Raw genomic sequence first — 114421 nt, forward strand, 5'->3', positions numbered from 1 at the left:
TACCTTTCGAGGAAGAAGATTTTTTCGCCGTCGAGCTACCGCTATTGAGCCTGAGCTTTTGCCCTATCTCGATGGTATAAGGTGCAGAAATATTGTTCAGGCGAGCCAGGTCTTTCACGCTCGTTCCGGTTGAGCGCGAGATTTTATAGAGTGTGTCGCCGCGCTTAACGGTGTAGACCGCGCCGGAGTAGCTTCCCGAATCCGCTGATTTACTGCCCGAACAGCCTGCCAGCATGAGCGTCAGCATCAGGCAAAAAAGGGCAATCAGGGGATTTCTTGTCAGGCTTCCTGCAAACAAAGCGGCTCCTCGGTCAGCGTAAATGGCGTCCTATGATAGCAGCCTGAATTCTGTTGCCAATCTTTGCTGTAAAGACTCTTTCAGCATTCAGCATTCAAGCCGCCAGCCAAAGAGTGAGATATAATGTTGCCATCCCGTCGTTCGGGTACTGGAGTCGGAATGAGCACACAAGAACACGTCATTTTGGTTAACGCCCAGGGAGAGGTCATCGGCACTCAGGAAAAGTATGCCGCCCACACATCGCATACCCCTCTGCATCTGGCTTTCTCTTCGTGGTTGTTTAACACCCAGGGGGAGTGCCTTGTCACACGTCGCGCCCTGAGCAAAAAAGCCTGGCCCGGCGTCTGGACCAACTCCGTCTGCGGCCACCCGCAAACCGGCGAACGTACCGAACACGCGCTTATTCGCCGCTGTCGGTATGAAATTGGCGCCGAAATCACAGATCTGAGGCCCATCGCGCTGGATTTTCGTTACTGCGAAACAGACCCCTCAGGGATCGTCGAAAACGAAATTTGCCCGGTATATGCTGCAAAGCTGGTCAGCCCGCTGAATCTCAATCCCGATGAAGTGATGGCGGTTCAGTGGGTTGATCTGGAGTCGTTGTTCAGCGCTGTCGGCGCGACGCCGTGGGCCTTTAGCCCATGGATGGTGTCGCAGGTCGCCATCGCCCATAAAGCACTCAGGCAGTTCGCCGCCGAGCTAAGGTCATAAAAAAAGCCCCGACGCGATGAACGCCGGGGCTTTTTGCATCTCAGTGACTTATTTTACCGGGCGCATCGCCGGGAACAGAATCACGTCGCGGATGGTGTGGCTGTTGGTGAACAGCATGACCATACGGTCGATACCGATACCCAGACCTGCCGTTGGCGGCAAACCGTGTTCCAGCGCGGTCACGTAGTCTTCGTCGAAGAACATCGCTTCGTCGTCGCCTGCGGCTTTCGCATCAACCTGATCCTGGAAGCGCTGCGCCTGGTCCTGCGCATCGTTCAGCTCGCTAAAGCCGTTACCGATTTCGCGGCCACCGATGAAGAACTCAAAGCGATCGGTGATTTCCGGGTTTTCGTCGTTACGACGTGCCAGCGGAGAGACTTCTGCCGGATACTCAGTGATGAAGGTTGGCTGAATCAGGTGCGCTTCGGCCACTTCTTCGAAGATCTCGGTCACGATACGGCCCAGACCCCAGCTCTTCTCAACCTTAATACCGATGCTGTCAGCGATAGCTTTAGCGGAATCGAAGTTATCCAGATCGGCCATGTTGGTCTCTGGACGGTACTTCTTGATGGCTTCGCGCATGGTCAGTTTGACGAACGGCTTACCAAAGTCGAACACTTCGTCGCCGTAAGGCACTTCAGTGGTGCCGAGAATATCCTGCGCCAGGGTACGGAACAGTGACTCGGTCAGTTCGATCAGATCTTTGTAATCTGCGTAAGCCATGTAGAGTTCCATCATGGTGAACTCTGGGTTATGGCGAACGGAGATACCTTCGTTACGGAAGTTACGGTTGATTTCGAACACACGTTCGAAGCCGCCAACCACCAGACGCTTCAGGTACAGTTCCGGCGCGATACGCAGGTACATGTCCAAATCCAGCGCGTTGTGATGGGTGATGAACGGACGCGCAGACGCGCCGCCTGGGATCACCTGCATCATTGGCGTTTCAACTTCCATAAAATCACGGCCAACCATGAACTGACGGATACCCGCCATAATCTGGGAACGGATTTTGAAGGTTTTGCGGGATTCATCGTTAGAGATGAGATCCAGGTAACGCTGACGGTAACGCGCTTCCTGATCCTGCAGACCGTGGAATTTATCCGGCAGCGGACGCAATGCTTTGGTCAGCAAACGCAGTTCGGTACAGTGGATAGACAGCTCGCCCGTCTTGGTCTTGAACAACTTGCCTTTCGCGCCCAGGATATCGCCCAGGTCCCACTTCTTGAACTGCTCGTTGTAGATGCCTTCTGGCAGATCGTCACGGGAAACGTACAGCTGAATACGGCCGCCGACGTCCTGTAAAGTCACGAAAGACGCCTTACCCATCACACGACGAGTCATCATGCGGCCTGCAACGGACACTTCTACGTTCAGCGCTTCCAGCTCTTCGTTTTCTTTCGCGTCGAAGTCAGCGTGCAGCTGGTCTGAGGTATGATCGCGACGAAAATCGTTCGGGAATGGGATACCCTGCTCACGCAGTGCAGCCAGCTTCTCGCGACGGGTTTTCAGTTCGTTATTAAGATCGACTACCGCGTCAGTGCCCTGTGCTTGTTGTTCAGACATGTTGGTTCCTCATAACCCTGCTTTCAAACTTGCTTCGATAAATTGGTCCAGGCTGCCGTCCAGCACCGCCTGCGTGTTGCGGGTTTCAACCCCGGTACGCAGATCTTTGATACGGGAGTCATCGAGGACGTAAGAACGAATCTGGCTGCCCCAGCCGATGTCAGATTTGTTATCTTCCATCACCTGTTTCTCAGCATTCTTCTTCTGCATTTCCAGCTCATAAAGCTTCGCTTTCATCTGCTTCATGGCCTGGTCTTTGTTCTTATGCTGCGAACGGTCGTTCTGGCACTGTGTCACCAGCCCGGTTGGAATGTGGGTGATACGCACCGCAGATTCCGTACGGTTAACGTGCTGACCACCCGCACCGGATGCGCGGTAAACGTCGATACGCAGATCGGCCGGATTGATTTCGATGTCGATATCATCTTCCACTTCCGGATAGACAAACGCGGAGCTGAAAGAGGTATGACGACGGCCGCCGGAATCGAACGGGCTTTTACGCACCAGGCGGTGAACGCCCGTTTCGGTACGCAGCCAGCCGTAAGCGTAATCACCGATGATTTTGATGGTCACAGATTTAATACCCGCGACTTCACCTTCAGACTCTTCAATGATTTCGGTTTTGAAACCGCGCGCTTCTGCCCAACGCAGATACATACGCATCAGCATGCTCGCCCAGTCCTGGGCTTCTGTCCCGCCAGAACCGGCCTGGATATCGAGATAGCAGTCGGCGTTGTCGTACTCGCCAGAGAACATGCGGCGGAATTCGAGCTGCGCCAGTTTATCTTCCAGCACGTCGAGTTCGGCGATGGTTTCGTTAAAGGTCTCTTCGTCGTCGGCTTCGACGGCTAATTCCAGCAGGCCGGACACATCTTCCAGCCCCTGAGACATTTGATCCAGGGTTTCAACGATGGCTTCGAGGGAGGAACGCTCTTTACCCAGCGCCTGTGCGCGTTCAGGTTCGTTCCAGACGTCGGGCTGTTCCAGCTCGGCGTTTACTTCTTCAAGACGCTCTTTCTTGGCATCGTAGTCAAAGATACCCCCGAAGAACGCTGGAGCGCTCCGTGAGGTCTTGAATGCGGTTTTTTACCGGATTAATTTCAAACATGGTCTTTTTTCTTTATTGGACTAGTCAAAATGCGGTGATAAGAGCGGGATTGTACCGAATCCACGCCCTTTTTTATAGAGAATAGTGACGCTAAATTGGCCAGATATGATCGATGATAATCTGCAAACTGCGATTGCCGCGAAACTCGTTAATATCCAGTTTGTAGGCCAGTTCGACCTCGCGCACGCCGCTGTCGGGCCAGACGGTGGTATCGACGTTAAAGGCGATGCCATCCAGCAGCGGACCGCCGTTCACCGGCTCGACCATCACTTTCAGATGGCGCTCGCCCACCAGACGCTGTTGCAGCAGGCGAAAACGCCCGTCAAACAGCGGCTCCGGGAACATCTGCCCCCACGGCCCGGCGTCGCGCAGCATCTGCGCCACGTCCATGGTCATCTCCGCCGCAGACAGCGCGCCGTCAGAGACCACTTCACCCTGCAGCAGTGACGGATCCAGCCAGTCGGTCACCAGCGCGCTGAACAGACGCTGAAATTCGTCGAATTTCGCCTCTTCCAGCGATAAACCGGCCGCCATCGCGTGGCCGCCAAACTTGATCATCAAATTGGGATGGAGCGTGTCGAGGCGCTCCAGCGCATCGCGCATGTGCAGCCCCTGAATGGAACGCCCAGAGCCTTTCAGCGTGCCGTCTCCCGCAGGTGCAAACGCGATCACCGGACGGTGAAAACGCTCTTTAATGCGCGAGGCCAAAATCCCGACCACGCCCTGATGCCACTCCGGGTGGTACATCGCCAGGCCGCCGGGTAGCGTGTCTGTGCTGCGCTCAAGTTTTTCGCACAGGGTAAGCGCTTCGGCCTGCATCCCCTGTTCGATCTCTTTGCGCGTCTGGTTCAGCGCGTCCAGCTCATTGGCCAGCACGCGGGCTTCGCCGATGTTGTCACAGAGCAGAAGTGCCACGCCAACGGACATATCATCGAGCCGCCCTGCCGCATTAAGACGCGGGCCGAGCGCAAAACCGAGATCGCTTGCCGCCAGCTTGAGGGGATCGCGATTGGAGATTTCTAGCAGCGCTTTAATCCCCGGACGGCATTTCCCCGCCCGGATACGCCCCAGCCCTTGCCAGGTCAAAATACGGTTATTGGTATCCAGCGGCACCACGTCCGCCACCGTGCCGAGCGCCACCAAATCGAGGTATTCGGCCAGATTCGGGATCGCAATTCCGCGCGCCTCAAACCAGCCCTTATCACGCAGCAGCGCGCGCAGGGCCAGCATAAGGTAAAAAGCCACACCTACGCCTGCCAGCGATTTCGATGGGAAATCACAGTCGCGCAGATTGGGGTTAATGATGGCTTCTGCTGCCGGCAGCGTTTCACCCGGCAGGTGGTGATCGGTGACGATAACCGGGATCCCGAGATCGTGTGCCCGATCGACGCCGGCATGGGATGAGATCCCGTTATCGACGGTCAGGATCATCTGCGCGCCGCGTGCGTGCGCCTGATCGACCACTTCCGGGCTGAGACCATAACCGTCTTCAAAACGGTTTGGCACCAGATAGGTGACGTTATCGCAGCCCAGCGCGCGCAGGCTGAGGACGCTCAGGGCGGTACTGGTCGCGCCGTCGGCATCAAAATCGCCGACCACGACGATACGGGTCCCTTCACGCAGCGCGTCATAGAGCAATTCAGTCGCTTTTTCGACGCCGCTGAGCTGCTGCCACGGCAGCATGCCTTTGACGCTGCGCTCCAGTTCACTGGCCGCGCGAACGCCGCGACCGGCGTACAGACGGCGCAGAAGCGGCGACAGGTCGGCAGGTAAATCAACGCTTTCATCCACCTCGCGGCGGCGCAATTTTGTCTTAGTTTTCACGCGGATTATTTACCGCCAAACTGTTTTTGGTGGGCGTCGAGGAACTCTTTCATCTCTTTTGGTCCCTGATAGCCCGGCACAACGTACCCGTTGCTCAGCACAATGGCTGGCGTGCCGGTGACGCCAAACTGCACGCCCAGCGCATAATGGTTGGCGATATCGATATCGCAGGAGGCTGGTTTCACACCTTTGCCGTTCATGGCGTCATCAAAGGCTTTGTTACGATCTTTCGCACACCAGATGGCTTTCATATCCTGCTCTGGCTGGCTCTGCACGCCCGCGCGCGGGAAGGCCAGATAACGCACGGTGATCCCCAGCGCGTTGTAGTCTTTCATCTCTTCATGCAGCTTGTGACAGTAGCCACAGGTGATATCAGTGAACACGGTGATCACGTGTTTTTCCTGCGCCGCTTTGTAGAAGATCATCTCTTTTTCCAGCGCGTTCAGGTTTTTCATCAGCAGCTGGTTGGTCACGTTCACCGGCTGCGCGCCGCTCACGTCATACATTGGGCCTTGAATGAAGTGCTTGCCGTCTTCGGTCACATACAGCACACCGCTGTTGGTCAGCACGGTTTTCATTCCGGCAACGGGCGCAGGCTGGATATCACTGCTGGTCACGCCGAGTTTTGCCAGCGACTGTTTGATCGCTGCGTCATCAGCATGGGCAAAACCGGTAAAAGAGGCTGCCAGCAGGGAGAACAGCACTAAAGATTTTTTCATTTTCAATCCTATCACTATGGTTCGGCACTCACGCTCGTGGGTGGTGCTGTTGGTGTAGCTGCCGCAGGCGTTCTGTCGCTACATGGGTGTAGATTTGCGTCGTAGAAAGATCGCTGTGCCCCAGCAGCATCTGCACCACGCGCAAATCGGCGCCATGGTTGAGCAAATGCGTCGCAAAGGCATGACGCAGAACGTGCGGCGAAAGTTTTTCACTGTCGATGCCTGCCAGTGTGGCGTAATGTTTAATGCGATGCCAGAAGGTTTGTCGCGTCATCTGCTGCGCGCGCTGGCTGGGGAACAGAACATCAATCGACACACCGTTCAGAAGCCACGGGCGTCCGTGCTCCAGGTAATTTTCCACCCAGTAGACCGCCTCTTCGCCGAGCGGCACCAGCCGTTCCTTATTCCCCTTACCGATTACCCGCACCACGCCCTGACGCAGGCTTATATCGCTCATGGTTAAACCGACAAGTTCCGAGACGCGCAGCCCGGTGGCATACAACACCTCAAGCATGGCTTTATCGCGTAACTCCAGCGGCAGGTCAACCGCCGGGGATTGTAAAAGCCGATCGACCTGGGCCTCGCTGAGATCTTTCGGGAGACGCTGCGGAAGCTTGGGCGACGCCAGCAGCGCGCTGGGATCGTCGGCACGCAGCTTCTCGCGATACATATGCTGGAACAGGCGGCGCATCGCACTCAGCAAGCGGGCAGAGCTGGTGGCTTTATAGCCGCCCTCCATGCGTTCGGCCAATAAGGCCTGGAGATCGTCATGCTGCGCCTGTTCAAGAGACAGGTCACGGTGCGCCAGCCACTCCACCAGCAGGGTTAAATCGCGGCGATAAGCGCTGAGGGTATTCTCCGCCAGATTTTTTTCCAGCCACAGCGCATCGAGAAATCGTTCGATGAGGGCGAGATCCTTTTCCACGTCTGCTCCTGTGATTCTGCTATCGGCCATTATGACGTAATGGTACAGGTTTCTGGTACACTACGCGCAAAGTCAAAGCAAGTATTGAGAAGTTTACGCGATGAATATTGGTCTGTTTTATGGTTCCAGCACCTGCTACACCGAAATGGCCGCGGAGAAAATTCGCGACATCATTGGCCCGGAACTGGTGACTCTGCACAATCTTAAAGACGACGCGCCCTCAGAGATGGAGCAGTACGACGTTCTGATTCTTGGCATTCCGACCTGGGATTTTGGTGAATTACAGGAAGACTGGGAAGCCATCTGGGATCAGCTCGACTCGCTCAATCTTGAAGGCAAAATCATTGCGCTGTACGGCATGGGCGATCAGCTGGGTTATGGCGAATGGTTCCTGGATGCGCTCGGGATGCTGCACGATAAACTCGCGCCGAAGGGCGTCACGTTTATCGGCTACTGGCCGACAGAAGGCTACGAGTTCACAAGCGTCAAACCGATCATCGCTGATGGCGAACTCTTTGTCGGACTGGCGCTGGATGAAACCAACCAGTACGATCTCAGTGAAGATCGCCTGCAAAACTGGTGCGAGCAAATTCTGGGCGAAATGGCAGAGAAGTTTAGCTGATTTCTTAGCGTCCTGGCGTCGGCTGCTGCATCACCATCCGGCGCAAATCTCGCCACTCGCTGGCATCCATACTGTCTGCTGACAGCCAAAGATGCTGGCAACGCGCCCCTTCCTCTTTACGCAGGCGGAACATCATCCCGGAATTCAGCATCCAGGGTGTGCCGACGATCTCCCACTCTTTGCCCTGCCAGCGCAACCGCGAGTCCATCAGCAGTTTGATCTCACCCTGACGGGCGTTGATACGCCGCTGACTGCGCACACTGTCGAACACCACCAGCGAAAGAAGCAGCATCCAGAGCGGTGTATAGCTAAGCGGCCACGGCATCAGCAAAATAAAAGCCGCCACAATGCCGTGGAGTAAAAGAGACATCCACTGTGAGCGCCACGAGACGCGCAGATCAGATTGCCACAGGACCACGTTCCCGATTCCGTGTTTGAATTAATTGCACCATCCGCTGCAACTCGGTGTCGGCGGGTTTGCCATGATTCATCAGCCAGTTGAATAAATCAGGATCGTCACTCTCCAGCAGGCGGATAAACAGACGTTTATCATCATCGCTTAAGCTGTCGTACTCATATTCGAAGAAGGGCATGACGGAAATATCAAGTTCACGCATGCCGCGACGGCACGCCCAGTGGATACGGGCCTTGTTGTTAATGTCCATGTCGATTTCCTGCTTAACGTTTCTTCTACCTCTAAGAGGGACGATTTCTAGTGTAACGTGTTTTTTGCTGTTTCATTACTGGAATATGAACAACTGGAAGCACGCTTCCAGAATAAACCCTGCAATCTAAGCGGATTACTCTGTTTTGCGTAGCGCTACGCAAGAACAGCGATAAGGCACAATTGGGCTGCTGAAAGCGCTTGCAATGACTACAGTCTCTTTTACCATTAGGCATTATCGAAGCGTTATGCAATTCAGGACATCACTATGGCTTTTACTCCATTTTCTCCTCGCCAGCCTGTCGCCTCTGCGCGTCTGCCGCTGACGCTGATTTCTCTTGATGACTGGGCGCTGGCGACCCTCACCGGCGCGGATGCCGAAAAGTATCTGCAAGGCCAAGTGACCGCCGACGTGGGCCAGATGACTGAGCACCAGCATCTGCTGGCAGCGCATTGCGATCCCAAAGGTAAGATGTGGAGCAATCTGCGCCTGTTCCGTCGTCAGGACGGTTTCGCCCTGATCGAACGCCGCAGCCTGCGCGATGCCCAGCTCACTGAGCTGAAGAAATATGCGGTGTTTTCCAAGGTCACTATCGCCGCAGATGACGAACACGTTCTGCTGGGCGTTGCCGGTTTCCAGGCACGCGCGGCGCTGAAAAATCTGTTCAATGAACTGCCGGATGCGGAAAAACAGCTGGTGAGCGAAGGCGCTACCTCGATTCTGTGGTTTGAACATCCTGCCGAACGCTTCCTGTTGGTCACCGATGTGGCCACCACCGAGCGCGTCACGGAAGCGCTGCGCGGTGAAGCGCAGCTCAACAACAGCCAGCAGTGGCTGGCCCTGAACATCGAAGCCGGGTTGGCGGTTATTGATGCCGTTAATAGCGCGCAGTTTATCCCGCAGGCAACTAACCTGCAGGCGCTGGGCGGCATCAGCTTTAAGAAAGGCTGCTACACCGGTCAGGAGATGGTGGCGCGTGCGAAATTCCGCGGGGCCAACAAACGCGCCCTCTGGTATCTGGCAGGCCACGCCAGCCGCGTACCGGAAGCCGGAGAAGATCTGGAGCTGAAAATGGGCGACAACTGGCGTCGTACGGGCACTGTGTTGGCCGCTGTACAGCTGGATGATGGTCGTCTGCTGGTGCAGGTGGTGATGAATAACGACATGGAGCCGGACAGCGTGTTCCGCGTGCGTGACGATGCCAACACCCTGAGCATTGAGCCGCTGCCGTATTCGTTAGAAGAGTGAGTGTTTAGTTTTTTGGCCCGGCAAGCGTAACGCCGCCGGGCACAAATCAAATCTGTCCAACGTACAGATAAATCGCCAGGAAGTGACACACGCTGCCGCCTAACACAAAGCCGTGCCAGATAGCGTGGTTGTAAGGAATGCGTTTGCAGACGTAGAAAATCACGCCCAGGGAATAGACCACACCGCCCACCGCCAGCAGCGTTACGCCGCCCGCCGCTAATTTCACCGCCAGTTGATAGACCACAATCAGCGACAGCCAGCCCATCGTCAGATAGGTCACCAGTGAAAGCACTTTAAAACGGTGCGCAATGGTGAGCTTAAACAAGATCCCCAGCAGCGCCAGGCTCCAGATGACAATCATCAGGCCGCGCGACAGAGGCGAGTTTAACCCTACCAGTAAGAACGGGGTGTACGTCCCGGCAATCAACAGATAGATCGCGCAGTGGTCGAATTTCTTCAGCCATCGTTTTGCCCGCTGATGCGGAATGGCGTGATACAGGGTCGAGGCGAGGAAAAGCAGGATCATACTCCCGCCGTACAAGCTGTAGCTGGTGATCGCCATCGCGTTCGCGTTGGTGTCGAAGGCCTGAACCAACAACAACACCAGGCCCACAATGCCAAACACCAGGCCGATGCCATGGCTGATACTGTTGGCTATTTCCTCAGCCAGTGAATATCCCTGCGCAGTTAATGGTTTTCTAACCATAGAGGACTCCGGGAAAACATAAGATCATGATGTATCGCTTAACTATGCTAACTGAGAATGATTTCAGTGAACACCTGTTAGCTAAAATAAATCCAAATCCCAGATTAGTCCTTAAAAATCATTAAATTAAAAACAATTTTCACCTAACAGATGTGAGTTTTAATCAAAGGCATTTAAAATCAATCACATAAAACTGACTTTGATTCGGATAGATCTCTGCAATCACCTGTTTAAGCGCCTCAAGTGACATATTCTCCTGCTGCGCATGTTTTTCCGTTAGCGTATCCAGCGTGACGGTCGATGTTCCCACCACTTCGATGGTGCAAAAATAGGCGTCGTCTTCAAAGCGTCCGACGCGCAAAATATCGCCCGTTTTAAAATGTGATTCAGACTCGTCACGAATGGTGATGGTTTTACGTCCGGCCAGAATGTCATCCTGGAAGCGCTGAAAAAAAGTGATGTCGTTAGGCTGCATGTTATTATTCCCTGAAGATGAAGTCTGATGAGTGAGTTTAGCCACTGTGAGCATGTTCTCCCATTCCGCCATTGCCAGTCTCAACAATCTGGAGATGATGGTCTACAACTATGTCATCAAAAACCGCGACAAGGTGACCTACATGACCATCCGCGAGCTGGCGGATGCGGCTAGCGTGTCCACCACCACCGTGCTGCGTTTTTGTCGCAAGCTCAACTGTGACGGCTATTCCGAATTCCGCGTGCGGTTTAAATTATATTTAGAACAAAACGAACCGCAGCAGGCGAATTTCGGCACCAGTGAAATTATCAGCTTTTTTAAAAGCGTTAACAACGAAGAATTTGATGCGTTATTAGAGCAGGCGGTCGATATTATATTATCGTCAGAGCGTATTATTTTTGTCGGCGCGGGCACGTCCGGATCGCTTGCAAAATATGGCGCGAGATTCTTCTCAAACATCGGTAAATTCAGTAACCATATCGACGATCCTTATTTTCCGGTAACGAACGATATGGCGAAAAATGCGCTGGCGATTGTCTTGTCCGTCTCAGGCGAAACGGAAGAGATCCTGCGCTTCGCCAGCCAGTTCAGCCTGCATCACTGTAAAGTGCTCTCTATCACCAGCCACGAGCACTCGCGCCTGGCAAAACTGGCGGACTTTAATCTCTCCTGGCATGTGCCGCAAACCCGTATTGCAGGCGTCTACGATATTACGACTCAAATTCCGGTGATTTATATTCTTGAATCAATTGGCCGTAAACTGGCGAAGAAACTGGCGGAATAAAACGCCCTGTTTTTTTGATGTAACATATTACATTCCAGGCTAATTGTTATATCGTGACATTTAATTCTGCTTTGCTAGACTCGAAATCAATAGATCCTAAGACGAGCATAGCAAACATGAAAAAACTCACCTTACCAAAAGATTTTTTATGGGGCGGCGCGGTAGCGGCGCACCAGGTTGAAGGCGGCTGGAATAAAGGCGGCAAAGGGCCAAGCATTTGCGACGTGCTGACCGGCGGCGCCCACGGCGTTCCGCGTGAAATCACTCAGGAAGTAGTACCGGGCAAATATTATCCGAACCACGAAGCCATCGACTTCCACGGTCATTACAAAGAAGACATCAAGCTGTTTGCCGAAATGGGCTTCAAATGTTTCCGTACCTCTATCGCCTGGACGCGAATCTTCCCGAAAGGCGACGAAACTCAGCCGAATGAAGAAGGGCTGAAGTTCTACGACGACATGTTCGATGAGCTGCTGAAGTACAACATCGAACCGGTCATCACCCTCTCCCACTTCGAAATGCCGCTGCATCTGGTGCAGGAATACGGCGGGTGGACCAACCGCAAAGTGGTGGATTTCTTTGTACGCTTTGCCGAAGTGGTCTTCGAGCGCTACAAGAGCAAGGTCAAATACTGGATGACCTTTAACGAAATCAACAACCAGCGTAACTGGCGCGCACCGCTGTTCGGCTACTGCTGCTCCGGCGTGGTCTATACCGAGCATGAAAACCCGGAAGAGACCATGTATCAGGTGCTGCACCATCAGTTCGTTGCCAGCGCGCTGGCCGTGAAGGCCGCGCGTCGCATCAATCCAGAAATGAAAGTCGGCTGCATGCTGGCGATGGTGGCGCTCTATCCGTTCTCCTGCAAACCAGAAGACGTGATGTTCGCTCAGGAATCCATGCGTGAACGCTATGTCTTCACCGACGTACAGCTGCGCGGCTACTACCCAAGCTACGTGCTGAACGAGTGGGAACGCCGTGGCTTTACCATCAACATGGAAGCGGGTGACGAGCAGATCCTGCGTGAAGGCACCTGCGATTACTTAGGTTTCAGCTACTACATGACGAACGCCGTCAAAGCCGAAGGCGGAACCGGTGACGCGATTTCCGGCTTCGAAGGCAGCGTGCCGAACCCGCACGTGAAAGCCTCCGACTGGGGCTGGCAGATTGACCCGGTCGGCCTGCGCTATGCCCTTTGCGAGCTGTATGAGCGCTATCAGAAACCGCTGTTTATCGTTGAGAACGGCTTTGGCGCGTACGATAAGGTCGAAGAAGACGGCAGTATCAACGATGACTACCGTATCGACTATCTGCGCGCACACGTGGAAGAGATGATTAAAGCCGTGACCTATGATGGCGTGGACCTGATGGGATACACCCCGTGGGGCTGCATCGACTGCGTCTCCTTCACCACCGGCCAGTACAGCAAGCGCTACGGCTTTATCTATGTGAATAAGCACGATGACGGCACGGGCGATATGTCCCGCTCCCGTAAGAAGAGCTTTGCGTGGTACAAAGAGGTGATTGCCAGCAACGGCGAGAACATCTAACTACCCGGTCGGCGCTTAGCTTGCGCCGACCAGCACTCTCCAGCCCGGTCAGCGCAACGCCGCCGGGCATTATCACTACTTCCCGCCCGCTAACTCGATAAAACTGCCCGTCACATACGACGCTTTCTCGCTGAGCAGCCAGACAATCGCCTGCGCTACCTCTTCAGGCTGGCCGCCGCGCTGCATCGGTAAAGCGGATTTCACCCGATCCACACGACCAGGCTCACCGCCGGACGCATGGATATCGGTGTAAATCAGGCCGGGACGCACGCCGTTGACCCGAATACCGTACGCCGCCACTTCCAGCGCCAGCCCGGTTGTGAGTGAATCCACCGCCCCTTTCGACGCCGCATAATCAACGTACTCGCCCGGTGCCCCCAGACGCGATGCTGCCGACGAGACGTTCACAATCGCCCCGCCTTTACCGTGATGTTTGAAGGACATGCGTTTTACCGCTTCGCGACAGCAGAGGAAATAGCCCGTAACGTTGGTCGCCAGCACGCGGTTGATGCGCTCGGCGGAGAGATTTTCGATGGTGCTCTGCTCACACAAAATCCCGGCGTTGTTGACGAGTGCCGCCAGCGGCTCTCCCTCGCGGTCAATGCTGTCAAACATCGCCAGCACCTGCGTCTCGTCGCTGATATCCGCGCGCACGGCAAAGGCTTTGCCACCTGCATCGGTAATCTGAGCGATCACATCCGTCGCGGCCTTAATATTGTGGTGATAATTCACCGCCACGGTGTAGCCTTCGCCTGCCAGCTGCAGGGCTGTCGCTCGGCCAATTCCCCGGCTCGCGCCGGTAACCAGTGCAATTGCCATATATTTCTCCCAATAAAAAAGCCGGGTGGCGGCTACGCCTTACCCGGCCTCCTGTCAAAGCTTAAGTATTACTGATATTCGCTCATTGGCACGCAAGAACAGAACAGATTACGATCGCCGTAGACATCGTCGAGACGTTTCACGGTCGGCCAGTATTTGTTCGCCACACCTGCCGGGAAGACAGCCTGCTCACGGGTATAACCGTGGTTCCACTCGGCCACCAGCTCGTTTTGAGTGTGCGGGGCGTTCACCAGCGGGTTATCTTCCAGCGGCCATTGACCCTGTTTCACACGGTCGATTTCCGCGCGGATCGCCAGCATCGCGTCGATAAAGCGGTCCAGTTCGACTTTGCTTTCCGATTCGGTCGGTTCAACCATCAGCGTACCCGCCACCGGGAAGGACATGGTTGGCGCGTGGAAGCCGTAGTCGATCAGGCGTTTAGCAATATCCAGTTCGCTAATCCCGGTCTCCTCTTTCAGCGGACGAATATCGAGAATACATTCGTGCGCCACGCGGCCATCGCGACCGGTGTAGAGCACCGGATAAGCGTCTTTCAGGCGAGTTGCGATGTAGTTCGCATTCAGAATCGCCACCTGGCTTGCCTGCTTCAGCCCTTCCGCGCCCATCATGCGAATATACATCCAGCTGATTGGCAGAATAGATGCGCTGCCAAACGGTGCCGCAGAGACTGCGCCCTGACGGGTCAGCATGCCTTCAATCTGCACCACGCTGTGGCCTGGAACGAACGGTGCCAGGTGCGCTTTCACACCGATTGGCCCCATACCCGGGCCGCCACCGCCGTGCGGAATACAGAAAGTTTTATGCAGGTTCAGGTGCGAAACGTCCGCGCCGATGAAACCTGGAGAAGTAATCCCCACCTGCGCGTTCATGTTTGCGCCGTCGAGGTAAACCTGACCGCCAAACTGATGCACCACTTCGCACACTTCGCGGATGGTCTCTTCGTACACGCCGTGAGTGGACGGGTAAGTCACCATGATGCAGGAGAGCTTGTCACCCGCCTGCTCTGCTTTCGCACGCAGATCGGCAAGGTCGATGTTGCCGTTTTTATCACAGGCAACGACGACCACTTCCATTCCTGCCATCTGTGCAGACGCCGGGTTGGTGCCGTGGGCAGAGCTTGGGATCAGGCAGATATCACGATGCCCTTCGTTGCGGCTTTCGTGATAGTGACGAATCGCCAGCAGGCCTGCGTATTCACCCTGCGCGCCGGAGTTTGGCTGCATGCAGAGTGCGTCGTAACCGGTCAGTTTCACCAGCCAGTCGGAGAGCTGACCGATCATCTGATGGTAGCCTTCCGCCTGATCGGCCGGGCAGAACGGGTGCAGTTCGGAGAACTCAGGCCAGGTAATCGGGATCATTTCCGCAGCGGCATTGAGCTTCATGGTACAAGAGCCCAGCGGGATCATCGCCTGGTTCAGCGCCAGATCTTTGCGCTCGAGAGAGTGCATGTAACGCATCATCTCGGTTTCGCTGTGATAGCGGTTAAACACCGGATGGGCCAGGATCGCGTCGTCACGCAGCATGCTTTCCTGAATGGAGCGGCTGTCGTGCGCCACCTCTTTATCCAGGTTAGCGACGTCCAGACCGTGGTCATCACCCAGCAGTACGCTGAACAGCGCCTGGATGTCTTCACGGGTAGTGGTTTCGTTCAGGGTGATACCCACTGCGTTCAGAATGTCGCTACGCAGATTGATTTCGGCAGCTTCGGCACGCGCCAGCACGCCCGCTTTGTCAGCCACTTCCACACACAGGGTGTCGAAGAAGTGCGCATGGCGCAGCTTGAGGCCTTTCTGCTGCAAGCCCGCCGCCAGAATATCGGCAAAACGGTGAATGCGGGTAGCGATGCGTTTCAGGCCGACCGGGCCATGGAACACGGCGTACAGGCTGGCGATGTTGGCCAGCAGCACCTGAGAGGTACAAATGTTGGAGTTAGCTTTCTCGCGGCGGATATGCTGCTCGCGCGTCTGCATCGCCATGCGCAGCGCGGTGTTACCGGCAGCGTCTTTCGACACACCGATAATACGGCCAGGCATGGAGCGTTTGAATTCGTCTTTCGCCGCGAAGAAGGCTGCGTGCGGGCCACCGTAGCCCATCGGCACGCCGAAGCGCTGTGCTGAGCCGAAGACAATATCTGCGCCCTGTTTGCCAGGGGCGGTGAGCAATACCAGCGCCATAAAATCAGCGGCCACGCTGACCACGATTTTGCGGGATTTCAGCTCAGTAATCAGGCTGCTGTAGTCGTGAACTTCACCGGTGGTGCCAACCTGCTGCAACAGCACGCCAAACACATCCTGGTGATCCAGAACCTTTTCCGCATCGTCAACAATCACGTCAAACCCGAAGGTTTCCGCACGGGTGCGGACCACGTCCAGCGTCTGCGGATGAATGTCTGCCGCCACGAAGAAGCGGTTAGCGTTTTTCAGCTTGCTGACGCGCTTAGCCATCGCCATCGCTTCGGCGGCGGCGGTCGCTTCGTCAAGCAGAGAAGCGGAGGCAATATCCAGCCCTGTCAGATCCAGCGTCACCTGCTGGAAGTTCAGCAGCGCCTCCAGGCGGCCCTGGGAGACTTCCGGCTGATAAGGCGTATAGGCGGTGTACCAGCCTGGGTTTTCCAGCATGTTGCGCAGGATCACCGGCGGTAACTGCACCGGGGTGTAGCCCATGCCAATGTAAGACTTAAAGCGCTTGTTGAGACCGGCGATTGCCTTCAGCTCTGCCAGCGCGGCGTATTCAGTGGTCGCGTCACCTACCTGGGGCGGCGTGGCGAGCTGAATGTCTTTGGGCACGATCTGGCCGATCAGTGCGTTTAACGAATCCGCGCCAACTGTCTTCAGCATCTCCTGCTGTTGCTGAGCATCCGGCCCAATGTGGCGTTCAATGAAGGCGCCACGGTTTTCAAGCTGGCTTAAAGTCTGTGTCATGAGCGATGGTTCCTAAACGTGCGGTGATATTAGGATCCCCTCCCCCTTTCGGGAGAGGGTGAAAAGCAATTACTCGTCTTCTAACAGTGCTGCGTACGCGGTTGCATCCAGCAGAGCTTCAACTTCTGCTTCGTCGTTCGCTTTGATTTTGAAAATCCAGCCGCCGGTGTACGGCTCGCTATTAACCAGCTCCGGGGAGTCACTCAGGGCGTCGTTGACGGCCACGATTTCGCCGCCCACTGGCGCGTAGATGTCAGACGCGGCTTTCACCGACTCTGCAACAGCGCAGTCGTCGCCCGCGCTCACGGAAGCGCCGACGTCCGGCAGGTCCACAAACACCATGTCACCCAGCAACTCTTGCGCGTGCTCGGTGATCCCAACGGTGTAAGTCCCGTCGGCTTCTTTGCGCAGCCATTCGTGTTCTTTGCTGTATTTCAGTTCTGCTGGCACATTGCTCATTGGAATTCTCCTGATAAAAAATGATTAGGCGACCGGTTTACCGGCGCGAACAAAAATCGGTTTAGTCACGCTGACCGGCATTTCACGGTTGCGGATCTGCACCACGGCAGTCTCGCCAATCCCGGCCGGTACGCGCGCCAGCGCAATGCTGTAGCCCAGCGTCGGTGAGAATGTGCCACTGGTGATGATACCTTCATGAAGATTGCCGCTGGCATCGGTGAAACGCACAGGCAGCTCGTTACGCAGCACACCCTTCTCTTTCATCACCAGGCCGACCAACTGATCGGTGCCTTTTTCACGCTGCAGTTCCAGCGCTTCACGGCCAATAAAATCGCGGTCAGCCGGTTCCCATGCGATGGTCCAGCCCATATTGGCAGCCAGCGGAGAGATACCTTCATCCATCTCCTGACCGTAGAGGTTCATCCCGGCTTCCAGACGCAGCGTATCGCGCGCGCCCAGGCCCGCAGGTTTGACACCCGCTTCAACCAGCGCACGCCAGAAATCGGCGGCTTTCTCGTTCGGCATCGCAATTTCATAGCCCGCTTCACCGGTGTAGCCGGTCGTCGCGATGAACAGATCGCCTGCCTGAACGCCGAAGAACGGCTTCATGCCTTCGGTCGCTTTACGCTGCTCATCGCTGAACAGAGAAGCGGCTTTAGCCTGCGCGTTAGGACCCTGAACGGCGATCAGAGAAAGATCGTCACGTACGGTGATATCAACGGCGTATTTGGCAGCGTGTTCAGAAATCCAGGAGAGGTCTTTTTCGCGGGTGGCGGAGTTAACAACGAGGCGGAAGAAATCTTCAGTGAAGTAATAAACGATCAGGTCATCAATCACGCCGCCGGAGGCATTAAGCATCCCGGTGTAGAGCGCTTTGCCTGGCGTTTTGAGTTTGGCGACATCGTTCGCCAACAGATAACGCAGAAACTCCCGGGTGCGACTGCCGCGGAGATCGACAATGGTCATGTGGGAGACGTCGAACATCCCGGCATCGGTGCGCACGGCGTGGTGCTCATCGATCTGCGAGCCGTAATGCAGCGGCATCATCCAGCCATGGAAATCCACCATGCGCGCGCCGCATAACGTGTGTTGTTCGTACAAAGGAGTCTGTTGAGCCATCTTGTCCTCGTTGATTTAGCAGAGCGGGGCAATCTTGTGTTTCGCGCGAAATTTCACCACGAAACCCGGCGTCGGTATCACTCCTGGACGCCGACGCAAACGTTCTCTTTCCCCTGAACTTACCACCGAAATCGGCGATTAACCATAAGCTAAAGCGGGTCATCACATTAGCTTATGACCAAAAAACGCTGAAAAGCCTACAGAGTTATTCACTGGCAAAATGCGATTTACCCCGCATTAAATTAACTTTAATTTCACAATATTTAGCACAGGCTGATATTTTCTGTGGAAAAACGCGGCTAATTTCCGTCATGAGAAAAACACGACATTAGATAATCTAATGCGAAAAGAGGCGTGGAATTAGAATATTTCAAACGAGGGAAACATCCCGGCACAAAGGCCGGGAGAGGAAAGTGTGATGGGGGTCTAATTTAACGTTTAGTGCTTAACGCAGCCACTCAGGAAGATCGTTTAACCCCATCGCCTGGCGAAGGAGCTGCGGTTTGACGCCGGGAAGCGTATCCGCCAGTTTCAGTCCAACATCGCGCAGCAGTTTTTTCGCCGGATTGTTACCGGCAAACAGCTCGCGAAAGCCTTGCATCCCCGCCAGCATCATCGCCGCACTGTGTTTGCGGCTGCGCTCGTAGCGGCGCAGGTACAAATGCTGACCAATGTCTTTGCCTTCACGATGCAGACGACGCAGCTCATCGATAAGCTCTGCGGCATCCATAAAGCCCAGATTCACGCCCTGCCCGGCCAGCGGATGAATAGTGTGTGCGGCATCGCCCACCAGCGCCAGACGGTGCGAGGCAAACTGCCGCGCGTAGCGTCCGGTCAGCGGGAAGAGCTGGCGTTCACTTTCCAGCGTACACAGCCCAAGACGGTTATCAAAGGCCATGCACAGCGCTTGATTAAATGCGTCAGGCGTCGCCGCCTCCATCTGCTGTGCTTTTTCCGGCACCAGTGACCAGACGATGGAGCACAGATGCGGATCGCTTAACGGCAGAAACGCCAGGATGCCGTCATTGTGGAAAATCTGACGCGCGACACCGCCGTGCGGTTCGGTCGTGCGGATCGTCGCCACCAGCGCATGATGACGGTAATCCCAGAAGGTGAGCGGAATATCCGCTTTGTTACGCAGCCAGGAGTTTGCGCCATCGGCACCCACAACCAGCCGCGCGGTAAGCATATCGCCGCTTTGCAGTGTCAGAAACGCCTCGTTTTCGCCCCAGGCGATCTGTTGCACCTGCGCGGGCGCCATCAGGGTGACGTCGGAACAGCTCTGGGCTTTGCGCCACAGAGCGTGGTGAATCACCGCGTTTTCAACGATATGGCCCAGATGACTGTAGCCCATGCTTTCATCGTCAAACGCGATATGGCCGAAGCTGTCTTTGTCCCACACTTCCATCCCGTGGTAGCAGCTGGCGCGAAACGCGGTGATCTCTGACCAGACGCCGAGATGCGTTAACAGCTTTTCACTGGCGGCGTTAATGGCCGACACGCGTAGCTCTGGCGGTGCGTCCTGCGCAACAGGCTGCGGCGGCTTATGTTCAAGCACCGCCACACGCAGGCCGCTGCCCTGTAAACCACAGGCCAGCGCCAGCCCCACCATTCCGCCGCCGACAATGGCAACATCAACATTCTGCACTTAGTAACTCCTTAACGAGCGACCCAACCGAGAGTTCGCTGCGCCAGCACGTCGCGTGCCGGAATGAATAGTTCCATCGCCATCAGGCCCGCGTTGCGCCCGGCTACCAGCGGCGCCCAGCGATTCGCGAACAGATGCACCAGGCCATCGGTCACCCCGATGGTCGCCTCTTTATCTGCCTGACGGCGTTTCTGATACTGACAAAGCACGGAGTAAGCACCGCAATCGTCGCGATCCTGCCATGCCTGCGCCAGCGTCTCCGCCAGGCTCATGACATCGCGTAATCCTAAGTTAAACCCCTGCCCGGCAATCGGATGCAGGGTTTGCGCCGCATTCCCGACTAACGCCACACGATGAGACACGGAGCGCGATGCGGTGATCAATGCCAGCGGATAGGCGGCGCGTTTCCCGGCGTGGGTGATTCGCCCTAAACGCCAGCCAAAGGCTTTTTGCAGTTCATCGCAAAAATGCGCATCTGACCAGGCCATCACGTCATCCATAGCATCCAATGCGTGGCACCAGACCAGCGAACTGCGGCCAGCCGACATGGGCAGCATCGCCAGTGGGCCATGCTCGGTAAAACGTTCAAAGGCGCGGCCCTGATGAGGCACAGCGGTAGAAACGTTGGCGATCACCGCCGCCTGACCATAAGGCTGCTGCTGCCATTCGATACCGCATTGGGTGGCAAGCGCAGAACGGGAGCCGTCTGCGGCCACCAGCAGTTTGCCGTCCAGCACATTGCCGTTATCCAGCGTCACGCTCACACTCGCTTCACTGCGGGTGAAGCTTGCGACGCGCGCCGGGCAGTGCAGCGTCACGCCAGGCGCATCCTGCAATAAGCGGAACAGACGCTGCCCCACGTCGTGCAGTTCGACCACCTGCCCGAGGGCATTAATGTGGTAATCCTGGGCATCGAGCGTGACAAAACCGGCGTGGCCGCGATCGCTGACGTGAACGGTATTGATCGACGTCGCGCACTCGGCAATCGCCTGCCAGATCCCCAGGCGCGACAGGTGCTGGCAGGTCCCCTGCGCCAGCGCAATCGCGCGGGCATCAAAGCCTGGATGCTGCGCCGTCTGCGGCGCAACGGCTTCAACCAGGTGAACGGGGAACTGGCCGTGCGTCAGCTGTGAGATGGCCAGCGCGAGCGTCGCGCCCGTCATGCCACCGCCCACAATAATCACGCTCATACGCGCGCCGCCGCCATCAGAGCTTCGATCTCATCGGCCTTTTTGACCACGGAAGCCGTGAGGTTTTCGTTGCCGTTTTCGGTGATCACAATGTCGTCTTCAATACGAATACCAATCCCGCGATACTCGGCAGGGACATCCGCATCGGGCGCGATATACAGGCCCGGTTCAACGGTTAACACCATGCCCGGCTCAAGGGTGCGCGAACGATCCGGACCGTAGCCGCCGACATCGTGGACATCCAGCCCCAGCCAGTGGCTCAGGCCGTGCATAAAGAACGCGCGGTGGGCGTTGTCGGCAATCAACTCTTCCACGTCGCCCTTGAGGATACCCAGTTTCACCAGCCCGTTCACCATGATGCGGATCACCGAGCCAGTTACGTCCTGAATAGAGGTCCCCGGACGGAACAGCGTTAACGCGGTTTCCAGTGATTCCAGCACGATGTCGTAAACAGCGCGCTGCGCAGGGCTAAATTTGCCGTTCACCGGGAAGGTGCGGGTGATGTCACCGGCGTAACCGCGATATTCACACCCGGCGTCGATCAGCACCAGATCGCCGTCACGCAGTTCGCTTTCGTTTTCGGTGTAATGCAGGATGCAGCCATTTTCCCCGCCGCCCACAATCGTGTTGTAGGACGGGAAGCGCGCCCCGTGGCGGTTGAATTCATGAAGAATTTCGCCTTCGAGCTGATACTCGAACATTCCCGGACGGCATTTTTCCATGGCGCGGGTATGGGCAAGCGCGCTGATTTCGCCCGCGCGGCGCATCACATCCAGCTCTTCCGGCGATTTAAACAGCCGCATTTCGTGAACGATTGGGCGCCAGTCCGTCAGGGACGCGGGTGCCGATAAATTCTGACGAGAGCCTTTACGCAGTTTATCCAGCGCCGCAAACACCAGTTCATCGGCATAAGCGTATTCGCCCTGAGCGTGATACACCACGTCCAGACCGTTGAGGAGTTGATGGAGCTGCTCGTTGATTTCGCTGAAAGCCAGCGCGCGTTCCACGCCAAGTTTCTCTGGCGCGGCGTCTTGCCCTAAGCGGCGGCCAAACCAGATTTCGGCAGTCAGATCGCGAACGCGGTTAAAGAGAACGCTGTGGTTGTGGGTGTCATCGCTCTTAATCAGCACCAGTACCGCTTCAGGCTCGTTAAAGCCGGTGAAGTACCAGAAATCGCTGCTCTGTCGATAGGGATATTCGCTGTCATTGCTGCGTGTGGCTTCCGGTGCGGCAAAAATCAGTGCCGCGCTGCCCGGCTGCATATGGGCTAAAAGCGCCTGGCGGCGGCGAAGAAACTCCTGTTGAGTCATGACACCCTCCTGTGCGTTCTTTTTTTAATGTAAGGTCGGTTTACGGACTTCCGGTGCGGTCGGCTGTGAGCGCGTAAAGGTGTCGTGGCACAGCAGCGCCGCGACGCGTACGTACTCGATAATCTCTTCGACGGACATTTCCAGCTCTTCCTGATCTTCGTCTTCGTCGTAGCCCAGCTGCGCGATGTTGCGCAGATCGTCGATCGCTTCACCCGCTTCGCCGGTGACTTTATCGAGCTTAGGCTGCGTAACGCCCAGACCCAGCAGATAGTGGTTTACCCAGCCTGCCAGCGCATCGGCACGATCGAAGACGCTGACGTCGTCGCCATCAGGCAGATAAAGCTGAAAAAGGAAGCCATCGTCCTCCAGAGAATCACTGGTCGCCGAGTGCATTTTGCGCAGGGCTTCAGCAAGCTCGTGACCAAAGGCCAGACCTTCGTTCGTCAGGTCATGAAGCAGCGGCTGCCATGAGCTGTCGCTGTTTCCGCCGCACAGCATGCCACTGATCAGACCGTGCATTTCAGCAGGGGTCAAACCCACGCCCTGCTGGTTAAGTAACTGGCTTACTTCGTTGTAACCAGGCATTTCGTTCTGTATAGACATGCGCATTCGTCATCGTTGGAGGAATATTCATGATATGCTACCACTTTGGACCCTGGAGATACCAGAAAAGGGCTTGTATCTTCATATCAGGGTAGCTATAGTGTCGCCCCTTCGCAGCCCCCGGGCCATGTGCGAAGGTCGCGCAGTCAATCAGCAGGAAGGTGGCATGTCTGCACAACCCGTCGATCTCCAAATTTTTGGCCGTTCGCTGCGAGTGAATTGTCCGCCTGAACAAAGGGATGCTTTGAATCAGGCTGCGGATGATTTGAATCAGCGGTTGCAAGATCTAAAAGAACGCACTAGAGTCACAAATACTGAGCAGCTGGTTTTCATCGCCGCGTTGAACATCAGCTATGAATTAACTCAGGAAAAAGCGAAGACCCGCGACTACGCGGCGAGCATGGAGCAACGCATCAAAATGCTCCAACAGACCATTGAACAAGCGCTGCTTGATCAGGGTCGCACCCCCGAAAGGCCGGTGCAAAAGTTTGAATAACACTTTGCAGTTGACTATGGTAGAGTGACTGTGAAGACAAAATTTCTCTGAGATGTTCGCAAGCGGGCCAGTCCCCTGAGCCGATATTTCATACCACAAGAATGTGGCGCTCCATGGTCGGTGAGCATGCTCGGTTCGTCCGAGAAGCCTTAAGACTATGACGACACATTCACCTTGAACCAAGGGTTCAAGGGTTACAGCCTGCGGCGGCATCTCGGAGATTCCCCTTCTTTACTACCTTCAAGCATCATGACTCAATTTCCTGAAGTCCCTGCTTCCCGACAAGACATCCGTCAGTTAATCCGCAAACATCGTCGAGCGCTTTCGCCCGAACAACAAACGCATTTCGCCCAGCTCGCTGCCGCCCGTATGATGGCGTATCCCCCTGTGGTTATGGCCCATACCGTCGCCCTGTTTCTGTCGTTTGACGGCGAGCTGGATACCCAACCGCTGATCGAACAACTCTGGCGCGCCGGGAAAAAGGTCTATCTGCCGGTGCTGCACCCGTTCAGTCCGGGCAATCTGCTGTTTTTGCACTACCATCCGCACAGCGAACTGGTGGTGAACCGTCTGAAAATTAGCGAACCCAAACTCGATGTGCGCGATGTCCTCCCCTTAAGCGAACTGGATGTGCTGATCACGCCGCTGGTGGCTTTTGATGAAAGCGGTCAACGTCTGGGGATGGGCGGAGGATTTTACGATCGCACGCTGCAAAACTGGCAGCAGTATGGTTTGCAGCCGGTGGGCTATGCCCATGATTGTCAGGGCGTAAAAGCGCTGCCGGTGGAGAAATGGGATATTCCGCTGCCCGCAGTGGTGACGCCGTCGAGAGTGTGGGAGTGGTGAAGTAATCAATACAGCCGGGTGGCGGCTACGCCATACCCGGCTTACGATTTGGATTCGCCAGAGAGGTCGGGAAAGGCGTCAGCGCCACCCGACACAGCAAACCGCAGATTAGTACAACAGACGCGCGCGAATCGTGCCCGGAATCGCCTTCATGCTCAGCAGCGCTTTCTCCGCCACATCTTCATCTGCTTCGATATCAATAACCACATAGCCCATCTGCGAGTTAGTTTGCAGATACTGCGCGGCGATGTTGACGCTCTGCTCGGCAAAAATCTGGTTAATCGCGGTCAGCACGCCTGGACGGTTTTCGTGGATATGCAGTAGACGGCGACCGCCGTGCAGCGGCAGAGACACTTCCGGGAAGTTCACCGCAGACAGCGTAGAACCGTTATCGGAATACTTGCTCAGTTTACCCGCCACTTCCAGACCGATATTTTCCTGTGCTTCCTGGGTCGAACCGCCAATGTGCGGCGTCAGGATCACGTTGTCGAATTCACACAGCGGTGAGGTGAACGGATCGCTGTTGGTGGCCGGCTCTGTCGGGAAGACATCGATAGCCGCGCCCGCCAGATGCTTGCGCTTCAGGGCATCGCACAGGGCAGGAATATCCACTACCGTACCGCGAGCGGCATTGATCAGCAGTGCGCCCGGTTTCATCAGCGCCAGCTCTTCCGCACCCATCATATTTTTGGTGGAGGCGTTTTCCGGCACGTGCAGGCTCACCACATCGCTCATGTTCAGCAGATCGGAAAGATGCTGCACCTGAGTCGCGTTACCCAGCGGCAGTTTGTTTTCGATATCGTAGAAAAAGACATTCATGCCGAGAGATTCGGCCAGAATCCCCAGCTGCGTACCGATATGGCCGTAGCCGATAATCCCCAGCTTTTTACCGCGCGCTTCGAACGAGCCGGACGCCAGCTTGTTCCACACACCGCGGTGGGCTTTGGCGTTCGCCTCCGGAATACCGCGCAGCAGGAGCAGCAGCTCGCCAATCACTAACTCCGCCACGGAACGGGTGTTGGAGAAAGGTGCGTTAAAGACCGGCACGCCGCGTTTGGCTGCCGCATTCAGATCAACCTGATTAGTACCGATGCAGAAGCAGCCGATAGCCACCAGCTTCTCAGCGCAGGCAATAACCTCTTCAGTCAGGTGAGTACGGGATCGCAGGCCAATGAAATGGGCATCACGGATGGATTCTTTCAGCTGCTCAGTATCCAGCGCGCCTTTGTGGAATTCGATGTTGGTGTACCCTGCAGCACGAAGGTTATCGAGTGCTTTCTGATGCACCCCTTCGACGAGCAGAAACTTAATCTTGTCTTTTTCCAGTGATACCTTTGCCATTTACCCGACCCTGTTTTGTCTGAACTGATGTTGTGCTGGATTTAAATCCGCTCCCGCCAACATATCAAAAAAAACTATTGCAGCAATATGAACGTTTGCGTCGCCACTCTGAAGAAAAGTCATCCAGGGCGAAATGTCAGAGGAAAATGCTGTGGATAATCAGGAAAGCGGCAGGATCGTCAGAACAGGTCAAAAAACGTGACACAAGTCACCGAATTTCGCTTTTGAAAAATATTTAGCGGGGGGAAGGCTCCCCCCGTCAGATCATTTTACGATGGTTTTCACGCCGTCAGCAGTGCCAATCAGCGCCACATCCGCGCCACGGTTGGCGAATAGCCCTACCGTCACTACGCCTGGGATGGCGTTAATGGCATTTTCCATCGCCACCGCGTCCATAATCTCCATACCGTGAACGTCGAGGATGACGTTACCGTTGTCAGTCACCACGCCCTGGCGATATTCCGGACGACCGCCCAGTTTCACCAGCTGACGCGCCACCGCGCTGCGCGCCATCGGAATGACTTCAACCGGCAGCGGGAAGTTACCGAGAATATCCACCTGCTTAGACGCATCCGCGATACAGATAAATTTATCCGCGACGGAAGCGATGATCTTTTCACGCGTCAGGGCAGCACCGCCGCCTTTAATCATCTGCATATGGCCGTTGATCTCATCAGCGCCATCAACGTAAATCCCCAGACGATCGACTTCGTTAAGATCGAAGACCGTAATGCCGAGACTTTTCAGCTTTTCCGTGGAAGCATCGGAGCTGGATACTGCGCCCTCGATCTGCCCTTTCATCGTGCCGAGCGCATCAATAAAATGTGCGGCGGTCGAGCCAGTACCGACACCGACAATGGTACCGGGTTGTACGTACTGGAGAGCGGCCCATCCTACTGCTTTTTTCAGTTCATCCTGCGTCATGATCTTTTTGCCTGTGGTGTGAAAACTCAGGGCGTATTATAGAACAGGCAGGCAGGGAATGTCCCTGTGACCGGTGTCACATTACCGAGCAAAGCCCTGACAGATCCGATGTGGTCGGAATTGGTCTGTCACAAAGGGAAATTTGTGTCATAGTGCAGAATCAGCAAAATTCAGGAGTACTGCCCCGCAATGAAACGTCCGGACTACAGAACACTACAGGCGCTTGATGCCGTCATTCGTGAACGAGGTTTTGAGCGCGCAGCGCAGAAGCTGTGCATCACTCAATCCGCCGTATCACAGCGAATCAAACAGCTTGAGAATATGTTCGGACAACCGCTGCTGGTGCGTACCGTTCCGCCACGTCCGACGGAACAAGGGCAGAAGCTGCTGGCCCTGCTGCGTCAGGTTGAGCTGCTGGAAGAGGAGTGGCTGGGCGATGAACAGACCGGTTCTACGCCGCTGCTGCTCTCGCTGGCGGTGAACGCCGACAGTCTGGCCACCTGGCTGCTGCCCGCCCTCTCCTCGGTGCTGGCCGATTCGCCTATCCGCCTCAATCTGCAGGTGGAAGATGAAACCCGTACTCAGGAGCGGCTGCGTCGTGGCGAAGTGGTGGGTGCGGTCAGTATCCAGCCGCAGGCGTTGCCAAGCTGCCTGGTCGATCAGCTCGGTGCGCTGGACTATCTTTTTGTCGGCTCAAAAGAGTTTGCTGAGCGTTATTTCCCGAATGGCGTCACCCGTGCCGCGCTGCTGAAAGCCCCTGCCGTGGCCTTCGATCATCTCGACGATATGCATCAGGCGTTCTTACAACAGAACTTCGATCTGCCGCCGGGCAGCGTGCCCTGTCATATCGTGAATTCGTCTGAAGCCTTCGTGCAGCTGGCCCGTCAGGGGACGACCTGCTGTATGATCCCGCATTTGCAGATTGAGAAAGAGTTGAAGAGCGGTGAACTTATCGACTTAACGCCGGGGCTGTATCAGCGTCGGATGTTGTACTGGCACCGTTTTGCGCCGGAGAGCCGCATGATGCGCAACGTCACCGATGCACTGCTGGCCTACGGGCATAAGGTGTTGAGACAGGATTAATAAAAAAGCCGGGTTACCCCGGCTTTTTTGTCATTGATTACTGCGCAGGCGCCTGCTGTTGCTGCTGGCCCTGTGCGGGTTCCAGCTGGAAGACCACATCCACCTGATCGTCGAACTGAATGGTCGGCTGCTCGTAAGTTTCCTGTGCGGAAACCGGTGCGGCATCGGCCTTCATCATGCGAACCATCGGGCTTGGCTGGTAGTTAGAGACGTGGTAACGCACGCTATACACCGGGCCGAGCTTCGATTTGAAGCCAGAAGCCAGCTGCTCTGCCTGACGTACCGCGTCGTCAATCGCCGCTTTGCGCGCTTCGTCTTTGTATTTCTCCGGTTGCGCAACGCCCAGCGACACGGAACGGATTTCGTTCAGACCCGCTTTCAGCGCGCCATCCAGCAGCGAGTTCAGCTTATCGAGCTGACGTACAGTCACTTCCACCGTACGCACGGCGCGATAGCCTTTCAGAATGCTTTTGCCATTCTGATAGTCGTAATCTGGCTGGGTGCGAAGATTCGCCGAGTTAATGTCTTTCTTAGCAACGCCGTTCTGCTCAAGGAAAGAGAGATATTGCGCAACGCGATCGTCGGCCTGTTTCTTGGCTGACGCAGCATCTTTTGCCGCCACGTTCACTTCAATCGCAAGGGTTGCAACATCGGGAGCAGCGTCCACGCTTGCTGTACCGGAAGTGACAATGTGCGGTCCATTTGGCAATTCGTTTGCCTGTACCGATACTGCACCAAAACTGACTAATGCCGCCAGGGCCATCACTTTAAACTTCACTGTTATTCCTCCATGTTGCGAAGTGCCCACCTAAGGGCGCATGGCAGCAAGCTTAGCGCGTCTGCTTCAGTTGTCCATAAGACAACGCTTAGTTGAACAATACCTGTACGTGACTAATGCCCTCTTTCGCCAGCTGGAACGCGATAAACCACATCACCACGCCGACGAGAATATTAATGATGCGCTGCGCTTTGGCGGTGCGTAAGCGCGGGGCAAGCCAAGCGGCAAGTATCGCCAGACCAAAAAACCACAGGAAGGAAGCGCTCACGGTTCCCAGCGCGAACCAGCGTTTAGGTTCGACATCCAGCTGACCGCCCAGGCTGCCGAGCACCACGAAGGTATCCAGATAAACGTGTGGATTAAGCCAGGTCACCGCCAGCATGGTGGCGATGATCTTCCAGCGTCCCTGCTTCATCACTTCGGCGCTGGCAAGTTCCAGGTTACTGCTCATGGCGGTTTTCAGTGCGCCAAAACCGTACCATAGCAGGAACGCCACGCCGCCCCAGGTCACCAGCGCCAGCAGCCACGGCGACTGCATCAGTAGCGCGCTGCCGCCAAAAATCCCGGCGCAAATGAGCAGCAAATCGCTAACGGCGCAGAGCATGGCGATCATCAGGTGATACTGGCGACGAATCCCCTGGTTCATAACAAACGCATTTTGGGGACCGAGCGGTAAAATCATGGCTGCGCCTAGCGCAAGACCTTGAAAGTAATAAGATAACATGGGGAAATACTCTTACACGATTGTCGTTACGGCAGACTATACTGCGAGATCTTCATTAGAGGAAATGGATAATATTAATCACTAATTAGCTACCCTAATGATGCCGTATTGAGATTCTGACAAACGTTTTAACTCCGGATTTAGCGTATGCTGAAGGTATCAGCAACCGTACCAAAGGAATGGATATGAAGCATAACGCGAAGGCTTTACTTTACTGCGCCGCCTGGGTGTTTACCTGCTTGTGGGCTGCCACCGCCAGCGCGACCACTACCTTACGCTATACCGATCACGAACCGTACGGAAACATGCGTACCCGGCTCATAAAAGAGACTTTTTTTAGAGCGATTGAGACGGAATCCCTCGGTCGCCTGAAAATCGACGCACACTGGAACGGCGAGCTGTCCACCAGCTATAACGCACTACCGACCATCAGCCAGGGCGGTGTTGCGGATATGGGCACTGTCGTCCCCGAATACACGCCCGATCTCCTTCCACGGCACCAGATATTTAAGAGCTTCCCTCTTGGGCCTGCCAGCGGTAATGCCCAGGCTGCCGCCTTTCAGCGCATCTTCAAGGATTATCGCCAGTTCGGGAACGAGCTTGAAAAAAATAACGTGATAAACCTGCAGTTTTTCCTCGGGTATCCGGTAGGTTTTTTCACCACCCAACCCAATGTGAAACTCGATCAGTTGAACGCAAGCAAATGGCGAACGGCCAGTTTCTGGCATCAGTCATTTTTACGTAACGCGGGTGGCGTTCCGGTGAATATGCCGTGGAATGAGCACATTACCGAAGCGCTGAAGGACGGGCAGCTCGATGGCCTGATGGTTAACCTCGACAGCGGGCACGATATTCACGCCGAGCGTGCCGCACCTTACATTCAGCTTTCTCCTTCCCTGTGGCTCGGACACGTATATCTGCTGGTGATGAATAAAGCGGTGTGGGACAGCCTCGACGTCAAGGATCGCGGTGCCATCAGACGTGCGGCAGCCGCTACGCAAAAACGTCTTGGCGCAGCGCAAGAGGCTAATCTGGCCGAGATGACCAACGCGATGAAACGAGAAGGCGCGACCATTCATTACCTGACGAACGACGAGCTGAAAGCCTGGCAAACCGCCACCGGGTACCAGCAGGTTCAGGCCGAATGGGTCACTCAGGAGGAAAACAAAGGAATCAGTGATGCGGGACTGTTGATGCAGGGTGTCAGCAGCATTGTTAACCAGACACTGAGATAAAATAAACGCCCGCCGGTATTCACGCGCGGGCGTTGTCTGTCAGAACAGATTTATTCGCTCGCGTGTTCTTTCACGCGCTTGAAGTTCACGTCCATCTGCGGATACGGGAAGCTAATACCGTTAGCGTCAAATTCACGCTTAATGCGCTCCAGCACGTCCCAGTAAACTTCCTGCAAATCGCTGCTTTTGCTCCAGATGCGTACCACGAAATTGATCGACGAAGCACCGAGTTCGTTCAGACGAACAGTTCTCTCGCGGTCCTGGATGATACGAACATCCGACTCAATGATATTCGTCAGCAGCGCTTTCACCTTATCGATATCGGAATCATACGCCACGCTGATTAACAGTTCGTTACGACGTACCGGCTCGCGGGAAAAGTTAATGATGTTTCCGGCGATGATTTTACCGTTTGGCACCACAACGATACGGCCATCAACAGTGCGCAGGGTGGTGGAGAAAATCTGCACCTGCAGCACGGTCCCGGCAATACCGCCCAAATCGACGTATTCACCGGAGCGGAACGGGCGGAAAGTCACCAGCAGCACGCCTGCGGCGAGGTTCGACAGTGAACCCTGCAGGGCCAGACCGATAGCCAGACCCGCAGCACCGAGTACCGCGATGACGGAGGCCGTCTGTACACCGACGCGCCCAAGCGCAGCAATCAGCGTAAAGGCAATCAGGCCGTAACGCACCAGCGCGGAGAGGAAATCTGCCACCGTGGCATCAATCTGACGCGCGCGCATCACGCGGTTGATCGCATTGGACACCACGCGTGCCACGATCATACCGACGATAATAATCGCAATCGCCGCCACGATATTCACCGCATAACTCAGCAGTAGCGCCTGGTTGCGCACCAGCCAGGTGCCCGCGTTGTTGATGCCATCTACTACACCGAGATCATCCATTCATTCTTCCTTTTGCTAATCCAGACAAAAAATCCATCTCACTGGGAGACAGGCAGGTCAGTAAAGGGTAAACAAAAAGTGCTGATTATGCCAAACAGATCACACAATAGGCCGTGGCAGCCCGTTGAAAAGGCATAAAAAAAGGCCCGCAAATGCGGACCTTTTTAACGCTTTTCAGCAACTCAAATTACAGAACGTCAACCGCGTTCAGTTCTTTGAATGCCTGCTCCAGACGGGTAATCATAGAAGTCTGGGCAGCACGCAGCCATACGCGTGGATCGTAGTATTTCTTGTTCGGCTGGTCTTCGCCTTTCGGGTTACCCAGCTGGCCTTGCAGGTAAGCTTCGTTGGTTTTGTAGTACTGCAGGATGCCGTCCCAGGTTGCCCATTGGGTATCGGTATCGATGTTCATTTTCACTACACCGTAGCTTACGGAATCTTTGATTTCCTGAGCAGAAGAACCGGAACCGCCGTGGAAGACGAAGTTCAGGCTGTTGTGCGGCAGGTTGTGTTTCTTAGAAACATATTCCTGAGAATCGCGCAGGATAGTTGGAGTCAGAACCACGTTACCTGGCTTGTAAACGCCGTGTACGTTACCGAAAGATGCCGCGATGGTGAAACGTGGGCTGATTTTGCTCAGCTCGGTGTACGCGTAATCAACATCTTCTGGCTGGGTGTACAGTGCAGAAGCGTCCATGTGGCTGTTGTCCACGCCGTCTTCTTCACCGCCGGTGCAACCCAGTTCGATTTCCAGGGTCATGCCCATTTTGGACATGCGCGCCAGGTATTTGGAGCAGATTTCGATGTTTTCGTGCAGTGACTCTTCAGACAGGTCGATCATGTGAGAAGAGAACAGTGGCTTACCGGTCGCTGCGAAGTGTTTTTCACCCGCGTCCAGCAGACCGTCGATCCATGGCAGCAGTTTCTTCGCGCAGTGGTCGGTGTGCAGGATAACTGGAACACCGTAGTGTTCAGCCATCTGGTGTACGTGGTGCGCACCAGAGATAGCGCCCAGGATTGCTGCGCCCTGAGGAACATCAGTTTTAACGCCTTTACCCGCGATGAACGCAGCGCCGCCGTTAGAGAACTGTACGATAACCGGAGCTTTAACTTTTGCAGCGGTTTCCAGTACGGCGTTAATGGAGTCGGTACCCACGCAGTTAACTGCCGGCAGAGCAAAGTTGTTTTCTTTTGCTACCTGGAACACTTTCTGAACGTCATCACCAGTGATCACGCCAGGTTTTACGAAATCAAAAATTTTAGACATGTTACGTAGTCCTGTATCTTCGGCCGTTAGAAAAGGTGCGAGCTCTAAAAAGCACGCTGAAATTTGGGCAGGTTTCCCTGCCCATGAATGGCTTACTTCTTAGCGCGCTCTTCGAGCATTGCTACTGCTGGCAGAACTTTGCCTTCCACGAATTCGAGGAATGCGCCGCCACCAGTGGAGATGTAGGAAATTTTGTCGGAAATACCGAACAGGTCGATAGCCGCCAGAGTGTCGCCGCCGCCTGCGATGGAGAACGCTTCGCTGTCTGCGATTGCGTTAGCCACGATTTCTGTCCCTTTACGGAAGTTAGGGAATTCGAACACGCCAACCGGGCCATTCCACAGAATGGTTTTCGCGTTTTTCAGGATGTCAGCCAGTTTCTGGGCAGAGACGTCGCCCAGGTCCAGAATCTGCTCTTCATCTTTGATGTCGTTAACAGATTTCAGCGTCGCGGTCGCCGTTTCAGAGAACTCGGTTGCTACGCGCACGTCAGTTGGGACTGGGATATCGCAAGTGGTCAGAAGGCGTTTAGCTTCGTCAACCAGGTCAGCTTCATACAGGGATTTACCCACGTTGTGGCCTTGAGCGGCAACGAAGGTGTTCGCGATACCACCGCCAACGATCAGCTGGTCAGCGATTTTAGACAGGGAATCCAGAACGGTCAGTTTGGTAGACACTTTAGAGCCACCAACGATAGCAACCATTGGACGTGCGGGTTCTTTCAGTGCTTTACCCAGTGCTTCCAGTTCGTCAGCCAGCAGTGGACCTGCGCAAGCTACGTCTGCGAATTTACCGATACCGTGGGTAGAAGCCTGAGCACGGTGAGCCGTACCGAATGCATCCATCACGAAGACGTCGCACAGTGCAGCGTATTTTTTGGACAGTGCTTCGTCGTCTTTCTTCTCGCCTTTGTTAAAGCGAACGTTTTCCAGAACAACCAGTTCACCTGCAGCCACTTCAACGCCGTCCAGGTAGTCTTTAACCAGACGTACCGGGCTGGACAGTTTGTCTTTCAGGTAATTAACAACCGGCAGCAGAGAGAATTCTTCGTTGTACTCGCCTTCGGTCGGACGACCCAGGTGAGAGGTTACCATCACTTTCGCACCCTGTTTCAGTGCCAGTTCGATGGTTGGCAGAGAAGCACGAATACGCGCATCACTGGTCACTTTGCCATCTTTAACAGGTACGTTCAGATCGGCACGGATGAAAACGCGTTTACCTGCCAGATCCAGATCGGTCATCTTAATTACAGACATGGTGAATCCTCTCGTTGATTCTTAAAGTTTTGCATGCGCACTTTGCGCCCTACCTGAAACCTTGTGCGGCCATGGCTAACGTGGTGTCGAGCATCCTGTTAGCAAAGCCCCATTCATTATCGCACCACACCAGCGTTTTGATGAGGTGAGCACCGCTGACCCGCGTCTGTGTACCATCGACAATGGCACTGTGCGGATCGTGGTTAAAATCTACTGAGACCAACGGTAATTCCGTATAGTCAACTATACCATGAAATGCACCCTGTGCCGCTTTTTGCAGCAACAGGTTGACTTCACTGGCTTTTACCGGTTTTTTAACCGTGACACTGAGGTCAATCGCGGTGACATTTATGGTCGGCACGCGAACCGCAATGGCTTCAAAACGATCGTTAAACTGCGGAAAAATTCGGGTAATTCCGGCCGCCAGTTTCGTATCCACCGGAATGATTGACTGGCTCGCCGCACGCGTGCGACGTAAGTCCGGGTGATACGCGTCGATAACCTGCTGATCGTGCATGGCGGAGTGAATCGTGGTTACTGTGCCCGATTCGATGCCATACGCATCGTCTAGCAGTTTGATGACCGGAATAATGCAGTTTGTGGTGCAGGAGGCATTAGAGACAATACGGTGTTCGGCTTGCAGCTCGAGATGGTTCACGCCGTAGACGACGGTTGCATCGAGATCGTGACCACCGGGATGTGAAAACAGGACTTTCTTCGCACCTGCTGCCAGATGCGCCTCGCCGTGTTCGCGATTGCCGTACACGCCGGTACAATCCAGCACCACATCCACACCCAATTCACGCCACGGCAGCGCGTCAATACTGCGCTCATGCAGGACGCGAATCACATCATCGCCGACGAACAGTTGCTCTCTTTCCTGGCGTACATCCCAGGCAAAGCGCCCATGGCTGGTATCGTATTTCAACAAATGCGCCATACCCGCCGCGTCTGCCAGTTCATTGACAGCCACTACGGTGATTTCCGCCCGACGTCCTGATTCATATAATGCGCGAACCACGTTACGTCCGATGCGACCAAAGCCATTAATCGCTACGCGTACGGTCATAGGTCTCCTGCAAGGCTATCCCTGAGATTGAGGTGGCTGAAAGAGTAATCCAGCTACGCTCAGAGGGGAATCCTTGCCTGTCACAAACTGCGACTGATTGGTCAATTGTCGAACATTTAATCGACTGAAACGCTTCAGCAAGAATAAGCGAAACGGGGAATAAAAGGAACGTTCGCCCGGAGGGATTCGCCATTTATCTGACTTGCGTCACATTTCTTCGGCCATTTTCCGCGGAATTATTCCACTCCGGCGAAAACATATTCGCCCTGGGCCGTCATCCGTTGCGTCAGGTCCACTGTGCGACTATCGCAAAGAACAGGCGCCACGTTTGGACCCTCAGTGCGCAAATTAAAGGCTACTCTCTTCCTTCGGCAGTTTTTCCCCATAAAAAAAACCAGGCGGTATTGCTACCCACCTGGTTTTTTTATAGCACCCGGCAAGACTCTCGCCGCCGGGCGTTTACGCGATTACAGCAGTTCTTTCGCTTTCGCGACTACGTTCTCAACGGTGAAGCCAAACTCTTCGAACAGCAGTTCTGCAGGTGCAGATTCGCCGAAGGTGGTCATACCGACGATGGCGCCGTTCAGGCCCACGTATTTGAACCAGTAGTCAGCGATACCAGCTTCCACAGCCACGCGCGCAGAAACGGCTTTCGGCAGTACGGATTCACGGTAAGCCGCATCCTGTTTGTCGAACGCGTCGGTAGACGGCATGGAGACCACGCGCGCTTTCACGCCTTCGGCAGACAGTTGATCCCACGCAGCTACCGCCAGCTCAACTTCAGAACCGGTTGCGATGATAATCAGCTGTGGCTGACCTGCGCAGTCTTTCAGCACGTAACCACCGCGAGCGATGTTAGCCAGCTGCTCTTCGGTACGATCCTGCTGTGCCAGGTTCTGACGAGAGAGAATCAGCGCGGTTGGACCGTCCTGACGCTCAACGCCATATTTCCACGCTACCGCAGACTCAACCTGGTCACATGGTCGCCATGTGGACATGTTCGGGGTCACGCGCAGAGAAGCCACCTGCTCAACCGGCTGGTGAGTCGGGCCATCTTCGCCCAGACCGATAGAGTCATGGGTATAGACCATTACCTGACGCTGCTTCATCAGCGCAGCCATACGCACGGCATTACGCGCATATTCTACGAACATCAGGAAGGTAGAGGTGTACGGCAGGAAACCACCGTGCAGAGAGATACCGTTCGCAATGGCGGTCATACCGAATTCACGCACACCGTAATGGATGTAGTTACCGGCGGTATCTTCGTTGATCGCTTTAGAGCCAGACCAGATCGTCAGGTTAGACGGTGCCAGGTCAGCAGAGCCGCCGAGGAATTCTGGCAGCAGTGGACCGAAAGCTTCGATCGCATTCTGAGACGCTTTACGGCTGGCAATTTTAGCCGGGTTAGCTTGCAGCTTAGCGATGATCTCTTTCGCTTTCGCGTCGAAATCTTCTGGCATGTCACCTTTCATACGACGGGTGAATTCTGCCGCTTCCTGTGGGAAGGCTTTTGCGTAAGCTGCGAATTTCTCGTTCCAGACGGACTCTTTCGCCTGCCCTGCTTCTTTGGCATCCCATTGAGCGTAAATCTCAGACGGAATTTCAAATGGCGCGTATTTCCAGCCCAGCTGTTCGCGGGTCAGTGCAATTTCTGCGTCGCCCAGCGGTGCGCCGTGGGAATCGTGAGTACCCGCTTTGTTTGGAGAACCGAAACCGATGATGGTTTTGCACATCAGCAGGGATGGTTTGTCAGTCACGGCACGCGCTTCTTCTACTGCACGTTTAATCGCGTCTGCATCGTGGCCGTCAACACCACGCACAACGTGCCAGCCGTAGGCTTCGAAACGTTTTGCGGTGTCGTCAGTGAACCAGCCTTCAACGTGACCATCAATGGAGATGCCGTTGTCGTCGTAGAACGCAACCAGTTTACCCAGTTTCAGAGTACCGGCCAGGGAGCACACTTCGTGAGAAATGCCTTCCATCATGCAGCCGTCGCCCATGAAAGCGTAGGTGAAGTGATCAACGATATCGTGACCTGGACGGTTGAACTGCGCCGCCAGCGTTTTCTCTGCAATCGCCATACCGACCGCATTCGCAATACCCTGACCCAGTGGACCGGTTGTGGTCTCAACGCCCGCGGTATAACCCACTTCCGGGTGACCTGGGGTTTTGGAGTGCAGTTGACGGAAGTTCTTCAGCTCTTCGATTGGCAGCGCATAACCCGTGAGGTGCAGCAGGCTGTAGATCAGCATAGAGCCGTGGCCGTTGGACAGCACGAAGCGGTCGCGGTCAGCCCAAGATGGGTTCTGCGGGTTATGGTTCAGGAAATCACGCCACAGGACTTCGGCAATGTCAGCCATACCCATAGGGGCACCCGGGTGACCGGATTTGGCTTTCTGTACTGCGTCCATGCTCAGCGCACGAATAGCATTAGCAAGCTCTTTACGTGAGGACATTTTAACTCCAGATCGGACTGTTAAAGGCCGCGCCCTTGACGACAGCGCGTTTTGGGCTATGCCAGAAAAAAGTGCCAACAATGTAACCCAAGCGACAAAGCATGTACATGGAGCATTCTTTTGCCCTTTAAGAAATCTCTGGATCACGCTCGCATGTTGCGCAATCTACTCGCCCGGGGCTCCAGATATTCCTTATACTTAGCGCGACTGCGGCTTCGCTGCCGGAGCAATTTTCAGACTTTTTTCAGTTAACGAGTACGGAAGCAACATCATGAAAATGCGTGCAATAGTGCTGGCCCTGGGTACGACGCTCCTGCTGAGCGGTTGTCAGAATATGGATTCAAACGGTCTGATGAGCTCTGGCGCAGAAGCCTTCCAGGCTTATTCCCTGAGCGATGCGCAGGTCGTCGCGCTGAGCGACCAGGCGTGTAAAGAGATGGACGGAAAAGCGACCATCGCACCGGCCAGTAGCACTTACGCGCAGCGTCTGAACAAGATTGCCGCCGCGCTGGGCGATAACATCAATGGCCAGGCAGTGAATTACAAAGTCTATATGGCAAAAGACGTGAACGCGTTTGCGATGGCGAACGGCTGTATCCGCGTTTACAGCGGGCTGATGGACATGATGACGGACAACGAAGTCGAAGCGGTGATCGGCCATGAAATGGGCCACGTCGCACTCGGCCACGTGAAGAAAGGTATGCAGGTGGCGCTCGGCACCAATGCCGTGCGTGCGGCGGCAGCCTCTGCAGGCGGTATCGTTGGCAGTCTGTCCCAATCCCAGCTGGGCGATGTGGGCGAAAAACTGGTTAACTCCCAGTTCTCCCAACGTCAGGAATCAGAAGCAGACGACTACTCCTACGATCTGTTGCGCAAACGCGGGATCAATCCGTCAGGCTTAGCCACCAGCTTTGAGAAACTGGCAAAACTGGAAGAAGGCCGTCAAAGCTCAATGTTTGACGATCACCCGGCGTCCGCAGAGCGTGCGCAACATATCCGCGATCGCATGGCGGCAGACGGGATCAAATAATCCCCTCCAGAAAAGCCACTAACGACACGGGCAGCGCACCGTCACCCGAGAGTACGTAAGGGTGACGGGCACTGCCCGGTTTCAAAATGGCGAGTCAAACAGCCCGATTACTCGCCTTTTTTGGCTGCCTGAATGTACAGCATTTCCAGCGCCAGTGTTGCAGCGGCCAGAGCCGTGATTTCAGACTGATCGTACGCTGGTGCCACTTCTACCACATCCATCCCCACGATGTTCAGGTCTTTCAGACCGCGAACCAGTTTGATCGCACGGTCAGACGTCAGGCCGCCAATGACCGGCGTACCGGTGCCCGGTGCAAACGCGGGGTCCAGGCAGTCGATATCAAAGGTCAGGTAGACAGGCATGTCGCCGACAATCTGCTTCACCTGCGCGATGATGTCGTCCACGCCGCGATCGTTCACCTGGCAGGCGTCCAGCACGGTGAAGCCGTTGTCTTTGTCGAATTCAGTACGGATACCGATCTGCACAGAGTGGTTTGGATCGATCAGGCCTTCGTTCGGCGCGGTGTAGAACATGGTGCCATGGTCAAACTCGCAGCCGTTCGCGTAGGTGTCCGTGTGGGCATCGAAATGCACCAGCGCCATTTTACCGAAATGTTTCGCGTGCGCGCGCAGCAGCGGCAGCGTCACAAAGTGGTCACCGCCGAAGGAGAGCATGCGCTTACCGGCAGCCAGCAGTTTTTCTGCGTGCGCCTGCAGTTTTTCGCTCATTTCACGCGCGTCGCCGAAGGCATACACCAGATCGCCGCAGTCAACGACGTTCAGGCGCTCACGCATATCGAAGTTCCACGGGAATCGGTTGTGCTCCCAGGCCAGGTTGGTAGAGACCTGACGAATGGCCGCCGGACCGTGACGGCCACCGGCACGACCGGAGGTTGCCATATCAAACGGAACGCCGGTGATCACCCAGTCAGCGTCGCTGTCGTACGGCTGGAAGTTCATCGGAAGACGTAAAAAACCAAACGCGTTAGATACCAGAGAGTTGTCGTACTGATGACCTAAAGTGCTCATGTCCTGACCTCATGTAGAGTCGATGCATTAAAAATAGATGAAAAAAAATCCCCTCCGCGTCGTTAAACCCGACGAGGAAGGGATTGATTCGGAAACTGCATGTTGGTGCGAATTATCGCCGTTAATTCGTACAGGTTCAAGTATCCCGTAGGCCCGGTAAGCGCAGCGCCACCGGGCATTAACGGTTACTCGTCTTCCAGATAAGTGTACCCGTACAGACCCGCTTCAAACTCTTCCAGGAACTGCTGCTGCAGCGCAGCGTCCAGATCGGTGTTTTTCACCTGATCGCGGAACTGAGTCAGCAGTTTTTTCGGATCCAGCTGCACGTACTCCAGCATGTCCGCCACGGTGTCGCCCTCGTCGGAAAGCTCCACTTCCACGTTGCCGTCAGGGAAGACAAAGACGTCAACCGCTTCGGTATCACCGAACAGGTTGTGCATGTTGCCTAAAATTTCCTGATACGCACCGACCATAAAGAAGCCCAGCATTGGCGGGTTCTCAGGATCGTACTCCGGCATTGGCATGGTGGTGGCAATCCCGTCGCCGTCCACGTAGTGATCGATAGCGCCGTCGGAATCACAGGTGATGTCCAGCAGCACTGCGCGACGTTCCGGCGCATGATTCAGCCCTTCCAGCGGCAGTACCGGGAACAGCTGATCGATACCCCAGGCATCCGGCATCGACTGGAACAGCGAGAAGTTGACGTAAATCTTATCCGCCATACGTTCCTGCAGTTCGTCGATAATCGGACGGTGCGCACGGTTGCTCGGGTCGAGCTGTTTCTGCACTTCGTGGCACATATTCAGATACAGCTGCTCTGCCCACGCGCGTTCCTGCAGGCTAAAGGTGCCTGATGAATAGCCGACGTGAATGTCATGCAGATCCATCTGGCTGTCGTGCAGCCATTCACGCAGGGAGCGACGGGTGCCCGGCTCATGCATCTCCTGCCAGGTTTCCCACATGTTTTGCAGAGCACGCGGCGCATCGTCCTGCGGGGGTGTCGCTTCCGTATTCTCACTGCGTTCAACACCGATAATATTGGAAACCAGCACCGTATGGTGCGCGGTTACCGCACGACCAGACTCGGTGATCACCGTTGGATGCGGCAAACCGTTCTCTTCACAGGCATCACCAATCGCCCAGATAATGTTGTTCGCGTACTCGTTCAGACCGTAGTTCACGGAGCAGTCAGACTGCGAGCGCGTTCCTTCGTAGTCCACACCCAGACCGCCGCCGACATCGAAGCACTCGATGTTAACGCCAAGCTTATGCAGTTCGACATAGAAGCGAGCCGATTCACGTACGCCCGTGGCGATATCGCGAATATTGGCCATCTGCGAACCGAGGTGGAAGTGCAGAAGCTGGATACTGTCCAGACGCCCGCGTTCGCGCAGCATTTCCACCAGCTGCAGCACCTGACCCGCCGCCAGACCGAATTTAGATTTTTCGCCGCCGGAGGACTGCCATTTACCGGAACCTTGCGACGCCAGACGCGCACGCACGCCCAGGCGCGGCACTACGTTCAGACGCTCGGCCTCTTCCAGCACAATAGCGATTTCCGTCATCTTCTCGATAACCAGATAGACCTTGTGGCCCATCTTCTCGCCAATCAGCGCCAGACGAATGTATTCACGGTCTTTATAGCCGTTACAGACGATCACTGAGCGCGTCATACCAGCGTGCGCCAGTACCGCCATCAGTTCCGCTTTAGAACCGGCTTCCAGACCCAGTGGTTCACCGGAATGGATCAGCGATTCAATGACACGACGGTGCTGGTTTACCTTGATTGGATAGACCAGGAAGTAGTCGCCCTTGTATCCATAAGACTCACGCGCGCGCTTGAACGCCGCATTAATGGAGCGCAAACGGTGTTGCAGGATCTGCGGGAAGCAGAACAGTGCAGGCAGACGTTGCCCTTGCGCTTCGCGCGCTTTCACCAGTTTGGCGAGATCCACGCGAGCTTCCGGTACGTCAGGATCCGGGCAAACGCTGATATGGCCCAGTTCGTTGACGTCGTAGTAGTTATTACCCCACCAGGCAATATTGTATGTGCGCAGCATCTTGCTGGCCTCTTCGGAGCTCATCGCAACCTCCTGCATAGAACGTAGTACACCCTGTCCGCCCGCTGACGAAGGCGAAACCGAAGACATGTCGTCAGACATAGCGAACCTCAACTCTTTGTATTAAGTGTAAAACAGTTGACTACTATCGCAGTGTCACACCACGATAACAACCCATAAACGGCCCCGCATTCCAGCAGAGTGTGCTGAAATTCAGACCGTGCGACCGGTTTCTTATTCATATCATTGTAAAACACGTAACCGAACTCTGTATGACAAGGTTCGGCGAAACCACGAGATAACTCCTGAATTAACAAGAGCGCCCTTGTTCAGTTTTCACAAAGCGGATGGCCGGCCCTGGAATCCTGAGAAGCACCGAAATGGGTATAACATCGGCAGGTTTGCAGATTAGAAATGCGAGTTGCGGGAAACAGACGCACGCCAGAACAGCGTAACTGAGTTAGCGGAAAACGAGAGTTCATTATCGGGTATCACCTCCACGGCCGCCTTCAGAAGACGAACCTCAAGCCAAAGCTAAGTGTTCACTGCTCAACCCGGCTGGAAGTGGCGACACGATGAAATCATCGAGCGCTTTTTTGTATGAGCCGCGCGCCGCGTTTTATACCCACATCACTCCCAAAATGCAAAGTATAAATGCGCGCCTTGCCAGCCCCGTCAGGAAAAATTTCCACCTGCCTTTTAAGCACAGTGAGACCTTAGTCAAAAAAAACTGGAAATCGGGCGAAGAAGTGACCTAAAATAGCCGTCCAGATGTTAATCCATCTATACTGATTAACACTCAGACTGCCGGTGTCATTTACCTGCCGGTCTTGGTAGAATCGTCTTCTACGGCCATTCCGCACAGCAGTTTGAGCTTACCAAATTATCCTTAGGTGAAATAAAACATGGCAAAACACCTGTTTACGTCCGAGTCTGTATCAGAAGGGCATCCTGATAAAATCGCTGACCAAATCTCCGATGCAGTGCTGGATGCGATCCTGGAGCAGGATCCTAAAGCGCGCGTGGCGTGCGAAACCTATGTCAAAACGGGCATGGTTCTGGTAGGTGGTGAGATCACCACCAGTGCATGGGTTGATATCGAAGAGATCACCCGTAACACCGTGCGTGAAATCGGCTACGTGCATTCTGATATGGGCTTTGATGCCAACTCTTGCGCCGTATTAAGCGCAATTGGCAAACAGTCCCCGGACATCAATCAGGGCGTCGATCGTACCGATCCGCTTGAGCAAGGTGCTGGCGACCAGGGCCTGATGTTTGGCTACGCGACCAACGAAACCGACGTGCTGATGCCTGCCCCCATCACTTACGCGCACCGTCTGGTGCAGCGTCAGGCTGAAGTGCGTAAAAACGGCGCGCTGCCGTGGCTGCGCCCGGATGCAAAAAGCCAGATCACTTTCCAGTATGACGACGGCAAAATCGTCGGTATTGACGCGGTCGTACTGTCGACTCAGCACTCCGAAGACGTTTCGCTGAAAACGCTGCAGGAAGCGGTCATGGAAGAGATCATCAAGCCGGTTCTGCCTGCAGAATGGCTGAATGCCTCCACCAAGTACCACATCAACCCAACGGGCCGTTTTGTTATCGGTGGCCCAATGGGCGACTGCGGTCTGACCGGTCGTAAGATTATCGTTGATACCTACGGCGGCATGGCTCGTCACGGTGGCGGCGCGTTCTCCGGTAAAGATCCGTCTAAAGTTGACCGTTCTGCTGCGTACGCTGCACGTTATGTGGCGAAAAACATCGTGGCTGCGGGCCTGGCAGATCGTTGTGAAATTCAGGTTTCCTACGCAATCGGCGTGGCAGAACCTACCTCCATCATGGTTGAAACGTTCGGTACCGAGAAGATCTCTACCGAACAGCTGACCCTGCTGGTGCGCGAGTTCTTCGACCTGCGTCCATACGGCCTGATTCAGATGCTGGATCTGCTGCACCCAATCTACAAAGAAACCGCTGCATACGGTCACTTTGGTCGCGAACATTTCCCATGGGAAAAAACCGACAAAGCCGCCCTGCTGCGTGACGCTGCCGGTCTGTAATTAGCGACTGATAGCGTTCTTCAAGGCCAGCCTCGTGCTGGCCTTTTGCATTTCTGCTCCCGGGATTTTGCCCGCCCGCGCTTCGCTTTTGTGAGCTACATTTCCTTAACGCCCTATACGCGTTAGAGACCGCCGCCGCCCGGCAAACCACTCCTACTGAAACCGCTTACACCACGCCATAAAAGCACTTCTTTCAGAATAATCTCTTTGCATGTTCTGCCTTCATCTGCTGTTACATTTCATTTCAGTTAAGTCTGAAACTGCGTTAAACGGGATGCACATCAACAGAATTAACACTATATTTTCAGAGCTTTAATAAAACTGACAGTTATAAGTGAGTGTAACCGATTACACCAATGTGAGTAGCGTCACATATTTTTACGCCGTACTAACCTACCCTTTACATCGATAAAACTGATAACCCAACTGGAGGGCATAATGCCTGACAATAATAAACAGGGGCGTACGTCCAACAAGGCGATGACATTCTTTGTCTGCTTCCTCGCAGCCCTGGCAGGACTTCTTTTCGGCCTGGATATCGGCGTCATTGCCGGTGCTTTACCCTTCATCACCGATGAATTCCAGATCAGCCCACATACCCAGGAATGGGTGGTGAGCTCCATGATGTTCGGTGCTGCCGTCGGTGCTGTCGGCAGCGGCTGGCTCTCCTACCGTCTCGGACGTAAAAAGAGCCTGATGATTGGCGCGATTCTGTTTGTCGCCGGTTCACTCTGCTCCGCCGCCGCACCTAACGTCGAAGTGCTGATCATCTCCCGCGTACTGCTCGGTCTGGCGGTTGGCGTGGCGTCGTACACTGCCCCGCTGTATCTGTCTGAAATCGCGCCAGAGAAAATTCGCGGCAGCATGATCTCCATGTATCAGCTGATGATCACCATCGGTATTCTTGGCGCGTACCTTTCCGATACGGCCTTCAGCTACAGCGGCGCATGGCGCTGGATGCTGGGCGTGATTATCATCCCGGCCATTTTGCTGCTGATCGGTGTCTTCTTCCTGCCGGACAGCCCGCGCTGGTACGCCGCGAAACGTCGCTTCCATGATGCGGAACGCGTGCTGATGCGCCTGCGTGATACCAGTGCTGAAGCCAAAAACGAGCTTGATGAAATCCGCGAAAGCCTGAAGGTCAAACAGACCGGCTGGGCGCTGTTTAAAGAGAACAGCAACTTCCGTCGCGCGGTGTTCCTCGGTGTGCTGCTACAGGTGATGCAACAGTTCACTGGGATGAACGTCATCATGTACTACGCGCCAAAAATCTTTGAGCTGGCCGGGTATACCAACACCACCGAGCAGATGTGGGGCACCGTGATCGTCGGTCTGACCAACGTGCTGGCGACCTTTATCGCAATCGGTCTGGTTGACCGTTGGGGCCGTAAGCCAACGCTGACCTTAGGTTTCCTGGTAATGGCTATCGGGATGGGCGTGCTGGGGACCATGATGCATATGGGCATTCACTCCGCGACCGCGCAGTACTTTGCCGTCGCGATGCTGCTGATGTTTATCGTCGGTTTTGCGATGAGTGCCGGTCCGCTGATTTGGGTGCTGTGTTCCGAAATCCAGCCGCTGAAAGGGCGTGATTTTGGTATAACCTGCTCAACGGCAACGAACTGGATTGCCAACATGATCGTCGGCGCAACGTTCCTGACCATGCTGAATACCCTCGGCAATGCCAATACCTTCTGGGTATACGGTGGTCTGAACCTGTTCTTTATTGTTCTGACACTGTGGCTGGTTCCTGAAACCAAACACGTCTCTCTGGAACATATCGAACGCAACCTGATGAAAGGCCGTCCACTGCGTGAGATTGGGGCGCAGAACTAAGATTATTGTGGCCTGATGCCCTCCCCCATCACACGGGTAGAGGGTGATACACGAAAAGCCTTCTCCACCGGAGAAGGCTTTACTGTTTATATCCACCGCATTATCCTCTGGCCCTATGAAAACCCCACGTCTTCCCATCGCCCTCCAGCAAGCCGTTATGCGCGCATTGCGGGATAAACTCGCGCAGGCCAACCTGAAGCTCGGGCGAAATTACCCTGAACCTAAACTGGTCTATCAGCAGCGCGGGACGTCGGCGGGCACCGCCTGGCTGGAATCCTACGAGATCCGTCTCAATCCAGTGCTGATGATGGAAAACCAGCAGGCATTTATCGACGAAGTTGTCCCTCATGAGCTGGCGCATCTGCTGGTGTGGAAACACTTTGGCCGCGTGGCACCACACGGCAAAGAGTGGAAATGGATGATGGAAGCCGTGCTGGGTGTTCCCGCCCGCCGTACGCACCAGTTTGAGCTAGAATCGGTGCGGCGAAATACCTTCCCCTACCGCTGCCAGTGCCAGCAGCACCAGCTGACCGTTCGCAGACATAATCGTGTGGTACGCGGCGAGGCCATCTACCGCTGCGTTAAATGCGGCGAGCCGCTGGTCGCAGAATAATCAATTGAACAATCAGGAACTTTCCTGATCTGACTGATTGCATACTGGAACATCTTTCGCTACGTTGCGGGCTCGTTTTGACACGGAGTTTGAGATGTCCCGTCATTATTCTTTCGCTGTTGCCTTTCTGGCGACGGTGCTCGCAGGCCCTGCGCTGGCCGAAGGTATTAACAGTTTTTCCCAGGCAAAAGCCGCAGGCGTCAAAGTGAACGCCGACGCGCCGGGTGATTTCTATTGCGGATGTAAAATTAACTGGCAGGGCAAAAAAGGGGTCGTTGACCTCGAATCCTGCGGTTACAAAGTGCGTAAAAATGAAAACCGCGCCAACCGTATCGAATGGGAACACGTGGTGCCGGCATGGCAGTTCGGCCATCAGCGCCAGTGCTGGCAGGATGGCGGGCGTAAAAACTGCGCCAAAGATCCTGTCTATCGCCAGATTGAAAGTGATATGCACAACCTGCAGCCCGCCGTGGGCGAGGTCAATGGCGATCGCGCCAACTTCATGTACAGCCAGTGGAACGGCGGCGAAGGTCAGTACGGCCAGTGCAAAATGAAAGTCGATTTCAAAGAGAAAGTGGCCGAGCCGCCAGCCCGCGCGCGCGGCAGTATCGCCCGCACCTACTTCTATATGCGCGATCGCTATGACCTGAACCTCTCCCGCCAACAAACCCAGCTTTTTAACGCCTGGGATAAGCTGTATCCGGTCACCGACTGGGAGTGTGAGCGCGATAACCGCATCGCCAAAGTCCAGGGGAATCACAACCCGTACGTGCAGCGGGCTTGCCAGGCGCAAAAGAGCTAACCTACACTAGCGGCAATTGCTATTTTACCCCTCACTTCGCCCACTCTTTAAGGGAGTGGGAAGTTTTAGATGGAATACTGACTATGCGCATCCCTCGCATCTATCACCCTGAACCGATCACCGCAGGCCACGAAATCGCCCTCTCCGACGAAGCCGCGAACCATGTAGGCCGCGTATTGCGCATGGGCGCGGGCCAGGCCGTGCAGCTTTTCGACGGCAGCAACCAGGTGTTCGACGCCGAAATCACTCGCGCCGATAAAAAGAGTGTGCAGGTGAATGTGTTGCGAGGCGAAGTGGATGACCGCGAATCCCCGCTGCATATCCATCTGGGCCAGGTAATGTCGCGCGGTGAAAAAATGGAATTCACCATTCAGAAATCGATTGAACTGGGTGTAAGCCTCATTACGCCACTTTTTTCTGAGCGCTGTGGCGTTAAACTGGATGCTGAACGTCTGAACAAAAAAATTCAGCAATGGCAGAAAATCGCCATCGCCGCGTGCGAACAGTGCGGCCGCAACCGCATTCCGACGATCCGCCCGCCCATGGATTTAGAGGCGTGGTGTGCCGAACAAGAGAGCGGCTTAAAGCTTAATCTTCACCCGCGCGCCAGCGCCAGCATTAATACGCTGCCGCTGCCGGTGGAAAGCGTGCGGCTGCTGATCGGCCCGGAAGGTGGGCTGTCGGCAGACGAAATTGCCATGACCGCACGTTATGAATTTACTGATATTCTGTTGGGACCTCGCGTTCTACGTACTGAGACGACTGCACTCACAGCCATCACTGCACTCCAGGTGCGTTTTGGCGATCTGGGTTGAAGCATTAACGGAGAAGAACAATGATCAAGCTCGGCATCGTGATGGACCCCATCGCAAGCATTAACATCAAGAAAGATTCCAGCTTCGCTATGCTGCTGGAAGCACAGCGTCGCGGCTACCAGCTTCATTACATGGAGATGGCCGATCTGTACCTGAATAATGGTGAAGCCCGCGCGCGGACGCGCATCGTGAACGTCGAGCAAAATTACGATAAATGGTACGAGTTCGGCTCTGAGCAGGATATTCCCCTCGCCGAACTCGATGTGATCCTGATGCGTAAAGATCCCCCGTTCGACACCGAATTCATCTACTGCACCTATATTCTTGAGCGCGCAGAAGAGAAAGGCACGCTGATTGTTAACAAACCGCAGAGCCTGCGCGACTGTAACGAGAAACTTTATACCGCCTGGTTCTCCGACCTGACGCCAGAAACGCTCGTCACCCGTAACAAAGCACAGCTGAAAGCTTTCTGGCAGAAACATGGCGACATCATTCTGAAGCCGCTGGACGGAATGGGCGGTGCGTCGATCTTCCGCGTGAAAGAAGGCGATCCGAACCTCGGCGTTATTGCGGAAACCCTGACCGAGCACGGCACCCGCTACTGCATGGCGCAGAACTATATTCCGGCCATCGTGGACGGCGATAAACGCGTGCTGGTCGTCGATGGCGAGCCGGTACCTTACTGCCTGGCGCGTATCCCGCAGGGCGGCGAAACGCGTGGCAATCTGGCAGCCGGTGGCCGTGGCGAGCCGCGCCCGCTGACGGAAAGCGACTGGGAAATCGCGCGCCGCGTCGGCCCGATGCTGAAGGCCAAAGGGCTGATTTTCGTCGGTCTGGATATCATCGGCGACCGCCTGACGGAAGTGAACGTCACCAGCCCGACCTGTATCCGCGAAATCGAAGCCGAGTTCCCGGTCTCGATCACCGGTATGCTGATGGACGCGATTGAAAAACGTCTGAAGCAGTAACGCTCTCGCACATGCCGCCGGTCATCTACCTGCGGCGAAGTCAATAGTGACAAGGCCCAGCTTTCTCCGCATACTGGGCCTTGTCGCTTTTTAAACCAGGAATCAGAACCTCTGACAATGAATTTACAGCATCACTTTCTTATTGCCATGCCTGCTCTCCAGGACCCGATTTTTCGTCGAGCTGTCGTGTATGTCTGTGAATACAGCGAAGACGGCGCAATGGGGATTATCATCAACAAACCGCTGGAAAACCTGCAAATCGAGGGCATTCTTGAGAAGCTCAAGATCACGCCTGAAGAGCGCGCCCCGGAAATCCGCCTGGATAAGCCGGTGATGCTCGGTGGCCCGCTGGCAGAAGATCGCGGCTTTATTTTGCATACGCCTCCGGGTTTCTCCTCCAGTATTCGCGTTTCCGATAATACGGTGATCACCACCTCGCGCGACGTTCTGGAAACCCTCGGCACGCACAATCAGCCTTCCGAAGTGCTGGTCGCGCTGGGCTACTCCTCCTGGGAGAAAGGCCAGCTTGAGCAGGAAATTCTCGATAACGCGTGGCTCACGGCCCCGGCGGATCTGAATATTCTGTTTAAAACCCCTATCGCCGATCGCTGGCGCGAAGCGGCAAAACTCATTGGTATCGACATCCAGACCATGCCTGGTGTGGCGGGGCACGCATAATGAGCGGAACGCTTCTCTCCTTTGATTTCGGCACCCGAAGTATTGGCGTGGCGATTGGTCAGCGCATTACCGGCACGGCACGCCCCTTAACGGCGATCAAAGCCCAGGACGGTACGCCCGACTGGGCCATTATCGAGCGCCTGCTGAAAGAGTGGCAGCCCGAAGCCGTGATCGTTGGGCTACCGCTCAACATGGACGGCACCGAGCAGCCGCTCACCGCCCGTGCGCGCAAGTTTGCAAATAAGATCCATGGCCGCTTTGGCGTCGTCGTTAAGCTGCACGATGAACGTCTGAGCACCGTTGAAGCCCGCGCAGGTCTGTTTGAGCATGGCGGATTCCGCGCGCTAAACAAAGGCAGCGTCGATTCTGCTTCGGCGGTGATTATTCTCGAAAGCTACTTCGAGCAAGGGTTTTAATTTCGCTAAAGCCTTCCCTGCGCTTTGCGCTCTGCAAGGCTTTGGTCGAAATTCTGCATACCCGCCTGCTGCCCGGTCTGGATCACACCGGGCAACTGCCAGGTTTTCCCTTCGCGGATAAGATTGGCCGACGCCGGTGTGTTCACCAGCATCTCAAACAGCGCTACCCGCCCGCCCTGAAGGTCCCGTACCAGTTTTTGTGCCAGCACCGCACGCAGGCTTCCTGCCAGTTGGTTTCGCACCGGATCTTTCTCTTCAGCCGGAAAGGTGTCCACCAGCCGTTCAATGGCCTGAGCCGCCCCTCGCGTGTGCAGCGTCGCCAGCACCAGATGCCCGGTCTCGGCGGCCGTGAGCGCCAGGCGGATCGTTTCGCTATCGCGCAATTCACCCAACAAAATGACATCCGGATCTTCACGCAGCGCCGCCCGCAGCCCCTGTGCAAATGACGGGCAGTGCAGGCCAATTTCCCGCTGCTGAATCAGGCACCGCTGGCTTTGATAAACGTACTCCACCGGATCTTCTAGCGTCAGAATATGGCCGTCGGAATGGTGGTTGAGATAATCCACCATCGCCGCAAGCGTTGTGGATTTGCCGCTGCCGGTGGCCCCCGTCACCAGAATCAGGCCATTGTCACTGGAGAGCAGGTCGGGAATGACGCGCGGCGCGCCAAGCGTTGAGAGCTGCGGGCACTCCTCCGGCAGAAGTCTCAGCGTCAGCGAAACGCCATGGATATGCACAAACGCGCTGGCACGCAGACGCTTGCCACTGAGCAAGGTCACCGCGAAATCCACGTGTCCATTTGCCCACCAGGTGCCCTGTTGTTCGTCATTCAGCCATGTTTTTAACAGCTGCGCGACATCAGGTGGAGGAAAGGGCGCCGGCTCGAGTTTGCCTAATCTACGCCAGCGCGGTGGCGAATCGCTGCACAGGTGTAGATCCGAGACATTATGCTTTACACTAAGGGCCACAATTTCTTCCATATCCATACAACCATCCTCGGACTCATGAACGATATTGCGCATAACCTGGCACAGGTCAGGGACAAAATCTCAGCCGCTGCAACGCGTTGCGGCCGTGCTTCAGAAGAAGTTTCGTTGCTTGCAGTGAGTAAAACGAAGCCTGCGAGCGCCATCGCAGAAGCCATCGACGCCGGGCAGCGCGCTTTTGGCGAAAACTACGTTCAGGAAGGTGTGGACAAAATTCGCTATTTCCAGCAAACCGGGAATACGAATCTTGAGTGGCACTTTATCGGTCCGTTGCAGTCGAACAAAAGTCGGCTGGTTGCTGAGCATTTTGACTGGTGTCATACGGTCGATCGTCTGCGCATCGCCACACGGTTGAGCGATCAACGCCCTGCCGACATGGCACCGCTTAACATCCTGATTCAAATCAATATTAGCGATGAGAACAGTAAGTCTGGTATCACTCTGGCTGAGCTGGATGCGCTGGCCGAACAGGTGTCTGAACTGCCCGGTTTGACCCTGCGCGGGCTGATGGCGATTCCGGCGCCGGAAACGAGTTACGACAGGCAGTTTGCCGTAGCACAGCAAATGGCTGTAGCATTTGAGGCGCTTAAAGCGCGCTACACGACCGTAGACACGCTTTCACTGGGCATGTCGGACGATATGGAAGCCGCCATCGCGGCAGGCAGCACTATGGTGCGCATCGGCACAGCCATTTTCGGTGCGCGCGATTACACCCCAAAATAAGGAAACCTGAGGAACGCCATGAAGACGTTGACTTTCCTGCTCTCAACGGTCATTGAGCTGTATACGATGGCGCTGCTGTTACGCGTCTGGATGCAGTGGGCTCGTTGTGATTTTTATAACCCGTTCTCGCAGTTTGTCGTGAAAATCACACAACCTGTTATTGGGCCGCTGCGCCGCATTATCCCACCGATGGGGCCGATCGACAGCGCCTCTCTGCTGGTGGCGTTTGTGCTCAGTATCATCAAAGCTATCGTGCTGTTTATGGTGGTCACCTTCCAGCCGATCATCTGGATCGCAGCGGTGCTGATCCTGCTGAAAACCATTGGCCTGCTGATCTTCTGGGTGCTACTGGTGATGGCGGTCATGAGCTGGGTGAGTCGCGGCCGTAGCCCGGTTGAATACGCCATGATTCAGCTGACGGAGCCGCTCCTGCGCCCGATCCGCAATCTGCTGCCAGCCATGGGCGGGATCGATTTTTCGCCGATGATTCTGGTGCTGCTGCTGTATGTCCTGAACATGGGCATCGCTGAACTGTTACAGTCAACGGGCAACATGCTGCTGCCGGGGCTGTGGATGGCGCTATGAGTGCCGTCAGTCACCTCGCCGACGGGCTGGTTTTGCGGCTGTATATTCAGCCTAAAGCCAGCCGCGACAGCATCGTGGGATTACATGGCGACGAGCTAAAAGTCGCCATTACCGCCCCTCCCGTGGACGGCCAGGCGAACGCGCATTTGACCAAATATCTGGCAAAACAGTTTCGCGTCGCCAAAAGCCAGGTCATCATTGAAAAGGGTGACCTGGGGCGTCATAAACAGGTAAAAATCCTCAACCCGCAACACATCCCGACGGAAGTCGCGGCACTGTCACAACAGGATTAACGTATGCAGAAAGTTGTTCTCGCGACCGGTAACGCCGGTAAAGTGCGCGAGCTGGCCTCGCTATTAAATGATTTTGGTCTGGATGTGGTCGCGCAGACCGAGCTGGGCGTCGAGTCCGCGGAAGAGACCGGCCTGACGTTTATCGAAAACGCGATTCTGAAAGCGCGCCATGCGGCACAGGTCACTGGCCTTCCGGCTATCGCGGATGATTCCGGGCTGGCGGTCGATGCGCTGGGCGGCGCGCCGGGCATTTACTCTGCGCGCTATTCTGGCGTAGACGCCACCGACCAGCAGAATCTGGAAAAGCTGCTGGAGACGCTGAAAGCGGTGCCGGACGAGCAGCGCCAGGCGCAGTTCCACTGCGTGCTGGTCTATATGCGCCATGCAGAAGATCCCACGCCGATTGTCTGCCACGGCAGCTGGCCTGGCGTGATTGCCCGCGAATCATCAGGAAATGGCGGGTTTGGCTACGATCCGATTTTCTTTGTTCCCACTGAGGGCAAAACCGCAGCGGAACTGACCCGCGAAGAAAAAAGCGCGATTTCCCATCGTGGGCGCGCGTTGAAACTGTTACTGGAAGCATTACGTAATGGCTAATTTGCCACCTCTGAGTCTTTATATTCACATCCCGTGGTGCGTGCAGAAATGCCCGTACTGCGATTTCAATTCGCACGCGCTGAAAGGCGAAGTGCCGCATGACGACTACGTTCAGCATCTGTTGACCGATCTGGATGCCGACGTACCTTACGCACAGGGACGTGAAGTTAAGACCATTTTTATTGGTGGCGGTACACCGAGCCTGCTTTCTGGCCCGGCGATGCAGACGCTGCTGGACGGCGTGCGTGCGCGCCTGAATCTGGCAGCCGATGCGGAAATCACCATGGAAGCCAACCCGGGCACCGTGGAAGCCGATCGTTTTGTCGAGTATCAGCGCGCCGGAGTGAACCGTATCTCGATTGGCGTACAGAGCTTTAGCGAACCAAAGCTCAAGCGTCTGGGTCGTATTCACGGTCCGGAAGAGGCGAAACGCGCGGCGCACCTGGCAACCGGTCTGGGGCTTCGCAGCTTTAACCTCGATTTGATGCACGGCTTGCCCGATCAGTCTCTGGAAGAGGCGCTGGACGATTTGCGCCAGGCTATCGAGCTGAACCCGCCGCATCTCTCCTGGTATCAGCTGACCATTGAGCCAAATACCCTGTTTGGTTCGCGCCCGCCGGTCCTGCCCGACGACGACGCCCTGTGGGATATTTTCGAACAAGGCCATCAGCTGCTGACGGCTGCGGGTTATCAGCAGTACGAAACGTCCGCCTACGCGAAGCCCGGCTACCAGTGTCAGCACAACCTCAACTACTGGCGCTTTGGCGATTATTTAGGTATCGGCTGCGGCGCACACGGCAAAGTGACTTTCCCTGACGGGCGTATTTTGCGTACCGCGAAAACCCGTCATCCACGCGGGTATATGGAGGGGCGCTATCTGGAGCGTCAGCACGACGTGGCGGTAGACGATAAACCCTTTGAGTTCTTCATGAACCGTTTCCGTCTGCTGGAAGCGGCCCCACGCGCGGAGTTTACGCTTTATACCGGCTTGCCGGAAAGCGTGATTCGACCACAGATTGATGCCGCGCTGGAGAAAGGGTATATGACGGAATGCGACGCGTACTGGCAGATTACTGAACACGGGAAACTGTTCTTAAACTCCCTGCTCGAGCTGTTCCTCGCCGAAGAGTCCTGACGCGCAAAATCAAAAGCGTGAAGAGATCCACTCCCGGGGAGGGAGTGGATACGAATAATTACTTCAGCGTACTCACCAGCGCCTTGCGGCTGTCTTCCAGTGTTACCACGCGTTGACACACGTCTTTGCCGAATTTCTGGAAATCCGCTTCCTGATTCTTCCATTCGTTCTGAATCGAGGTCTGCAATCCGCCCAGGCTGCCTAATACGCCCTGCAGTGGATTACCGCCGCCTTTCAGCACGGCTTTCGCCCCCATCTCATTGATGCTGTCCTGCAGAATGCCGCCCATCGCCTGATTCACCAGGTTCTGTCCGTCTGCGCGCACCTGATCGATGGCTTTATAGTGGAACGTCAGACCATCCGTGCGGTGCTCGATGATACGGTTCATCTGCTCTTTCAGCTGGGCGTCCAGCTTGGTCAGACGGGTGCGCATATTGCTGCTCTCACCCACCTCTTTGGCGATGATCTTATCCAGCGCCACACGGCCTTTCTCAACGCGCGTCAGGGCGCCTTCGTCGATCCAGGGCAGCGCTGAGCGCAGATCCGCCTGATAATCTTTCGCCTGCTCGCGTTGGGCCGCGCTCAGGGTGTATTGCTTGCCGTTGTACATCACGTTGCCATCCGGCGTGATCACCAGATTGCCGTTCTCACCTTTAACCTGAACGGTTTGCGGGCTGAGAATCACATCGTCGCGCGGTGTGACTTCACATTTGTAGTCCGCATGGGCAGTTAACGCGGTGGTCATCAATGCCACAGCCAGCAGCGTTTTGCGCATCATAATTATCCCTCAAGACAAAACGGGCCGGCATTTGCCGGCCCTTTGCTAGTTAGTCCCACCAAATGTCGAAAAGTTCGCTAACGCGGACCTCTTCGAATTTGCGGTCTTCCAGCCATTTGCGCACAAGTGCCTGCTGCTCTTCGGTGCACTTACCGATCTCTTGCTTGCAGATCAGCCCTTCCCAGGAGAGATAGCCGCTGCCATCAAACGCCAGTTTGTTTGGCTCGATCACTTCATCGATAAAGGCGTCAACTTCCTTATCGATGGTTTCTACGCTAGTACCTTCCGGGAAACGCCATGCGACGGAAAAACCAACTTCCTGGAATTCCTCGATGTGCATTTTTTTACGCAGACGACGGCTACGGTTTGCCATTATTTAACCCTCTCGAACATTAAGTCCCATACACCGTGACCAAGACGATGGCCACGCTGTTCAAATTTCGTTACCGGACGTGAATCCGGTCGCGGTACGTAGTCGTTGCTCTCAGACTGGTTTTTATACCCGTCGAGCGACGACATCACTTCCAGCATGTGTTCCGCGTAAGGTTCCCAGTCGGTGGCCATATGGAAGACACCGCCCAGTTTTAGCTTACTTTTCACAAGCTCAGCAAATTCTGCCTGAACGATACGGCGCTTATTATGACGTGCTTTGTGCCATGGGTCAGGGAAAAAGAGCTGAACCATGTTCAAAGAATTGTCAGGAATCATTTTGTGCAGCACTTCGACCGCATCGTGGCACATGACACGCAGGTTCTCTACCCCCTCTTCGTGCGCGGTTGCGAGGCATGCGCCCACGCCCGGTGAGTGCACTTCAATGCCGAGGAAGTTTTGCTCCGGACGCGCTTTCGCCATGGTCACAAGCGATGAGCCCATGCCAAAACCGATCTCCAGCGTGATCGGCGCATCGCGGCCAAACAGGGCGGCGAAGTCGACTGGCTGTTCGCTGAACTCAACGCCCATCACCGGCCAGTAGTTATCCAGCGCATGTTGCTGCCCTTTTGTCAGGCGCCCCTGACGGCGGACAAAGCTACGAATACGGCGCAGTGGGCGACCGTTTTCATCAAATTCCGGTGAAATGACGTCGTTTTTCATAAAAGAGTAGTCTGCTTGTGAGAATGTTCGGGAAACGGGCATTATCCAAAGTTAAGCCCTGTATGCAAGCATGGGAAAGATCCGGTTTACAGTCGCATGGCGCTGTGCTGCAATCTGCGTCCCTGATTAAGCGAATCGATGACCATGCAAGCCTCTCAATTTTCAGCCCAGGTGCTGGACTGGTACGACAAATACGGGCGTAAAACCCTGCCCTGGCAAATTGAAAAAACGCCCTACAAAGTATGGCTCTCCGAGGTGATGTTGCAACAAACGCAGGTCGCGACCGTGATTCCCTACTTTGAGCGTTTTATGGCGCGGTTTCCGACGGTAACCGATCTCGCCAACGCGCCGCTCGATGAAGTGCTGCACCTGTGGACCGGCCTTGGCTATTACGCCCGTGCGCGCAATCTGCATAAGGCAGCGCAGCAGGTCGCGACTCTGCATAACGGTAAATTCCCGGAAACCTTCGACGAAGTGGCCGCCCTGCCCGGCGTCGGCCGTTCCACGGCGGGCGCGGTGCTTTCTCTCTCCTTAGGCAAACATTTCCCGATTCTCGATGGCAACGTCAAACGCGTGCTGGCTCGCTGCTATGCGGTCGGGGGCTGGCCGGGTAAGAAAGAGGTCGAGAAGCGCTTATGGGAGATCAGTGAAGCGGTGACGCCCGCGAAAGGCGTCGAGCGTTTTAACCAGGCGATGATGGATTTAGGGGCGATCATCTGCACGCGTTCCAAACCGAAATGCGAGCTGTGCCCGGTCAATAATCTTTGCGTGGCCTATGCCAATCATTCATGGGCGCAATATCCCGGCAAAAAACCGAAGCAGACCCTGCCAGAACGCACCGGCTTTTTACTGCTGATGCAGCACGACGACGAAGTGTTTCTTTCGCAGCGTCCGCCGAGCGGTTTATGGGGTGGGTTGTACTGCTTCCCGCAGTTTGACAGCGAAGAGGGGCTGCGTGAGTGGCTGGCGCAGCGACAGATAAGCGCCGATAAACTCCAGCAGCTGACGGCGTTTCGCCACACGTTCAGCCATTTCCATCTGGATATTGTGCCAATGTGGCTTCCCGTGTCCTCCTTCGCCTCTTGCATGGATGAAGGCGTGGCTCTCTGGTATAACTTAGCGCAACCGCCATCCGTCGGGCTGGCAGCTCCCGTGGAGCGCCTGTTACAGCAATTACGTGCCGGAGCAGTCGTTTAGCTTCGACAAGACAACGAGGAATCAGAATGGCCAGAACAATTTTTTGTACCTATCTGCAGCGCGACGCCGAAGGGCAGGATTTCCAGCTCTATCCGGGTGAACTGGGTAAGCGCATCTATAACGAGATCTCCAAAGAGGCGTGGGCGCAGTGGCAGCAGAAACAGACCATGCTCATCAACGAGAAAAAACTCACCATGATGAACCCGGAACACCGCAAGCTGCTGGAACAGGAGATGGTGAACTTCCTGTTTGAAGGCAAAGATGTGCACATTGAAGGCTACACGCCGCCGGAAAAATAACAGCGTGCGGGGGTAACCCCGCAGTTTAGCAAACACAACACGCAATCCCGGAATGATGAAAAAATTACTAGCGCTAGCCCTTGTTGCGCCGTTGCTTGTCTCTTGTTCCAGTAAAAAAGGCGATAGTTATAACGAAGCCTGGGTTAAGGACACGAACGGTTTTGACATTCTGATGGGGCAGTTTGCCCACAATATCGAGAATATTTGGGGATTTAACGAAGTTCTTATCGCGGGACCGAAGGACTACGTTAAATATACCGACGCCTACCAGACCCGTAGCCACATCAACTTTGATGACGGTACGATCACGATCGAAACCATCGCGGGAACCGAACCTGCGGCGCACTTACGTCAGGCCATCGTCAAAACCCTGCTGATGGGTGACGATCCTGGCACTATCGATCTCTATTCCGATGCCGACGATATCACCATCTCCAAAGAGCCGTTCCTGTACGGGCAGGTCGTTGACCAGACCGGGCAGTCGATTCGCTGGGAAGGCCGCGCCACCTCTTTCGCCGATTACCTGCTGAAAACGCGTCTGAAAAGCCGCAGCAACGGCCTGAAAATTATCTACAGCGTGACCATCAATCTGGTGCCGAACCACCTCGACAAGCGTGCGCATAAGTATGTGGGCATGGTGCGTCAGGCGTCGCGCAAATATGGCGTGGATGAGTCGCTGATTCTGGCGATTATGCAGACCGAATCCTCCTTTAACCCGTACGCGGTGAGCCGGTCCGATGCGTTAGGACTGATGCAGGTTGTCCAGCACAGCGCCGGGAAAGATGTGTTCCGTTCGCAGGGCAGATCCGGCATGCCTAGCCGCAGCTTCCTGTTTGATCCGGCCAGCAATATTGATACCGGCACCGCCTATCTGGCGATGCTGAGCAATGTCTATCTGGGCGGGATTGATAACCCGACGTCGCGTCGCTATGCGGTGATCACCGCGTATAACGGCGGCGCAGGCAGCGTACTGCGCGTGTTCTCGAATGATAAAATTCAGGCTGCGAACATCATCAACAGCATGTCGCCAGGGGACGTTTACTCAACCCTGACCACTCGCCACCCGTCCGCGGAATCCCGTCGTTATCTGTATAAGGTGAATACGGCGCAGAAGAATTATCGTCGCCGCTAGTTTTCCCCTGCCCTCTCCCGTCGGGAGAGGGCAATAATCCCCACACTGCCGCCCCATCCATACGAAAATGTTATTTGCATCACAATCTAAACTGCAAATTAATGAGGATTGCATTTTTTTGCGGGAGGTAACAAAACATAACCTCGCCTGCTGATAGAATTGCATCAAATAACAACCCTGAATGTTCCCATAACAACATATCTCCCGCTCAATTGTGAGGAAAGTAACATGAACCTTAAGCTGCAGCTTAAAATATTGTCGTTTCTGCAGTTCTGTCTGTGGGGTAGCTGGCTAACCACGCTCGGCTCCTACATGTTTGTGACGCTCAAGTTCGACGGTGCGTCTATCGGTGCCGTATACAGCTCGCTGGGTATTGCAGCGGTCTTTATGCCAACGCTTCTGGGGATCGTGGCGGATAAATGGATAAGCGCGAAATGGCTTTACGCGCTCTGTCATCTGGTGGGGGCGGGTACGCTATTTATGGCTGCCGGAGTGACCACGCCAGGGGCGATGTTTATGGTGATCCTGCTGAACTCGCTGGCCTATATGCCAACGCTTGGCCTGATCAACACCATCTCCTACTACCGCATTAAGTCTGCGGGCCTGGATATCGTGACCGACTTCCCGCCAATCCGTATCTGGGGCACCATCGGCTTTATCATGGCGATGTGGGGCGTGAGCTTCGCAGGCTTTGAACTGAGCCATATGCAGCTTTACATCGGTGCTGGCCTCTCTGTACTGCTGGCCCTGTTCACCCTGACGCTCCCGCACATTCCTGTTTCTAACCAGCAGCAAAAACAGAGCTGGAGTTCCATGCTCGGCCTGGATGCGTTCGCGCTGTTTAAAAACAAACGCATGGCGATCTTCTTTATCTTCTCCATGCTGCTGGGCGCAGAGCTGCAAATCACTAACATGTTCGGGAACACCTTCCTGCACAGCTTCGACAACAACCCGCTGTTCTCCGGTAGCTTTATCGTTGAGCACGCGTCGGTAATGATGTCGATTTCACAGATCTCTGAAACCCTGTTCATCCTGACCATCCCGTTCTTCCTGAGCCGTTACGGTATCAAAAACGTGATGCTTATCAGTATCTTTGCGTGGATGCTGCGCTTCGGTCTGTTCGCCTACGGCGACCCAACGCCGTTCGGCACCGTGCTGCTGGTTCTGTCGATGATTGTTTACGGCTGCGCCTTCGACTTCTTCAACATCTCCGGTTCGGTGTTTGTCGAAAAAGAAGTTAAGCCTGAAATCCGCGCCAGTGCTCAGGGTATGTTCCTGATGATGACCAACGGTTTCGGCTGTATTCTCGGCGGCATTGTGAGCGGTAAAGTCGTTGAGATGTACACCACCAACGGGATTACCGACTGGCAGCCGGTATGGCTGATCTTCGCCGGTTACTCTCTGGTGCTGTTCTTCGCCTTCATCGCCCTGTTCAAATACAAACACGTCCGCGTTCCGAATGGCGCACAGCCAATCGCGCATTAATCCTCCCTTCCCTCTCCCTTTTTCGGGAGAGGGATACCCCTTTCTATCCTGATAAATACCTATAAAAAAGGGACCTATTTAGCGCCTCATTCTTAACCTATTGTGGCAAATTTGTTGCTATCGACATTCCGTCATTCCTGATGCACAAATAAGGTTAAAAGATGCTAGATATCGCTGACTTGAAAGTTTTCTTCCAGGATCCTGAGATAAAAAAAATTATCGATACGACCTGGGATAGTGTTGGCGAAACGCTGGCGCGGGCACAAGCCGAGCTGCCGGAAGAGCTGGCCATGGCGCGTCGGGAGCTTTCATTTCACGACCACGTGAAATGCCTCGGTTATCTTTGCTGGCTGCTTGAGCATAATAATGTTGCGGGCGATATCATTGAGATTGGCGTCTGGAAGGGCAAATCCACGTCGTTTATGAATGAAATTTGTCAGCATAAACGCCGCATGATCGGCATTGACCCGATGGAATTAACCTGTCAGGAAAGTGAGCTGCGCTTCTATCACGAGCGTCTTTTCCCGGAAGTAAACCTGATACGCGGATATTCGGAGCTGAGCATCGAACGCGTTTTGGCACTCAATCCTCAGACTGTACTTTTGCACATCGACGGCGGCCACGAAGGGCGTCACGTCCTGATCGACTTCCTGCTCTACTCCCCAACCGTAGTGCCTGGCGGCTTTATTGTCTTTGACGATTATCGCGATCACCAGTACTCGCCACAGGTCGGCCCGGCGGTCGACTTACTGCGTGCGGGTGGTTACTTCAACGGCTTCGACGTGATTGGCAGCCTGCCTGGATTTGAAAACAGCTATCTGCTCCAGAAGCGCTAATCCCTTGACTCATCTCCCGTCGGGAGATGAGCCTTTTCATCCGCACCCATCCAGTACAATCCCCACCGACAGTAAATCTGCGCTGCCTCCAGGGCTTAGATGGCGGGCGATCAGCGCGTTATCCATTTCATTCAGAATCTTTCGATCCCAGCCGTTCGCCAGCACATCTTTCGCGTACCTCTGGACGTAGCGCAGCCCGTCCAGGCCGCCGCGCGACACTAGATTACTGTCCTGATTCACCGCCATTAACCGCAGCAGCAGATCGTGGAGTTGATGACGATTCCACTGAGGCAGAACCTTCCTGACCGTCGCGAATCCGCTTTGAGCCTCGCCGCGCGCACCCGTTAAGCCCAGCTCCTGGTACTGGCGCTCACCGGCGGTTGCACTCCCGCTGCGCCCGGCCAGTTCACGTTCTACCAGTCCCTGGCAAATGTTACTTATCTCACAGCAGAGACTGTCTGAAGTGACAGGGTTAACGCGCCCGGCTGCAAAACAGAGCAGCCCGAGCGCGAAAATCCCGCCTTTGTGGGTGTTAACTCCGCCCGTCGCCCCATACATCGCCTGCTCACAGGCGATTCCCATCGGGCGAATCAGGCTCAACTGTTGCGCCGCGGGTTTTCCGGCATGTTCCGCGCCCAGTTCCGCAAAGCGCGAGAACCACGGTGCTATGGCGGCGATACTGCGGGTAAAAAGTGCGTGATCCATATCGCGATGGGAGCCGTTATTGCGCTTATCCACCAGCCCCGGTTTTGGCGTGAGCTCCAGTTCCATCCACAGAGCCTCTTCGGCGAGCTGCGGCACATCTGTGAGGCGCGGCTTAGTCGCGAGCAAACCAGTCATCGATCATCTTCTCCACGCGGGCCACCACCTGCTCCACCGGATGCTGACGCGAACGGGAACAGGCGTGCGCCGGTTCATCGCAGATCAGACAGCGGCGCATGTTCTCACCGAGCGAGCGCCGTCCGACATGCCCGGCGTCTGGGCAGATCACATCCAGATCCCACAGTCGCCCGAGAGGATGCGTCTGTTCCAGCTCGGCACAGTGAGCTTTAATTTCTGGCGCCTGATGCGCCACGCACCACATGGCTTCTGGTCCCGTGGGCAGCCACAGCACCTGGCGGTCCAGCACCTGCCAGCGGTGCTCCCACAGCAGTTGATCGCACATCTGCAGCGCCACGCCCATGGTATTGCGATAGCGCAGAGAGTCTTTGATATCACCGGGCGTTACCAGCGTCAGCGAAATCACCGGTTGTTGATAATGTGTAAGCCAGTCAGCCTGACGCGCGGCGCGATTCTCTTTCGCCGCCAGCATCTGCGTAAGGCTGACACCCGAATGAACGGGTGTCGCGATGGTCATGATGATGACTCCTTAACCTGTCGGACGGTGTCGATCACGCTGCCGTCACGGTAGCGGATCACTCCGACGATTTTGTCGGTAAATTCGATGGGTTTGGGTTCGCCGGTCAGCGAAATCGCCCGCGCGTAAAGGGCCTCGATATCGACAATTTTCAGCCCCGCCGCTTCCAGCCGTTCGCGAATTTCCGCACGCGCAGGATTGACGGCGATACCGTGATCGGTCACCAGCACGTCGATACTCTCCCCCGGCGTTAAGCGCGTGGTCACCCGTTTCACCACCGTCGGAATACGGCTGCGCAACAGCGGTGCGACGACAATGGTCAGGTTCGCGGCGGCGGCCACATCACAATGCCCACCCGATGCCCCGCGCATCACTCCATCGGAGCCTGTAATGACGTTGACGTTGAAATCCACGTCGATCTCCAGCGCGCTTAAGATCACCACATCAAGCTGATCGCAGCTCGCCGCCTTGCTGCCCGGATTGGCGTAAACGTTAGTGGAGATCTCCACGTGATTCGGATTGCGAGCCAGTGAAGCCGCGGCCTGTCCGTCAAAGCACTGGGTATCGAGCAGTTTTTCGATCAGCCCTTTTTCATGCAGATCGACCAGGCTTCCGGTTATCCCCCCCAGCGCGAAGCGCGCTTTCACGTGGCTTCGCGCCATCTTTTCGCCCATAAAGCGGGTGCAGGCGGTGGCCGCCGCGCCGGATCCGGTCTGCATCGAGAAGCCGTTTTTGAAATAGCCGGAGTGCTCGATTACATCCGCCGCATAGCGGGCAATCATCAGCTCGCGCGGATTGCTGGTCACGCGCGCCGCGCCGACGCTGATCTTCGCCGGATCGCCGACACTCTCGACCTGCACCACATAATCCACACGATCCTGCACCAGGCTTGCGGGCATGTTCGGGAACGGCACCAGCTCTTCTGTGAGCAGCACCACCTTGCGGGCAAAATGGGCGTCGACCATCGCATAGCCCAGCGAACCGCAGCTGGATTTGCCGTGAGTACCATTGGCATTGCCAAACTCGTCGCTGCACGGCACACCGAGAAACGCGACGTCGATATTCAGCTCGCCGTCCTGCAGGAGCTTCACGCGTCCGCCGTGGGAGTGAATTTGTACCGGTTCGTCCATCAACCCGTGAGAGATGGCATCCGCCAGTTTGCCGCGCATCCCGGAGGTGTAAATACGGGTAATTACACCGTTTTTGATATGTTCGATCAGCGCATCGTTGCAGGTCATCAGGGAGCTGGACGCCAGGGTCAGGTTTTTAAAGCCCATGTGCGCGAGCAGCGCGACCACGTTGTTGATGACCCGGTCGCCTTCGCGAAACGCATGGTGGAACGAAATGGTCATCCCGTCCTGCAAACCGCTGCGCTTCACCGCCTCTTCCAGGGTTTCGCACAGTTTGCGGCGGTGTTTGGCGTCGACATCCGCCAGCCACGGCGTGGCACTGTGGGCGGTATCAAAAGGTTTAAGTTCCCGCAGATGAGGGAAGTTCAGGTGGAGCAGTTCTGTCTGATTCATTGTGTCATCCTTAGCGACGCACGCCGGAGGCAGCCGCGCGTTCCAGCACCATTTGCGCATGGTTAATAATCGGCGCATCCACCATTTTGCCGTTGAGCGACACCACGCCCAGGCCGTTGCGTTCGCCCTCTTCTGCCGCTTCAATCACTAATTTTGCGTGATCCACTTCCTGCTGCGTCGGCGCGTAGGCGTTATGCAGCAGGTCGATCTGACGCGGGTTAATCAGGGATTTGCCGTTAAAGCCCATCTTGCGGATCAGATTGACCTCGCGCAGGAACCCGGCTTCGTCGTTTACGTCCGACCACACCACATCGAAGGCGTCGATCCCGGCGGCGCGTGCGGCGTGCAGCACGGCGCAGCGGGCATAGAACAGCTCGGTGCCGTCGCCGCGTTCGGTTTGCATATCCATCACATAGTCAAACGCCGCCAGCGCAATCCCGATCAGGCGCGGTGAGCTGCGGGCTATGGCCACGGCGTTAATCACGCCAATCGCCGATTCAATCGCCGCCATCACGCGGGTCGAACCGACTTCGCGGCCGCACTCGCGCTCAATGCGTTCCAGATGGCCTTCCAGTTCAAAGATATCTTCCGGGATGTCAGTTTTCGGCAGGCGGATCACGTCCACGCCCGCACGAACCGCCGCTTCCAGATCCAGCAGACCAAACGGCGTGCTCAGCGGATTAATACGCACCACGGTTTCGATATCCTGATACATCGGGTGCTGCAGCGCATGGAAGACCAGCAGCCGCGCAGTGTCTTTTTCGCGCAGGGCCACGGCGTCTTCGAGGTCAAACATGATAGAGTCCGGACGGTAGATAAACGCGGTTGAGAGCATGGCTGCGTTGGCGCCGGGTAAAAACAGCATACTGCGACGGAGTTTGTTCATGACATTTTGCTCCAGTCGATCTGCTGCGAGTCTGAAGCGCGGATCACCGCACTCTGCAGGCGGGCGCGGATCACACAGTCCAGCGCACCTTTATCCTCAACGATAATTAACCCCTGGCGCACATCCATGGCGCGCAGCGTTTCGTCGACCACCTGGCGAATTTGCTCGCCAAACTGCTTAATCACTTCACTGTGGATGACAATCTCCAGCTCGCCGTCGGCGGGGGCGATTTTCACCATCAGGTCGCTGGACTCCTGCGTTCCGGCCAGCGCCTCCCTTACAATATTCATGATAAATTCCTGATAGTTATGCGACTTCCGCGCGCGCGTGATCTTTCACGTAGTGCGCTTTGAGATGCGCGAAAGTGGATTCCGGGACAATCTCCCGAATACGAGAAAACTGCTGTGTTTTGAGCAAGCGGCGCACTTCTGACGCCGAAATGGCGTTGCCTGTTACCTTGATGCGCGGCATCTCCACTACCTCGATCGCCGGGGCCAGCAGCTGATGCAGCGTCTGGTTGTACTGGCGGGTGATGTCGCAAAACGGCTCCGAGCCGATAAAGCGATGGGTGATCCCAAGCGCAGGGGCGATAAAGTCGCGGAAGATCAGCACGTCGATTTCACTCCACGCCTGCTGCACTTTGCCGCTCTCTTTAAGGAAATAGGCCGGAAACGTGGCGCGGGAGATGATGTACTGCGACCCCTCATGCACCGAGACATTCGGCAGATGTGCCACACCGGCGCGCACCATCTCCAGACGGGCGCAGAACGGGAAGAACGATGCGTCCTCGCGCACCACGAAGAGGTGCAGCCAGTCACACTGCTTCGCCGCCTGCTCCACCAGATGACGATGGCCGAGGGTGAAGGGATTGGCATTCATCACAATCGCGCCAATCGTCTCCCCGCATCTGCGGCTGCGCTGCAGCGAGCGGCAGTAGCGCTCGATCCCCTGTGGGGTGTTCTCCAGCAGCACGGCGTTATTGCCGCTCTGGGCAATCGGCCAGAAACCGCTGCGCGCGAAGCGCTCTTTATTGCACGGGCGGGTGCAGAGAAAGAGATGAAAGTGACCACGCGCCAGCGCGGCATTTTCTACTTCCGCCAGCAGGCGGGCGCTGAGATTCGCGCCCCTCAGCTTTTCATCCACCGCCACGCACTTGATGACGTTGGCAGCCAGCCCCGCACATCCCACCAGCTGTGAACCGGACCAGGCCTCTATAAACAGCGTAATGTCGTTGTCCAGCCCCAGGCCGCTGTCCGCCAGCAAATAACGGATCTGACTTAAGCGTTCCGGGTGTTGCGCGACGATCGTCTGACGAAAGTCGATAGGGAGTTGCGAGTGCATGCTGCCGCCTTGATCAGTGCGCTGCCGCCAGGGTTTGCGCGGGTGCTTCCATAATCACATTGCTCAGATGACCGATGTTTTCGATCTCAACTTCAATGCGATCGCCCTCCTGCATAAACAGCGGTGGAGTACGTTTTTTGCCGACGCCACCCGGCGAGCCGGTGATGATCACGTCGCCCGGGCTGAGACGGGTAAAGGTACTGATATATTCGATCAGCTCCGCGACTTTGTGGATCATGCTGCTGGTGTTGTCTTCCTGCACCATGCGGCCATTGAGCCAGGTGCGGATTGCCAGCTGGTGCGGGTCCGGGATCTCATCGGCTGTCGCCATCCACGGGCCAAACGCTCCGGTCTGCCGCCAGTTTTTCCCGGCGGTGAACCAGGTGTGCTGCCAGTCGCGGGCGGAACCGTCCATGTAGCAGCTGTAACCGCCGACGTGACTAAGGGCCTCTTCGCGACGAATGTTCTCGCCGCCTTTGCCGATGATCACCGCAAGCTCACCTTCGTAGTCGAATTCGCACGAGTGGCGCGGTTTTAATACCGGTGAGTTATGCCCGGTCTGGGAATCGGCAAAGCGGACGAACAGCGTCGGCGCGGGGTTGTGCTGGTCAAACTCTTTCCGCTTGTCGGCGTAATTCATCCCCACGCAGAGGATTTTTTCCGGCTGCTCAATCACCGGTAAAAAGGTGATAGCGCTCATTGGGATATCTGCAACATCGTTGAGATAGCGCGTGGCATCCGCCAGGCCGTTGCCCTGCAACAGCGCCTTGAGGTCGCTGTAGCGATCGCCCAGACGGCGACCTAAATCCACCACACCTTCGGCCTGCACGATGCCGTAGCTGCGTTTACCCTGATACAGAAAACTTGCGAGTTTCATTGTTCTTTCCTGAAGACTTAGACGAGGAAGTTGCCCAGAACCAGCAGCGAGATAGAGACGTTAATCGCGCCGCCAATTCGGGTAGCAATTTGGGCGAACGGCATCAGGCTCATACGGTTGCCTGCGGTCAGAATCGCTACGTCACCCGTACCGCCCTGCCCGCTCTGACAGCAGGAGACGATGGCGACATCAATAGGGTGCATACCAATCTTTTTACCGACGAAGAACCCGGTGGCCACCAGCGCCGAGACGGTGCTGACAATCACCAGCAGATTGCTCACAGTGAAAGCGTTCACCAGCTCTTGCCATGGGGTAATCGCCACGCCAACGGCAAACAGAATCGGGTAGGTCACAGAGGTCTGGAAGAATTTGTACACCACCTGCGAACCTTCCAGCAGGCGTGGAGAGGCACCGTTGCAGAGCTTAACCAGCACCGCCACAAACAGCATGCCAACCGGAGCAGGCAGGCCAATCAGCTTGTGACCGAGCATGCCCAGCATATAGAGCAGCACCGCCAGCAGCGCACCGGAGGCAATGGTGGTCACATCCGCTTTGCCGGAGAAGGCCGGCTGCGACACACTGGCGTCTGCATTGGCGCGGTTTGGCATCAACTGGCCTTCACCCGTGAGGTGCGGATAGCGTTTTCCGAGCTGGTTCAGGCAGCCGGAGATGATGATGGCGGTTAAGCCGCCAAGCATGACCATCGGCAGCACACGGCCAAGGGCGACGCCCTGATCCATGTGCAGCAGCGTGGCGTAACCGATGGAGAGCGGGATCGCCCCTTCACCGACGCCGCCCGCCATGATCGGCAGAATGATAAAGAAGAAGATCTGGAACGGCTCAAGCCCGAGCGCCATGCCGACACCCATCCCGACGATCATGCCGACGATTTCACCGCACAGCATCGGGAAGAAAATGCGCAGGAAGCCCTGAATCAGCACCGTGCGGTTCATGCTCATGATGCTGCCGACAATGATGCAGCAGATGTAGAGATAAAGAATGTTGGTGGATTTGTAGAACTTGGTCGTGGATTCGACCACCACATCCGGCAGCAGACCGTAGTACACCATCGCTGACGGAATAAAGGTGGCGCAAATTGCCGCCGCCCCGAGTTTGCCGACAATCGGCAGACGCTTGCCGAACTCACCGCAGGCAAAACCGAAGAACGCCAGCGTGGCGACCATCACCACGATATCGCTCGGCAGTTTACCGCCCAGACAATCCACGGCGATCAACGCACCGGCTAACACAAACAGCGGCAGGGGAATGATCCCGACTTTCCAGGTATCCATAATGTGCCACCAGCGCTCTTTAAGCGACGGCCGCTGAATTTCAATCGGGTCGTGGGTAACAGAGAAAGAATCGTCAGTAGTGCTCATAATTAAGCCTCTTGGTTATTTGTACGTTCAGCTTAGAGTCACAAAGGCTTACTTTATGTGAGGAAAGGCATATTAAAACCGAAGTTTTTATGGCCTCTATGGTTTTAATGGTTTCTTTTATTTAATGTGATTAACACCTTATTTATTGCCGTGGTTTTTATGGTTTCTTTTCCGGAATGTACAAACAAATAACATTGATTAAATTAACCTTAGGATAAGCCTGATTTTGACATTTTCTTTTGCTGGTCGCGCTGTGCAAGGGATCACAAGTTTCGGGCAAAGCCCGCATCAGGCCGGGAAAAGATGATATATTGGCAAAACCCATTGATACCCTGCGTGATAGTCATGAAAGTGTCGTTTCAGATAAAGCTATTTATTTCGCTGGTCGTCTTTTTCTCAGTGCTGTTTGCATTACTGGGCGGATATTATTATGTCGACGTCGGTAGACAGCTATATCAGGAAATGAGCACGCGCGCCAAAATACAGGCGGAGGAGATTGCGCTTATTCCTAATCTGCGTAAAGAGGTGGAAGAAAAGGATATCAAAGCCATCCATGATTTTATGCACCAAATAGCCTCCCACAGCGATGCCAGTTTTATTGTCATTGGTGATAATAAAGGGCTGCATCTGTTTCATTCGGTGTTTGAAGACCGCATCGGTAAAACGCTGGTCGGCGGGGATAACGACGCCGTGCTCCACGGGAAAAGCACCACCACCATCCGCAAAGGGGGTTTAGGGATTTCCCTGCGCAGTAAAGCGCCAATTTTCAACGATGCCGGGCAGGTGGTAGGGATTGTCTCCGTGGGGTATCTCACCAGTTACCTCGACACCATTACCGTGAGCAAAGTGGTGAACATCCTGATTGCCGCGGTGCTGCTGCTGATCGCCCTGTTCGTCTTCTCGTGGTTTTTCACCCGCAGTATTAAGAAACAGATTTTCTCTCTTGAGCCGCGCGAGATCGGCCTGCTTGTGCGCCAGCAAAAGGCAATGATGGAGTCGATCTACGAAGGGGTGATCGCCATCGACGATAACTATCGGATCGAAGTGATCAACCAGGCGGCACGCACGCTTCTCGGTTTGCCGCAACCGGCGCGGGAACTGCGCGGGCAGCTGATTAGCCAGGTGATCGCCCCGGTGGCGTTTTTTACCCCCCAGACCATGCTGGCGAAAGATACTCACGATGAGATCTGCCGCTTTAACGATCTGACGGTGATCGCCAGTCGCGTGCGGATTATGCTGGAGGATTCCCTTCAGGGCTGGGTGATCACCTTCCGCGATCGCAACGAGATCGACTCCCTTAGCGCCCAGTTGAGCCAGGTAAAACGCTACGTCGATAACCTGCGGATCATGCGCCACGAGCAGTTGAACCGCATGACGACGCTCTCCGGGCTGCTGCATATGGGGCGCTACGAAGAGGCGATTGGCTACATTCAGGCGCAATCAGAACATGCCCAGGAGCTGCTGGACTTTATCTCCTCTCGCTTCAGCTCGCCGACCCTGTGCGGCCTGTTGCTGGGGAAAGCGGCGCGGGCACGTGAGAAAGGCGTCGAGCTAAACTTCGATCCCGCCTGCCGGATGGACAAGCCTTTCGCTCCGCTGCTGGAAGCCGAGCTGATTTCTATCATTGGTAATCTGCTCGACAACGCCATCGAAGCGACCCAGCGCGCCCCGCTCCCCCACGATCCGGTGGAAGTGCTGATTAAACTCAACGATCGGGAGCTGATTATTGAAGTGGCGGATCGCGGGGTTGGCATCCGGCCTGAGATCCGCGAGCGGATCTTTGAGCGCGGTATTACCACCAAAACGCGTGGCGATCACGGTATCGGCCTGTACCTGATCGACAGTTATGTCACCCAGGCTGGCGGCTCCATTGAGGTTGCCGATAACACGCCCCGGGGCGCTATTTTCTCGCTGTTTATTCCCGCCACGGGCACTCCCCCGCGCCCTGTTCAGGAACTGGAAGAGACTGACTATGCAACATGAACATATCGACGTACTGATCGTTGAAGATGAGAACGAGCTGGCACAACTTCACGCAGAGCTGATTAGCAAACATCCGCGCCTCAGACTGGTGGGTATCGCGTCATCCCTTGCCGAGGCGCAGTCCCTGCTTTCCAGCCTGCAACCACAGCTGATTTTACTGGATAACTATTTGCCAGACGGCAAAGGCATCACCTTGATCAGCAACCCTCTCCTGGTGCACGCCAACTGCTCGGTGATTTTCATTACCGCGGCCAGCGATATGGACACCTGTAGCCTCGCGATCCGCAACGGCGCATTCGACTATATTCTGAAACCGGTGTCGTGGAAGCGGCTGAGCCAGTCCCTGGAACGCTTCGTGCAGTTTGCAGAGCAGCAGCGGGTGTGGAAGATTGTCGATCAGCAAAACGTCGATTCGCTGTATCAGCTGCAGGCCAAAAACTACCGCCAGGATAACGGCAGCAAAGGAATCGAAGAGAACACTCTGGCGCGGGTACAGACGCTATTCAACGACAAAGCGACACACTGTTTTTCCGTCGACGAAGTCGTTAACGAGACGGGATTAAGCAAAACCACCACACGGCGCTATCTGGAACACTGTGTGGAAGCGGGTTTTTTGAGCGTGGAGATGCTCTACGGGAAGATTGGCCATCCGCGGCGGATGTACCGGCGGAGTGCGGAGTGAAAGAAGCCGGGCGGCGCTTGCACCTACCCGGCCTGATATCTTGCCCCTGCGCAGTAAGAGGAAGAATCTACTTCAACACATACCCGTACAAGCGCTTGATCCCGTCGGCATCCTTCTCGCTGTACACGCCCTGGAGTTCTGGCGAGAAGCCCGGCAGCAGATTCACGCCCTCTTCCAGCGCCAGGAAATAGCGCTGCACCGCTCCGCCCCACACTTCCCCCGGAACCACGCATAGCACACCCGGCGGATAGGGCAGCGCGCCTTCGGCCGCAATGCGCCCTTCGGCTTCGCTGATGCGCACCAGCTCCACGTTGCCACGAATGTAGGCCTGGTTGGCATCCTGCGGATTCATCACCACCGCAGGCAGGCTCGCTTTGCGGAACATCGCTTTTTGCAGATCTTTAACGTTGAAGCTGACGTAAAGATCGTGCATCTCCTGACAGAGGTCGCGAATCGAATAGTCACGATAGCGGACCGGATACTTGTTGAAGATGGTCGGCAAGACTTCGGCAAGCGGCGTGTCGTCTTCGATATGCTGCTCAAACTGCCCCAGCATCGCCACCAGCTGCGCCATCTTCTCCGCACTTTCAGCGGGGGTCAGCAGGAACAGAATCGAGTTCAGATCGCACTTCTCCGGCACGATGCCGTTTTCACGCAGGTAGTGAGCAAGGATCGTGGCTGGGATGCCGAAATCCGTGTAATCACCGGTTTGTGCGTCGATGCCCGGCGTGGTCAGCAGCAGTTTGCAAGGATCGACAAAATACTGCTCGTCAGCATAGCCTTCAAAACCGTGCCATTTCGCGCCCGGTTCAAAGCTGAAGAATCGACGCTCGCTGGCAATGGCGTGCGTCGGATGATCCTGCCACGGACGCCCCGCCACCACCGGTGGAATAAAGGGTTTGATCATCTTGCAGTTGGCAATAATCGCCTTGCGCGCGTCGATTCCAAGCTCAACGCACTCCGCCCACAGCCTGCGTCCGCTCTCCCCTTCATGGATTTTGGCGTTGATATCCAGCGCGGCAAACAGCGGATAAAACGGGCTGGTAGAGGCGTGCAGCATAAACGCATTGTTCAGGCGCTTGTGCGGGCAGAATCGCGCCTGGCCACGGATATGATTATCCTTTTTATGGATCTGCGACGTTTGCGAGAACCCGGCCTGCTGCTTGTGCACCGATTGGGTCACAAATATTCCAGGATCGTTCTCGTTCAGTTCCAGTAACAGCGGCGAACTGTCGGCCATCATCGGGATAAACTGCTCGTAACCGACCCAGGCGGAGTCAAACAGGATGTAGTCGCACAGGTGGCCGATCTTGTCGATCACCTGACGGGCGTTGTAGATCGTGCCATCGTAGGTGCCGAGCTGGATCACCGCCAGTCGGAATGGACGCGCATCCTGGGCCTTATCGGGCGCCACGTCGCGGATCATTTCACGCAGGTAAGCATCGTCAAAACAGTGCTCGTCGATGCCGCCGATAAAGCCAAACGGATTACGCGCGGCTTCCAGATACACCGGCGTGGCTCCCGCCTGAATCAGCGCCCCATGGTGGTTAGATTTGTGGTTGTTGCGGTCGAAAAGCACCAAATCGCCGCGCGTCAGCAGCGCATTGGTGACCACTTTATTGGCGGCAGACGTTCCGTTAAGCACAAAGTAGGTTTTATCCGCGTTAAAGACTTTTGCCGCGAACTTTTGCGCATCTTTGGCAGAACCTTCATGGATGAGCAGATCCCCGAGTTTGACGTCTGCATTGCACATATCCGCACGAAAAACGTTCTCACCAAAAAAGTCGAAGAACTGACGTCCTGCCGGGTGCTTCCTGAAAAAGGCACCATGCTGATGACCCGGGCAGGCGAAGGTGCTGTTGTTCATCGCCACATACTGACTCAGGGTGTCAAAAAAGGGTGGCAGTAAGTTCTCTTCATAGCCACAGGCTGCTGCTTCCAGTTCCAGAAACTCCTGCGCTTTACCGCTAATCACACCGGTAACACCGTCTGTCGCGACATCTGGCTCTTGCGAGAAGATGAATACCGGAATCTCGAATCCCGTACGTTTCAGTAACGCAAGAATACCGCTGCGGCTTTCGGCCAACGTCATGACGACTGCCGCCACGTCCGTAAAATCGGTGTTATCCAGGGTCACCTTTTCCCGGTGAGTGGACAGCGCGGACACCAGCTCATGGCTGACGGCAATTTTTAGTGATTTCATAGGCGTAAATACCCGTTTCAAGGGGAGAAGAAATCCAGACAGGAGGGGAAAATTCGCGCAATAATGTCACCTTTCATTTTGAGGTGCAAGAAACAAACTTTATGCACATCTCAGTGGGAAAGCAGGCAGCTTATGGCCTCCATCATGTAATAATAATGCAAGATCAATGATTAAATAGCGGGAGTGTATTTTGGTTATTGGACCCTTTATCAATGCCGGAGCCGTACTGCTGGGTGGCGTGCTGGGCGCGGTATTAAGCCAGAGATTACCTGAGCGTATTCGCACTTCGATGCCCTCCATCTTTGGACTGGCATCCCTCGGAATCGGTATTTTGCTGGTTATCAAATGCGCCAATTTACCTGTGATGGTGCTGGCGACGCTGCTCGGCGCGCTGATTGGTGAGTTTTGCTATCTGGAGAAAGGGATTAATGGTGCCGTGAGTAAAGCCAAAAATCTCATCTCCCGCCCGGGGAAAGTGGCTAGCGGTTCCCATGAGACGTTTATTCAGAACTATGTGGCGATCATTATTCTGTTCTGCGCCAGCGGCACGGGGATTTTTGGCTCGATGCAGGAAGGGATGACTGGCGACCCCAGCATTCTGATCGCCAAGGCTTTTCTCGACTTCTTTACCGCCACCATTTTCGCTACCACGCTCGGGATTGCCGTCGCCGCGATCTGTGTGCCGATGCTGATGATTCAACTGGCGCTCGCCACCTGTGCCGCGCTGATTCTCCCGTTAACGACACCAGCGATGATGGCCGACTTCACCGCCGTGGGTGGCCTGCTGCTGCTGGCTACGGGGCTTCGCATCTGCGGCATTAAGATGTTTGCGGTGGTGAATATGCTCCCCGCGCTGGTGCTCGCCATGCCGCTCTCCGCGCTGTGGACCCACTTTTTTGCCTAAGTTGCCAGCAAACTGGTGAGAGAGTGTGCAGTCCGTTGCGAAATCGATAAATTTCGTTGACGGAAGGGCCCCAATCGGGTTTAATGCGCCCCGTTGCCCGGATAGCTCAGTCGGTAGAGCAGGGGATTGAAAATCCCCGTGTCCTTGGTTCGATTCCGAGTCCGGGCACCACTATTTAAAGAAACCAGCTTAACGGCTGGTTTTTTGCTTTCTGGGGTTCCGGTAGATTTCTGGTCATGCTGGCCAAAGGAGGCACTGCTTTACACCTTGGGCCCCACCTGAGCATTTTCCTTTAGCGATGCCCTTCCGGTCATTGTGCCAACGTCTGCTGGTCTTCACTCTGCCAATAAATACTATTTCCACCAGATATACCTACTGGTGAATTGATGACAGCAAGGCAGCATCCGGTCTTTGTCCGGTCAGGAGAAGACAAGCAGCCTCGCTTCACTTCGGATGTGTGCAAAACACTACCGCGCCGGTAGGCTTGCTCAACCCCTCACAATCCCGGAAAGGATTCCCGGCCTTGCTCACGGTACTCAATAAAATCGGTTATCAGCCCTCCGTCAACCAACTTTTCCCAGCCACTGTTAAGCCTCCAGTAAGTGAAGTTAATGGCGGCGTTAAAATCCCTGCTGAGCAGCAATTTAGGTCTGGCATAGCGTCAATGAAGGTCCGTTCCGTGCCAGGAGCGGACATTGCTCACATCAGTCCAGAAGAGCACCATAGAAGCGGTAGTGAATAATTTGATGGGTTTACAGTGGTGAGTGATTAGAATAAACCACGTTAACAAATCATCATTATGGAGGCTGCTTAATGAGTTGCGAACAGTGTATAGATTTATGTGTTAAATACGTTATCCGTCAACCTGAACAGTTACGTAAGGCAATCCGTATCGCAAAGCATGCGCTCAGCAAAGGGATTCTGTTCGAAATTAACTCAGCGGATAACTGGAATCAATACAGCTTTCAAGAGTGTGCTGAAAAGATGATATGGGGCGATATAGTTGATTACCATTTTGTTTGTAAGCACTGTGGTACTCAGTTTGTATTGGGTGCTGAAACCTACCATGGCAGCGGTGGTTATTGGTCGCCTGAAAATGAAAAACCATCGGAAATATTTGACTAACATCCGCTCCTCGCTCAAGGCGGACTGTCTACCTGCCCCGGCAGCCATCCCTTTCGTAGGATATTTTTTACCAGCTGCCTCCTCCTTCATTTCACCAGCCCACCCACTACAACAAAACCGTTTTTACCTTTTTCGGATCTCCGGAGCGAAGAAGATAAATAAGTGCACTGAACGCGATAAATAAAGTTTTTTATTGCAACAATGGCGTTTCTGCAGAAAAAGAAAAATTCAAGCCTAAATAAGACTGTTTCAGCAACAAAGAGGAAAGGGATGTTATTCAGGTATTTTATCGATCTTTCTCTTACGCCCCGAATCGCCAACGATTTTACATGCACCGCATGGGTGATTTATGGAGTATACCCCGGGTGAACGAAACTGGCCCGTAGTAGCTTTTTCATTCTCATGAATCAGTAAAAACATTGACTAGGTAGAACGACCGTTCTACCATTAAGGTAACGTATAGACAGACCGTTCTACATTATGCTCATGTTACAGGTTATGCCCGATACACGAGAAAACATATCGGCAGACTGGCGCGGTGCAGCCTGAATGTCGTTCCTGACAAGTGACTCCGAGGTTAAACAAGATGGCTAAGGCCTCCGATATTGTTGTGCGGTGCCTGGAAAGCGAAGGCGTTGAGTATGTGTTCGGCATTCCCGGTGAGGAAAACCTCAGCTTGCTGGAATCTCTTCGTAAGTCGCAGATCAGGCTGGTGCTGACCCGTCATGAGCAGTCCGCCGGTTTCATGGCGGCCACCTACGGCCGCCTGACCGGCAGGGCAGGAGTGAGCTTGTCCACTCTTGGCCCTGGCGCCACCAACTTGGCTACTGCGGGCGCTTACGCGTATCTGGGTGGCATGCCGATGCTTATGATCACCGGTCAGAAACCGATCAAAAAGTCTAGGCAGAGTCGCTTTCAGATTATCGACGTATGCGGCATGATGGCCCCCATCACCAAATACACTCACCAGTTTGCTTCGGCAGACAATATCCCTTCACGCATGCGTGAAGCATTCCGCCTGGCTGAAGAAGAAAAACCGGGTGCCGTTCACCTAGAGCTGCCGGAGGACATTGCCTCCGAGCAGACCGACAGCATACCAATACCGCGCAGCCTTAACCGCTGGCCACTGGCTGAACATTCCGCTATTGACGCGGCCGTAGCGAAGTTGCGGAAGGCCCGCAGCCCAATCCTGGTGATCGGTGCGGGGGCCAGCCGCAAAATGCCTGCAAGGGCCCTGAAGAAGCTGATCGATAAAACCGGCATCCCGTTCGTTACCACGCAACTCGGCAAGGGGGTCGTGGACGAGCGTCACCCGCGCTTTGTGGGGAACGCAGCACTGTCCACCGGTGACTTTGTCCACCGGGCCTTCGAATCTGCTGACCTGATCGTCAATGTCGGTCATGACCTGAGCGAGAAACCACCGTTTCTGATGGTTCGCGGCAGTACCGAAGTCATTCATATCGACTACCGGTCCGCCGAAGCCGATGCCCTGTATTTTCCGCAGCTCGAAGTGACCGGAGATATCGCTGATGCTGTGTGGAGGATCGGCGATGGATTGAACAACACTGTACAGTGGGATTTCACCCGCCTTCTGGCGATTCGGGAGGCTAATGAGGCGCAGATTGCCGAAGGCGCAGATGATGACCGCTATCCGCTGTACCCACAACGTCTGGTAGCGGACGTTCGTCGTGCAATGCCGTCTGAAGGCATCGTGGCACTGGACAACGGTATTTATAAGATCTGGTTTGCCCGCAACTACAAGGCGCACAAACCGAATACGGTTCTGCTCGACAATGCCCTGGCGACCATGGGAGCTGGCCTGCCGTCAGCAATGGCCGCGCATCTGGTTTATCCGGATCGGCCGGTGATTGCCGTGTGCGGCGATGGCGGCTTCATGATGAACAGCCAGGAGCTTGAAACCGCACTGCGCTTAGGCATGCACATAACCGTCGTCATACTGCGTGACGACGGTTATGGCATGATCCGCTGCAAGCAAACCAGAATGGGTTACGCCGAATTCGCTGTGGGCTACGGCAACCCGGACTTTGTGAAATATGCAGAAGCGTACGGCGCCAATGGTTACCGTGTTGAAAGCGCCGGAGCCCTTCTCCCCCTGCTGGAACACTGCGTTAAGACCCCAGGCGTTCACGTAATTGACTGCCCGGTCGACTACGGCGAGAACGATCGGATCCTTAATGATGAATTGCGCGCGAGGTCGCTGGCCGTCTGAGGCGGATACAAAGCCGCCGGATTACGGCGCCTGTTGGGTTACGTCCGGCCGCCGGCGTGCTGTTGCTTTCGGTTCGGGGTGTGTAAAAACGTGGCCGACCACTGGCAACGAGCAGGCCGGTCCGCGTCCTGTGCAGATACCACACAAAACGGACAGAGGAAGACTGCCGTCGCCTGAGTGAGTCAGGCGGTGCTGGCCGACTCGCTCAAAACCCGTCCCCGAAAAACCGGAACCGTTCACAGTTCTATTTCTACGTGCCCTTCCGCAGGAACAGCACAGCAAACCAGCACCTCGCCGTCGGCGGGAGCGATCGCCGGCTGGCGTGGATAATGCACGCTTCCGGAAACCAGCCGGGCGGCGCATGAGCCACATTTGCCTGAACGGCAGTTGTAGCCGGGCCTGAGACCCGCAGCCTCAGCAACGTCCAGAAGAGTCCCGCTCTGACTCGTCCACTCGGCGTTGACTTCAGATGAGGTAAAAGTGATCTGTGCACTCTCGGGAAGTACTGCGGCCGGGAATACCTCCCCGGGTTCCCCGAGCTCGCCGGCACCGAAGAACTCATGGTGGATATGTGAAGGATCCACGCCAATTTCACGTAACCCCGCATAAAGTGATTGCATGAAACTTTCCGGCCCGCACAAGTAAAACTGATAGCCGCCAAAGGGTAGCAGCCTGCTGAGAGCATCCACGCTGAGCCGCACCTCAGTGTCGTGTGTATCCCCCAGTTTGTCCTCCAGGCCGGGAGCACTGTATGCCGTGAAGAGGCGAAGCCAGTCGTATCTTCGGGCCATGGCCCTGAGCTCGCGACGAAACGCCTGACTGGCGCTGTTCTGTGTCGCATGAACGAAGTAAACCATGCGACGGGATGCCCCTTTTTCAAGGGCCAGTATCTGCGCATCAAGCATGGCCATCATGGGTGTTATACCCACGCCCCCGGAAAGCATGACGATCGGCTGGGTACTGTCATCCAGCACGAAGCTGCCCGCAGGTGACCCTACCTCGATGACGTCCCCGGCTTCACAATGGTCGTGCAGCAGCCGGGACGCCACCCCGTATTCTTCCCGCTTGACCGAGAGGCGATAGTTCTGCCCGTTTGGTCCCTGCGAAATTGTGTAACTACGCTGAATTACCTCACCATTGCTTCGAAGTCGTACCGGCAGGAACTGTCCCGCCTGATGCATTTCAACCGAACCACCATCTGCAGGTGTAAGGTAGAAAGAGGTGATGTTATCGCTCTCTTTAATCTTCGACGCTACCCGGAAGCGCCTGTAGCCACCCGTTTTGAGTGCGGTCAGACGCGCATCGTTCCAGGTGCCCGTGGCAACAAGTCCGGGCCACGGCTCGGATTCGGGCCCGATAACCGGCACCACGGCACTGGCATGCCAGATTTCTTCCGGTACCACGTCTACGATGCGCTCGGCACCCTCAAACGACCTAATACGGTCGGGGTCCCAGTCGACGGAACCGCGCCCCGTGAGCACCACTGCCTCACCTGTTTCAAAATCCGGAACGAACAGGCCGACCCGGCCGTCGCTCTCGATGTTGCCCAGCGTGTTGAAAAAGCGATTGCCGGAGAAATCGGGAAAGGAGAGCGTGCCGTCCCCGTTGATACCGAGAAATCCCGGACGCCCGCCCCGGTGCGAGGCATCGACACCGGCGCTTCCACCATCCAGCGAACCAGCCGCACGGGAGGCGATAAAGAAAGTGTCAGCGGCCTCAATAATCCGACGAACTTCCGGATCGGTCAGGCTGCCGCGCCGTCGACTCACAGCTCCCGGCTCGTCCTTGCCAGGAGGCAGCTGCCGAGCCTGAATATACTGCGGACAGTTTCCGAAGCTCTGATCGACCCCGATGGTCATTACACCTGCTGAGGCATGCTGTATCCGGCCATTCACTCGATTGCGGCGTCTGCTTAACAGGTCAATCCCGAGCGAACCAACGCTGGCGCCGGGGGACAGATCCAGGCCGAGTTCACGTGAAAGAACGGGGTTCCGGTGGATCTCTAGTGTGTCCGGTGTGGGGGAAACCAGAAAACCTGGTGAACCGAGGGCCGGAACGCACCACGGCCGGCCGTCTGAATCGAGCAGTCCCAGAATCACCATCTGGATATTTTCAAAGAAGTTACGATGTTGCAGAGGCATCTCGGTGCGTACAAAACCTTCCACCTGCTTAAGCCATTCCTCTGGCACTTCGGCACGTGCCTGTACTGCACGTTCACCGTCATGAAAGACACTGCGTGTCTGCTGCATGGGGCACCCCCTGGGATCGTTTACCGTTGCTGTAAGGCCAGAACCCGCTTCGACGAAGCGAAATAATCACTGGCACCTGAAGCGAGAAAATTGCCTTCACTGTAGGCGTAAAAAGCCTGTCAAATGCCCCACGGATCCCATGCCACATCATTCTAAATGTATGGCTCATGCAGAGGAGCAGCCCGGCCCCCCGTCCTGCGGTGAGCAATCCGGCTAACAGGACGGCAATCGCACAGGCAACAGCCGCCAGGGACATTACCCTGATATAGCATCACGGTAATGTCCCTGGCACAGGGCATCAGAAACTAGTTAACCCGGGTAATAGAATTCAACCCGTATGCCGCTCGGTTCGTAGCACATCATGTGCATAGACGGCCCCTCGCGGAGCAGGGTGGGCTCAAATTCAATTTCAACCTGATTTGCCTTCAACACTTCAAGGATCTGGTAAAGGCCCTCTTTAGTCTCCACCTGCAAAGCCAGGTGATGGAGTCCGACATTGTTTTTACGATTGAACTGAATGGGTTCTTCTGTTTGCGTTTTCCAGAGTGTGAGCATCACAGCACCGTCTTTCACGAAGATGGCCGGGTAATCGTCGCGTCGTTTGACTTCCTGCCAGCCCAGTAAATCAGTGAAGAACGCTGCGCTCTCTTCAAGATTTGATACGGCTAAACCAACATGTTGTACACCATGAGTCAATGGCATTGTTCCTGTCCTCTTGTTAATGGATCTGTTTAGGCCCGATCGTCAACCGGCAAGCGCGCCTGTGGTATGTGAAATTTCTGTTTAGCTTCGAACAGCCGTGCCTTTCATCGGGAAAACAGTGGCTACCCATTTCTTTAAGCGAGCCTATTTGCCATTACTGCCCGCCCGGCTCCGGGCTGCTGAATGCCTGAAGTGGATCAACCCGACTGACGGACATGGAGGTCAAGAAATTCCCCGACGGCCTCGCGGTAAAAGACATTAACGTTACCTGCCCGCCTGTCGGGGTAGTGCATCTGCGCCGTCGTGTTATCTGCTATCGATAATCCCGAATGTGAAGGCGACATAGCAATCATCGCGTAACCATTAAAGTGTTTAATTGAAGGTTACACACAATTCTGGTAACCTGTCAAAATTATTTAATAGGTTACAGGTGCGTATGGAAATCAAAAATCTTTCTTCCCCGCCTCTCTTCCTGGCCGATAATCTCGCGCTGGACTTCATCAACAGTGAATACGGGACGGGCGAAGACCGGCATGATTGCTTCGATGATGCCAGGAGCGTTATCGACTGGCTGCAGACAGCGGGTCTTGTACCGAAAAGAGCTATGGCTCCGCCAAGATTACTTGAGGAGGCTCGCCAGCTGCGCAATGCAGCACGCGCGGTCGTGCATGCTGCCATGAAGACCAGTGAGTCAGACCTGACGGTGATTAACCGAATTCTTGAGACAGGGCGCCCTGAAACGCGGCTGAAATGGGAGCAGGATACACAGCGCTATCTTGTGGATGTTTGTTCAGGTGCTGGCAGCCCGGCAGGCCTCCTCTGGCCCATAGCCGATGCGCTTGTGAAGCTGGTCACGGATGAAAAGTTCAAATACGTGCGGCAGTGTGAAGCCCATAACTGCATTTTACTCTTTCACGATCTGAGTAAATCCCATCGCCGGCGCTGGTGCAGCATGGCCACCTGCGGCAATCGCATGAAAGTGGCCGCATTCCGAAACAGGAAAGCTTCATAGCCACTCAGGCCGCACCTCTGAAAGTGCGGCTTCAGGGCATGCAGGTAACAACATCAGCGTCCGTGTCTGCGGACACATTATTCTCTGCGTATTGGACGCAACGTGAACTGGATTATCCTGAACAACATACGCTATGTAATATCCCTGATGCCCTTAAATGGCGGGTACAGGCTGACGGTAGCCGGTGAGCGCACCAGTATTTCTCTCGACAGCGCTCAGATGGAACGAGCTATCAGGAAGCATCTGGGTTTATCAGGTTAGAGCCATCGTACAGAGTTAACCAGCAGCTTGAAGCTGCCTTGTTTTATATACCCCGCCCAATCCGGCGCCCTTATTCCGCATACTCTTTTCCCGTCAACAGCGTCTTCTCAAAATACCACCTGGTCACAAGAAATAATTTATTGTCAATTTAATGAGTTACAAGAATTATTTACCCTCCATTTCACCCGTAAAAAAAATAATCACAAATTAGTGCTTGACCAAGTAGAACGATCGTTCTACCTTTAAAGCATGAACAAGAGCTTAGCGAGAAGATCATGAACAAGAAGCCAACGGATACCCGGGAAAAAATCCTCACTACCGCTGAACAACTGATCTATCAGAACGGTATCCATGCCATGGGCATGGACCTTCTGGTGAAGACCTCAGGCGTCGCAAGGAAGAGTATTTATCGCCATTTCGCGAACAAGGAGGACGTGGCATCGGCCGCACTCAATGAGCGCGACGAACGCTGGATGCAGTGGTTCAGAACCGAGTCTGATAAAGGTGAAACGCCTCAGGATCGCATTCTCAACATGTTCACTGTTCTGAAAAGCTGGTTCGAGTCCGAAGGCTTCCGTGGCTGCGCCTTTATCAACACAGCCGGGGAGGTGGGAGATCCGGATGACCCCGTGCGCCAGATAGCGAAAATACATAAGCAGAAACTGCTGGATTATGCGCTCGAGCTCTGTGGGCAGCTGCACGCTGAACGCGCTTCGGAACTGGCCAAGCAGCTGCTGATTCTGATAGAGGGGGCTATCACCATGACATACGTCATGGGCGACAGGGACGCCGCTGATAACGCACGGGACGTTGCGAAAGTTTTGCTGGAACGGGTCTCAGCCGGGGCCTGAGTGAAGAGTATTGCTATTAACTACAAACCGGAATTAACAGGAGTTTTACCATGACTAATACACAAGTTCGTCCGCCGCTTCCGCCATTTACACTGGAAACGGCTATCGAGAAAGTTCGCCTGGCTGAAGATGGCTGGAACAGTCGCGACGCTGCAAAGGTCGCACTGGCTTACTCACTGGACACCAAATGGCGTAACCGTGCGGAGTTCGCGAATAATCGCGATGAAGCCGAAGCGTTCCTCGCCCGTAAGTGGAAGAAAGAGCACGAGTACCGCCTCATTAAGGAACTGTGGGCGTTTACCGGGAACCGCATCGCCGTCCGTTACGCATACGAGTGGCATGATGACTCGGGTAACTGGTTCCGTTCTTACGGCAACGAAAACTGGGAGTTTGAGGCCGATGGCCTGATGAAACGCCGCTTCGCATGCGTCAATGACATGCCTATCCAGGAAAGCGAGCGCAAGTTCTTCTGGCCGCTGGGACGCCGTCCTGACGATCATCCGAGCCTGTCTGACCTGGGTCTGTAAGTTATTCAGCTATCCCGCGTAAGGCCCGTGCCCACTGTCCTGGTCGGGGCTTTTCTCAACCGGTCGATGTAAAAATGCGAGCTGGTTGAGACGGGGGCTCTTAACTTTTTCTCGGCGCGTGGCATTCAGAAACAGGTAAAGCCATGTGCTTTGCCCATTTAGATAGCGCGCTATTTTATAGTGAGCAATATTATTAAGGTCGTACTATGAATATGAAATCTGTGTTGCTGACTGCCGCAATGGCAGCCGTTTCCGCCAACAGCTTTGCCGACGCGTCTCAGCCGGAGCGTCACGTGCGGGAGTTTCTCAATGTCCTGAACGGTGCCGGTGGCAAGCCTATTGAACAGTTGTCTCCGCAGGACGCGCGTCAGGTGCTGATCGGCGCCCAGAAAGGTGCGAAACTGCCTGCTGCTGACGTCACTGATAAAACGATCAACGTTGATGGCGGCTCCATCAAACTTCACATTGTGAAGCCTCATAACGCACAGGGTACCCTGCCGGTCTTTATGTTCTTCCACGGCGGCGGCTGGATACTGGGCGATTTTGCGACGCACGAACGTCTTGTTCGTGACCTGGTGACTGAGTCTGGTGCAGCGGCCGTCTTTGTCGACTATACGCCATCACCGGAAGCGCATTTCCCGGTTGCGATTAATCAGGCTTATGCAGCAACCCGCTGGGTTGCCGAGCACGGTAGCGAAATTGGCGTTGACGGCAGTCGTCTGGCGCTGGTAGGTAACAGCGTCGGCGGAAACATGGTTGCAGCCGTAGCGCTCCAGGCCAAACAGCATAAAGCGCCGGCGATCCGCTACGAAGTCATGCTCTGGCCTGTAACTGACGCGAATTTCAATACCGGGTCTTATAACCAGTATGAGAACGGGTATTTCCTGTCGCGTAATATGATGAAATGGTTCTGGGATGCCTACACCACTAAAGAAAGCGATCGTAACAACATCCTGGCGTCGCCGCTGCGCGCCACGCCTGAACAACTGAAGGGACTGCCTCCTACTCTGATTCAGACAGCCGAATTTGACGTGCTGCGCGATGAAGGTGAGACGTTTGGCCGCAAACTTGATGCCGCAGGTGTCGACGTGACGGTGACACGCTACAACGGGTTAATTCATGACTACGGCCTGCTGAACGCGCTGAGCGACGTGCCTGCCGTGCGGACCGCACTTGCTCAGGCCGGCGATGAGCTCAAAGAACACCTGAAATAACTGCCTGGACCGGCCGGCTTCATCGGTCGGTCGTTTTTGCCCTCTGCCACTGTCCGGACTGCCGCACGAACTTTATGAAACCGGACTATTTAGCATTTTTTGTACTTCCCCCGTTAAGCTTGCGACCTGTTGCCTGCCGGGGGCTTTTTTTTCGACTCAGTAATGTTGTCAGTCATCAACCCGGCTCGTGATCCTGCTGCAGGTCATGAAATCATAACCCGGTCCGACGGTAGCGTGACTCGAGCTTGTCGAGAAAAGTGAACAACACATTATTCATTTCTGTGTAGTCGTGGTTTCTTAACTCTTCCGCTGACTGGACAAACCGATAGTCTGCCGCCCGGCTCAGGTCATCGCTGGAATGCGCAATCAGTAGTTCAACAACGGACCGCGTGAGTTCCATGTGGCACTGAAACCCGTAGACCAGATCAGAATAAGCCACTATCTGTCGCGGGCAGCCTTCGCTCCAGGCGATAATTTCGGCCCCCGGCGTAAGTCCCGGCATATCGTTATGCCAGTGCCCGACGTCAAGCTGATGGCCGAAGTGAGAAAACAACAGGTTGTGCTCGCTCGCAGCGGTCATAAATACCGGAAACTTACCGATTTCTTTTTCCGGACTGTGGGCAAACGGAGCCCCCAGGGCTTCCCCAATCAACTGGGCGCCCAGGCAGACGCCGATGACGGCTTTACCCAGAAGAACTGCAGAGGCAATAAGCGCCTGTTCGGCAAGGGAATCAAAATGTGCACATTCATCAGGGGGGACGGACGGATCCTGTGGCCCTCCCATCACTACCAGCAGATCGATATTCCGAATATTGTCAGGTAGCTTTTGACCCGCATATACGCGCGAAAAGGTTACCTCGTGGCAACGAATCATAGCCCAGGTTTCGTACGCCCCGGGCGCTTCAAAATGTTCATGCACAATAAAATGCACGTGCATAGGTTTTTATCCTTCTGAGTCATTGTTAAGAAATGAGTCCTGCGCAAAATTACCCCCTGTACAAATAGGGACGGGTAATGCCAGTAGGATCATGATAAGCGTGAGGTTTGAATCTGAAATGCCAGTAAGCATCGATAAAGCGCCAAGACACGATGAATCAGCGGGCTGGTCAGCTACGGCCATTTCCTACCGGCGCGGGGGAGAGGATCCTCCTCATTATCACCTTGAAGGACAACTTTTATACGCCAGCAGTGGCGTTCTGCTGGTTGAGGCTGCAGGCAGGCGATGGGTCATTCCCCCTCAGCGGGGGCTCTGGCTCCCGCCGTTGATGGAACACTCCTACAGACTACTGTCGCATACGGAGCTGCGCGCGGTTTTCCTCAGCGGCAGCCTGATATCTGAGTGCACACATTTCGCAGAGAATAACCGGGTACACGTGATCGACGTGGTCCCGCTGGTAAAGGAGTTAATAGCTGGCCTGTTTAACAATGATTACCACACACTGACGAAGCGAAAAATGGCGCTTTTGCTTCTGGAAATCATCGGCGAAGCACCCTCCATACCCGCAGAGCTACCGATGCCGCAGGATGACCGATTATTCCGTGCTGCAGGGGAGTTGATGTTCAGTCATCGCTGGGAAACCACGTTATCTGATATGGCTGACACAGCAAACATGTCGGAAAGGTCTTTTTCCCGCCTGTTTTTACGCGATACGGGGTTCAGCTTCCGGACATGGAAGCAGCGGGCAAGAATATATGCATCACTGGATCTTCTTTCCGAAAAGGTATCAGTTAAACAAATTGCCTGGCAGCTAGGCTTTTCTTCGCCTGCTGCATTTTCAGCCGCATTTCGTGCAGTTATGGGGGTAACACCCGGTGATTTCTGACGGGTTTGGCCGGGGAGTGACGGCAAACCGGGCATTGCCGCTATCCGGCACCGTGACGATGCTGACACTGAAGCTTTCAGGCGCTCAACGAGGGAGCGGCAGCACAGCATCGCGACTGAAAACGCAGGAAGCCCGGCACTTCAGTTACCGGGCTGGGTGATGAGGGGATCAGAAAGGCTTGGTTGGCAGGTACTTGCCGTCCAGGGTGATCACGGCACGGTGTCCACCGTCCGGATCTTCAACTTTTTTGATGTCCAGTTTGAAGTTAATGGCGCTGATTATGCCGTCGCCGAACTTCTCGTGAACCAGTGCCTTGAGGGTGGGACCGTAAACTGACATCATCTCGTAGAAACGGTAGATTGTCGGATCGGTCGGGATGCCATCGGCAAAGCTGCCGCGCACGGGCACCGACTGCAGCATTTTAACTTCATCGGCATTCAGGTCGAGCTTCCTGCCGACAACGACCGCTGCGTCGGCAGGTAACGGATGCTGGCCAAGCAAAGCTGCGGTAACGAAGGCTTCCGACAAGCCGGTCCCGTCAACAATTTCGGCGAAAGAGAGGTCCTTGCGGGCCTTAGCCAGAATGATGGTTTCTGTGAGTGCCTGACGTGCTGCCTGGGTAACTTGGGTCTGGATCATGGTCTTTTCTCCTGGTCGGTAAGGGGTTCAGGCAACATGCCTGGATTGTGAGGAAACGGCTTTAACTTCTGGATTTTCAGCAAGGGACACGAAAGCACCGGTTCTGCCATCAAAAGCATCAATACGACCGCTCTCAATGTCATAGATCCAGCCGTGCAGGGTCACCCGGCCTTCTTCAAGCGCCAGACGAACGGACGGATGAGTCTGGATATTAGCCAGCTGAGCGACGACGTTTTCGCGCACCATAGCCGCGACTTTGGATGACTGGTCGGGATGGTGTCGGGCTTCATTCACCACACGGGCAGAGTCGGCATAGCGCAGCCAGCTTGATACGGCGGGCATATGGTCGAGACATTTACAGGTGGCAACGGCGGTCATGGCACCGCAGTCAGAGTGGCCGCAAATCACGATGTCATTCACCTGGAGCGCGGCGACTGCATACTCCACTGAGGCTGAAACCCCGCCCGGTTCCGGACCGTAAGACGGCACAATGTTACCGGCGTTACGGATCACGAATAAATCGCCAGGTTCGCGCTGGGTAACCAGTTCGGGCACCAGACGGCTGTCAGAGCAGGAAATGAACAATGCTCTCGGGCTTTGCTGATTAGCCAGGCTTTTGAACAGCTTGACCCGCTCGGGGAAAGCGTTTTTCTGGAACTTCAGAAAACCTTCAATAATCTCTTTCATGGTTGCAATCTCAGTGTCGGTTGTGTGTGGCTGAGATTAAACAACCCGTGGCATAAGATAAAAGTCTATATTATTATGGATTAATTCAGATAATCTTATGATGGTAAGTTATGCTCGCACGTCACATACGGTATTTTCAGGCGGTTGCTGAACATCTCAGCTTCACCAAAGCTGCGGCTGCACTGCACGTCTCTCAGCCAGCCCTCTCGCAGCTGGTAAAGCAACTGGAAGAAGAGCTCCGCACCCAGTTGTTTGACCGGTCTGGTCGTACAACACGTCTGACGGATACCGGACACGCTTATCTTCAGTATGTACGCCGTGCATCTCAGGAGTTGCGGGAAGCCACGCGCGCGATCCACGACGTGAACGATCTCAGCCGTGGTTCGCTTCGCTTAGCCGTGACGCCAACCTTCACAACGTATCTTGTCGGGCCGCTGGTCGAGGCATTCCACCTTCGCTACCCGGAGATCACCCTCAATGTACGGGAGATTTCACAGGAAAGTATGGAAGAGCTTCTCCAGGAAGGAGAGCTGGACGTGGGGATAGCATTCGGGGATGTTCACTGCCCGGACATCGACGCGATACCGTTGCTGGACGAAACGCTTGCCCTCGTGGTAAACAGCGGGCACAGGCTTGCGAAGGAAAAATCTGTCGGGCTTCAGGCTTTGAACACCGAGTCACTGGTATTACTCAGCAAGGAATTCGCGACCCGCGAACAGATTGACAGCTACTGCCGTAGACACAGTATTCATCCAAAGGTGCTGATGGAAGCTAACGCTCTCGGGGCGGTAATAGAAATTGTCCGCAGGACATCTTTGTCCACGCTCCTGCCCGCCAGAACGGCCCTGGCCCAGGATAATCTGGTGGCGATCGCCCTGGAACCCGAGCGCCTGACGCGCACAGCGGTCCTGATGCGTCGAAAGGACGCTTATCAGAGCTTTGCTGCCCGGGCATTTACTGAACTGGCAGCAGAAATATCCGCGCAGCTGAACGGGTGACTGCCTTTTTACAGTGACAGACGCGGGCAGGACCGATGCTTTCCAGGCAGCCGCCGCCAGTAAGAAATAGCTATACCGCAGTCTCAAACGCAGAAAGGGCCGCCCGTCGGGCGGCCCTTTGCGGCACCTCCTTGTACGACCATTCCTTATTTGTGCAGCTTAGCAGTCATGTGTACGACGTCATTGCTGCTGGCTTCAGTGATGGTGTACTGAGCACCCTGTTGCTGAGCCTGCGCAGCAATCTTAGCCTCAGCGTCGTCGAGCGTCAGCGCATTCGCGGTAATGCTCTGCGCCGATACTGAGACCGACATCAGTGAAAGAGTGGTCACGGCGACGATTGACAAAGTTTTATAATTTTCATGGCCTTAATCCTTAGGTTATATGGTCAAAGGAGTGTTCTCCTTCGCTGTAACGCAAGGTTAAGGAATTCATCTTATAAGGTAAAAGTCTCATTTGTTATAGATTAATTTAGATAATCTTATACATACATAAGAGCCGAAGAACGAAGCTGTGATTGATAACAGAGCGTGAAGACGTTGCCGGCAACGGATGGCTCTCTGCCAGTAGAAAAATTCCCATACTGAATGCCTGTATGCCGGGACTGCTTCAGGTGTTTCGGGAGCAGTTTAACCTGCATGAAAACGTCTGCTCCTCGCTCACAGCGGACCTTCAGCGCAGTTAGTATGCCAGGAGCGGACGTTTGTGGTTCCAGAGACACTTGAAGCTATTACCTTACCTGGAGTCTTTCATTGCATCCTGCTTCCCGGGACTGTATTGCTGTTGTGTCCCGGGAAGATAAAATTTTCCTGACCGGTCTGGATTGGTACCGCCCGGGCAACCCGCCCGGCCCGGAGCAGAAACAGTATTACTGCCGTCTGATCCGTTTCCTCCATCAGAAAAATTCCCGCCATTACCGCCATCAGCAGCATTTACAGCAAATGCGCATATGATAAAAAAAACGCGAAAACACGCCGGCTCATAAAAAACTCCATTGTTTAACAATCAAATGTTCAACCAGGCCCGCTAGAGCATGGTCCGCTCTTCGCTCAGCAGTCTCTTAGAGACTTGTGAACGGGCAGCTTCGTGCAGCAGACATTGCAACGCGGAGTATTTGTTGCAAATTTGAGTTTATGGATCCAGCCTGCCTCGGGTAAGAGGATGTGAATAAAGAACAGTTATGCCGGGAACATACCCCCACCCCATAAGCGGCTGGGGGCCAGTAATAATGCCAGGCTAGTCTGCCCGCGAATAACGTAGCGGATTAAACCCGTTATTTTTTGGGGGTGATTTTCGTCACTGAGCCTGTTTGAGCTTTATCCCCGGTAGTACCATACATAGACACCAGATAAACGGCACCATCAGGCGCAACAGTCAGGTGGTTTGGCGTATCATCCATCGGGATATTCGCGACCAGTTTACCGTCTTTGTCCAGAACAGCAACGGTTCCGCCTGCACGGGTGGCGGCGAAAACCTGCGACGTCACCGGATCCCAAACGACAGATACACCCCCGGCACCAATATAAGTATCAGCGAGAAGCTTGCCGTCCGCATCAAGAACCACGACATTGTTCGTCTCCTGGGAAGCGACGTAAAGACGACCGGTCTCAGGATCTCGAGCGATGTCGGTTGCGCCTTGCGCCTGAGGTATTTTCACCGTCGTACTTTTGCCCGTTTTGAGATCAATCCAGCCCACCCAAGGCGTATCGCGGCTAACGCCATAGAGTTTTCCACCGGCACTGTCGAGCGCAAGATCTGTATTGTAAAACGCGTCGCGGCCGCGGTTCGTCACGAACGCCATCTGACCGATATGTTCCAGCGTTTTGGTATCATAAACCTCGATAAAACCGGTCAGTGCTGCGCTGACATAAGCCCGATTGTGGGCTTCATCAATAATCACATCGCGTGGATGTACGACCGTCCCCTCAGGAAAGACTTTCACGACGGAAAGCGTTTTTGCGTCATAGATGGTCACCGTCTCGGCAAGCGTATTTGTCGTCCAGACCTGGTTATGGACATTATCAATACCGATGCCGAAGACACCAATCTGCTCACCCTTTTTGTCTTTAGCCAGCGTGGCCTCCGCTTCGACAGCCAGCGTTCCGGCGTTCAGTCTCATCAGGCGGCTACCATCTTTCGGGCCGCGTGCAGAGGTCACGAACAGCTTGCCGTCGGCCGAAACTGCCGACTGGTAAGCTCGCTCACCCACGGGAATGGTTTGCAGCCTGAAAGCCTCCGTGTTTTTCGGGGGAACAATTTGGGACAATTTCAACATGACCTGCGAAACACTCGCCGGATTTTGCGTGATAACAGTGAGTGGATGGAGGCCTGTAGCGGCATCGGCCGGAACGGTTAACGGAATAGTGAGGTTTCCCTTCTCGTCGGCGGTCAGTGGTTTCGGTGTCAGGACTTCAGCACCATTCAGCATGGTGACAGTCGCGCCCGCCTGCAGGCTCTTAATCAATATAACCGTTTTATCTCCGGGCTTAACAGGAACGTCCCGTGATCCAGCACGGATACTGCCAGGAAAGGTAGTGGTAGCGGCTGTCCATTGGCTATCGGCGTAAGCCGCTGTGGCAGTTGACATCGCAATCGTGGAGGCCAATAGCACTGAACGGACTGAAATTCTTCTCATCTTATCTCCATAAATTGTATTAATGCTGCATCTCAACGCAGCCACAGGTTATTCCCCATTCGCTGAGTCTTACCTTCCGTCCTGAGAAATATGTCTTGTTATTTGCGCATTCAACATACCATATCAATGTAAATAATTATCATTACTGTTTTGAGTGGTATCTTAAGTGCGGGGATGGGGGGGGGATGTGCAGCGGGCGCACGAGCTGGAGATTTTCCGGTAAGGGGCGGCTATGTGCCAAAAGCAGACGTTGATAACATTGTGTTATGTTAATTTATACTGAGCAAGTCGCTATGTTAATACCAGACTTTGATAGCAACGCATTCGCCCGCTTTGGTGAGATAAATACAGAATGTCTTGACACAAAAAGTCATGCCAGTTGTGCAGTACTGCACAACTGGCATATCCATCGGCTTGCATTTATTCCAGCTTAGGCATGATTCTCAAGTGACTAATCTTTCATTCCAAAGGCTTTTCTCAATCCCTTACTAACCATACTGGCAGGTGCAAAACGACGTAGTCTGGCAAGCAGCGTGGCTTCACCACCCGGTGTGTGTCGCATTTTCCATGGCCCTAATGCTGCATTAACAATTACTCCTGCAACGCTTTCGGGTAAAGAAGCAGTACTGACTTGTTTCAGTATGGTCCCCAGGGTCTGGCCTCGCGCATTCTCATAAAAGGCGATCTTTTCTGCTGTTTCAGCGGAGTTCATATCAAGTTTTGTTCTTGTAAAAGAAGGTTCAACCAGCGTAGCGCGAACGCCGATTCCACGTAGCTCGTGATCCAGGGTTTCAGACATCCCTTCCAGAGCATGTTTTGAGGCAGCGTAAATGCCCATAAAGGGCGCAGGCAGAAAGCCCAGCACGGAGCTGACATTCACGATACGCCCGCTTTTCTGATTTCGCATGTGTGGCAGTACGGCCCTTGTCGTACGTAATGCCCCGAAAAAATTGGTATCAAACAGCCGGGTAGCCTCCTCCACTGATGTTTCCTCCACTGCACCAATCAGGGACACACCCGCGCTGTTAACCAGAACGTCAATACGTCCGGCTTTGACTATCACTCTTTCAATTGCCTGTTGCACCGAATGTTCATCGCGTATATCAATTTCTGTCAGCGCAACACCATTCAACGGGGAAGCGCTATTGATATCCCTGACGGTACCATATACCTGACAACCTCTGGCTTTAAAAGCCAGGGCTGCCGCCCTGCCAATACCTGACGAAACGCCGGTAATCAGAACGACTTTATATTCAGACATTTTTTAATCCTTCAGAAATGGATGGATTTTCCGCTGACGAGGTTGAAGTCGGGCTCTTTATCCGGAACCAGATGGCATACATGGCTGGCAGGAATACCAGCGTAATGATGGTCCCCCCCAGTGTCCCACCTATCAGTGTGTAGGCAAGGGTTCCCCAGAACACCGAATGTGTTAAAGGGATAAAGGCCAGAATGGCCGCCATCGCCGTAAGCAGTACAGGCCGGGAGCGCTGTACCGTTGCCTCAATGACCGCATGGAAGGGTTCAAGCCCTTCCTGCTCGTTATGATGGATCTGGCCGATGAGGATCAGCGTGTTACGCATCAAAATCCCTGACAGGGCAATCAGACCAACCAGCGCATTGATGCCAAAGGGCTGGTTGAAGAGCAGCAAGGTTGGCACCACGCCTACCAGTCCCAGAGGTGCGGTCATAAACACCATTACCATCGCTGCCATTGAACGCACCTGAAGGATAATGATCAGCAGTGTCATGGCAATCATGACAGGGAATAACGGTACCATCGCCAGGGTGGCTTTTCCTGACTCCTCAATAGAGCCAGCCTCCTCAATACGGTATCCATCCGGAAGCGTTGTGATGATGGGCTGCAGCAGCTTCATAATCGCAGTGGAGACATCCGGCGGCTGCAGGGATTCGGCGATATCGCCCCGCACGGTAATGGTTGGCATACGGTCACGACGTCGCAGGACCGGGTCTTCCATGCGCACTTCGACTTCACCAACCTGCGATAGCGGAATACGCTGCCCTGCGGAGCCGACCAGAGTGAAACCCGCTATTTTCGCCGGATCAAGCCTGATATCACCGGCAACGCGTCCCATGACCTGCACCGAACGGATATCTTCACGCACCTGGGTGACAGGAACGCCCGAAAGCAAGAACTGAAGCTGCTGAGCCACTGCGTTTGATGTCAGCCCCACTGCCTGCAGGCGATCCTGATTCAGGGTGAAATGCAGTGTCGGCACGCGTGAGCCCCAGTCCGTGTTGACCGTTCTCATTAACGGGCTAGCCTGCATCAGCGTTTTCACCTTATCTGCAATGTCCCGTAATACAGTCGGATCAGGCCCTGTCACACGGAAGGCAACCGGATAGGGTGAATAGGGGCCAAACACCAGCTGGGTCACGCGAACCCGCGCCTCAGGAGCCAGTCCATCAGCCGCAGCCTGGCGAAGACGGAACTTGAGCGCCTCACGGGATTCCTGACTGTCCGCCAGGATAACAATTTTCGCAAAAGAGGGGTCGGGCAGTTCCGGCGCCATGGCGAGATAAAATCGGGGTGACCCTTGCCCGGTGTAAGAGGTCACAATTTTTGCCTCTTTTTGGCGCTTCAGCCAGTCCTCAATTTTCGTCACGGCGGCGCTGGTTTGTTCAATGGAAGTGCCATACGGCATCTGCACTTCCACGAGGACCTCAGGCCGGTCAGACGTCGGGAAAAACTGTTTTTTCACCAGTGCCATGCCGAGAAGGGCGACGGTAAAAACCGCGATAACAGAACCTGCGACCAGCCATTTTCGCGCGATTACCCGCGTCAGCAACTGACGAAAACGGTTGTAGCGGCGGGTGTTGTAGATAGCATCATGTCCCCCTTCAACTGTTTTGATGTCTGGCAGCATTTTCACCCCGAGATACGGTGTAAACACCACCGCCACCACCCAAGAGGCGATTAAGGCAATTCCCACAATCCAGAACATATTGCTGGTGTATTCACCCGCTGTGGATTGAGCAAAACCGTTGGGCATAAAGCCGACGGCCGTAACCAGCGTACCAGCCAGCATTGGTGCAGCGGTGTGACTCCAGGCATAGGCCGAGGCTTTGATCCGGTCGTATCCCTCCTCCATTTTCACCACCATCATTTCGATGGCAATGATGGCATCATCCACCAGTAGCCCCAGCGCCAGGATGAGCGATCCCAGGGTTATTCGGTCAAAATTCTTGCCCGTGGCTTCCATCACCACAAAAACGGCAGCCAATGTTAAAGGTACCGCAGCGGCAACCACAACACCGACGCGCCAGCCCATACTGAGAAAGCAGACCACCATCACGACCAGCAGCGCCACAAAAAACTTGATCATGAACTCGTCTACGGCGGAACTGATGTTAACTGACTGATCGGTGACTTTCGCGAATGTCATGCCTAGTGGCATGCCCGCATTGATACTGGCGGCTTCCTTATCCAGCGCTTTACCCAGCTCCAGACCGTTCCAGCCCTCACGCATCACGATACCCAGCAGAAGTGCAGGTTCTCCCTGGTTACGCACCATAAAGGTCGCCGGATCTTCGTAGCCGCGCTCGACCGTTGCCACATCGGAAAGCTTCAGCGTCCTTCCCTGCACCACAACCGGCGTTTCACGAATGTTCTCCAGCTTGTCAAACGCCCCATCCAGACGGATAAAAACCTGTGGTCCACGAGTGTCTATCGAGCCGGCAGGTGTCAGCATGTTCTGGTTGTTCAGGGCAGCAAAGATATCCTGCGCAGAAACCCCCAGGGTTGCCAGACGGTCATGGGAAAATGAGACAAAAATCCGCTCGGCCTGCTCACCGATAATATTGACCTTTTTCACCCCGGGAACATGCAATAAGCGCTGGCGTAATGACTCAGCATCGCGCACCAGTAGCCGCTGTGGCTCTCCTTTTGCCTTCAGCGCAAATAGCGCAAACGTGACATCCGAGAACTCATCGTTGACCATCGGTCCTGATACTCCTGCCGGCAGGTTTTTGGCCTCATCGCTGAGTTTTTTGCGTGCCTGATAGAATTCTTCCTGGACCTCTGAGGGGGGAGTACTGTCCAGCAATGAGAGCATAGTAAAAGCCAGACCGGGACGCGTGTAGGTCTCTGTACGGTCATACCACTTGAGCTCCTGAAGACGTTTCTCCAGCGGTTCGGCTACCTGATCCTGCATTTCCTGAGCCGTCGCGCCTGGCCAGGCAGAAATGATGGTCATCTGCTTGACCGTAAAAGGCGGATCTTCTGCGCGCCCAAGTCCAAGGAACGAGAGAATACCGGCAACCGTAATCAGCAGAATGAGAAACAGTGTGATGGAACGCTCGCGCACCGCGAGCGCGGAAAGATTGAAGCGCCCGCGGCTCATGGACGACTCCCGGCGACACTGACATCGCTCTGCTTCGCCAGCCGGACAGTCTCACCGTCATGGAGCAGATGAGCCCCCAGCGCCACGACCTGTTCGCCGGACTTAAGGCTGCCGGTCACGCTTGCCGCATCATCCCCGAGGCTGACGACCTGCACGGGCAGCCATGTCACTCTGGCGGGATTGCCTGAAATGCGCCAGACCCCCGGGCCTTTACCCGCGTCAAACACGGCAGCTAAAGGCACCTGCAGCAACGGCTGGGATGATCTGCTCTGCGCAATATGGATGGTGACAGTGGATCCCAGAGGGGCGCCAGACATGGGACCGTTGAGCACGTACCTTGCCTCAAACGTGCGCGTTAGCGGGTCGGCTGCATCAGAGAGTAACCGCAGTGTCGCGGAAACAGATTGTGTATCGCTGCCGTACAGTGAGGCCTGTGCCGCACTTCCAACTACCGGGCGCAGCGTCTCAGGCAACTGGACGACCGCTTCGCGCTGTCCAGCCCTCGCAAGCCGGATAACCGGTTGTCCGGCACTGACCACCTGACCTGGTTCGGCCAGCGTTTCCATGACCACGCCGTCAGCATCGGCCACCAGGACCGCGTAGCTCATGGCGTTTTGCGCCACATTCGCCTGCGCCTGGGCGGCACTGAGGTCAGCCCTGGCCGTGTCTGCGGCAGCCTTAATCTGGTCGTAAGCGGATGCCGATACAGCACCTGCGGTGACCAGACCGCGATAACGCGATTCGTCATCCGCTGTCTGGCGGGCACGCGCTTTTGCTGCGGCGACAGCCTGCTGTTGAGCCTGAGCCTGCAGGCTCAGATCAACCGGGTCCAGACGCATTAACGGCTGGCCACGTTTTACGGCCTGGCCGGTATCAACGAGACGTTCCAGGATTTTGCCCTGAACCCTGAAACCAAGGTCGCTCTGAATTCGTGCAACAACCACCCCCGTAAAAGCGCGGGAAAAGTCGGTTGCATTGATCGCTGCGGCAGACCTGACCAGAGGTGGCAGACTGCGTGGATCGCTGTTATCGGAAGCATCACCGCAGGCCACAAGGGCAAACGGCAACAGGCAGACAGCAAAGGTGACAGGTTTAAGCCCGAGCATGGGTTCCCTTGATTAATTAAACAGGACAGGAACCCATATTTATACCTGTGACTAAATTTGTCAATAGTCACAATGTCAGGGTGACAAACTTCTCAGAATCAGTGATGGCAGCAACACCGCCGCTGCCTGGGCAGTTTCCAGATTATACTGCAGCAGAACCGGGCTAATATAGGGACGCATGACCATAAAAATCGCATCCGCCGTCTCGTCCAGTGGCGTTTTTCTTTCGAACTCACCAGCCTGTCGCCCTTCAACAATGATCTGCTCAATAAGCTGCCGCAGGAGCTGCTCATGAGCTTGTGCTGAGGGCCATTTATCACGCACAGCAACGGCCGCGATGTCGTGCAACTTACGGTCATGAAAAAATAAATCGCAGCCGGATTCTGACAATGCCCTGAATAACCGCCTTATTTTCTCTGAGGCTGTGGGCGCATCCACAATCGCTGCGTTGACAATGTCCCTTATGATTGCCAGCCGGTTAGCACAGATCACTTCTCCGATAGCCTGTTTGGAATCGAAAAACTTATAGATATAAGCCTTTGAAAAACCAATTGCTTTGGCGAGGTCTGAGACAGTTGTTTTTTCGTAGCCAAAGTGACCGAAATGCTCAGTGGCTGCGTCAACGACCTGATCGCGGACATTATGATCGGAAGGTCCCCTGGAAGGAGTTTCATTCATTTGTTTAGTCATTTTTCCATATTAGCTCAATGAAGCCTGATTGACAACGAGTGACCATTTGGTAATGTGGTCACAATTCACATTCGACTCAAGGGTTCTTCATGTTTTCCCTAAATACACTTGCACTCATTGTAGGAGCCCTCACTCTGGCAGGCTGTACCGTTGGACCAGATTACCATCTCCCTGCGGCTCCGCTTGGGGAGCGTTATCAGGCTCAATCGGCCTTACAGCAACGCAGCACTTCCCTGCCTGCCAGTTTATCTGTCTGGTGGGAGGGTTTCAGAGACCCCCTGTTGAGCAGGCTCATTTCAGATGCACTTGAGCAAAATCTCGACCTTGCACAGTCTTCCGCCAGAATGGCTCAGGCCCGGGCCGGGCTGGGAGCCGCAACAGCGGCACTGTTACCGTCCGGGAGTGTCAGTGGGCAAGCGGCGCGCGCCTATCAGTCGGTTGAAACACCATTGGGTCAGGTGGTCAATTCAACGCCGGATTATAATCGCTACGGCAATTCCTATGAAACCGATCTCAATGCAGGCTGGGAGATAGACCTGTTCGGTGGCCTGCGGCGCAGCCGACAGGCGGCCCAGGCCGATTATCAGGCTTCTGAGGCCGGTATCGCGGCGACACGTCTTGCTGTCGCCGCGCAGACTGCGGATATCTATATCACCCTGCGTGGATTACAGACCCGTCTGGATATTGCGAATAAACAGGTCATCACAGAACAGCAACTTCTGGAAAAAATTCAGCGTTTATACACCAAAGGGCTGGCTCCACAATATCAGGTCCGCCAGGCTGAAGGCGCGCTGGCACAGGTGCAGTCAACAGTACCTGATCTGAAAAACGGGCTTGATGCCGCCATGAATGCGCTGGACGTTATGCTCGGTACCCCGCCAGGGAGCCACAGGGCTCAACTCTCTTTGCCGGGTGCTATTCCGCAGACACCCGAAATCACCGTAATGGGTACGCCTGCAGATCTGCTTCGCCGTAGGCCCGATATTATTGTCGCCGAGCGTCATCTGGCCGCATCAAGCGCCCGTATCGGTGTGGCTGTCAGCGAGTATTATCCAAAGTTTTCCCTTAACGCGCTGCTTGGCAGCGCAACGGCAGTGTCAGGCGATAATCTTTTCACTGCCGGTGCCAGCCAGTCGTCGGGTGTGCTGGGATTACGCTGGCGGCTTTTTGACTTTGGTCGTATTAACGCCCAGATAGAACAGGCTAAAGGCCAGGAAGCAGAAGCGCTTGCCGCTTATCGTCTGTCAGTGTTACGCGCAACCGAAGATGTTGAGAATGCCTTCTCGGCACTGGTCAATCGCCAGACACAGGCAGCCACACTGACCCGCGGTGAAACCGCCCTGTCCAGTGCCCGACAGTCTTCTTTTATCGCTTTTCAGCAAGGAACAGCCAGCCTGATTGACGTGCTGCACAACGATGAAACGCTTCTCCAGGCTTCCGATGCCAGAGCGCAGGCGCAGACAGAATCGGCCCGTGCAGCAGTGGCGACATTCAGGGCGCTGGGCGGTGGGTGGCAAACGTCATTACCTGACGAAATAGCAAATAAACCCGGTTAAAGGAGTCCGCTGCTTTTATCAGTACGAGCAAAAAATTGGTTATTCAAATGAGCGTAACGGAAAAACGGTGGCTATATGATGACGCGAATTGGCATTCTTGGAATAAATGATCTGACTGAAATCTTTCTGTCTGAATTATTCCGCCTTGACCCTCACGCTTATGTTTTTCTTTCATCCGGAGATCATGAGCGCGCAAACCTGCTGGCAAGGAAGTTTCCCTGCTGGATTCAGGATGATGTTCAGGCGGTAATTAACGAAGCAGATACCATTATCATTACGACAGGAACATTTTCCTCTAAAAACCCGCAGGAAAAACTCGAGTACCGAAAATCACAATTAGTCTTTTTTTTGGAAGCATGGCCATCAATAAGCAGTCAGGTAATTTCACCCCAGACGGATAAAAAAATAAACTTTACAACCAGACACGTGGCGCTGGCTAACATTTCACCATTCATTCATTTAACAGAAGTGCAGATTGATTATTATCTTTTTATTCTTAAGGTCCTGTTAGTAGCAATGAAACCCGTGCATACGCTTGATGTCAATTTCAGATCGTCATCTGAATGAACCTTATCTTGACAGCAATCTTTGCAGGCGCCAGCTAAGATGCCTGGGCGTTACGTTGCGACCAGGATGCAACCGGGAATATGTGGCAGGATCACATCCGCGATAGCGTACCCAGGATGCCACCGTGCGCAGCGATGAACATAGTGACGGCTGACCGACAATAAGATTCGATTTCGTTGTCATCCTCTGCTCTGGTCTCATCAAAGCGCGCGATCATCAGAAGGTCGGAGCCTTTGAAAAGCGCGGCAAACAAGCGAGCGGACTGAAGAGGATCTGGAACGTTCAGAAGCTGCTTCGCGTGCAACTGACGCAGGAGGACCTCGATTTGGGCGATGACATGAGCGGGTCCGGCTTCGTAATGGAGTTTGCTTAGCGACTTTTGATTCGTCTTATCAGCCATGACCATGGCTTCGACACTACTGACGTCTGATCTCAACAGCGTGCGAAGCAGTAATGATCCCACCGCCATCAGTTGATCTTCAACCGAACCATCGACGCCTTCAAGAAGTGCCTGTGGTGCAAACAACTGATGGCAGCCAGCCACGATGGCCGCACTGAACAGCGCCTCCTTGTTATCGAAGTGCCGGTAGATGCTGAGTTTGGATATCTTTGCTCGCTGGGCGATTTTGTCCAGTGTCGTCGCCTGAAATCCTAATTCCACAAAGAGTTCGGACGCGGCGTCGATGATTATCTGGCCAAGCGCTTCGTTGACGGGCCGGCCTCGCCGGGTCTGGCTGTTTTTATTAGTCACTAAATATAGTCCTTGACAGTATCATAATTGCATAATTAAGATACCATGCAGTTTCATAAATATGCAAGCCTGTTTTTAAGGTTGAAGTTAAGGAATACTATCTTCCTGATGGGAGTAAAAATAATGCATATATATTAAATAAAACTATAACGATCGCAACTGATCATGAAGGCTTAATCTTCTCAATTGGTTGCAATGAAGAATATAAAGGGAAGTATAAAAATATATTACATACAGGCCAATCGATGAAAGAGGTTATTGCTCTAACTGAAAAACAACGTATATTTAATGGCTCAGTCATTATTGACGATGATTTTGGCTTCTCGCTTATATTGCCATCACCTTATGATGAAATCGGGGACAGCATTGAAAATATACCTAGTGATATGATATTTAAAGAAATATATGTTTCTGATTTTTCTTCGTGGCGGTCAGGTTATTGAATGAGGTTGAATGTTAATCTCTTGGAGACCAGGGTCAGTACCTGGACAGGGAAACGGGGCTGCATTACAATCACTTTCGCTACTACGACCCGGCGTGCGGGCGCTACACGCAGCCGGATCCGATAGGGCTGGCGGGTGGGGTAAATCCTTACGGGTATGTGCATAATCCGTTGGGGTGAATTGATCCGTTAGATCTAGCGGAATGTCCTACCAAGAAATATGAAGTTGGGCTTTTGATGATTTACAGCGGCGTTCAAAAGTTGGTGACGGATTGGATATTCACCATGCTGCTCAGAAGCACCCGGCAGGACAAGTTATATCTGGTTATGATCCTAAAACCACTCCATCTATAGCCCTTCCAAGAGCTTAACCTAAATTAATACCAACTATGAAAGGTCCGTTTACTGGGACAGCAAGAGATCTATTAGCAATAAGATATACGAGACCTTCGTAACTATACCAACGCTCCACCTTCAGCTATTAAAGATCTTATCAGGCTGAATAAAGAAATGTTTCCTGATGCTTTCAATAAATTAAGGTAAGTTAAATGGATGCTGAAAAATTTGTATATTTATTAAATGTTGTTGTGAAAGATGCAGCAGTAGAGGATATAATATCTATATTGGAATCTCCACCAGGTAGGAAACCATCAAAAGAATTGATTGATTTATCTAATTTTTATAATTCTCAGTCCGATGAGGCTAAGAAATTTATAAATCAGATAATTAAGTGTGCTGCTGATAATACTTTATTCGGTATTTTATGTGTTATCGATGGTGTGCGTGCAATGGAAGGTGATGAAGATAAAGGGCAGTTAGCTCTTACTTACCATAAAGATAACAAGACACCTGTTGTGTTAAACGAAAATAAAGATCTGCACGATCTATACAACGCCAATTAGACCCAAGCCGGAAAGAATACTCGATCTTACCGGCTATTTTTATGTGCTTTGTCTGCTAAACCCTGATCCCCCGGAACGCCTCTTTAGCGGCGGTCTTCATGCGGCCAGGAAAGTTCCCGCCAGAGCGACGCCGGGTTTTACCAGCAGCTCAGCTACACACAGACCGGCATGCTGACAAAGCAGAAAGCCGGGAATCAGAACACCGGACCGGATGAGCTTAACAGCAGTCTGGCGCGGGAATGGCTGTACGACAAAGCCTACAACCTGACCATGATTGCCGACTCACTGCGCGACACTGCGGTGCACAGCCTGACGGCAAACGACCAGATAAGTCATGCCACCTGGACAGGCAGCCAGAGTGTGCCGATGCGTGAAGAGCGCTTCACCTACGACAAAAATCTCAACATCGCCCGCCGCCAGACCTGGATAATAACCATACCTTCGTAACCACGAATGTGAAAAACACAGCATTCTGAAATTTTAACGGTATAGGACATATCCATATCAAATCCAACATCACGCAACTCTTTATCTATGAAATGAATCTTAGGCATGTGATTGTCGCCCTGATATAGAAATATCAAATGTATCTGCCGGGCCGCATATGAGCAGGCGCTGAAAACGACATACTTACGTCAACCAGACAGCAAGCATTGCAGCAGTCGCAGGTTGAGAGGCAGGAAAACGTAACGATAGTGTTCTCAAAATTTTATTTAATTAAATGCTCCATTAACAGGCTGGCACGCCTTTCGCCAGCCATTGCGGCCAGACGGCTGCCCAGTTGGAGCCATGCGCCATGCCGCTTACCACTGCCGTGTGGGCGCAGGTTTCGCCTGTCGCCTGCACAAAACGACGGGCGACCTCGGGGGGAATCGTTTTATCCGTGTCGCCGCTGAGATGCAGCTGTGGAATGTGCTCCAGCTTGCTGACACGGTCGATAGCGCTCAGTGCGTCAGGCATCGCGCTCACATTATGCAACTCGTTGACATAATTGACATCGAGATTACCCGCCACGGTGCGCAGCACCCGGACATCTCCACGCCGTTCGGCCAGTAGCGCCGCGATATTACCCCCGCCAGAATATCCCGTTAATTCAAGCGTCACGCCCGGATAACGCGCCGTAAAATGGCTTAGCGCATCGTCCATCGCCTTCAATACCTGCGGGGAGAAACGATCGGCGGTCCACCAGCGAACACTGCAATACGCAGGCAACGGCGGCCCTATAAACTGACATGGCCGGCCCAGATAGAGCACGCTGGCGTGAGTATCAGCGGCAGCCAGCTTCAGGCCAACGGGATTACGCGGAGTAGGATCCTCCGAGGGCCGCGTGCGGCTTTGCCAGGCAAATCCATCCCCTTCGATGTAGACATGCAGTGACGTCACGGTGGGTGCAATTCGACTCCAGCTGGCAATCAAAAAGGAATCTGTCTGAACATTTTCTCTGGTAAGACCTGTATCCTGCGCAATCTGGCTTGCCGTCTCCCGGGGTTCGACAGAAACGCAGCCCGCGAATAAAAAAGATAAATTAATCAATAAGGCTGCAAAGAATATATTCTGTTTAACCCGCAAAGCCATATCTCACCCTAAGTTAAATTAAAAACAACACAAAATTTATGGAATTATTTCTCGATGAAATAATTAAGCAAAGCTTATTGTTTTTTGCAACAAATTGTATATTCTGCGCCCGAACAATATCGGATTAATCCGAAGTTTCTCCATCTGCATTCTTACAACAATCGCAACTTTGTGACGGCTCACCATGAGAAAAAAATATCTTAGCCAGCTGATTTCTTTGCTAGTGGCTTCAACAGCAGCACAGGGGCTGCTGACGACCCATTCTATCGCAGCATCAGACGTTATCATCGACGCACCAATGTCCGGCCTTCAGGTGCTCGGCTCAAACGATGTTATTCGCGTGACCAATACCGGCTCCCTTAGCGGCGCGCCCACAACCGCGTTAACGCTTCAACAGGGGGCGACGGTCACTACATTCACCAACGAGGGCCTGATCACTGATATTAGCGATAATAATCTGCCCTTCAGTATGAATGTGGTGCAAATTGACGGTACGGCCGGTACGTTTGAAAATAACGGCATCATCCAAAGCGTTAATCAATACCATTATGGCAGTATCGTCGAACTGAGTGCGTCGGGCGTCGTGGATAATTTTATTAACCGTGGCACGATTCAAAATTCTCTGAATAATTTTAATATGGGGATGGATAATACCGGCTCCGTCGAAAATAACGGCCATATTCTTAATCTGACGAACACGGAAACCGGAACCATTACCGGCTATCGCGGTATTAATAACCTCGGCACTATTGATAGTCTGACCAATGCCGGCGTAATTACCGCTGCGAATAACAATTTTATGCCGTTGCCCGGGCAAAACGGCGCGATTTATAATCGCGGGATCATTGGTACGTTGCATAATACGGGCACGCTCCAGACCGGCACCCTCAATTATTTCGGCAGCGCCGGGGTGATTAACTGGGGGACGATCAACACCCTTATCAATGACAATCTGATCAGCGGTAGCGCAGACGCCATTACCAACTATGGCACCGTAGGTACCCTTGAAAACAATGGCCGCATTGCTGCGATTAACAATGGTATTTTCGCCAGCAGCTCCGACGGAAATGCTATCGCCGAGATCGTGAACAACGGCGAAATCTCGGGCGGCTATTACGGTATTTACCTTGCCAGCTACAGCAACCAGAATCCAGCCACTCAAATCATCAACAACGGCACCCTGAGCGGCGGCAACACTGCCCTGTATATCTACACGGATACCAACGCCAGCGCGGATATTACGCTGACCAACAACGGTGTGGTGAAAGGCGATATTTACTCCCAAAGCGCAGCACCGTTACTCATCAATGGTGGCATCACGACCACGGGAACCTTAACCGGCCAGAACGGGACAGGCACCCTCACCAGCCAGCACTCAGACGTCATCTTTGGCACCGGTTCACTGCTGCTGAACGATAACGTGAATGCGGCCACGGTCCAGAACCGTGGCGCGTCCTTGCAGGTCAATACAGACATTACAATTGCCGGGGATTACCACCAGAAAGCCGCGGCAGCGCTGATTTCAGGTATCTCCGATCTGGCAACCCAGAACGGCACGCTGATGACCGACAGCGGCTATGGTCGTCTGAATGTTACTGGCAATGCGACAATCGAAGAAGGTTCCAGCATCAACCTGGTCCGCACGGGTGGCACGTATCAGTTCGCGGAAGGCCAGCGCTATGTGGTGATCAATGCCGCAGGATCGGGCACCGATTACAACGCCGACAAGCTGAACTACAGCGCGATCGGCTACCGTGGCGCCGTGAGTGGCTCCGTTTATGAGACAGGGACGGACAAAGCGCTGGTCTTGACCGTGGGCGCCGAGCCTCCGGTTGTGACGCCGCCTGTAGTCACGCCACCGGTCGTAACACCGCCAGTGGTGACGCCACCTGTTGTGACGCCGCCCGTTGTAACACCACCGGTTGTAACACCGCCCGTCGTGACGCCACCGGTAGTAACGCCGCCCGTTGTGACGCCACCTGTTGTAACGCCGCCCGTTGTAACACCACCGGTTGTAACACCGCCCGTCGTGATGCCTCCCGTTGTAACACCGCCAGTGGTGACGCCGCCGACTCAGCCAACGCCAAAACCTGCGCTGGCGACGATCCCAAGCGCCACCGCGGCATTGGGCGGTCTGGCGAACTACACCGGGATCTCCTCTCCGCAGCTGTTGGATCTGTATAACGCCTCGTTAGCCATCCAGGGCAAAGACGAAGCCAATCGCGCGGGCGAAAAACTCTCCCCAGGCCAGAACATCAACACTAGCTCTGCTGCCGCCGTGGCGACCTCTACCGCTCAGGCGGTTGTGGGCGCGCACATTGATGCCGTGCGTAATCCGCACACCTCCGGCACCAGCGGCGTCGCGACCGGTGATGACTACACAAGCAACTGGATCGTCTGGGGTCAGCCGTTTGGCGGCTATGCGCGTCAGGACAGCAGCGCTGAAATCAGCGGCTACACGGCGAAATTTGGCGGTCTGATTCTGGGCGCCGACCGCTCGCTGGGTTACGACTGGCGTCTGGGCGCCGCCGTGAACTACAGCAACACCTCCGTGCACGGTAAAGGCAATCTGAGCGGTAACACCTCCACCGCCGACAACTACGGCATCATCGGTTACGCCGGTTACACGGGCGATCCGTGGTATCTGAACCTCTCTGCCGGTGTAAACCGCCAGAACTACAGCTCGGTTCGCCGCGCGGACTTCACCGGTTTCTCCGGTGCTGCGCAGGGTAAATTCAACGGTCAGTCCGTCACCCTGCAAACGGAGTTCGGCTATCCGGTCGCGCTGCCTGCCGACGTTGTCGTCACGCCGATTGCCAGCCTGACGTACGGGTATCAGCATGTGGATGACTATAAAGAGACAGGCGGTAACGGCATGGCGCTGGATGTGGGCAGTACCCACTCCCAGTCTGTGGTGAGCGATATCGGTGCCCGCATCGAGAAAACCTTCGCGACCGGTCTCGGCAGCCTGACGCCGTTCGCGCAGGTCTCGTGGATTCATCAGTACGATAACCGTCAGGTGAGCAGCCATGCGACCTACGCCGCCGATGCCGTCGGTGAAACCAGCTTTATCACCAAAGGCGCATCGCCGGTGGAAGATATGGCGGGTGTGGCGATCGGCAGCACGCTGTACGACGCCAACGATCTGAGCCTGGACGCGCGCTACGATCTGCAAGCAGGCGAGCGCTATCAGGCGCACACCTTCAGCCTGCGGTTGCGTAAGATGTTCTAATTGCTGTGAATAAAATGGGGCCGCACATGGCCCCATTTTTTTACCATGGGCGGCAAAACATTGAGTTTTTCATCGGGCGCGTTAATAGTAGTTCTTTTCCCGATAAGAAAATGCCATGAGCCAAACTGCACTCTCCTCTGCATTAAAGGGCGGCGCGCTGCTCCTGCTGCTGATCTTGATTTATACCGGCCTGTTTACCGGGGACCGCATCACCTGGATGATGGAAGTCACCCCCCTGGTCATCGTGGTACCACTGCTGCTCGCCACCCAGAAACGCTACCCCCTCACTCCCCTGCTTTACACGCTGATCTTCTTCCACGCGATCATTCTGATGGTCGGCGGAATGTACACTTACGCCAAAGTGCCCATCGGTTTTGAAGTTCAGGAGTGGCTGAATCTGAGCCGTAACCCGTACGATAAACTTGGACACTTTTTCCAGGGGCTGGTGCCTGCCCTGGCGGCGCGTGAGATACTGGTGCGCGGCGGTTACGTCAATGGTCGCAAAATGACGAGTTTTCTGGTGTGCTGCATCGCGCTGGCCATCAGCGCGACCTACGAGCTGATCGAATGGTGGGCGGCGCTGGCGATGGGACAAGGCGCGGATGATTTTCTCGGCACGCAGGGCGATCCCTGGGATACCCAGTCAGATATGTTCTGCGCCCTGCTCGGCGCGCTCACCACCGTCCTGCTGCTGGGACGTATTCATCAGCGGCAGCTGGAACGCATCTGAGGGATCGCCACCCATCGCCACCCCAAGCCGACCGTGGCGACCACGATTGTCAGGGTCGCTGCCATGTGCAGGGCGAAATCCAGGGGATGCACTTCGACGGAGTGGCAAAATGACAATAGCGTTAGCGCCATGCAGGCGACGCCTGCTCCTGCCGAGGCGAGACTTTGCAGGGGATGGAGGCTGCGGGTACGGCGCAGATAGCCAATAACCAGCAGCACCATCGGCGCGCTGACGGTCATCATAAAGACGTAGCAATTCACCGCGTCACGATGGTGAATCTGGGACGACTGGCCCAGATTTGCCAGCACGCAGCCCAGCCACACGATCAGCAGCGGCATAAACCACTTCCAGCTCAGGGGACGACGCCCGGCGATGCTGAGTAAAAACGCGTTGCGAATCGCCAGCACCCCCATCACAAACGTCAGCCCCAGTTGCAGCATGGCCAGCAGTGCGCCCGCCTGGGACCAGTCCGTCGCCACGCGCTGCAACAGCAAACTGCAAAGCCACCCGCTCGGCAACGCCATTAACGTCCACGACAGCACGCGCCAGCCATCGCGCCACGGACGGGTGACGGGCTGCGCCTGCCGACTCAGTTTTTCGATTAACAGCTCATGATCGGTCATGATTCGCTCCCATCCGGCGAAGATTGGTAATAGCCCTGTGCAGCAGGGATTTCACCGCAGAGATCGTCAGATTGTGACGGCTTGCCGCCTGCGCAAGCGTCATCTCCTGCAGATGAATATGTTCCACGATTTGCCGCTGGCGGGCGGGCAGCCTGTTGAGGATCAACGCCAGCTCCTCCTGCTCGTCCTGATGTTCCACGCTCTCGACAGCCGCGACGTTGGCCAGCGCCTCTTCCGTATCCGTTTCCCGGCGTAATTTCCGCCCATGATGGCGCAGCGCATCGACCGCCCGAGCCTGAGTAATCGCCATCAGCCAGGGTAAAAAGGGGCAGTCTGGATCGTAGGTATGGCGAACCCGATGCACCGTCAGCAGCACATCCTGGATGACATCTTCCACCAGCGCCGGATCGAACACCTGTCGGCGCACTATCGCGCGGATAGCCGGAACGATCGCCCGCAATAACTGCGTATAGGCGTGACGATCGCCAGCCTGCGCTTTTGTCATCAGCTCAGGCCAGGCCTCGCGCGGGGCAAGTCCGTTATCCATGTTCCGCCATGACGTTACCTCATGCTTTTTTGCCAGCCGCCTGATTCAGGGCATTCACCACGATTGAGGGCGTCAGCACCTGCGGGAGCACGTGCGGCGCGCTTCCGTCTGCCGGATAGACCACGTACAGCGGCAGACCGCCCTGGCCGAACGTGTTCATCGCATCATCGATGTCCGCGTTAAATTTGGTGGAGTCTGCCACCATATACACTGCGCCAGTGCGGGCCATCGCCTCTTTCACCGCCTGCGTTGAGAGCGAAGTGCGATCGTTCACCTGACAGGTGATGCACCACGACGCGGTAAAGTTTACGAAGATCGCTTTGCCGTGACCGCGCAGGGCCTCCACGCTCTGCGGAGACCACTTCACGGGCGCCGCGTTATCCGCCACTGCGGTCACAGGCGCCGTTGATCCTGCGTTGATCGCCCTCGGTAACGGCACGATGGCGACAACAAAAAACGCCACCGTGATAGCCAGCAGCACTTTGTAAGAGTGACCGAGATAACGTCTGCGCTGCGCGATACCGTACAGCCACGCGGCAAAGCTCACCACCACTGCGCTCGCCAGCATCACCGCCAGCGCCGTGGTGCCAGCCTGCTGCGCCAGCACCCACACCAGCCAGGCAAAGGCGCCCAGCATCGGAAACGCCAGCCCACGCTTGAGCACATCCATCCACGCACCAGGGCGCGGCAGGCGACGGGCAATTGCCGGGAACAGGGAGACGAGGGTAAAGGGGGCGGCAAAACCGAGCGCCAGCGCGAAGAAAATGGCCAGTGAAACCGCAGGCGGCTGCACCAGAGCATAGCCCACGGCACCCGCCATAAACGGCGCGGAGCACGGCGTGGCCACCACAATCGCCAGCGCGCCGGTCAGGGCAGAACGAACAAACGCTCCGCGACCGACAGAGATCTCCCCTGCCCGCTGCAGCGACAGCCCGACCTCAAATACACCGAGCAGGTTGAGCGCAGCCCCGAGAATAATCAGCGCCAGAACCGCAATCACCAGCGTCGACTGCAGCTGAAATCCCCATCCCACGGCGGTGCCCCCGGCGCGCAGCGCCAGCAGCAGCGCCGCCAGCACCATCATGGTGAAAATCACCCCGAGCAGAAAACCTAGCCCTTCGGTTCGTGCGCTTTTCGTGTCGCCCTGATGGCGCATGATCCCCAGCGCTTTAAGGGAGATCACCGGGAAAACACAGGGCATGAAATTCAGGATCACGCCGCCCAGAAAGGCGGCAAAAATAGCGGTTAACATAGCAAACCTCGAATGCGAACGTCGGCGTTAATCAGGAGTGCGATTTCGCATATTGCTTCACGGCGTCCATCGTTTTCTGAATGTGCGCATCCGGGTTGCGGTCGGTGTAGCTCAGCAGAATTTTGCCATCCGGGGCGATGACGAAAGAGGTGCGATCGGAGAGGGTTTTACCGTTCATCTGCATCAGCGTTTCATACTCGGCCGCCACTTTCGCGCCGGGATCGGCTGCCACCGCAAACTTATCGCGGCACTCCAGTTTCGAGAATTCATCCACCTGGTCGACGTTCCCGGCTGTCACCCCCACCACCGTGGCGCCCAGTTTTTTGAAATCATCCGTCGCTTCGGCGAAGGCGTGGGCTTCCAGCGTGCAGCCCTTGGTAAACGCCGCCGGGAAGAAATAGAGCACCACCGGCCCTTTTTGCAGCGCCTGCTGTAAGGTGAACGTCAGCGGTTTACCGCCGAGCGCGCCCTGAAGGGTAAAATCGGGCGCTTTCGCTCCGGCTTCGAGCGCGGCCTGGGTGTTCATGGAAAACAGTGAAAGGGTCAGTACGGCGGCGGCAGACGCGATTTTCAAACGTTTCATGGTCAACTCCATCAGGGAAAAGGGGGGCTATCTGAATAATAGTTCGTTAGCCCGCGAGCAAAAGTTTCGCCCGACCATAAAAAATTTATCGCTGTTAGCTAAATTTACGCACCAGGAAATCGAGATCCTCTTCTTTTACCGCTCTGGCAAGGTAATACCCTTGAAAACTTTTGATGCCAGCGGCCGATAAGGTATTAAATTTTTCCTCGCTATCCACCCCTTCGGCGACACAGGCAACGCCAGTAATATCGCTGTAATACTGCATCGCTTTAATCAGACTGAAATCACTGTCATTTGCGGCAAATTTATCAACGATATCTTTATCCAGTTTCAGGCCATCAAAAGGAATTTGTCTCACCGGGAACATAACGTGATCGCTTGAAAAACAGTCATCTAAAAACAGTCTGCACCCCGTTTGGCGCAGGCGCTGCATGGTGTCCGCAATCCCTTTATCCAGCGTTACATCAATCGTTTCGGCGAACTCAAACACCAGTTTTTCTGCCCAGTGTTCATCACTTAACATTTCAACGGCTTTTTTTGCCATCCCTGGTAAGGCATTTCCGGATGCCAGTTCAGGCGGGATATTAACGGAGAAATAATATTTTCCATTATATTTGTTAATCCCGCGAACAGCGGCATCAATAACCAGAGCCATCAGCTGCAACCAGATATTTTTATCATGCATGTTCGCCAGAAAATCTGCCGGTTTAAGGATGACGCCTTTACGATTCCAGCGCAGTAATATTTCAAAGCCAACGCCTCTTTTATCACTGTCGGTAATAATCTGATACACCGGGAATATCTCTTTATTTATCAGCGCGGTGGTGAAACGCCCGTCTAAATAAGCATTATCATGACTCACAGGCTCGCCTGAAACAGCGAATGTCGCCCGAAACAGCGCGCCACGGCTTAAAAAGGTATTGATCAGCTGCAATTTCCGCAGGCCCTCTTTGCGATAAACGTATATCGTTTTGATCGCCAGACCACAGGCTTTTGCCTGGGCTTTGACCGACACGCCACGATAGAAAGAGAGCACAGAATCTAACTCCCGGCTCGTCAAACCCTTTTCAAAACAATCTTTTACTTTTCTCTCAAGGAACGCGGCCTCTTCCAGCGGCGGGAACACTGCCGTCACAATATCCTGACAGGGGTGCGATAAATTCGCGACGCGTATATTTCTGAGTTTATTTTTATCCCTGATCAAACTGTACAATGTGCGGTAAAGCCAGTTTGCCGGTAATTGACTGTAAATAAGGACAGTGACTTTCGCAGGTTTGGCGTTGAGCAAGACGATCATTTTTTTCAACGAACCTAAAATTTCGCAGATATCTCCTTTAAGGAATACAGAAATCGTTGCACCTGCACTGGCGTATACCGCATTCAGTTCTTCCTGGGATGGCTCATCACCATCGACCATAATACGGTAAGCGCAGATCCCGCTGTTATTCAGAAGCATTTCATACCCTTGCCAGGCATAGCTGCAGGAAGAAATGACGTATCGATTCTGAAAACGTTTCAGGTAGTTGGCACGTGCATCCCAGGCCATGATAATCTCCAGCGAAATATAAATGAGGGTAAAAATGTTTATTGCGAAAAGACGATAGCTGGCAAAATCAATGACCAGAAATAAAAAGAATGATGTTTGCGAACGCCTTTGACACCTTCGCCACTGCGTCTCTGAATAGCGAGATCATAACAAACAAGGAATGTTATCACCATAGATTTAATATCGTATTTTTGTATAAAACAGGTGTCTCCTGTGTTTTTTGTTTAAAACAAAAACATTACTCATCGCGACAGGTGGACATATTTACGTTAATTACCCAACGTATTTAACGTAAATATGTTCATTCAGTAAACATCCACACATTTATTCAACTTTATTTCGTCATCCTCTGCCCACCACGCAAATACACACTTCCTGAATATTATTCATAAATACCAAAAGTAAATTCCACTTATCACATGTATAATAGTGACGCTAAACATTCAATAGAGAAATGAATACCCCCATTGGCTCGTCTCAACATAGGACAACCGTATGGATATCCATATATCATCAAGGGCTTTACTGCTTCGAAGGGATGTGATTAAAAATAATCCAAGATTCAGCGAAGCAATAAAACAACACTTCACCATTAATGATGCCATCTACAAAAAACAACCGTTGTTCTACAAAACGATGCTCCAGGAGTCACGGTTCAATATTGTGTTATCGATGTGCTGTTTTGTTTTTGGCGATCAGGCTTCTTCAGTATCAGAAATAAAAGAATTATGTACCCGCTATAAAATTGCCAGTCCAAACAGTGTTATAGCCATTATCACTTTACTCAGAACCACCAACAGAATTAAAACCTGGCGGTGCACCGAGGATCGGCGCAAGACCATCATCGAACCAACAAAAAAAGGGGTAGACGAACTTAAAAATTATATGTCTGGGGCCTTTTTACCCGTAAGCACTTTATATCCTGATTACAACGTCAATATTAACCTGCTGGATAATGATACGCTCAGACACAGTTTTTTCCGGCGGGCCGCAGAATATCTTTTTCGTGGTGTCACCTTTAAAAAGATTTTGCCAGAGGTAGGGTTATTTATTGAGAAAGATGGCGGGCGCATGATCATGCTGTATCTTTATCTGCAGGCGATGAAGAATAAAAATGCTCACGGTGCCACTATTGATTATTCAGCCAGCGTGCTGGCAAAAGAGTTTTTCGTCTCCAGAATTCATGTAAACCGGATCATAAAATCCGCTCAAGAGGCCGGCTATCTGAAAGAGCGAGAAGATGGACGCATCAGTATTTATCCAAATTTTTTACAGCTGGTCGAAAACTATGCCGGACTTTACTTTGCCTACGTCACGCATTATCTGAACATACATCCTAAAGAGCGACTGTCTTCTGTCTGATTAAATTCCACGGGAAAATTGAACTGGCGAGCGGTTTTCCGATCGCCAGTATTCATTATCTTTCGCGCAGGGCCTCTTTGGTTTTATTCAACGGTTTCAGCAGGTAGTCAATGATGGTTTTACTGCCCGTTTTAATATCCACGGTCGCAATCATCCCTGGAAAAACAGGAAATTCTTTCCCCTGCTTATTCGTCAGGTGATTACTCGTGGTTCTGATATAGACCCGGTAATAGTAAACATCTCTTTTAACATCATCCTGAATCGTATCAGGAGAAATCATGGTCACTTCGCCTTCCAGCCCGCCATAGATGGAGTAGTCATAGGCCGTCACTTTGACCAGCGCTTTTTGCCCTGGATGGATAAAGGCCACATCGCGCGGGGAAATTTTGGCTTCAATCACCATCTGATCGTCGAGCGGCACCAGGCTCAACAATTTTCCATTTGGCGGGATTACGCCCCCGACGGTGGTGACATCAATATCTTTAACAATTCCGCGAACCGGCGCGTTGAATGTCAGACGGGTGAGGGAATCTTCACGCCCTTTCATCACCGAACGCTGGGCTTCGATTTCGGCATTCGCCTTGGCTAACTCTTCACGGGCGCGAACGTAATACTGGTTTTGCATTTCCGTGATTTTATTCTCAAGCTCATTTTTTTGACGCTCAAGACGCAGAACTTCCACCTTGCTGGCCGCCCCCTGGGTGACCAGCGGTCGGGTCAATGATAGCTCGCGCTGGATAAGTGTTACCCCCCGACGCAAACCGGTAAGCCCTTTTTCCAGGCTGTCGCGGCGAGAGTGATACAGCGCGGTCTCCTGTTTGACCAGCTCAACGTCATCGTCCAGCTCTTGCGGGAAGACCAGCGCACTTTGATTGGCCTCCGCGTTCAGGCGCGCGGCGGTTGCCATCGCGGCATTCAGCCGGGATTCACTCTCCAGCACGCTGGACTCGGTTTTGGTGCGATCCAGCTGCGCCAGCTGTTGCCCACGCTCGACGATATCCCCCTCGCGCACCAGCAGCTTATGAATAATCCCCCCTTCCAGCGACTGAATAACCTGCTCATGCGAAGAGGGGATCACTTTACCGCTCCCGGTGGTCACTTCATCAAGCTGGAACATACTTGCCCAGATCGTGAAGAGGGCAAAGAGCGCAAACAGAGACCATGCCACCAGCGTCGAGCGCGGGAGTTTAGGCTCCTGCAGACGGCTGTTGAAACGAGAAAAATCACTCATGCCATCCCCTCCTCGGTTGCGGCCTTCGCGGGAGCGGACGGCTTCATTTTCACGGTGCGCTGCGCCGCCTTCTGCGGGGCCATACCATGGTTATTCAGGATTTTGTCGCGCGGGCCATCCATAATAATTTTGCCGTTTTCCAGCACGATGATGCGA

The 114421-nt window shown here is 54.5% G+C and carries 112 protein-coding genes, 1 tRNA gene, 1 other RNA gene and 1 pseudogene (2 of these 115 cut by a window edge); 51 read left to right on the forward strand and 64 right to left on the reverse strand.

Annotated features, from left to right (window positions below; translation table 11 throughout):
• On the reverse strand, positions 1–298 hold the 5' portion of the coding sequence (gene actS / locus ABIE11_RS12615; RefSeq protein ID WP_255409576.1) for an amidase activator ActS. 449 nt of this gene lie to the left of the window's left edge; the window shows 298 of its 747 coding nt (coding positions 1–298); it begins with the start codon at positions 296–298; its stop codon lies beyond the left edge, outside the window.
• A 159-nt stretch (positions 299–457) separates the two neighbouring features.
• On the opposite strand from actS, the gene idi reads away from it, so the two are divergent.
• Positions 458–1009 (forward strand): isopentenyl-diphosphate Delta-isomerase, encoded by a 552-nt coding sequence (idi, locus tag ABIE11_RS12620; RefSeq protein WP_429184608.1) that lies wholly within the window; start codon positions 458–460, stop codon positions 1007–1009.
• A 48-nt stretch (positions 1010–1057) separates the two neighbouring features.
• Here idi and lysS read toward each other — a convergent pair whose 3' ends face one another.
• The 5 genes from lysS to xerD form a co-directional block, all read right to left on the reverse strand.
• A complete protein-coding gene (gene lysS, locus ABIE11_RS12625) occupies positions 1058–2575 on the reverse strand; it encodes a lysine--tRNA ligase (protein ID WP_100779042.1) in 1518 nt (505 codons plus the stop codon).
• A 9-nt stretch (positions 2576–2584) separates the two neighbouring features.
• Positions 2585–3683 (reverse strand): peptide chain release factor 2 gene (gene prfB, locus ABIE11_RS12630; protein WP_100779041.1). Its coding sequence is split into 2 segments (ribosomal slippage): positions 2585–3607 and positions 3609–3683, totalling 1098 coding nucleotides; the frame shifts between segments, so codons are not numbered across the junction.
• Positions 3684–3773: 90 nt separating this feature from the next.
• Entirely contained in the window at positions 3774–5507 is a 1734-nt protein-coding gene (recJ, locus tag ABIE11_RS12635) for a single-stranded-DNA-specific exonuclease RecJ (RefSeq protein WP_429184609.1), read from the reverse strand.
• 5 nt (positions 5508–5512) lie between these two features.
• The gene (dsbC, locus tag ABIE11_RS12640; protein ID WP_429184610.1) at positions 5513–6226 is read right to left on the reverse strand and encodes a bifunctional protein-disulfide isomerase/oxidoreductase DsbC; all 714 of its coding nucleotides are present in this window, start codon (positions 6224–6226) and stop codon (positions 5513–5515) included.
• A 28-nt stretch (positions 6227–6254) separates the two neighbouring features.
• On the reverse strand, positions 6255–7151 hold the full coding sequence (gene xerD, locus ABIE11_RS12645; protein WP_429184611.1) for a site-specific tyrosine recombinase XerD: 897 nt from the start codon (positions 7149–7151) through the stop codon (positions 6255–6257).
• A gap of 100 nt (positions 7152–7251) precedes the next feature.
• On the opposite strand from xerD, the gene fldB reads away from it, so the two are divergent.
• Positions 7252–7773, forward strand: coding sequence for a flavodoxin FldB (gene fldB, locus ABIE11_RS12650; protein WP_429184612.1), 522 nt, complete (start codon positions 7252–7254; stop codon positions 7771–7773).
• Positions 7774–7777: 4 nt separating this feature from the next.
• Here the strand turns inward: fldB and ABIE11_RS12655 are convergent, their stop codons facing one another.
• Positions 7778–8191, reverse strand: a complete 414-nt coding sequence (locus ABIE11_RS12655) for a protein YgfX (protein ID WP_100779036.1) — start codon at positions 8189–8191, stop codon at positions 7778–7780.
• Positions 8172–8438: an FAD assembly factor SdhE gene (gene sdhE, locus ABIE11_RS12660; protein ID WP_095283258.1), complete on the reverse strand. Its 267-nt coding sequence runs from the start codon at positions 8436–8438 to the stop codon at positions 8172–8174. Before sdhE ends, ABIE11_RS12655 begins: the two co-directional genes overlap by 20 nt.
• Before the next feature lie 267 nt (positions 8439–8705).
• Between sdhE and ygfZ the strand changes: the two genes are divergently transcribed.
• Positions 8706–9686, forward strand: a complete 981-nt coding sequence (gene ygfZ / locus ABIE11_RS12665) for a tRNA-modifying protein YgfZ (protein WP_429184613.1) — start codon at positions 8706–8708, stop codon at positions 9684–9686.
• Positions 9687–9732: 46 nt separating this feature from the next.
• On the opposite strand, the gene trhA is transcribed toward ygfZ, so the two are convergent.
• Together trhA and yqfB are read right to left on the reverse strand one after the other, a co-directional pair.
• Positions 9733–10392, reverse strand: a complete 660-nt coding sequence (gene trhA, locus ABIE11_RS12670) for a PAQR family membrane homeostasis protein TrhA (RefSeq protein ID WP_429184614.1) — start codon at positions 10390–10392, stop codon at positions 9733–9735.
• Positions 10393–10555: 163 nt separating this feature from the next.
• On the reverse strand, positions 10556–10867 hold the full coding sequence (gene yqfB / locus ABIE11_RS12675) for a N(4)-acetylcytidine aminohydrolase (RefSeq protein ID WP_100779033.1): 312 nt from the start codon (positions 10865–10867) through the stop codon (positions 10556–10558).
• A 52-nt stretch (positions 10868–10919) separates the two neighbouring features.
• On the opposite strand from yqfB, the gene ABIE11_RS12680 reads away from it, so the two are divergent.
• Positions 10920–11651 (forward strand): MurR/RpiR family transcriptional regulator, encoded by a 732-nt coding sequence (locus ABIE11_RS12680; protein ID WP_429184714.1) that lies wholly within the window; start codon positions 10920–10922, stop codon positions 11649–11651.
• 116 nt (positions 11652–11767) lie between these two features.
• On the forward strand, positions 11768–13201 hold the full coding sequence (gene bglA, locus ABIE11_RS12685) for a 6-phospho-beta-glucosidase BglA (RefSeq protein ID WP_181826813.1): 1434 nt from the start codon (positions 11768–11770) through the stop codon (positions 13199–13201).
• 75 nt (positions 13202–13276) lie between these two features.
• Here bglA and ABIE11_RS12690 read toward each other — a convergent pair whose 3' ends face one another.
• The 8 genes from ABIE11_RS12690 to ABIE11_RS12725 form a co-directional block, all read right to left on the reverse strand.
• Positions 13277–14020, reverse strand: a complete 744-nt coding sequence (locus ABIE11_RS12690) for an SDR family oxidoreductase (RefSeq protein ID WP_100779031.1) — start codon at positions 14018–14020, stop codon at positions 13277–13279.
• 68 nt (positions 14021–14088) lie between these two features.
• Positions 14089–16962: an aminomethyl-transferring glycine dehydrogenase gene (gcvP, locus tag ABIE11_RS12695; protein WP_100779030.1), complete on the reverse strand. Its 2874-nt coding sequence runs from the start codon at positions 16960–16962 to the stop codon at positions 14089–14091.
• Positions 16963–17031: 69 nt separating this feature from the next.
• A complete protein-coding gene (gene gcvH, locus ABIE11_RS12700; RefSeq protein WP_429184615.1) occupies positions 17032–17421 on the reverse strand; it encodes a glycine cleavage system protein GcvH in 390 nt (129 codons plus the stop codon).
• Positions 17422–17445: 24 nt separating this feature from the next.
• Entirely contained in the window at positions 17446–18540 is a 1095-nt protein-coding gene (gene gcvT / locus ABIE11_RS12705) for a glycine cleavage system aminomethyltransferase GcvT (RefSeq protein ID WP_429184616.1), read from the reverse strand.
• A gap of 445 nt (positions 18541–18985) precedes the next feature.
• The gene (ubiI, locus tag ABIE11_RS12710; protein WP_107702892.1) at positions 18986–20188 is read right to left on the reverse strand and encodes an FAD-dependent 2-octaprenylphenol hydroxylase; all 1203 of its coding nucleotides are present in this window, start codon (positions 20186–20188) and stop codon (positions 18986–18988) included.
• Positions 20189–20199: 11 nt separating this feature from the next.
• The gene (gene ubiH / locus ABIE11_RS12715; protein WP_429184617.1) at positions 20200–21378 is read right to left on the reverse strand and encodes a 2-octaprenyl-6-methoxyphenyl hydroxylase; all 1179 of its coding nucleotides are present in this window, start codon (positions 21376–21378) and stop codon (positions 20200–20202) included.
• On the reverse strand, positions 21375–22688 hold the full coding sequence (gene pepP / locus ABIE11_RS12720; protein ID WP_429184618.1) for a Xaa-Pro aminopeptidase: 1314 nt from the start codon (positions 22686–22688) through the stop codon (positions 21375–21377). The genes ubiH and pepP overlap by 4 nt, the downstream gene beginning before the upstream one ends.
• 24 nt (positions 22689–22712) lie before the next feature.
• Positions 22713–23291: a YecA family protein gene (locus ABIE11_RS12725; RefSeq protein ID WP_123428885.1), complete on the reverse strand. Its 579-nt coding sequence runs from the start codon at positions 23289–23291 to the stop codon at positions 22713–22715.
• 166 nt (positions 23292–23457) lie between these two features.
• On the opposite strand from ABIE11_RS12725, the gene zapA reads away from it, so the two are divergent.
• From zapA to ABIE11_RS12740, 3 genes are all read left to right on the forward strand, one after another.
• A complete protein-coding gene (gene zapA, locus ABIE11_RS12730) occupies positions 23458–23787 on the forward strand; it encodes a cell division protein ZapA (protein WP_100779023.1) in 330 nt (109 codons plus the stop codon).
• Between the two features lie 41 nt (positions 23788–23828).
• A non-coding RNA gene (gene ssrS / locus ABIE11_RS12735) (6S RNA) lies at positions 23829–24012 on the forward strand.
• Between the two features lie 24 nt (positions 24013–24036).
• Positions 24037–24633, forward strand: a complete 597-nt coding sequence (locus ABIE11_RS12740) for a 5-formyltetrahydrofolate cyclo-ligase (RefSeq protein WP_429184619.1) — start codon at positions 24037–24039, stop codon at positions 24631–24633.
• A gap of 108 nt (positions 24634–24741) precedes the next feature.
• Here ABIE11_RS12740 and serA read toward each other — a convergent pair whose 3' ends face one another.
• Both serA and rpiA read right to left on the reverse strand, forming a co-directional pair.
• The gene (gene serA, locus ABIE11_RS12745; protein WP_100779021.1) at positions 24742–25974 is read right to left on the reverse strand and encodes a phosphoglycerate dehydrogenase; all 1233 of its coding nucleotides are present in this window, start codon (positions 25972–25974) and stop codon (positions 24742–24744) included.
• A 264-nt stretch (positions 25975–26238) separates the two neighbouring features.
• A complete protein-coding gene (gene rpiA / locus ABIE11_RS12750) occupies positions 26239–26898 on the reverse strand; it encodes a ribose-5-phosphate isomerase RpiA (protein ID WP_100779020.1) in 660 nt (219 codons plus the stop codon).
• A 189-nt stretch (positions 26899–27087) separates the two neighbouring features.
• On the opposite strand from rpiA, the gene argP reads away from it, so the two are divergent.
• Positions 27088–27981 carry a DNA-binding transcriptional regulator ArgP gene (gene argP / locus ABIE11_RS12755; protein WP_100779019.1) on the forward strand — a complete coding sequence of 298 codons (894 nt, stop codon included), beginning with the start codon at positions 27088–27090 and terminating at the stop codon, positions 27979–27981.
• Positions 27982–28018: 37 nt separating this feature from the next.
• Here argP and ABIE11_RS12760 read toward each other — a convergent pair whose 3' ends face one another.
• Entirely contained in the window at positions 28019–28759 is a 741-nt protein-coding gene (locus ABIE11_RS12760) for an oxidative stress defense protein (protein ID WP_100779018.1), read from the reverse strand.
• A gap of 88 nt (positions 28760–28847) precedes the next feature.
• Entirely contained in the window at positions 28848–29483 is a 636-nt protein-coding gene (argO, locus tag ABIE11_RS12765; protein ID WP_100779017.1) for an arginine exporter ArgO, read from the reverse strand.
• Between the two features lie 185 nt (positions 29484–29668).
• On the opposite strand from argO, the gene dctP reads away from it, so the two are divergent.
• The gene (gene dctP / locus ABIE11_RS12770) at positions 29669–30718 is read left to right on the forward strand and encodes a TRAP transporter substrate-binding protein DctP (protein ID WP_429184620.1); all 1050 of its coding nucleotides are present in this window, start codon (positions 29669–29671) and stop codon (positions 30716–30718) included.
• Between the two features lie 50 nt (positions 30719–30768).
• Here dctP and mscS read toward each other — a convergent pair whose 3' ends face one another.
• The 5 genes from mscS to tkt form a co-directional block, all read right to left on the reverse strand.
• On the reverse strand, positions 30769–31629 hold the full coding sequence (gene mscS, locus ABIE11_RS12775; RefSeq protein ID WP_100779015.1) for a small-conductance mechanosensitive channel MscS: 861 nt from the start codon (positions 31627–31629) through the stop codon (positions 30769–30771).
• A gap of 187 nt (positions 31630–31816) precedes the next feature.
• Complete coding sequence (fbaA, locus tag ABIE11_RS12780; RefSeq protein WP_100779014.1) at positions 31817–32896, reverse strand: class II fructose-bisphosphate aldolase; 1080 nt, start codon at positions 32894–32896, stop codon at positions 31817–31819.
• Between the two features lie 92 nt (positions 32897–32988).
• Positions 32989–34152, reverse strand: coding sequence for a phosphoglycerate kinase (pgk, locus tag ABIE11_RS12785; protein ID WP_100779013.1), 1164 nt, complete (start codon positions 34150–34152; stop codon positions 32989–32991).
• A gap of 49 nt (positions 34153–34201) precedes the next feature.
• Positions 34202–35221: an erythrose-4-phosphate dehydrogenase gene (gene epd, locus ABIE11_RS12790; RefSeq protein ID WP_102104708.1), complete on the reverse strand. Its 1020-nt coding sequence runs from the start codon at positions 35219–35221 to the stop codon at positions 34202–34204.
• A gap of 467 nt (positions 35222–35688) precedes the next feature.
• Positions 35689–37680: a transketolase gene (gene tkt / locus ABIE11_RS12795; protein ID WP_102104709.1), complete on the reverse strand. Its 1992-nt coding sequence runs from the start codon at positions 37678–37680 to the stop codon at positions 35689–35691.
• A gap of 271 nt (positions 37681–37951) precedes the next feature.
• On the opposite strand from tkt, the gene ABIE11_RS12800 reads away from it, so the two are divergent.
• The gene (locus ABIE11_RS12800; RefSeq protein WP_100779010.1) at positions 37952–38710 is read left to right on the forward strand and encodes a M48 family metallopeptidase; all 759 of its coding nucleotides are present in this window, start codon (positions 37952–37954) and stop codon (positions 38708–38710) included.
• Between the two features lie 107 nt (positions 38711–38817).
• Here ABIE11_RS12800 and speB read toward each other — a convergent pair whose 3' ends face one another.
• The 4 genes from speB to ABIE11_RS12820 form a co-directional block, all read right to left on the reverse strand.
• Positions 38818–39738: an agmatinase gene (speB, locus tag ABIE11_RS12805; RefSeq protein ID WP_002434404.1), complete on the reverse strand. Its 921-nt coding sequence runs from the start codon at positions 39736–39738 to the stop codon at positions 38818–38820.
• A 185-nt stretch (positions 39739–39923) separates the two neighbouring features.
• Positions 39924–41900, reverse strand: a complete 1977-nt coding sequence (gene speA, locus ABIE11_RS12810) for a biosynthetic arginine decarboxylase (RefSeq protein WP_100779009.1) — start codon at positions 41898–41900, stop codon at positions 39924–39926.
• Positions 41901–41908: 8 nt separating this feature from the next.
• Positions 41909–42040, reverse strand: a complete 132-nt coding sequence (gene yqgB / locus ABIE11_RS12815; RefSeq protein ID WP_231276078.1) for an acid stress response protein YqgB — start codon at positions 42038–42040, stop codon at positions 41909–41911.
• Positions 42041–42127: 87 nt separating this feature from the next.
• The gene (locus ABIE11_RS12820; RefSeq protein ID WP_420171146.1) at positions 42128–42280 is read right to left on the reverse strand and encodes a hypothetical protein; all 153 of its coding nucleotides are present in this window, start codon (positions 42278–42280) and stop codon (positions 42128–42130) included.
• A gap of 93 nt (positions 42281–42373) precedes the next feature.
• Here ABIE11_RS12820 and ABIE11_RS12825 point away from each other — a divergent pair, with 93 nt between their 5' ends.
• From ABIE11_RS12825 to ruvX, 9 genes are all read left to right on the forward strand, one after another.
• Positions 42374–42556 carry a hypothetical protein gene (locus ABIE11_RS12825; RefSeq protein WP_429184621.1) on the forward strand — a complete coding sequence of 61 codons (183 nt, stop codon included), beginning with the start codon at positions 42374–42376 and terminating at the stop codon, positions 42554–42556.
• A gap of 147 nt (positions 42557–42703) precedes the next feature.
• Complete coding sequence (metK, locus tag ABIE11_RS12830; RefSeq protein ID WP_102104710.1) at positions 42704–43855, forward strand: methionine adenosyltransferase; 1152 nt, start codon at positions 42704–42706, stop codon at positions 43853–43855.
• A gap of 438 nt (positions 43856–44293) precedes the next feature.
• Complete coding sequence (locus ABIE11_RS12835; RefSeq protein ID WP_100779007.1) at positions 44294–45691, forward strand: sugar porter family MFS transporter; 1398 nt, start codon at positions 44294–44296, stop codon at positions 45689–45691.
• Positions 45692–45806: 115 nt separating this feature from the next.
• Positions 45807–46304, forward strand: coding sequence for a SprT family zinc-dependent metalloprotease (locus ABIE11_RS12840; RefSeq protein WP_100779006.1), 498 nt, complete (start codon positions 45807–45809; stop codon positions 46302–46304).
• A gap of 94 nt (positions 46305–46398) precedes the next feature.
• Positions 46399–47106: a deoxyribonuclease I gene (endA, locus tag ABIE11_RS12845; protein ID WP_429184622.1), complete on the forward strand. Its 708-nt coding sequence runs from the start codon at positions 46399–46401 to the stop codon at positions 47104–47106.
• Positions 47107–47189: 83 nt separating this feature from the next.
• Positions 47190–47921 carry a 16S rRNA (uracil(1498)-N(3))-methyltransferase gene (gene rsmE, locus ABIE11_RS12850; RefSeq protein ID WP_100779004.1) on the forward strand — a complete coding sequence of 244 codons (732 nt, stop codon included), beginning with the start codon at positions 47190–47192 and terminating at the stop codon, positions 47919–47921.
• Positions 47922–47941: 20 nt separating this feature from the next.
• Positions 47942–48889: a glutathione synthase gene (gene gshB / locus ABIE11_RS12855; protein ID WP_100779003.1), complete on the forward strand. Its 948-nt coding sequence runs from the start codon at positions 47942–47944 to the stop codon at positions 48887–48889.
• Positions 48890–49006: 117 nt separating this feature from the next.
• A complete protein-coding gene (locus ABIE11_RS12860) occupies positions 49007–49567 on the forward strand; it encodes a YqgE/AlgH family protein (protein WP_429184623.1) in 561 nt (186 codons plus the stop codon).
• Positions 49567–49983, forward strand: coding sequence for a Holliday junction resolvase RuvX (gene ruvX / locus ABIE11_RS12865; RefSeq protein WP_100779001.1), 417 nt, complete (start codon positions 49567–49569; stop codon positions 49981–49983). The genes ABIE11_RS12860 and ruvX overlap by 1 nt, the downstream gene beginning before the upstream one ends.
• 5 nt (positions 49984–49988) lie before the next feature.
• Here the strand turns inward: ruvX and ABIE11_RS12870 are convergent, their stop codons facing one another.
• Positions 49989–50969: a type IV pilus twitching motility protein PilT gene (locus ABIE11_RS12870; RefSeq protein WP_429184624.1), complete on the reverse strand. Its 981-nt coding sequence runs from the start codon at positions 50967–50969 to the stop codon at positions 49989–49991.
• A gap of 18 nt (positions 50970–50987) precedes the next feature.
• On the opposite strand from ABIE11_RS12870, the gene ABIE11_RS12875 reads away from it, so the two are divergent.
• The 5 genes from ABIE11_RS12875 to hemW are packed head-to-tail and all read left to right on the forward strand — an operon-like array spanning position 50988 to position 54302.
• Positions 50988–51692, forward strand: a complete 705-nt coding sequence (locus ABIE11_RS12875; protein ID WP_107702881.1) for a YggS family pyridoxal phosphate-dependent enzyme — start codon at positions 50988–50990, stop codon at positions 51690–51692.
• Between the two features lie 18 nt (positions 51693–51710).
• Positions 51711–52277 (forward strand): YggT family protein, encoded by a 567-nt coding sequence (locus ABIE11_RS12880; protein ID WP_100778998.1) that lies wholly within the window; start codon positions 51711–51713, stop codon positions 52275–52277.
• Positions 52274–52570 (forward strand): DUF167 family protein YggU, encoded by a 297-nt coding sequence (gene yggU / locus ABIE11_RS12885; RefSeq protein ID WP_429184625.1) that lies wholly within the window; start codon positions 52274–52276, stop codon positions 52568–52570. Before ABIE11_RS12880 ends, yggU begins: the two co-directional genes overlap by 4 nt.
• 3 nt (positions 52571–52573) lie before the next feature.
• The gene (locus ABIE11_RS12890) at positions 52574–53167 is read left to right on the forward strand and encodes an XTP/dITP diphosphatase (protein ID WP_194512132.1); all 594 of its coding nucleotides are present in this window, start codon (positions 52574–52576) and stop codon (positions 53165–53167) included.
• Positions 53160–54302, forward strand: a complete 1143-nt coding sequence (gene hemW, locus ABIE11_RS12895) for a radical SAM family heme chaperone HemW (protein ID WP_429184626.1) — start codon at positions 53160–53162, stop codon at positions 54300–54302. Before ABIE11_RS12890 ends, hemW begins: the two co-directional genes overlap by 8 nt.
• 58 nt (positions 54303–54360) lie before the next feature.
• Here hemW and ABIE11_RS12900 read toward each other — a convergent pair whose 3' ends face one another.
• From ABIE11_RS12900 to trmB, 3 genes are read right to left on the reverse strand one after another with little or no spacing between them, the layout of a single operon-like run.
• Positions 54361–55080 carry a DUF2884 domain-containing protein gene (locus ABIE11_RS12900; RefSeq protein WP_100778994.1) on the reverse strand — a complete coding sequence of 240 codons (720 nt, stop codon included), beginning with the start codon at positions 55078–55080 and terminating at the stop codon, positions 54361–54363.
• A 49-nt stretch (positions 55081–55129) separates the two neighbouring features.
• Positions 55130–55456 (reverse strand): YggL family protein, encoded by a 327-nt coding sequence (locus tag ABIE11_RS12905; RefSeq protein ID WP_095283305.1) that lies wholly within the window; start codon positions 55454–55456, stop codon positions 55130–55132.
• Positions 55453–56172 (reverse strand): tRNA (guanosine(46)-N7)-methyltransferase TrmB, encoded by a 720-nt coding sequence (gene trmB / locus ABIE11_RS12910; protein WP_100778993.1) that lies wholly within the window; start codon positions 56170–56172, stop codon positions 55453–55455. Before trmB ends, ABIE11_RS12905 begins: the two co-directional genes overlap by 4 nt.
• A 144-nt stretch (positions 56173–56316) precedes the next feature.
• Between trmB and mutY the strand changes: the two genes are divergently transcribed.
• The 5 genes from mutY to ABIE11_RS12935 all read left to right on the forward strand — a co-directional run bounded on the left by mutY (position 56317) and on the right by ABIE11_RS12935 (position 61121).
• On the forward strand, positions 56317–57369 hold the full coding sequence (gene mutY / locus ABIE11_RS12915; RefSeq protein WP_429184627.1) for an A/G-specific adenine glycosylase: 1053 nt from the start codon (positions 56317–56319) through the stop codon (positions 57367–57369).
• A 26-nt stretch (positions 57370–57395) separates the two neighbouring features.
• Complete coding sequence (locus ABIE11_RS12920) at positions 57396–57668, forward strand: oxidative damage protection protein (protein WP_100778991.1); 273 nt, start codon at positions 57396–57398, stop codon at positions 57666–57668.
• Positions 57669–57723: 55 nt separating this feature from the next.
• On the forward strand, positions 57724–58800 hold the full coding sequence (gene mltC, locus ABIE11_RS12925; protein WP_100778990.1) for a membrane-bound lytic murein transglycosylase MltC: 1077 nt from the start codon (positions 57724–57726) through the stop codon (positions 58798–58800).
• Between the two features lie 228 nt (positions 58801–59028).
• Complete coding sequence (locus ABIE11_RS12930; protein ID WP_100778989.1) at positions 59029–60285, forward strand: nucleoside permease; 1257 nt, start codon at positions 59029–59031, stop codon at positions 60283–60285.
• A 161-nt stretch (positions 60286–60446) separates the two neighbouring features.
• On the forward strand, positions 60447–61121 hold the full coding sequence (locus tag ABIE11_RS12935; protein ID WP_102104719.1) for a class I SAM-dependent methyltransferase: 675 nt from the start codon (positions 60447–60449) through the stop codon (positions 61119–61121).
• 36 nt (positions 61122–61157) lie between these two features.
• On the opposite strand, the gene citG is transcribed toward ABIE11_RS12935, so the two are convergent.
• From citG to ABIE11_RS12975, 8 genes are read right to left on the reverse strand one after another with little or no spacing between them, the layout of a single operon-like run.
• Positions 61158–61961: a triphosphoribosyl-dephospho-CoA synthase CitG gene (citG, locus tag ABIE11_RS12940; RefSeq protein WP_429184628.1), complete on the reverse strand. Its 804-nt coding sequence runs from the start codon at positions 61959–61961 to the stop codon at positions 61158–61160.
• Positions 61939–62478: a citrate lyase holo-[acyl-carrier protein] synthase gene (gene citX / locus ABIE11_RS12945; protein WP_429184629.1), complete on the reverse strand. Its 540-nt coding sequence runs from the start codon at positions 62476–62478 to the stop codon at positions 61939–61941. The genes citG and citX overlap by 23 nt, the downstream gene beginning before the upstream one ends.
• Positions 62475–64001: a citrate lyase subunit alpha gene (gene citF / locus ABIE11_RS12950; protein WP_429184630.1), complete on the reverse strand. Its 1527-nt coding sequence runs from the start codon at positions 63999–64001 to the stop codon at positions 62475–62477. The genes citX and citF overlap by 4 nt, the downstream gene beginning before the upstream one ends.
• Before the next feature lie 10 nt (positions 64002–64011).
• Positions 64012–64887: a citrate (pro-3S)-lyase subunit beta gene (citE, locus tag ABIE11_RS12955; protein WP_429184631.1), complete on the reverse strand. Its 876-nt coding sequence runs from the start codon at positions 64885–64887 to the stop codon at positions 64012–64014.
• Positions 64884–65177: a citrate lyase acyl carrier protein gene (gene citD / locus ABIE11_RS12960; protein WP_100778984.1), complete on the reverse strand. Its 294-nt coding sequence runs from the start codon at positions 65175–65177 to the stop codon at positions 64884–64886. Before citD ends, citE begins: the two co-directional genes overlap by 4 nt.
• A 16-nt stretch (positions 65178–65193) precedes the next feature.
• Positions 65194–66228, reverse strand: a complete 1035-nt coding sequence (gene citC / locus ABIE11_RS12965) for a [citrate (pro-3S)-lyase] ligase (protein WP_102104725.1) — start codon at positions 66226–66228, stop codon at positions 65194–65196.
• A 13-nt stretch (positions 66229–66241) separates the two neighbouring features.
• A complete protein-coding gene (locus tag ABIE11_RS12970; RefSeq protein WP_231276019.1) occupies positions 66242–67105 on the reverse strand; it encodes a fumarylacetoacetate hydrolase family protein in 864 nt (287 codons plus the stop codon).
• Positions 67106–67122: 17 nt separating this feature from the next.
• Positions 67123–68484 (reverse strand): 2-hydroxycarboxylate transporter family protein, encoded by a 1362-nt coding sequence (locus ABIE11_RS12975; RefSeq protein ID WP_100778981.1) that lies wholly within the window; start codon positions 68482–68484, stop codon positions 67123–67125.
• A gap of 345 nt (positions 68485–68829) precedes the next feature.
• On the opposite strand from ABIE11_RS12975, the gene ABIE11_RS12980 reads away from it, so the two are divergent.
• Positions 68830–70467 carry an ATP-binding protein gene (locus tag ABIE11_RS12980; protein WP_102104727.1) on the forward strand — a complete coding sequence of 546 codons (1638 nt, stop codon included), beginning with the start codon at positions 68830–68832 and terminating at the stop codon, positions 70465–70467.
• Positions 70457–71149 (forward strand): response regulator, encoded by a 693-nt coding sequence (locus tag ABIE11_RS12985; protein WP_100778979.1) that lies wholly within the window; start codon positions 70457–70459, stop codon positions 71147–71149. The genes ABIE11_RS12980 and ABIE11_RS12985 overlap by 11 nt, the downstream gene beginning before the upstream one ends.
• A 67-nt stretch (positions 71150–71216) precedes the next feature.
• Here the strand turns inward: ABIE11_RS12985 and ABIE11_RS12990 are convergent, their stop codons facing one another.
• The gene (locus ABIE11_RS12990; protein ID WP_429184632.1) at positions 71217–73352 is read right to left on the reverse strand and encodes an ornithine decarboxylase; all 2136 of its coding nucleotides are present in this window, start codon (positions 73350–73352) and stop codon (positions 71217–71219) included.
• 190 nt (positions 73353–73542) lie between these two features.
• Between ABIE11_RS12990 and ABIE11_RS12995 the strand changes: the two genes are divergently transcribed.
• The 4 genes from ABIE11_RS12995 to ABIE11_RS13010 all read left to right on the forward strand — a co-directional run bounded on the left by ABIE11_RS12995 (position 73543) and on the right by ABIE11_RS13010 (position 77611).
• Positions 73543–74256, forward strand: a complete 714-nt coding sequence (locus ABIE11_RS12995; RefSeq protein ID WP_107702868.1) for a DUF554 domain-containing protein — start codon at positions 73543–73545, stop codon at positions 74254–74256.
• A gap of 95 nt (positions 74257–74351) precedes the next feature.
• A tRNA-Phe gene (locus tag ABIE11_RS13000) sits at positions 74352–74427 on the forward strand.
• Positions 74428–75069: 642 nt separating this feature from the next.
• Positions 75070–75381: a hypothetical protein gene (locus ABIE11_RS13005; RefSeq protein WP_429184633.1), complete on the forward strand. Its 312-nt coding sequence runs from the start codon at positions 75070–75072 to the stop codon at positions 75379–75381.
• Positions 75382–75967: 586 nt separating this feature from the next.
• Positions 75968–77611: an acetolactate synthase large subunit gene (locus ABIE11_RS13010; RefSeq protein ID WP_429184634.1), complete on the forward strand. Its 1644-nt coding sequence runs from the start codon at positions 75968–75970 to the stop codon at positions 77609–77611.
• A gap of 236 nt (positions 77612–77847) precedes the next feature.
• On the opposite strand, the gene ABIE11_RS13015 is transcribed toward ABIE11_RS13010, so the two are convergent.
• Together ABIE11_RS13015 and ABIE11_RS13020 are read right to left on the reverse strand one after the other, a co-directional pair.
• Positions 77848–79860 carry a pyridoxamine 5'-phosphate oxidase family protein gene (locus ABIE11_RS13015; protein ID WP_429184635.1) on the reverse strand — a complete coding sequence of 671 codons (2013 nt, stop codon included), beginning with the start codon at positions 79858–79860 and terminating at the stop codon, positions 77848–77850.
• A 309-nt stretch (positions 79861–80169) separates the two neighbouring features.
• Positions 80170–80562 (reverse strand): VOC family protein, encoded by a 393-nt coding sequence (locus ABIE11_RS13020; RefSeq protein WP_032650478.1) that lies wholly within the window; start codon positions 80560–80562, stop codon positions 80170–80172.
• A gap of 436 nt (positions 80563–80998) precedes the next feature.
• Here ABIE11_RS13020 and ABIE11_RS13025 point away from each other — a divergent pair, with 436 nt between their 5' ends.
• The 4 genes from ABIE11_RS13025 (at position 80999) to ABIE11_RS13040 (ending at position 84427) form a co-directional block, all read left to right on the forward strand.
• Positions 80999–81574: a CGNR zinc finger domain-containing protein gene (locus ABIE11_RS13025; RefSeq protein ID WP_429184636.1), complete on the forward strand. Its 576-nt coding sequence runs from the start codon at positions 80999–81001 to the stop codon at positions 81572–81574.
• Between the two features lie 536 nt (positions 81575–82110).
• Entirely contained in the window at positions 82111–82686 is a 576-nt protein-coding gene (locus ABIE11_RS13030; RefSeq protein ID WP_429184637.1) for a TetR/AcrR family transcriptional regulator, read from the forward strand.
• 50 nt (positions 82687–82736) lie between these two features.
• On the forward strand, positions 82737–83213 hold the full coding sequence (locus tag ABIE11_RS13035) for a DUF1348 family protein (protein ID WP_429184638.1): 477 nt from the start codon (positions 82737–82739) through the stop codon (positions 83211–83213).
• Positions 83214–83419: 206 nt separating this feature from the next.
• Positions 83420–84427: an alpha/beta hydrolase gene (locus ABIE11_RS13040; protein ID WP_429184639.1), complete on the forward strand. Its 1008-nt coding sequence runs from the start codon at positions 83420–83422 to the stop codon at positions 84425–84427.
• Between the two features lie 211 nt (positions 84428–84638).
• Here the strand turns inward: ABIE11_RS13040 and ABIE11_RS13045 are convergent, their stop codons facing one another.
• Positions 84639–85364 carry a type 1 glutamine amidotransferase gene (locus ABIE11_RS13045; protein ID WP_429184640.1) on the reverse strand — a complete coding sequence of 242 codons (726 nt, stop codon included), beginning with the start codon at positions 85362–85364 and terminating at the stop codon, positions 84639–84641.
• A gap of 118 nt (positions 85365–85482) precedes the next feature.
• Between ABIE11_RS13045 and ABIE11_RS13050 the strand changes: the two genes are divergently transcribed.
• On the forward strand, positions 85483–86250 hold the full coding sequence (locus tag ABIE11_RS13050; RefSeq protein WP_429184641.1) for an AraC family transcriptional regulator: 768 nt from the start codon (positions 85483–85485) through the stop codon (positions 86248–86250).
• A 168-nt stretch (positions 86251–86418) separates the two neighbouring features.
• Here the strand turns inward: ABIE11_RS13050 and cynS are convergent, their stop codons facing one another.
• Positions 86419–86889: a cyanase gene (gene cynS, locus ABIE11_RS13055; protein WP_429184642.1), complete on the reverse strand. Its 471-nt coding sequence runs from the start codon at positions 86887–86889 to the stop codon at positions 86419–86421.
• 27 nt (positions 86890–86916) lie between these two features.
• Entirely contained in the window at positions 86917–87576 is a 660-nt protein-coding gene (locus tag ABIE11_RS13060) for a carbonic anhydrase (protein WP_429184643.1), read from the reverse strand.
• A 110-nt stretch (positions 87577–87686) separates the two neighbouring features.
• On the opposite strand from ABIE11_RS13060, the gene cynR reads away from it, so the two are divergent.
• Complete coding sequence (gene cynR / locus ABIE11_RS13065) at positions 87687–88574, forward strand: transcriptional regulator CynR (RefSeq protein WP_429184644.1); 888 nt, start codon at positions 87687–87689, stop codon at positions 88572–88574.
• A 146-nt stretch (positions 88575–88720) separates the two neighbouring features.
• Here cynR and ABIE11_RS13070 read toward each other — a convergent pair whose 3' ends face one another.
• The 6 genes from ABIE11_RS13070 to ABIE11_RS13095 form a co-directional block, all read right to left on the reverse strand.
• Positions 88721–88885: a YdgH/BhsA/McbA-like domain containing protein gene (locus ABIE11_RS13070; RefSeq protein WP_429184715.1), complete on the reverse strand. Its 165-nt coding sequence runs from the start codon at positions 88883–88885 to the stop codon at positions 88721–88723.
• A gap of 959 nt (positions 88886–89844) precedes the next feature.
• On the reverse strand, positions 89845–91206 hold the full coding sequence (locus tag ABIE11_RS13075; RefSeq protein ID WP_429184645.1) for a YncE family protein: 1362 nt from the start codon (positions 91204–91206) through the stop codon (positions 89845–89847).
• A gap of 451 nt (positions 91207–91657) precedes the next feature.
• Entirely contained in the window at positions 91658–92467 is an 810-nt protein-coding gene (locus tag ABIE11_RS13080) for an oxidoreductase (protein WP_429184646.1), read from the reverse strand.
• On the reverse strand, positions 92460–95570 hold the full coding sequence (locus ABIE11_RS13085; RefSeq protein ID WP_429184647.1) for an efflux RND transporter permease subunit: 3111 nt from the start codon (positions 95568–95570) through the stop codon (positions 92460–92462). The genes ABIE11_RS13080 and ABIE11_RS13085 overlap by 8 nt, the downstream gene beginning before the upstream one ends.
• The gene (locus tag ABIE11_RS13090; protein WP_429184648.1) at positions 95567–96676 is read right to left on the reverse strand and encodes an efflux RND transporter periplasmic adaptor subunit; all 1110 of its coding nucleotides are present in this window, start codon (positions 96674–96676) and stop codon (positions 95567–95569) included. Before ABIE11_RS13090 ends, ABIE11_RS13085 begins: the two co-directional genes overlap by 4 nt.
• Positions 96677–96751: 75 nt before the next feature.
• Positions 96752–97366 (reverse strand): TetR/AcrR family transcriptional regulator, encoded by a 615-nt coding sequence (locus ABIE11_RS13095; RefSeq protein WP_193037182.1) that lies wholly within the window; start codon positions 97364–97366, stop codon positions 96752–96754.
• A gap of 89 nt (positions 97367–97455) precedes the next feature.
• Between ABIE11_RS13095 and ABIE11_RS13100 the strand changes: the two genes are divergently transcribed.
• Both ABIE11_RS13100 and ABIE11_RS13105 read left to right on the forward strand, forming a co-directional pair.
• Complete coding sequence (locus ABIE11_RS13100) at positions 97456–98922, forward strand: efflux transporter outer membrane subunit (RefSeq protein ID WP_429184649.1); 1467 nt, start codon at positions 97456–97458, stop codon at positions 98920–98922.
• 75 nt (positions 98923–98997) lie between these two features.
• A complete protein-coding gene (locus tag ABIE11_RS13105; protein ID WP_429184650.1) occupies positions 98998–99489 on the forward strand; it encodes a hypothetical protein in 492 nt (163 codons plus the stop codon).
• Positions 99490–99580: 91 nt separating this feature from the next.
• On the opposite strand, the gene ABIE11_RS13110 is transcribed toward ABIE11_RS13105, so the two are convergent.
• Positions 99581–100240: a TetR/AcrR family transcriptional regulator gene (locus ABIE11_RS13110; protein ID WP_059305031.1), complete on the reverse strand. Its 660-nt coding sequence runs from the start codon at positions 100238–100240 to the stop codon at positions 99581–99583.
• A 245-nt stretch (positions 100241–100485) separates the two neighbouring features.
• On the opposite strand from ABIE11_RS13110, the gene ABIE11_RS13115 reads away from it, so the two are divergent.
• From ABIE11_RS13115 to ABIE11_RS13130, 4 genes and pseudogenes are all read left to right on the forward strand, one after another.
• Entirely contained in the window at positions 100486–100683 is a 198-nt protein-coding gene (locus ABIE11_RS13115; protein WP_429184651.1) for a hypothetical protein, read from the forward strand.
• A gap of 32 nt (positions 100684–100715) precedes the next feature.
• Positions 100716–100859 (forward strand): annotated as a pseudogene (locus ABIE11_RS13120) (RHS repeat-associated core domain-containing protein); the annotation flags it as partial.
• A gap of 371 nt (positions 100860–101230) precedes the next feature.
• Positions 101231–101584, forward strand: a complete 354-nt coding sequence (locus ABIE11_RS13125; RefSeq protein WP_312155090.1) for a hypothetical protein — start codon at positions 101231–101233, stop codon at positions 101582–101584.
• Positions 101585–101752: 168 nt separating this feature from the next.
• The gene (locus tag ABIE11_RS13130; protein ID WP_429184652.1) at positions 101753–102031 is read left to right on the forward strand and encodes a hypothetical protein; all 279 of its coding nucleotides are present in this window, start codon (positions 101753–101755) and stop codon (positions 102029–102031) included.
• Positions 102032–102313: 282 nt separating this feature from the next.
• On the opposite strand, the gene ABIE11_RS13135 is transcribed toward ABIE11_RS13130, so the two are convergent.
• The gene (locus ABIE11_RS13135) at positions 102314–102967 is read right to left on the reverse strand and encodes an alpha/beta hydrolase family protein (protein WP_429184653.1); all 654 of its coding nucleotides are present in this window, start codon (positions 102965–102967) and stop codon (positions 102314–102316) included.
• 376 nt (positions 102968–103343) lie between these two features.
• Here ABIE11_RS13135 and ABIE11_RS13140 point away from each other — a divergent pair, with 376 nt between their 5' ends.
• Both ABIE11_RS13140 and ABIE11_RS13145 read left to right on the forward strand, forming a co-directional pair.
• The gene (locus ABIE11_RS13140) at positions 103344–106391 is read left to right on the forward strand and encodes an autotransporter domain-containing protein (RefSeq protein ID WP_429184654.1); all 3048 of its coding nucleotides are present in this window, start codon (positions 103344–103346) and stop codon (positions 106389–106391) included.
• 115 nt (positions 106392–106506) lie between these two features.
• Complete coding sequence (locus ABIE11_RS13145) at positions 106507–107121, forward strand: DUF2238 domain-containing protein (RefSeq protein WP_429184655.1); 615 nt, start codon at positions 106507–106509, stop codon at positions 107119–107121.
• Here the strand turns inward: ABIE11_RS13145 and ABIE11_RS13150 are convergent.
• From ABIE11_RS13150 to ABIE11_RS13170, 5 genes are all read right to left on the reverse strand, one after another.
• The gene (locus ABIE11_RS13150) at positions 107097–107744 is read right to left on the reverse strand and encodes a DUF1109 domain-containing protein (RefSeq protein ID WP_429184656.1); all 648 of its coding nucleotides are present in this window, start codon (positions 107742–107744) and stop codon (positions 107097–107099) included. The genes ABIE11_RS13145 and ABIE11_RS13150 overlap by 25 nt on opposite strands.
• Positions 107731–108291 carry an RNA polymerase sigma factor gene (locus ABIE11_RS13155; protein ID WP_429184657.1) on the reverse strand — a complete coding sequence of 187 codons (561 nt, stop codon included), beginning with the start codon at positions 108289–108291 and terminating at the stop codon, positions 107731–107733. The genes ABIE11_RS13150 and ABIE11_RS13155 overlap by 14 nt, the downstream gene beginning before the upstream one ends.
• Before the next feature lie 19 nt (positions 108292–108310).
• Positions 108311–109543, reverse strand: coding sequence for a protein-disulfide reductase DsbD family protein (locus ABIE11_RS13160; protein WP_429184658.1), 1233 nt, complete (start codon positions 109541–109543; stop codon positions 108311–108313).
• A 31-nt stretch (positions 109544–109574) separates the two neighbouring features.
• A complete protein-coding gene (locus tag ABIE11_RS13165) occupies positions 109575–110126 on the reverse strand; it encodes a peroxiredoxin (RefSeq protein WP_100778946.1) in 552 nt (183 codons plus the stop codon).
• 94 nt (positions 110127–110220) lie between these two features.
• A complete protein-coding gene (locus tag ABIE11_RS13170) occupies positions 110221–111672 on the reverse strand; it encodes an EAL domain-containing protein (protein ID WP_429184659.1) in 1452 nt (483 codons plus the stop codon).
• 495 nt (positions 111673–112167) lie between these two features.
• Here ABIE11_RS13170 and ABIE11_RS13175 point away from each other — a divergent pair, with 495 nt between their 5' ends.
• Positions 112168–113034 (forward strand): MarR family transcriptional regulator, encoded by an 867-nt coding sequence (locus ABIE11_RS13175; protein ID WP_429184660.1) that lies wholly within the window; start codon positions 112168–112170, stop codon positions 113032–113034.
• A 55-nt stretch (positions 113035–113089) separates the two neighbouring features.
• Here ABIE11_RS13175 and ABIE11_RS13180 read toward each other — a convergent pair whose 3' ends face one another.
• Both ABIE11_RS13180 and ABIE11_RS13185 read right to left on the reverse strand, forming a co-directional pair.
• Positions 113090–114265: an HlyD family type I secretion periplasmic adaptor subunit gene (locus ABIE11_RS13180; protein WP_429184661.1), complete on the reverse strand. Its 1176-nt coding sequence runs from the start codon at positions 114263–114265 to the stop codon at positions 113090–113092.
• On the reverse strand, positions 114262–114421 hold the 3' portion of the coding sequence (locus tag ABIE11_RS13185) for a type I secretion system permease/ATPase (RefSeq protein ID WP_102104759.1). The gene runs 2033 nt beyond the window's last position; the window shows 160 of its 2193 coding nt (coding positions 2034–2193); its start codon lies off the right edge, out of view; its stop codon occupies positions 114262–114264. The genes ABIE11_RS13180 and ABIE11_RS13185 overlap by 4 nt, the downstream gene beginning before the upstream one ends.

It is taken from the genome of Lelliottia sp. 489 (genome assembly GCF_050435885.1).
Taxonomy (GTDB): Bacteria; Pseudomonadota; Gammaproteobacteria; order Enterobacterales; family Enterobacteriaceae; genus Enterobacter; species Enterobacter nimipressuralis.

Bases quoted from the DNA above. Each gene is read 5' to 3' on its own strand.
- ABIE11_RS12820 (WP_420171146.1), bottom strand. From the start codon at position 42,280: ATGAACTCTCGTTTTCCGCTAACTCAGTTACGCTGTTCTGGCGTGCGT.
- argO (WP_100779017.1), bottom strand. From the start codon at position 29,483: ATGTTATCTTATTACTTTCAAGGTCTTGCGCTAGGCGCAGCCATGATT.
- ABIE11_RS13090 (WP_429184648.1), bottom strand. From the start codon at position 96,676: ATGCTCGGGCTTAAACCTGTCACCTTTGCTGTCTGCCTGTTGCCGTTT.
- rpiA (WP_100779020.1), bottom strand. From the start codon at position 26,898: ATGACGCAGGATGAACTGAAAAAAGCAGTAGGATGGGCCGCTCTCCAG.
- ABIE11_RS13170 (WP_429184659.1), bottom strand. From the start codon at position 111,672: ATGGCCTGGGATGCACGTGCCAACTACCTGAAACGTTTTCAGAATCGA.
- ABIE11_RS12725 (WP_123428885.1), bottom strand. From the start codon at position 23,291: ATGTCTATACAGAACGAAATGCCTGGTTACAACGAAGTAAGCCAGTTA.
- ABIE11_RS13125 (WP_312155090.1), top strand. From the start codon at position 101,231: ATGGATGCTGAAAAATTTGTATATTTATTAAATGTTGTTGTGAAAGAT.
- citF (WP_429184630.1), bottom strand. From the start codon at position 64,001: ATGAATCAGACAGAACTGCTCCACCTGAACTTCCCTCATCTGCGGGAA.
- metK (WP_102104710.1), top strand. From the start codon at position 42,704: ATGGCAAAACACCTGTTTACGTCCGAGTCTGTATCAGAAGGGCATCCT.
- lysS (WP_100779042.1), bottom strand. From the start codon at position 2,575: ATGTCTGAACAACAAGCACAGGGCACTGACGCGGTAGTCGATCTTAAT.
- ABIE11_RS13140 (WP_429184654.1), top strand. From the start codon at position 103,344: ATGAGAAAAAAATATCTTAGCCAGCTGATTTCTTTGCTAGTGGCTTCA.
- ABIE11_RS12985 (WP_100778979.1), top strand. From the start codon at position 70,457: ATGCAACATGAACATATCGACGTACTGATCGTTGAAGATGAGAACGAG.
- ABIE11_RS13060 (WP_429184643.1), bottom strand. From the start codon at position 87,576: ATGAAAGAGATTATTGAAGGTTTTCTGAAGTTCCAGAAAAACGCTTTC.
- pgk (WP_100779013.1), bottom strand. From the start codon at position 34,152: ATGTCTGTAATTAAGATGACCGATCTGGATCTGGCAGGTAAACGCGTT.
- ABIE11_RS13105 (WP_429184650.1), top strand. From the start codon at position 98,998: ATGATGACGCGAATTGGCATTCTTGGAATAAATGATCTGACTGAAATC.
- ABIE11_RS12920 (WP_100778991.1), top strand. From the start codon at position 57,396: ATGGCCAGAACAATTTTTTGTACCTATCTGCAGCGCGACGCCGAAGGG.
- trmB (WP_100778993.1), bottom strand. From the start codon at position 56,172: ATGAAAAACGACGTCATTTCACCGGAATTTGATGAAAACGGTCGCCCA.
- ABIE11_RS13100 (WP_429184649.1), top strand. From the start codon at position 97,456: ATGTTTTCCCTAAATACACTTGCACTCATTGTAGGAGCCCTCACTCTG.
- ABIE11_RS13085 (WP_429184647.1), bottom strand. From the start codon at position 95,570: ATGAGCCGCGGGCGCTTCAATCTTTCCGCGCTCGCGGTGCGCGAGCGT.
- ABIE11_RS13040 (WP_429184639.1), top strand. From the start codon at position 83,420: ATGAATATGAAATCTGTGTTGCTGACTGCCGCAATGGCAGCCGTTTCC.
- mscS (WP_100779015.1), bottom strand. From the start codon at position 31,629: ATGGATGATCTCGGTGTAGTAGATGGCATCAACAACGCGGGCACCTGG.
- ABIE11_RS13020 (WP_032650478.1), bottom strand. From the start codon at position 80,562: ATGCCATTGACTCATGGTGTACAACATGTTGGTTTAGCCGTATCAAAT.
- ABIE11_RS12875 (WP_107702881.1), top strand. From the start codon at position 50,988: ATGAACGATATTGCGCATAACCTGGCACAGGTCAGGGACAAAATCTCA.
- ABIE11_RS12980 (WP_102104727.1), top strand. From the start codon at position 68,830: ATGAAAGTGTCGTTTCAGATAAAGCTATTTATTTCGCTGGTCGTCTTT.
- ABIE11_RS12990 (WP_429184632.1), bottom strand. From the start codon at position 73,352: ATGAAATCACTAAAAATTGCCGTCAGCCATGAGCTGGTGTCCGCGCTG.
- ABIE11_RS13030 (WP_429184637.1), top strand. From the start codon at position 82,111: ATGAACAAGAAGCCAACGGATACCCGGGAAAAAATCCTCACTACCGCT.
- ABIE11_RS13080 (WP_429184646.1), bottom strand. From the start codon at position 92,467: ATGTCTGAATATAAAGTCGTTCTGATTACCGGCGTTTCGTCAGGTATT.
- ABIE11_RS12690 (WP_100779031.1), bottom strand. From the start codon at position 14,020: ATGGCAATTGCACTGGTTACCGGCGCGAGCCGGGGAATTGGCCGAGCG.
- ABIE11_RS12975 (WP_100778981.1), bottom strand. From the start codon at position 68,484: ATGAGCACTACTGACGATTCTTTCTCTGTTACCCACGACCCGATTGAA.
- ABIE11_RS13010 (WP_429184634.1), top strand. From the start codon at position 75,968: ATGGCTAAGGCCTCCGATATTGTTGTGCGGTGCCTGGAAAGCGAAGGC.
- ABIE11_RS13095 (WP_193037182.1), bottom strand. From the start codon at position 97,366: ATGACTAAACAAATGAATGAAACTCCTTCCAGGGGACCTTCCGATCAT.
- cynS (WP_429184642.1), bottom strand. From the start codon at position 86,889: ATGATCCAGACCCAAGTTACCCAGGCAGCACGTCAGGCACTCACAGAA.
- ABIE11_RS13115 (WP_429184651.1), top strand. From the start codon at position 100,486: ATGAAAGAGGTTATTGCTCTAACTGAAAAACAACGTATATTTAATGGC.
- ygfZ (WP_429184613.1), top strand. From the start codon at position 8,706: ATGGCTTTTACTCCATTTTCTCCTCGCCAGCCTGTCGCCTCTGCGCGT.
- ABIE11_RS13070 (WP_429184715.1), bottom strand. From the start codon at position 88,885: ATGTCGGTCTCAGTATCGGCGCAGAGCATTACCGCGAATGCGCTGACG.
- citD (WP_100778984.1), bottom strand. From the start codon at position 65,177: ATGAATATTGTAAGGGAGGCGCTGGCCGGAACGCAGGAGTCCAGCGAC.
- mutY (WP_429184627.1), top strand. From the start codon at position 56,317: ATGCAAGCCTCTCAATTTTCAGCCCAGGTGCTGGACTGGTACGACAAA.
- ABIE11_RS12870 (WP_429184624.1), bottom strand. From the start codon at position 50,969: ATGGATATGGAAGAAATTGTGGCCCTTAGTGTAAAGCATAATGTCTCG.
- ABIE11_RS13175 (WP_429184660.1), top strand. From the start codon at position 112,168: ATGGATATCCATATATCATCAAGGGCTTTACTGCTTCGAAGGGATGTG.
- ruvX (WP_100779001.1), top strand. From the start codon at position 49,567: ATGAGCGGAACGCTTCTCTCCTTTGATTTCGGCACCCGAAGTATTGGC.
- ABIE11_RS12680 (WP_429184714.1), top strand. From the start codon at position 10,920: ATGTTCTCCCATTCCGCCATTGCCAGTCTCAACAATCTGGAGATGATG.
- ABIE11_RS13165 (WP_100778946.1), bottom strand. From the start codon at position 110,126: ATGAAACGTTTGAAAATCGCGTCTGCCGCCGCCGTACTGACCCTTTCA.
- fldB (WP_429184612.1), top strand. From the start codon at position 7,252: ATGAATATTGGTCTGTTTTATGGTTCCAGCACCTGCTACACCGAAATG.
- cynR (WP_429184644.1), top strand. From the start codon at position 87,687: ATGCTCGCACGTCACATACGGTATTTTCAGGCGGTTGCTGAACATCTC.
- ABIE11_RS12880 (WP_100778998.1), top strand. From the start codon at position 51,711: ATGAAGACGTTGACTTTCCTGCTCTCAACGGTCATTGAGCTGTATACG.
- citE (WP_429184631.1), bottom strand. From the start codon at position 64,887: ATGAACAAACTCCGTCGCAGTATGCTGTTTTTACCCGGCGCCAACGCA.
- ABIE11_RS13015 (WP_429184635.1), bottom strand. From the start codon at position 79,860: ATGCAGCAGACACGCAGTGTCTTTCATGACGGTGAACGTGCAGTACAG.
- ABIE11_RS13045 (WP_429184640.1), bottom strand. From the start codon at position 85,364: ATGCACGTGCATTTTATTGTGCATGAACATTTTGAAGCGCCCGGGGCG.
- ABIE11_RS13150 (WP_429184656.1), bottom strand. From the start codon at position 107,744: ATGACCGATCATGAGCTGTTAATCGAAAAACTGAGTCGGCAGGCGCAG.
- ABIE11_RS13025 (WP_429184636.1), top strand. From the start codon at position 80,999: ATGGAAATCAAAAATCTTTCTTCCCCGCCTCTCTTCCTGGCCGATAAT.
- gcvT (WP_429184616.1), bottom strand. From the start codon at position 18,540: ATGGCTCAACAGACTCCTTTGTACGAACAACACACGTTATGCGGCGCG.
- zapA (WP_100779023.1), top strand. From the start codon at position 23,458: ATGTCTGCACAACCCGTCGATCTCCAAATTTTTGGCCGTTCGCTGCGA.
- dctP (WP_429184620.1), top strand. From the start codon at position 29,669: ATGAAGCATAACGCGAAGGCTTTACTTTACTGCGCCGCCTGGGTGTTT.
- speA (WP_100779009.1), bottom strand. From the start codon at position 41,900: ATGTCTGACGACATGTCTTCGGTTTCGCCTTCGTCAGCGGGCGGACAG.
- yqgB (WP_231276078.1), bottom strand. From the start codon at position 42,040: ATGAATAAGAAACCGGTCGCACGGTCTGAATTTCAGCACACTCTGCTG.
- ABIE11_RS12860 (WP_429184623.1), top strand. From the start codon at position 49,007: ATGAATTTACAGCATCACTTTCTTATTGCCATGCCTGCTCTCCAGGAC.
- ABIE11_RS13130 (WP_429184652.1), top strand. From the start codon at position 101,753: ATGCTGACAAAGCAGAAAGCCGGGAATCAGAACACCGGACCGGATGAG.
- ABIE11_RS13160 (WP_429184658.1), bottom strand. From the start codon at position 109,543: ATGTTAACCGCTATTTTTGCCGCCTTTCTGGGCGGCGTGATCCTGAAT.
- ABIE11_RS12835 (WP_100779007.1), top strand. From the start codon at position 44,294: ATGCCTGACAATAATAAACAGGGGCGTACGTCCAACAAGGCGATGACA.
- citC (WP_102104725.1), bottom strand. From the start codon at position 66,228: ATGCACTCGCAACTCCCTATCGACTTTCGTCAGACGATCGTCGCGCAA.
- argP (WP_100779019.1), top strand. From the start codon at position 27,088: ATGAAACGTCCGGACTACAGAACACTACAGGCGCTTGATGCCGTCATT.
- yqfB (WP_100779033.1), bottom strand. From the start codon at position 10,867: ATGCAGCCTAACGACATCACTTTTTTTCAGCGCTTCCAGGATGACATT.
- ABIE11_RS12740 (WP_429184619.1), top strand. From the start codon at position 24,037: ATGACTCAATTTCCTGAAGTCCCTGCTTCCCGACAAGACATCCGTCAG.
- dsbC (WP_429184610.1), bottom strand. From the start codon at position 6,226: ATGAAAAAATCTTTAGTGCTGTTCTCCCTGCTGGCAGCCTCTTTTACC.
- ABIE11_RS12930 (WP_100778989.1), top strand. From the start codon at position 59,029: ATGAACCTTAAGCTGCAGCTTAAAATATTGTCGTTTCTGCAGTTCTGT.
- gcvH (WP_429184615.1), bottom strand. From the start codon at position 17,421: ATGAGCAATGTGCCAGCAGAACTGAAATACAGCAAAGAACACGAATGG.
- tkt (WP_102104709.1), bottom strand. From the start codon at position 37,680: ATGTCCTCACGTAAAGAGCTTGCTAATGCTATTCGTGCGCTGAGCATG.
- citX (WP_429184629.1), bottom strand. From the start codon at position 62,478: ATGACCATCGCGACACCCGTTCATTCGGGTGTCAGCCTTACGCAGATG.
- fbaA (WP_100779014.1), bottom strand. From the start codon at position 32,896: ATGTCTAAAATTTTTGATTTCGTAAAACCTGGCGTGATCACTGGTGAT.
- gcvP (WP_100779030.1), bottom strand. From the start codon at position 16,962: ATGACACAGACTTTAAGCCAGCTTGAAAACCGTGGCGCCTTCATTGAA.
- citG (WP_429184628.1), bottom strand. From the start codon at position 61,961: ATGACTGGTTTGCTCGCGACTAAGCCGCGCCTCACAGATGTGCCGCAG.
- ABIE11_RS13050 (WP_429184641.1), top strand. From the start codon at position 85,483: ATGCCAGTAAGCATCGATAAAGCGCCAAGACACGATGAATCAGCGGGC.
- ABIE11_RS12890 (WP_194512132.1), top strand. From the start codon at position 52,574: ATGCAGAAAGTTGTTCTCGCGACCGGTAACGCCGGTAAAGTGCGCGAG.
- ubiH (WP_429184617.1), bottom strand. From the start codon at position 21,378: ATGAGCGTGATTATTGTGGGCGGTGGCATGACGGGCGCGACGCTCGCG.
- yggU (WP_429184625.1), top strand. From the start codon at position 52,274: ATGAGTGCCGTCAGTCACCTCGCCGACGGGCTGGTTTTGCGGCTGTAT.
- ABIE11_RS12900 (WP_100778994.1), bottom strand. From the start codon at position 55,080: ATGATGCGCAAAACGCTGCTGGCTGTGGCATTGATGACCACCGCGTTA.
- serA (WP_100779021.1), bottom strand. From the start codon at position 25,974: ATGGCAAAGGTATCACTGGAAAAAGACAAGATTAAGTTTCTGCTCGTC.
- ABIE11_RS12970 (WP_231276019.1), bottom strand. From the start codon at position 67,105: ATGAAACTCGCAAGTTTTCTGTATCAGGGTAAACGCAGCTACGGCATC.
- epd (WP_102104708.1), bottom strand. From the start codon at position 35,221: ATGACCGTACGCGTAGCGATTAATGGCTTTGGTCGCATCGGACGTAAC.
- trhA (WP_429184614.1), bottom strand. From the start codon at position 10,392: ATGGTTAGAAAACCATTAACTGCGCAGGGATATTCACTGGCTGAGGAA.
- ABIE11_RS13145 (WP_429184655.1), top strand. From the start codon at position 106,507: ATGAGCCAAACTGCACTCTCCTCTGCATTAAAGGGCGGCGCGCTGCTC.
- ABIE11_RS12935 (WP_102104719.1), top strand. From the start codon at position 60,447: ATGCTAGATATCGCTGACTTGAAAGTTTTCTTCCAGGATCCTGAGATA.
- ABIE11_RS13180 (WP_429184661.1), bottom strand. From the start codon at position 114,265: ATGAGTGATTTTTCTCGTTTCAACAGCCGTCTGCAGGAGCCTAAACTC.
- sdhE (WP_095283258.1), bottom strand. From the start codon at position 8,438: ATGGACATTAACAACAAGGCCCGTATCCACTGGGCGTGCCGTCGCGGC.
- ABIE11_RS12840 (WP_100779006.1), top strand. From the start codon at position 45,807: ATGAAAACCCCACGTCTTCCCATCGCCCTCCAGCAAGCCGTTATGCGC.
- ABIE11_RS12825 (WP_429184621.1), top strand. From the start codon at position 42,374: ATGAAATCATCGAGCGCTTTTTTGTATGAGCCGCGCGCCGCGTTTTAT.
- hemW (WP_429184626.1), top strand. From the start codon at position 53,160: ATGGCTAATTTGCCACCTCTGAGTCTTTATATTCACATCCCGTGGTGC.
- ABIE11_RS13005 (WP_429184633.1), top strand. From the start codon at position 75,070: ATGAGTTGCGAACAGTGTATAGATTTATGTGTTAAATACGTTATCCGT.
- speB (WP_002434404.1), bottom strand. From the start codon at position 39,738: ATGAGCACTTTAGGTCATCAGTACGACAACTCTCTGGTATCTAACGCG.
- ABIE11_RS13155 (WP_429184657.1), bottom strand. From the start codon at position 108,291: ATGGATAACGGACTTGCCCCGCGCGAGGCCTGGCCTGAGCTGATGACA.
- ABIE11_RS13075 (WP_429184645.1), bottom strand. From the start codon at position 91,206: ATGAGAAGAATTTCAGTCCGTTCAGTGCTATTGGCCTCCACGATTGCG.
- idi (WP_429184608.1), top strand. From the start codon at position 458: ATGAGCACACAAGAACACGTCATTTTGGTTAACGCCCAGGGAGAGGTC.
- pepP (WP_429184618.1), bottom strand. From the start codon at position 22,688: ATGACTCAACAGGAGTTTCTTCGCCGCCGCCAGGCGCTTTTAGCCCAT.
- ABIE11_RS12800 (WP_100779010.1), top strand. From the start codon at position 37,952: ATGAAAATGCGTGCAATAGTGCTGGCCCTGGGTACGACGCTCCTGCTG.
- ABIE11_RS13035 (WP_429184638.1), top strand. From the start codon at position 82,737: ATGACTAATACACAAGTTCGTCCGCCGCTTCCGCCATTTACACTGGAA.
- mltC (WP_100778990.1), top strand. From the start codon at position 57,724: ATGAAAAAATTACTAGCGCTAGCCCTTGTTGCGCCGTTGCTTGTCTCT.
- endA (WP_429184622.1), top strand. From the start codon at position 46,399: ATGTCCCGTCATTATTCTTTCGCTGTTGCCTTTCTGGCGACGGTGCTC.
- rsmE (WP_100779004.1), top strand. From the start codon at position 47,190: ATGCGCATCCCTCGCATCTATCACCCTGAACCGATCACCGCAGGCCAC.
- bglA (WP_181826813.1), top strand. From the start codon at position 11,768: ATGAAAAAACTCACCTTACCAAAAGATTTTTTATGGGGCGGCGCGGTA.
- gshB (WP_100779003.1), top strand. From the start codon at position 47,942: ATGATCAAGCTCGGCATCGTGATGGACCCCATCGCAAGCATTAACATC.